Source organism: Mycobacterium sp. ZZG, assembly GCF_054786995.1.
In genome coordinates this window covers 110,458-225,800 of sequence record NZ_JBTBFV010000001.1, presented here as the reverse complement: position 1 = coordinate 225,800, position 115,343 = coordinate 110,458, and the positions used below count along the sequence as shown (strand labels likewise).

Annotated in this window: 83 protein-coding genes, 1 pseudogene and 1 riboswitch (2 of these 85 only partly in view); of the genes and pseudogenes, 58 read left to right on the top strand and 26 right to left on the bottom strand. The window is 69.3% G+C overall.

Going from position 1 to position 115,343, the window contains the following annotated elements:
- From ACXMYJ_RS01030 to ACXMYJ_RS00880, 31 genes are all read left to right on the top strand, one after another.
- Nucleotides 1-171: the 3' end of a DUF881 domain-containing protein gene (locus tag ACXMYJ_RS01030; RefSeq protein WP_260752661.1), read on the top strand. Its footprint begins 594 nt before the window's first position; only the last 171 of its 765 coding nucleotides appear in the window; the start codon falls outside the window, past its left edge; it ends in the stop codon at nt 169-171.
- A 21-nt stretch (nt 172-192) separates the two neighbouring features.
- On the top strand, nt 193-588 hold the full coding sequence (gene gcvH / locus ACXMYJ_RS01025) for a glycine cleavage system protein GcvH (protein WP_260752663.1): 396 nt from the start codon (nt 193-195) through the stop codon (nt 586-588).
- 156 nt (nt 589-744) lie between these two features.
- Nucleotides 745-1,218, top strand: coding sequence for a glycogen accumulation regulator GarA (garA, locus tag ACXMYJ_RS01020; RefSeq protein WP_443187309.1), 474 nt, complete (start codon nt 745-747; stop codon nt 1,216-1,218).
- Between the two features lie 23 nt (nt 1,219-1,241).
- Nucleotides 1,242-2,009, top strand: a complete 768-nt coding sequence (gene ftsR, locus ACXMYJ_RS01015; RefSeq protein ID WP_460353350.1) for a transcriptional regulator FtsR — start codon at nt 1,242-1,244, stop codon at nt 2,007-2,009.
- 49 nt (nt 2,010-2,058) lie between these two features.
- Nucleotides 2,059-2,550, top strand: a complete 492-nt coding sequence (locus ACXMYJ_RS01010; protein ID WP_311117778.1) for a bifunctional nuclease family protein — start codon at nt 2,059-2,061, stop codon at nt 2,548-2,550.
- A gap of 213 nt (nt 2,551-2,763) precedes the next feature.
- Entirely contained in the window at nt 2,764-3,384 is a 621-nt protein-coding gene (locus ACXMYJ_RS01005) for a MerR family transcriptional regulator (protein ID WP_460353346.1), read from the top strand.
- Nucleotides 3,385-3,803: 419 nt separating this feature from the next.
- Nucleotides 3,804-4,805, top strand: a complete 1,002-nt coding sequence (locus tag ACXMYJ_RS01000) for a TRAP transporter substrate-binding protein (RefSeq protein ID WP_460353343.1) — start codon at nt 3,804-3,806, stop codon at nt 4,803-4,805.
- Nucleotides 4,802-5,596 carry a maleate cis-trans isomerase family protein gene (locus ACXMYJ_RS00995; RefSeq protein ID WP_460353341.1) on the top strand — a complete coding sequence of 265 codons (795 nt, stop codon included), beginning with the start codon at nt 4,802-4,804 and terminating at the stop codon, nt 5,594-5,596. Before ACXMYJ_RS01000 ends, ACXMYJ_RS00995 begins: the two co-directional genes overlap by 4 nt.
- Nucleotides 5,593-6,171 (top strand): TRAP transporter small permease, encoded by a 579-nt coding sequence (locus tag ACXMYJ_RS00990; RefSeq protein WP_460353338.1) that lies wholly within the window; start codon nt 5,593-5,595, stop codon nt 6,169-6,171. The genes ACXMYJ_RS00995 and ACXMYJ_RS00990 overlap by 4 nt, the downstream gene beginning before the upstream one ends.
- On the top strand, nt 6,168-7,448 hold the full coding sequence (locus tag ACXMYJ_RS00985) for a TRAP transporter large permease (RefSeq protein WP_460353336.1): 1,281 nt from the start codon (nt 6,168-6,170) through the stop codon (nt 7,446-7,448). Before ACXMYJ_RS00990 ends, ACXMYJ_RS00985 begins: the two co-directional genes overlap by 4 nt.
- Nucleotides 7,445-8,368, top strand: coding sequence for a LysR family transcriptional regulator (locus ACXMYJ_RS00980; RefSeq protein WP_460353334.1), 924 nt, complete (start codon nt 7,445-7,447; stop codon nt 8,366-8,368). The genes ACXMYJ_RS00985 and ACXMYJ_RS00980 overlap by 4 nt, the downstream gene beginning before the upstream one ends.
- Nucleotides 8,369-8,428: 60 nt before the next feature.
- Nucleotides 8,429-9,238 (top strand): alpha/beta fold hydrolase, encoded by an 810-nt coding sequence (locus tag ACXMYJ_RS00975; protein WP_460353332.1) that lies wholly within the window; start codon nt 8,429-8,431, stop codon nt 9,236-9,238.
- Complete coding sequence (locus ACXMYJ_RS00970; protein ID WP_460353330.1) at nt 9,235-10,257, top strand: zinc-binding dehydrogenase; 1,023 nt, start codon at nt 9,235-9,237, stop codon at nt 10,255-10,257. Before ACXMYJ_RS00975 ends, ACXMYJ_RS00970 begins: the two co-directional genes overlap by 4 nt.
- Nucleotides 10,258-10,357: 100 nt before the next feature.
- Nucleotides 10,358-10,885 (top strand): flavin reductase family protein, encoded by a 528-nt coding sequence (locus tag ACXMYJ_RS00965; RefSeq protein WP_460353327.1) that lies wholly within the window; start codon nt 10,358-10,360, stop codon nt 10,883-10,885.
- Nucleotides 10,882-12,330 (top strand): 4-hydroxyphenylacetate 3-hydroxylase family protein, encoded by a 1,449-nt coding sequence (locus ACXMYJ_RS00960; protein WP_460353325.1) that lies wholly within the window; start codon nt 10,882-10,884, stop codon nt 12,328-12,330. Before ACXMYJ_RS00965 ends, ACXMYJ_RS00960 begins: the two co-directional genes overlap by 4 nt.
- Nucleotides 12,327-12,746: a RidA family protein gene (locus ACXMYJ_RS00955; RefSeq protein WP_460353322.1), complete on the top strand. Its 420-nt coding sequence runs from the start codon at nt 12,327-12,329 to the stop codon at nt 12,744-12,746. Before ACXMYJ_RS00960 ends, ACXMYJ_RS00955 begins: the two co-directional genes overlap by 4 nt.
- Nucleotides 12,743-13,420, top strand: a complete 678-nt coding sequence (locus tag ACXMYJ_RS00950; protein ID WP_460353319.1) for a DUF1028 domain-containing protein — start codon at nt 12,743-12,745, stop codon at nt 13,418-13,420. The genes ACXMYJ_RS00955 and ACXMYJ_RS00950 overlap by 4 nt, the downstream gene beginning before the upstream one ends.
- Complete coding sequence (locus ACXMYJ_RS00945) at nt 13,410-14,540, top strand: M20 family metallopeptidase (protein ID WP_460353316.1); 1,131 nt, start codon at nt 13,410-13,412, stop codon at nt 14,538-14,540. Before ACXMYJ_RS00950 ends, ACXMYJ_RS00945 begins: the two co-directional genes overlap by 11 nt.
- A gap of 14 nt (nt 14,541-14,554) precedes the next feature.
- A riboswitch (glycine riboswitch) is annotated at nt 14,555-14,652 on the top strand.
- 155 nt (nt 14,653-14,807) lie between these two features.
- Nucleotides 14,808-17,657 carry an aminomethyl-transferring glycine dehydrogenase gene (gene gcvP / locus ACXMYJ_RS00940; RefSeq protein WP_460353313.1) on the top strand — a complete coding sequence of 950 codons (2,850 nt, stop codon included), beginning with the start codon at nt 14,808-14,810 and terminating at the stop codon, nt 17,655-17,657.
- A gap of 30 nt (nt 17,658-17,687) precedes the next feature.
- Nucleotides 17,688-18,425 carry a thioesterase II family protein gene (locus ACXMYJ_RS00935; RefSeq protein WP_460353311.1) on the top strand — a complete coding sequence of 246 codons (738 nt, stop codon included), beginning with the start codon at nt 17,688-17,690 and terminating at the stop codon, nt 18,423-18,425.
- Nucleotides 18,426-18,978: 553 nt separating this feature from the next.
- On the top strand, nt 18,979-20,757 hold the full coding sequence (locus ACXMYJ_RS00930) for an AMP-binding protein (RefSeq protein ID WP_460353309.1): 1,779 nt from the start codon (nt 18,979-18,981) through the stop codon (nt 20,755-20,757).
- Nucleotides 20,754-26,222, top strand: a complete 5,469-nt coding sequence (locus ACXMYJ_RS00925; protein WP_460353306.1) for a beta-ketoacyl synthase N-terminal-like domain-containing protein — start codon at nt 20,754-20,756, stop codon at nt 26,220-26,222. The genes ACXMYJ_RS00930 and ACXMYJ_RS00925 overlap by 4 nt, the downstream gene beginning before the upstream one ends.
- 60 nt (nt 26,223-26,282) lie before the next feature.
- Entirely contained in the window at nt 26,283-28,013 is a 1,731-nt protein-coding gene (locus tag ACXMYJ_RS00920) for an AMP-binding protein (RefSeq protein ID WP_460353303.1), read from the top strand.
- Entirely contained in the window at nt 28,010-32,782 is a 4,773-nt protein-coding gene (locus tag ACXMYJ_RS00915; protein ID WP_460353301.1) for an SDR family NAD(P)-dependent oxidoreductase, read from the top strand. Before ACXMYJ_RS00920 ends, ACXMYJ_RS00915 begins: the two co-directional genes overlap by 4 nt.
- Before the next feature lie 5 nt (nt 32,783-32,787).
- Nucleotides 32,788-38,226 carry a type I polyketide synthase gene (locus ACXMYJ_RS00910; protein ID WP_460353298.1) on the top strand — a complete coding sequence of 1,813 codons (5,439 nt, stop codon included), beginning with the start codon at nt 32,788-32,790 and terminating at the stop codon, nt 38,224-38,226.
- Nucleotides 38,226-43,619: a type I polyketide synthase gene (locus tag ACXMYJ_RS00905; protein WP_460353295.1), complete on the top strand. Its 5,394-nt coding sequence runs from the start codon at nt 38,226-38,228 to the stop codon at nt 43,617-43,619. The genes ACXMYJ_RS00910 and ACXMYJ_RS00905 overlap by 1 nt, the downstream gene beginning before the upstream one ends.
- The gene (locus ACXMYJ_RS00900; RefSeq protein ID WP_460353292.1) at nt 43,616-48,067 is read left to right on the top strand and encodes a type I polyketide synthase; all 4,452 of its coding nucleotides are present in this window, start codon (nt 43,616-43,618) and stop codon (nt 48,065-48,067) included. The genes ACXMYJ_RS00905 and ACXMYJ_RS00900 overlap by 4 nt, the downstream gene beginning before the upstream one ends.
- Before the next feature lie 19 nt (nt 48,068-48,086).
- Complete coding sequence (locus tag ACXMYJ_RS00895; protein WP_460353289.1) at nt 48,087-49,091, top strand: ATP-binding cassette domain-containing protein; 1,005 nt, start codon at nt 48,087-48,089, stop codon at nt 49,089-49,091.
- Nucleotides 49,088-49,912 (top strand): ABC transporter permease, encoded by an 825-nt coding sequence (locus tag ACXMYJ_RS00890; RefSeq protein ID WP_260752679.1) that lies wholly within the window; start codon nt 49,088-49,090, stop codon nt 49,910-49,912. The genes ACXMYJ_RS00895 and ACXMYJ_RS00890 overlap by 4 nt, the downstream gene beginning before the upstream one ends.
- A complete protein-coding gene (locus ACXMYJ_RS00885; protein ID WP_313901389.1) occupies nt 49,909-50,763 on the top strand; it encodes an ABC transporter permease in 855 nt (284 codons plus the stop codon). The genes ACXMYJ_RS00890 and ACXMYJ_RS00885 overlap by 4 nt, the downstream gene beginning before the upstream one ends.
- A gap of 54 nt (nt 50,764-50,817) precedes the next feature.
- Nucleotides 50,818-52,068 (top strand): phthiocerol/phthiodiolone dimycocerosyl transferase, encoded by a 1,251-nt coding sequence (locus tag ACXMYJ_RS00880; protein WP_260752681.1) that lies wholly within the window; start codon nt 50,818-50,820, stop codon nt 52,066-52,068.
- A 4-nt stretch (nt 52,069-52,072) separates the two neighbouring features.
- Here the strand turns inward: ACXMYJ_RS00880 and ACXMYJ_RS00875 are convergent, their stop codons facing one another.
- A complete protein-coding gene (locus ACXMYJ_RS00875; protein WP_460353286.1) occupies nt 52,073-52,912 on the bottom strand; it encodes a class I SAM-dependent methyltransferase in 840 nt (279 codons plus the stop codon).
- Nucleotides 52,913-53,016: 104 nt separating this feature from the next.
- Here ACXMYJ_RS00875 and ACXMYJ_RS00870 point away from each other — a divergent pair, with 104 nt between their 5' ends.
- The 4 genes from ACXMYJ_RS00870 to ACXMYJ_RS00855 all read left to right on the top strand — a co-directional run bounded on the left by ACXMYJ_RS00870 (nt 53,017) and on the right by ACXMYJ_RS00855 (nt 56,452).
- Nucleotides 53,017-53,664 carry a flavodoxin family protein gene (locus ACXMYJ_RS00870; RefSeq protein WP_460353519.1) on the top strand — a complete coding sequence of 216 codons (648 nt, stop codon included), beginning with the start codon at nt 53,017-53,019 and terminating at the stop codon, nt 53,662-53,664.
- Between the two features lie 4 nt (nt 53,665-53,668).
- A complete protein-coding gene (locus ACXMYJ_RS00865) occupies nt 53,669-54,175 on the top strand; it encodes a DUF2505 domain-containing protein (RefSeq protein WP_260752683.1) in 507 nt (168 codons plus the stop codon).
- Nucleotides 54,176-54,177: 2 nt separating this feature from the next.
- Complete coding sequence (locus ACXMYJ_RS00860; RefSeq protein WP_260752684.1) at nt 54,178-54,897, top strand: nitroreductase family protein; 720 nt, start codon at nt 54,178-54,180, stop codon at nt 54,895-54,897.
- Between the two features lie 133 nt (nt 54,898-55,030).
- Nucleotides 55,031-56,452, top strand: coding sequence for a hypothetical protein (locus tag ACXMYJ_RS00855; protein WP_460353282.1), 1,422 nt, complete (start codon nt 55,031-55,033; stop codon nt 56,450-56,452).
- 12 nt (nt 56,453-56,464) lie between these two features.
- On the opposite strand, the gene ACXMYJ_RS00850 is transcribed toward ACXMYJ_RS00855, so the two are convergent.
- Nucleotides 56,465-57,253 (bottom strand): SDR family NAD(P)-dependent oxidoreductase, encoded by a 789-nt coding sequence (locus ACXMYJ_RS00850; RefSeq protein ID WP_460353280.1) that lies wholly within the window; start codon nt 57,251-57,253, stop codon nt 56,465-56,467.
- A gap of 41 nt (nt 57,254-57,294) precedes the next feature.
- On the opposite strand from ACXMYJ_RS00850, the gene ACXMYJ_RS00845 reads away from it, so the two are divergent.
- The 4 genes from ACXMYJ_RS00845 to ACXMYJ_RS00830 all read left to right on the top strand — a co-directional run bounded on the left by ACXMYJ_RS00845 (nt 57,295) and on the right by ACXMYJ_RS00830 (nt 64,174).
- Complete coding sequence (locus ACXMYJ_RS00845; RefSeq protein ID WP_260752687.1) at nt 57,295-58,077, top strand: alpha/beta hydrolase; 783 nt, start codon at nt 57,295-57,297, stop codon at nt 58,075-58,077.
- A gap of 873 nt (nt 58,078-58,950) precedes the next feature.
- Nucleotides 58,951-61,254, top strand: coding sequence for a PE-PPE domain-containing protein (locus ACXMYJ_RS00840; protein WP_260752688.1), 2,304 nt, complete (start codon nt 58,951-58,953; stop codon nt 61,252-61,254).
- Nucleotides 61,255-61,288: 34 nt separating this feature from the next.
- A complete protein-coding gene (locus tag ACXMYJ_RS00835) occupies nt 61,289-62,773 on the top strand; it encodes a flavin-containing monooxygenase (protein WP_460353277.1) in 1,485 nt (494 codons plus the stop codon).
- Between the two features lie 36 nt (nt 62,774-62,809).
- Nucleotides 62,810-64,174 (top strand): cytochrome P450, encoded by a 1,365-nt coding sequence (locus ACXMYJ_RS00830; protein WP_460353274.1) that lies wholly within the window; start codon nt 62,810-62,812, stop codon nt 64,172-64,174.
- On the opposite strand, the gene ACXMYJ_RS00825 is transcribed toward ACXMYJ_RS00830, so the two are convergent.
- From ACXMYJ_RS00825 to ACXMYJ_RS00805, 5 genes are all read right to left on the bottom strand, one after another.
- A complete protein-coding gene (locus tag ACXMYJ_RS00825; protein ID WP_260752691.1) occupies nt 64,171-64,992 on the bottom strand; it encodes a class I SAM-dependent methyltransferase in 822 nt (273 codons plus the stop codon). The genes ACXMYJ_RS00830 and ACXMYJ_RS00825 overlap by 4 nt on opposite strands.
- A 44-nt stretch (nt 64,993-65,036) precedes the next feature.
- Nucleotides 65,037-66,290, bottom strand: a complete 1,254-nt coding sequence (locus ACXMYJ_RS00820; protein ID WP_460353272.1) for a PE-PPE domain-containing protein — start codon at nt 66,288-66,290, stop codon at nt 65,037-65,039.
- A 195-nt stretch (nt 66,291-66,485) separates the two neighbouring features.
- Nucleotides 66,486-67,151, bottom strand: a complete 666-nt coding sequence (locus tag ACXMYJ_RS00815; RefSeq protein WP_260752693.1) for a cutinase family protein — start codon at nt 67,149-67,151, stop codon at nt 66,486-66,488.
- A gap of 59 nt (nt 67,152-67,210) precedes the next feature.
- The gene (locus ACXMYJ_RS00810; RefSeq protein ID WP_460353270.1) at nt 67,211-68,689 is read right to left on the bottom strand and encodes a flavin-containing monooxygenase; all 1,479 of its coding nucleotides are present in this window, start codon (nt 68,687-68,689) and stop codon (nt 67,211-67,213) included.
- Nucleotides 68,690-68,855: 166 nt separating this feature from the next.
- Complete coding sequence (locus ACXMYJ_RS00805; RefSeq protein WP_460353267.1) at nt 68,856-70,109, bottom strand: PE-PPE domain-containing protein; 1,254 nt, start codon at nt 70,107-70,109, stop codon at nt 68,856-68,858.
- A gap of 852 nt (nt 70,110-70,961) precedes the next feature.
- Here ACXMYJ_RS00805 and ACXMYJ_RS00800 point away from each other — a divergent pair.
- Together ACXMYJ_RS00800 and ACXMYJ_RS00795 are read left to right on the top strand one after the other, a co-directional pair.
- Nucleotides 70,962-72,164, top strand: a complete 1,203-nt coding sequence (locus ACXMYJ_RS00800; RefSeq protein ID WP_460353265.1) for a PE-PPE domain-containing protein — start codon at nt 70,962-70,964, stop codon at nt 72,162-72,164.
- Between the two features lie 32 nt (nt 72,165-72,196).
- Nucleotides 72,197-73,054: an SDR family NAD(P)-dependent oxidoreductase gene (locus tag ACXMYJ_RS00795; RefSeq protein WP_460353262.1), complete on the top strand. Its 858-nt coding sequence runs from the start codon at nt 72,197-72,199 to the stop codon at nt 73,052-73,054.
- Here ACXMYJ_RS00795 and ACXMYJ_RS00790 read toward each other — a convergent pair.
- The 6 genes from ACXMYJ_RS00790 to ACXMYJ_RS00765 form a co-directional block, all read right to left on the bottom strand.
- Nucleotides 73,034-74,221, bottom strand: a complete 1,188-nt coding sequence (locus tag ACXMYJ_RS00790) for an alkane 1-monooxygenase (protein WP_460353260.1) — start codon at nt 74,219-74,221, stop codon at nt 73,034-73,036. The two genes, ACXMYJ_RS00795 and ACXMYJ_RS00790, sit on opposite strands and share 21 nt — an antisense overlap.
- A 244-nt stretch (nt 74,222-74,465) precedes the next feature.
- A complete protein-coding gene (locus ACXMYJ_RS00785; protein WP_460353257.1) occupies nt 74,466-76,322 on the bottom strand; it encodes a vWA domain-containing protein in 1,857 nt (618 codons plus the stop codon).
- Nucleotides 76,323-76,389: 67 nt separating this feature from the next.
- Complete coding sequence (locus tag ACXMYJ_RS00780; protein ID WP_460353255.1) at nt 76,390-78,594, bottom strand: malate synthase G; 2,205 nt, start codon at nt 78,592-78,594, stop codon at nt 76,390-76,392.
- A 90-nt stretch (nt 78,595-78,684) separates the two neighbouring features.
- A complete protein-coding gene (locus tag ACXMYJ_RS00775) occupies nt 78,685-79,575 on the bottom strand; it encodes a 3-methyladenine DNA glycosylase (protein WP_460353252.1) in 891 nt (296 codons plus the stop codon).
- Entirely contained in the window at nt 79,553-80,620 is a 1,068-nt protein-coding gene (locus tag ACXMYJ_RS00770; RefSeq protein WP_260752702.1) for a hemolysin family protein, read from the bottom strand. The genes ACXMYJ_RS00775 and ACXMYJ_RS00770 overlap by 23 nt, the downstream gene beginning before the upstream one ends.
- On the bottom strand, nt 80,613-81,968 hold the full coding sequence (locus tag ACXMYJ_RS00765; RefSeq protein WP_443187290.1) for a hemolysin family protein: 1,356 nt from the start codon (nt 81,966-81,968) through the stop codon (nt 80,613-80,615). The genes ACXMYJ_RS00770 and ACXMYJ_RS00765 overlap by 8 nt, the downstream gene beginning before the upstream one ends.
- 308 nt (nt 81,969-82,276) lie before the next feature.
- Between ACXMYJ_RS00765 and ACXMYJ_RS00760 the strand changes: the two genes are divergently transcribed.
- From ACXMYJ_RS00760 to ACXMYJ_RS00750, 3 genes are read left to right on the top strand one after another with little or no spacing between them, the layout of a single operon-like run.
- Nucleotides 82,277-83,305, top strand: coding sequence for an iron ABC transporter substrate-binding protein (locus ACXMYJ_RS00760; RefSeq protein WP_260752704.1), 1,029 nt, complete (start codon nt 82,277-82,279; stop codon nt 83,303-83,305).
- 5 nt (nt 83,306-83,310) lie between these two features.
- Nucleotides 83,311-84,867 (top strand): ABC transporter permease, encoded by a 1,557-nt coding sequence (locus ACXMYJ_RS00755; protein WP_260752705.1) that lies wholly within the window; start codon nt 83,311-83,313, stop codon nt 84,865-84,867.
- On the top strand, nt 84,860-85,942 hold the full coding sequence (locus ACXMYJ_RS00750) for an ABC transporter ATP-binding protein (RefSeq protein ID WP_460353249.1): 1,083 nt from the start codon (nt 84,860-84,862) through the stop codon (nt 85,940-85,942). Before ACXMYJ_RS00755 ends, ACXMYJ_RS00750 begins: the two co-directional genes overlap by 8 nt.
- Here the strand turns inward: ACXMYJ_RS00750 and ACXMYJ_RS00745 are convergent.
- From ACXMYJ_RS00745 to ACXMYJ_RS00730, 4 genes are all read right to left on the bottom strand, one after another.
- Nucleotides 85,895-87,331 carry a GuaB1 family IMP dehydrogenase-related protein gene (locus tag ACXMYJ_RS00745; protein ID WP_460353246.1) on the bottom strand — a complete coding sequence of 479 codons (1,437 nt, stop codon included), beginning with the start codon at nt 87,329-87,331 and terminating at the stop codon, nt 85,895-85,897. The two genes, ACXMYJ_RS00750 and ACXMYJ_RS00745, sit on opposite strands and share 48 nt — an antisense overlap.
- A gap of 100 nt (nt 87,332-87,431) precedes the next feature.
- Nucleotides 87,432-88,901, bottom strand: coding sequence for an NADP-dependent phosphogluconate dehydrogenase (gene gndA / locus ACXMYJ_RS00740; RefSeq protein WP_460353244.1), 1,470 nt, complete (start codon nt 88,899-88,901; stop codon nt 87,432-87,434).
- A 55-nt stretch (nt 88,902-88,956) separates the two neighbouring features.
- The gene (locus tag ACXMYJ_RS00735) at nt 88,957-89,892 is read right to left on the bottom strand and encodes a M56 family metallopeptidase (RefSeq protein WP_460353242.1); all 936 of its coding nucleotides are present in this window, start codon (nt 89,890-89,892) and stop codon (nt 88,957-88,959) included.
- A gap of 14 nt (nt 89,893-89,906) precedes the next feature.
- The gene (locus ACXMYJ_RS00730; protein WP_443187287.1) at nt 89,907-90,323 is read right to left on the bottom strand and encodes a BlaI/MecI/CopY family transcriptional regulator; all 417 of its coding nucleotides are present in this window, start codon (nt 90,321-90,323) and stop codon (nt 89,907-89,909) included.
- A 172-nt stretch (nt 90,324-90,495) separates the two neighbouring features.
- Here ACXMYJ_RS00730 and ACXMYJ_RS00725 point away from each other — a divergent pair, with 172 nt between their 5' ends.
- The 8 genes from ACXMYJ_RS00725 to ACXMYJ_RS00690 all read left to right on the top strand — a co-directional run bounded on the left by ACXMYJ_RS00725 (nt 90,496) and on the right by ACXMYJ_RS00690 (nt 96,336).
- A complete protein-coding gene (locus tag ACXMYJ_RS00725) occupies nt 90,496-91,266 on the top strand; it encodes an iron reductase (protein ID WP_443187286.1) in 771 nt (256 codons plus the stop codon).
- 175 nt (nt 91,267-91,441) lie between these two features.
- The gene (locus tag ACXMYJ_RS00720) at nt 91,442-91,846 is read left to right on the top strand and encodes a PaaI family thioesterase (protein ID WP_260752714.1); all 405 of its coding nucleotides are present in this window, start codon (nt 91,442-91,444) and stop codon (nt 91,844-91,846) included.
- Between the two features lie 103 nt (nt 91,847-91,949).
- Nucleotides 91,950-92,252 (top strand): urease subunit gamma, encoded by a 303-nt coding sequence (locus tag ACXMYJ_RS00715; RefSeq protein WP_260752715.1) that lies wholly within the window; start codon nt 91,950-91,952, stop codon nt 92,250-92,252.
- A 13-nt stretch (nt 92,253-92,265) separates the two neighbouring features.
- A complete protein-coding gene (locus ACXMYJ_RS00710; RefSeq protein ID WP_443187284.1) occupies nt 92,266-92,583 on the top strand; it encodes an urease subunit beta in 318 nt (105 codons plus the stop codon).
- Nucleotides 92,584-92,608: 25 nt separating this feature from the next.
- Nucleotides 92,609-94,330 (top strand): urease subunit alpha, encoded by a 1,722-nt coding sequence (locus ACXMYJ_RS00705; RefSeq protein WP_443187283.1) that lies wholly within the window; start codon nt 92,609-92,611, stop codon nt 94,328-94,330.
- Between the two features lie 17 nt (nt 94,331-94,347).
- Nucleotides 94,348-94,992 carry an urease accessory protein UreF gene (locus ACXMYJ_RS00700; RefSeq protein WP_443187282.1) on the top strand — a complete coding sequence of 215 codons (645 nt, stop codon included), beginning with the start codon at nt 94,348-94,350 and terminating at the stop codon, nt 94,990-94,992.
- A gap of 13 nt (nt 94,993-95,005) precedes the next feature.
- The gene (gene ureG / locus ACXMYJ_RS00695; protein ID WP_443187281.1) at nt 95,006-95,710 is read left to right on the top strand and encodes an urease accessory protein UreG; all 705 of its coding nucleotides are present in this window, start codon (nt 95,006-95,008) and stop codon (nt 95,708-95,710) included.
- Complete coding sequence (locus ACXMYJ_RS00690; protein ID WP_443187280.1) at nt 95,710-96,336, top strand: urease accessory protein UreD; 627 nt, start codon at nt 95,710-95,712, stop codon at nt 96,334-96,336. The genes ureG and ACXMYJ_RS00690 overlap by 1 nt, the downstream gene beginning before the upstream one ends.
- On the opposite strand, the gene ACXMYJ_RS00685 is transcribed toward ACXMYJ_RS00690, so the two are convergent.
- The 3 genes and pseudogenes from ACXMYJ_RS00685 to ACXMYJ_RS00675 form a co-directional block, all read right to left on the bottom strand.
- Nucleotides 96,333-97,706, bottom strand: coding sequence for an NAD(P)/FAD-dependent oxidoreductase (locus tag ACXMYJ_RS00685; protein ID WP_443187279.1), 1,374 nt, complete (start codon nt 97,704-97,706; stop codon nt 96,333-96,335). The genes ACXMYJ_RS00690 and ACXMYJ_RS00685 overlap by 4 nt on opposite strands.
- A gap of 140 nt (nt 97,707-97,846) precedes the next feature.
- A pseudogene (locus ACXMYJ_RS00680) lies at nt 97,847-98,679 on the bottom strand (LLM class F420-dependent oxidoreductase); the annotation flags it as partial.
- Between the two features lie 124 nt (nt 98,680-98,803).
- Nucleotides 98,804-99,475, bottom strand: coding sequence for an SDR family oxidoreductase (locus ACXMYJ_RS00675; RefSeq protein WP_460353236.1), 672 nt, complete (start codon nt 99,473-99,475; stop codon nt 98,804-98,806).
- Nucleotides 99,476-99,790: 315 nt separating this feature from the next.
- Between ACXMYJ_RS00675 and ACXMYJ_RS00670 the strand changes: the two genes are divergently transcribed.
- The 3 genes from ACXMYJ_RS00670 (at nt 99,791) to ACXMYJ_RS00660 (ending at nt 102,278) form a co-directional block, all read left to right on the top strand.
- Nucleotides 99,791-100,828, top strand: a complete 1,038-nt coding sequence (locus tag ACXMYJ_RS00670; protein WP_460353234.1) for an APA family fibronectin-binding glycoprotein — start codon at nt 99,791-99,793, stop codon at nt 100,826-100,828.
- 116 nt (nt 100,829-100,944) lie between these two features.
- A complete protein-coding gene (locus tag ACXMYJ_RS00665; protein WP_260752728.1) occupies nt 100,945-101,250 on the top strand; it encodes a GlsB/YeaQ/YmgE family stress response membrane protein in 306 nt (101 codons plus the stop codon).
- A 14-nt stretch (nt 101,251-101,264) separates the two neighbouring features.
- Nucleotides 101,265-102,278 carry a zinc-binding alcohol dehydrogenase family protein gene (locus tag ACXMYJ_RS00660; RefSeq protein ID WP_460353231.1) on the top strand — a complete coding sequence of 338 codons (1,014 nt, stop codon included), beginning with the start codon at nt 101,265-101,267 and terminating at the stop codon, nt 102,276-102,278.
- A 22-nt stretch (nt 102,279-102,300) separates the two neighbouring features.
- Here ACXMYJ_RS00660 and ACXMYJ_RS00655 read toward each other — a convergent pair whose 3' ends face one another.
- Both ACXMYJ_RS00655 and ACXMYJ_RS00650 read right to left on the bottom strand, forming a co-directional pair.
- Nucleotides 102,301-103,062: a CPBP family intramembrane glutamic endopeptidase gene (locus ACXMYJ_RS00655; protein WP_260752730.1), complete on the bottom strand. Its 762-nt coding sequence runs from the start codon at nt 103,060-103,062 to the stop codon at nt 102,301-102,303.
- 19 nt (nt 103,063-103,081) lie between these two features.
- A complete protein-coding gene (locus tag ACXMYJ_RS00650; RefSeq protein ID WP_460353229.1) occupies nt 103,082-105,583 on the bottom strand; it encodes a phosphoketolase family protein in 2,502 nt (833 codons plus the stop codon).
- A gap of 87 nt (nt 105,584-105,670) precedes the next feature.
- On the opposite strand from ACXMYJ_RS00650, the gene ACXMYJ_RS00645 reads away from it, so the two are divergent.
- Both ACXMYJ_RS00645 and ACXMYJ_RS00640 read left to right on the top strand, forming a co-directional pair.
- Nucleotides 105,671-108,046 carry a CaiB/BaiF CoA-transferase family protein gene (locus ACXMYJ_RS00645; protein WP_460353226.1) on the top strand — a complete coding sequence of 792 codons (2,376 nt, stop codon included), beginning with the start codon at nt 105,671-105,673 and terminating at the stop codon, nt 108,044-108,046.
- The gene (locus tag ACXMYJ_RS00640; protein WP_260752731.1) at nt 108,047-109,522 is read left to right on the top strand and encodes an acetyl-CoA acetyltransferase; all 1,476 of its coding nucleotides are present in this window, start codon (nt 108,047-108,049) and stop codon (nt 109,520-109,522) included. It begins immediately after the preceding gene.
- A 17-nt stretch (nt 109,523-109,539) separates the two neighbouring features.
- Here ACXMYJ_RS00640 and ACXMYJ_RS00635 read toward each other — a convergent pair whose 3' ends face one another.
- Genes ACXMYJ_RS00635 through lon form a run of 3 tightly spaced genes read right to left on the bottom strand, consistent with a single transcriptional unit; the run spans nt 109,540 to nt 113,196 of the window.
- Entirely contained in the window at nt 109,540-110,160 is a 621-nt protein-coding gene (locus tag ACXMYJ_RS00635) for a hypothetical protein (RefSeq protein WP_260752733.1), read from the bottom strand.
- Between the two features lie 13 nt (nt 110,161-110,173).
- A complete protein-coding gene (locus tag ACXMYJ_RS00630; protein WP_443187271.1) occupies nt 110,174-110,812 on the bottom strand; it encodes an endonuclease in 639 nt (212 codons plus the stop codon).
- A 53-nt stretch (nt 110,813-110,865) separates the two neighbouring features.
- Complete coding sequence (gene lon, locus ACXMYJ_RS00625; RefSeq protein ID WP_443187270.1) at nt 110,866-113,196, bottom strand: endopeptidase La; 2,331 nt, start codon at nt 113,194-113,196, stop codon at nt 110,866-110,868.
- Nucleotides 113,197-113,359: 163 nt separating this feature from the next.
- Here lon and ACXMYJ_RS00620 point away from each other — a divergent pair, with 163 nt between their 5' ends.
- Nucleotides 113,360-114,637: an ATP-binding protein gene (locus tag ACXMYJ_RS00620; RefSeq protein WP_460353222.1), complete on the top strand. Its 1,278-nt coding sequence runs from the start codon at nt 113,360-113,362 to the stop codon at nt 114,635-114,637.
- Nucleotides 114,638-114,707: 70 nt separating this feature from the next.
- Here the strand turns inward: ACXMYJ_RS00620 and ACXMYJ_RS00615 are convergent, their stop codons facing one another.
- Nucleotides 114,708-115,343 carry the 3' portion of an esterase family protein gene (locus tag ACXMYJ_RS00615; protein WP_260752740.1) on the bottom strand. 369 nt of this gene lie beyond the right edge of the window, so the window shows 636 of its 1,005 coding nt (coding positions 370-1,005); the start codon falls outside the window, past its right edge — the gene reads right to left on this strand; it ends in the stop codon at nt 114,708-114,710.

Genomic DNA, 115,343 nt, shown 5'->3' with positions numbered 1-115,343 from the left:
ATCGCGATCGGGGATCCGCCCACCCTGGCCGCTGCGATGAACATCCCGGGCGGCGCGATGGACAGCGTCGAACGCGTCGGAGGCACGATGGTGGTACAACAGTCCGGCCGGGTGGACGTGACCGCCTTGCGGCAACCGAAACCGCGCCAATACGCTCAGCCCGTCAAATGACCTTCCCGACCAAGGAGCCCCGTGAGCGAGATCCCCGCCGACCTGTCCTACACCGCTGAACACGAGTGGGTGCAGCAGACCGGCGACGACACGGTGCGTGTCGGCATCACCGACTACGCACAGTCCGCCCTGGGCGATGTGGTGTTCGTGCAGCTGCCCGACGTGGGCACAGAGGTGACGGCCGGCGAGTCGTTCGGTGAGGTGGAGTCGACGAAATCGGTGTCGGATCTCTACGCCCCGATCACCGCGAAAGTCGTTGCGGTCAACGGTGACCTGGAGAGCAACCCGCAGCTGGTCAACTCGGATCCGTACGGCGGGGGCTGGCTGGTTGAACTGCAGGCCGAGGCCGGCACCCTGCAGGGTGACCTGGCAGGTCTGCTCGACGCGGAGGGCTACCGCGCCCACGCGACGGACTGAGGTCTTGTTAGGGTCGTTCAGACAGGCTGGGACGCGACGTGCGGATCCAGCAGTGGTGGACACAATGCGGTCGTATGCGCGGTACGGTCGACACCAGCGGCGCATCGGCCGGGGGTCTGGCCGGATACCGCCACGGCAGCCAGTGAGGAGCAGCGGGTGACGGACAAGGACTTCAATACCGGGGCCGATTCTGACGAAGTCACCGTGGAGACCACATCGGTGTTCCGCGCCGACTTCCTCAATGAGCTCGACGCCCCGCCCGCGGCGGGCGGGGAGAGTGCGGTCTCGGGAGTAGAAGGCCTGCCGGTCGGTTCGGCGCTGCTGGTCGTCAAGCGCGGCCCGAACGCCGGGTCGCGGTTCCTGCTCGACCAGCCCACCACGTCGGCGGGCCGCCATCCCGACAGCGACATCTTCCTCGACGACGTCACCGTCAGCCGCCGGCACGCGGAGTTCCGGCTGGAGGGTGGCGAGTTCCAGGTCGTCGACGTCGGCAGCCTCAACGGCACCTACGTCAACCGGGAGCCGGTCGACTCGGCCGTGCTGGTCAACGGTGACGAGGTGCAGATCGGTAAGTTCCGTCTGGTGTTCCTGACCGGACCGAAGGGCGCCGACGGCGGCGCATCCGAATGAGTGACTGCGCCCGGTAAGCACCGATGACGCAACCCGACACACCGGCACTGCGCGGGATGTCGATCGGCGTTGTGCTGGATCTGCTCCGCGACGAGTTTCCCGATGTCACGATTTCCAAGATCCGTTTCCTGGAGGCCGAGGGGCTCGTCACGCCCGAGCGCACGGCATCGGGATACCGGCGTTTCACCGCCTACGACTGTGCCCGCCTGCGGTTCATCCTGACCGCGCAGCGCGATCACTACCTACCGCTGAAGGTGATCAAGGCACAACTGGACGCCCAACCCGACGGCGAACTGCCGCAGCCGGGTTCGGCGTACTCCACCCCGCGGCTGGTGTCGGTGGGCGGGGATCCCGCGGACACGTCAGCCACATCAGCCGCCGCGGCGGCCGGCGTGGCGGGACCCACCCAGGCCCGGCTGACCCGCGAGGACCTGCTGGAACGCTCCGGCGTCGGCGAGGACCTGCTGGCCGCGCTGGTGAAAGCCGGCATCATCACGCCCATCTTCAAGGGGGCGGGCACCTCCTTCTACGACGAGCACTCCGTGGTGATCGCCCAGTGCGCACGCGCCCTGGCCGACTACGGCGTCGAGCCCCGACACCTGCGGGCGTTCCGCTCCGCGGCCGACCGCCAGTCCGATCTGATCGCCCAGATCGCCGGCCCGGTCGGCAAGGGCGGCAAGGCCGGTGCCCGCGACCGCGCCGACGATCTGGCCCGGGAAGTGGCCGCTCTGGCGATCACCTTGCACACGTCCTTGATCAAGTCGGCCGTACGCGACGTTCTGGATCGCTGAGGACTAGACTCGAGGGACGGGTTCGTCGGCGTGCGGAGGGTAGGCACACATGGGTGAGGTTCGTGTGATCGGCATTCGCGTTGAGCCGCCCCAGAACCAGCCCGTGCTGTTGCTGCGGGAGTCCAACGGCGACCGTTACCTCCCGATCTGGATCGGCCAGTCCGAAGCCGCCGCGATCGCTCTGGAACAGCAGGGTGTGGAGCCGTTGCGGCCCATGACCCACGACCTGTTCCGAGATGTCATTGCCGCGCTCGGCCATTCACTCAAAGAGGTGCGGATCGTCGACCTCCAGGAAGGCACCTTCTACGCCGACCTGATCTTCGACCGGGACATCAAGGTCTCGGCACGCCCGTCCGACTCCGTGGCGATCGCGCTGCGCGTCGGTGTGCCGATCTACGTCGAAGAGGCCGTGCTCGCCGAAGCCGGGCTGCTGATCCCCGACGAGAGCGACGAGGAGTCCGGCCCGGTTCGCGAGGACGAGGTGGAGAAGTTCAAGGAATTCCTCGACAGCGTCTCACCCGACGATTTCAAGGCCACCTGAACCGGTCGCCGATCTTGGTCACGGATCCGTCTCGTCAGGTTCGACACGCGGGTCGGGTTTTCTGAAACCCCGAATCGGGCAGCCATACTTGGTGCCGACGGGCAGTCACCGGACGCCGTCAAGCGTATGCTCGAGCGAGGCTCGGGCAGGGTGTAAGCAGGGGTTGAGTGCGCCCACGCAGGTCAGAGTCAAGATCGGCGAGAGGATTCGCAAGTGGGAGACAGGCCACGCCAGGAGCAACTGGACCTCAGCACCGGCTCCCCACAGGCGGACGGCCCCCGTGTGACGACCGAGCCCGTGCAGGGCGGGTTGTTCCCCGACGACTCGGTACCTGACGAGTTGGTGGGCTACCGCGGGCCCAGCGCCTGCCAGATCGCCGGCATCACCTACCGCCAGCTGGACTACTGGGCGCGCACCTCACTGGTGGTGCCGTCCATCCGCGGCGCCGCGGGCTCGGGCAGTCAGCGGCTCTATTCCTTCAAGGACATCCTGGTCCTCAAGATCGTCAAGCGACTCCTCGACACCGGTATCTCGCTGCACAACATCCGCGTCGCGGTCGACCACCTGCGTCAGCGCGGTGTGCAGGACCTGGCCAACATCACGCTGTTCTCCGACGGCACCACCGTCTACGAGTGCACCTCGGCCGAGGAAGTGGTCGACCTGCTGCAGGGCGGTCAGGGTGTGTTCGGCATCGCGGTGTCCGGGGCGATGCGCGAACTCACCGGCGCGATCGCGGACTTCCCCGGCGAGCGCGCCGACGGCGGCGAGTCCATCTCCGCGCCCGAAGACGAGCTCGCGTCGCGACGCAAAACCCGGGACCGCAAGATCGGTTAGCCCGCTACGCAAAGAGGACCGCTTCGGCGGTCCTTTTTTGTTGCCCGGAATCGGCATGGCGTTGGACACACCGCCGGTGCTGCGGGCTCTGGTGCCGTTGCTCACAGTGCATCGCCCGCCATCGGCCACGGTGGCCATCGGGTACCGCGCCAGGGTCGTCACCACGGCATATCCAGCTGTCCAGCCGACAGGCAAAACCTGAAGTAAACCGCGGCGTCGTTTCCGTCATGTAACGCTGAAGTATCCACTGCTGCAGTTAATTTCATGTTACGAGGCATCAGTTTGACAGATGCAAGCGGTCGCTTTTGACTGCTTGACGCGGTCGAGCCTCACCTCGGAATCTTGACCGATCGCACCGGCGACGAAGCCGGGTCCGATGTTGAGCACCCGCCGAAACTTGTTCGCGTGGAAGGATTCCTATGAAGTCATTACCCAAGGTGATCGCGATGTGCGGTCTTGCCGTATCGCTGACCCTGACCTCGTGCTCAAGTGGTGGCGAAAATTCCTCCGGCGCAACCGAACTGATGCTGGCAGTGGAGACCAGTGCTGGAGATCCGTTGGCGGACATGCTGCTTGCCTTCGCCGACGAGGTGCAGAACGAACTCGGCGACTCGGTGTCGCTGACGGTGCAGACCGGTGGCGCCATCGGCGACGAGGAGGCGGTGCTGCAGGGACTGCGGGCCGGCGCGATCGACGTCGCCGCGGTGAGCGGATCGGTGGCGAACCTGGACCCCACCTTCAGCATCATGGACATGCCGTTCGTGTTCACCGATCGCGACAAGGTCGTGGAGTTCCTCGACGGGCCCTACGGTGACGAGCTCAGCGAGTCCCTGGTGGAGTCGGTGGGTGCGCGGGTCCTCGGCTTCGGCGAGAACGGATTCCGCCACATCACCAACAACAAGCGGCCCATCGTCACCTCGCAGGACCTGGCGGGGCTGAAGATCCGGGTGCCCGGAAACCCCGCGCGCGTCGCGCTGTTCGAGGCCCTCGGCGCCGCTCCCACTCAGATCGACATCGGCGAGGCCTACCTGGCGCTGGACCAGGGCGTGCTCGATGGACAGGAGAATCCGCTCAAGGTCATCGACGCGTTCTCCTTCTACGAGAAGCAGCGCTACCTGTCGCTGACCGCGCACATCTACAGCCCGGTGTACCTGACGATCAACGAGGACACCTGGCAGGGACTGTCGCCGGAGATCCAGCAAGGCTTGGAGAAGGCTGCTGCCGCCGCGGCGGAGACCAGCCGCACCTCGGGTGCCGAAGCCGACGAGCAGCTGCTGGCCAAGTTCGAAGCGGCCGGCGTCGAGGTCAACGAGGCCGACGTGAAGCAGCTCAGCGAGGCCGTCGTCGGGGTGCGCGAAGAGATCGCCGACCAGATCCCCGGCGACTTCGCCGACCGCGTCCTGTCGGAGTACCGCCAGTGAGCACCGCGCAGCAGCGTCCCCGGTTGCCGCTGGGAGCGTTGAACACCGCCACCCGCATCGGACTGGTGTACATGGCCTCCAGCACGCTCATGGAAGCCGAGATGTACGCGATGGCCACCCCGGCAGCCACCATCCACACCAGCCGGGTGACGCTGTCCAGCGTCACCGTCGAGGGCATCGACGCGATGATGCGCTCACCGGAGCTGCGCACCGCCGTGGAACTGGTGGCCCAGGCCCCGCTCGACGTCCTCGTCTTCGGCGGCACCAGCGCGTCCTTCCTGCACGGCACCGAGTGGGATCGCATGCTGATCAACCATTTCGAGGAATGGAGCGGACTGGCCGGCAAGTGCACCACCACGTCTACCGCCAGCATCGCCGCGCTCAAGGCCGTCGGCGCAGGCCCGATCAGCCTGGTCACGCCATACCGGCAGGAGGTGATCGATCGCGCGACACGGTTCTTCGGCGACAACGGCCACCCCGTGGTGGCCAGCGTGGGCCTGGGGATCACCAGCGACCGTGAGCTGGCCGAGGTGCCGCTGGAACGGGTCTACGACCTCGCCGTGGAAACCGACACCGACGAGTCCAGTGCGGTGTTCATCAGCTGCACCAACTTCGCCAGCGTCGGCGCCATCGCTGCACTGGAGTCCGCGCTGGGCAAGCCGGTGATCAGCGCGGTGCAGGCCTCGTTCTGGTACGCGCTGGAGATCGCCGGCGTGCACGCCGCCCGCCCCGGGTTCGGCAGGCTGATGAACAGCCGGCTCGACCGTGCCGGCACCGGAGACCCGGCATGACCGCCGCGGCCGAGGCGCACCACCCCCTCGCCGCACCCGAGGACGTCGCCAAGCAGTACGACTCGACGGTGGGAGTGGATCCGGTGCCGGGCACCCACACCCTGATCGACCGGGTGCTGGAGGTTCTCGCCGCATCCACACTGGCCGCCATCACGGTGATCCTGTTCGCCAACGCGGTGATGCGCTCGGGGTTCAACGCCCCGCTGGGCTGGACCGAAGAACTGGTGACCGGGCTGATGCTGTGGCTGACCATGCTGGGCTTCACCCTCGGTGTGCGCCGGCGCGAGTCGATCGCCATCCGTGCGTTCGTCGGCAAGTTGCCGGTCCGGGCCCAGGTGTGGCTGCGGTTGGCCACCGATCTGCTGTCGGCTGCGGTGCTGCTGCACCTGGCGTGGTTCGCCTACCTGTACGTCACCACCTTCGGCGACGACCCGGCCCCCTACCTGCGGTTGCCCAGCGGGTTCTTCACCGCGGCACTGCCCATCGGTGCGGTGGCCGCCGCGCTGGTCCTGCTGTTCCAGCTGCCCGGGTGCCGGGCGGCGATCCTGCGTCAGCTCGAAGAGGAAAAGTCGTGACCCTGGCAATCACCCTGGCCGTCATCGTCGGTCTGCTGCTGCTCGGCACACCGCTGATCATCGCGATGGCCGGCGGGGTGGCCCTGTACGCCACGCTGGCCGGCTCCTGGATGCTGCAGTACCCGCAGCAGGTGACCGACGGGATGAGCAGTTTCGTGCTGCTGGCCATGCCGCTGTTCATCCTGGCCGGCGTCGTGATGAATGCCGGCGGTATCGCCGAACGGGTATTCGCTTTCGCCCGAAGCCTTTTCGGCCCATTGCCGGGTGGTCTGGCGCAGGTGAACGTGTCGACCAGCCTGTTCTTCGGCGGCATGGTGGGCACGTCGGTGGCCGATCTCGCCGGCACCGGTTCCACCATCATCCCGCAGATGCGCAAGCACGGGTATCCCGGCTCCTACGCCGCGGCCGTCACCGCGTCGTCCTCGGGCATCGGGCCGCTGATCCCGCCGTCGTCGCCGATGATCCTGTACGCCGCGGCCACCGGCACCTCGCTGGGTGCGCTGTTCCTGGCCGGCATCATCCCCGGCCTGATCCTGACCGCGGTGCTCATGGTGGTGGTGGCCGTGCAGGCCAAGCGCCACGGGTGGGGGGAGAAGATCCCGTTCCGCTGGGGCGAGGTCTGGCGCACCCTGCGCGGGTCGGCGGTCGCCTTCGGGGTCCCGGTCCTCGTGGTGCTCGGACTGGTCCTGGGGATCTTCACCCCGACCGAGTCCGGTGCGTTCGCGGTGGTGTACGCGATCGTGATCTCCGCGGTGGTGTTCCGCTCGCTGGGCCCGCGCCGGCTGTACCGGTGCCTGGTCGAGGCGGCGGTGCTGACCGGTGAGGTGATGCTGATCGTCGGCGTCTCGGTGGCCCTGGGCGCGGTGCTGGCGATGGCGGGTCTGCCCAAGGCGCTCACCGAGTTCGCGACGATGATCGTGCCCGGCGACGTGCAGATCGGTTACGTCGTGGTGCTGGCCGTGACCGCCATCCTGGCCGGGATGCTGTTCGACCCGCTGATCCCGGTGATCATGCCGGTGATGCTGCCCACCCTGCTGGCCGTGGGCATCGACCCGGTGTACTTCGGAGTGATCATCGTGCTGACCGTGATCATCGGTCAGGTCACCCCGCCGGTGGCGATGTCGTTGGTGGTGGCCGCCAAGATCGCCCGGGTGGACGCCTGGGGCGTGTTGCGCGCCAACACCCCGTTCCTGCTGGCCACCGTCGCCGTGCTGGGGCTGGTGATCGTGTTCCCGCCGTTGGCCACCTGGCTGCCGTCGGTGCTGGGTGGGCCGTGACCGGCGTGGACCAGCTGCGGGGCATCTCGCTGACGCAGCTGCGCTACTTCATCCGGGTCGCCGAGCGCGAGAGCATGACGCGGGCGGCCGAGGACCTGTTCGTGGCTCAGTCCGCGGTGTCCTCGGCCGTCGCGCACCTGGAGAAGGAACTCGGGGTCCAGCTGTTCATCCGGCGCCATGCCCGGGGGCTGATCCTGACCGCGGCCGGCAAGGAACTCCTGCTGCGGGCCCGCCAGACGCTCACCGCGCTGGCCGAGGCGCTGGAGATGATCGCCGGTGATGCGCAGACGTTCCTGGGGCCGTTGCAGGTGGTGTGCTTCAGCCCGATCGCCCCGTTCTACCTGCCGTCGATCCTGGCCGGGCTCAAGCTCGAACATCCCGGCCTGGAGGTGCAGGTCACCGAGGCGGTGGCCGGCGAGGTCGGCGAGTACCTGGAATCCGGCCGGGCCGAGGTGGCGCTGACCTACGATCTGGCCCTCGGCGACGCCATCGATCGCGACGTCCTGGCCGAGATACCGCCGTACGCCGCACTTCCCGCGTCCCACCGCCTCGCGGACGCCCGAAGCGTACGGTTGGCCGACCTGGTGGACGAGCCGATGATCCTGGTCGATCTCCCGCACAGCCGCGAGTACTTCCTCGGCGCGTTCACCGAGCGGGGCATGCAGCCCAACGTGCAGTACCGGTCGAGCAGCTACGAGACCGTCCGCGCGATGGTGGCCCAGGAACACGGTTACAGCCTGTTGCACCAGCGCCCGGCCACCGACACCACCTATGCCGGTGGCCGGGTGGTGGCGGTGCCACTGGCCGACGAGGTGCGCCCGCTGCGCGTCGTCGTCGCCAGCCTGCAGTCGATGCGGATGAGTAAGCGTGCCAACGCATTCGCCGAACGATGCCGCACCGTGGTGGCCGCCGGCGTCTGAGCCCGGGGAGATCGACAGCTTGGATCGAATCTGTATCACCGAAACGTAATTGGAGGATTTGTGAGCGGCACCGAGCCGACACCGATGTACGTCGAAACACGTCTGGGGCGAATGCATGTCGCCACAGTCGCCGGGACGGCGGAGCAGCCGTGCCTGGTGCTGCTGCACCAGACTCCCCGCAGCTGGGACGAGTTCCGGGCCGTGGCCGGAATGCTCGACGGCTACCGCATCGTGATTCCCGATCTGCCCGGTTACGGCGCATCACAACCGTTGGCCGACAACACGATCGAAGCGACTGCCGCGGCGGTGCTGGCCACCCTGGACGCGCTGCGGGTGCCTTCCGCCCACTTCGTCGGACACCATTTCGGCGGGCTCGTCGCCTACCAATTGGCCGTCTCGACGCCGGAAAGGGTGCTGTCGCTGGTGCTCTCGTCCACCCCGTTCATCGACGCCCAGGAACGCGAGCGTCGGCGCACCGCGGCTGCGTTCAACTACGTCCCGGTGCAGCCCGACGGGGAACACCTGGCCCAACTGTGGCGCAGGCGGGGCGAATACATGGCGCACCTGGACCCCGATGTGCGTGCCCGCTACATCCGCGACGTGCTGGCCCACCCGGACCCCGACCGCGGACATGCGGCGGTGGCCGCGTACCGCTCAGAGGACGGAGTGGGTCGATACGGCGGGCCCGTGTTGTGCCTGGCCTCCGCGCGCGACCCACGGGCCTTTCCGCGCCGGGCGCAGATCCTGACCGCGTTCCCACAGGCCACCGAGCGCGTGCTGCCCGACGGCGACATCTCCAGCCCGGAGACCTGCCCCGCCGAGTTCGCCCAGGCGGTGCTGGACTTCCACGTCGGCGAGGGGCTGCGATGAGCGCGGACATGCTGGCCGCGGTGCTGTGCGACGCAGGCGGACCCGAACCGTTGCGCATCCGGTCGGTCCCGGTCCCGCAACCCGGCCCCGGTGAGGTCCTGGTGGCCGTCGCCGCTTTCGGGCTCAACAATGCCGAGATCCTGCAGTGCCGCGGCGCGATGCCCGCACCGCCCGGCGGGATTCCGGGCCTGGAGTGCGCGGGATCGGTGGTGGCTGTCGGGGCGGAGGTGACCAGCCCGCGCCCCGGCGACCGGGTCGCGGTGCTGGCGCGGGCGGGCACCTACGCCGAGTACGTCGCCGTCCCTGCCGGGGCGTGCCTGCGGATTCCCGACGAACTGGACACGGTGACCGCCGCAGCGCTGCCGGAAACCGCCGCGACCGCTTGGTGGAACCTGGTGCATCGGGGCAGGTTGCGGCCAGCGGAGAAGGTGCTGATCCATGGCGCGGCCGGGGGAGTCGGGTCACTGGCGGTCCAGCTGGCTCGGGGCCTGGGCGCCACGGTCATCGGCACCGCGCGGGGTCCCGCGAAAACGGCGCTGTGCGCCGAACTGGGCTGTCACCACGTGATCGACTACGGCGCCGAGGATGTGTTCGCCACGCTGCGCCGGATCGCTCCCGGCGGCGTCGACGTCGTCCTCGACAACCAAGGGGCAGCCACCGTCGCCGACAACATCGCCGCACTGGCGCCGAAGGGACGCCTGGTCGTGGTCGGGGTGGCGTCCGGGACCGACGCGGCAGTGGACCTCGGGGCGTTGATGGCCGGCGCGGCGGAGATCTCGTCATCCAGTCTGGGCCGCCTCGACGACGACACCCGCAACGCGCTCTGCCGGGAGATCGAGACCGAGGTGCTGCCGAAGGTGGTGGCCGGAACGGTGCACCCCGTGCTGGATGCCATTTCGTTCACCTTCGACGAGATCGCGCTGGCCCTAGGGCGATTCGGCGCACCAGAGCGCGTCGGGAAGGTCACGGTGACGATGCCCGGCTGCATCTCGGAAACTGATGCACGCCAACGGAACTAACTCTTTGCCAGATGGCCGGTCGGCGGGCAGCATCGTAGCTGCGGACGCCGAAGCTGCCTTCCGCGATCCCAGCCGAGAATCCGAATTGCGAGGGATGCCAGTGAAATCCACTTTGACGCCGGTCGGCGCGCGGGAGTTCGTCCGCGCCATCAGCTGCGCCGCAACTCCGGTCACCATCGTGACCACCGATGCCGACGGCCTGCGCTGGGGCCAGACCGTCTCGGCGGTGAGCCGGGTCTCCGACGAACCGGCCGTCCTCGGCGTCTGCATCAACCGCCGCAGCCCCATCAACGCGGCGATCAGTGCGCGCGGGTCCTTCAATGTGTCGCTGCTCGGACCCGAACATCACAGCGCCGCAGACAGTTTCGCCGGGCGCGGAAACCCCGGCCGGCCGCCGTTCACGTTCCTCGACGACGAGTGGCACCCGGGGTTCAACGGATTGCCGGTGTTCGTCGACAGCGTGGCCGCCTTCGAATGCGAGCTGCACAGCATCACCGATGTCGGCTCCCACCACCTGTACCTCGGCGAGGTGCGCCACGTCGCACACACCGACGCCGAACCCCTGCTGCACATGCGCGGCAGCTACCGCACTCTCGCCGCCCACCCCATGGAAGGACACCACGCATGATCAAGACCGGAGACGAGTACCGGGAATCCATCAACACCGGTCGGGAGATCTACATCGACGGCGAACAGGTGCATGACGTCACCAAGCACCCGATGTTCGCCCCGATCGTCGACATCCGAGCCCGCATCTACGACCTGGCGCACGAGGCGGCCACCCAGGACGTGATGACCTATGTCGACGAGAACGGCGAACGCAACGCGATCGCCAACAAAATGCCAAGGACCCAACAGGATTGGCAGGACAAGCGGCGCGCCATCGACGTGGTGCTGGACGAGGCGCGCGGGGTGGTGACCCGGGTCGGCGACGAGACCATCGGTGAGATGTGGGCCCTCTACGACGGCCAGGACGTGCTCAACGAAGTGGATCCCCGCTTCGCCGAGAACATCCGGCGGCACGTGCAGAAGGCGGCCACCGGGGACCCGTTCCACATCTCGGCCAACACCGATCCCAAGGGCGACCGCTCCAAGCGGCCCCAGGACCAGGACCCGGACATGCTGCTGCACGTGGTCCGCGAGACCGACGACGGCATCATCGTGCGCGGCGCCAAGTACGAGACCGCCGCCCCGTACGCCACCCAGGCCTACACCAAGCCGACCATCGCCAACTGGGGCGACGCGAAACTCTCCGACTACGCGGTGGGTTTCATCGCCGACCTGAACGCGCCGAACCTGAAGTTCATCTGCCGCACCGGATTCGCCGGCCGCCGCGACGCCGCGGACTACCCGCTGTCCAACCGGGTCGACGAGGTCGAGTCCCTGGTGATCTTCGACAACGTGCTGATCCCGTGGGACGACATCCTGTTCTACCGGCACACGCGCGCGGCCACCTTCGTGCGCAGCTGCCTGCACCGCTACAGCGCGCTGCCCTATGTGCACCGGTCGATCCGGTTCGCCGACCTGATGATCGGCGCCGCCCTGTTCAACGTGCGCCAGACCGGCCTGGACAACAACCCGGCGGTCCAGGAGAAGCTGGCGATGCTGGCCTGCTACCGCGAGGGCATCGACGCGCATTTGACCGCGGCCATCGCGACCGCCGAGACCAGCCCGGGCGGGCTGCTGATGCCCAACCAGTCGCTGCTCTACGCGGGCCGCGTGTGGGCGCAGACCCAGCTGCCGCAGATGATGCACTGGGCCCGCGAACTGTGCGGCGGGCAGATCTGCATCACCCCGGACTCGGCCACGTTCGGGATGCCCGGCGCCGCACCGTGGCTGGAGAAGTACTACTCGATCACCGACGAGTGGCAGGCCGACGACCGGCGCAAGCTGCTGGCCTTCGCCCGCGACCTGCTCAACAGCGACTACGCCGGACACCGGCTGACGTTCCAGCTGTTCGCCCAGGCGCCGCCGTTCGCGCACTACCAGGCCGTCTACCGCAACTTCGACTTCGACGGGCCACTGGCCATGGTGAAGGCGGCCGCGGAGCTGTCGGATCGGGTGGGCGCGTGAAGCACAAACGCATCCGGCCGTTCAACACCCGCGACACCTACCCGGAGCAGAACCTGGACAACGACCTGTGTCAGGCCGTCGTCGCCGGTGACACCGTCTACGTGCGCGGGCAGATCGGCCAGAATCTGGACACCTCGGAGAATGTCGGCGTCGGTGATGTGGCCGCCCAGACCGAACAGGCGATGTCCAACATCGCCACCCTGCTCGCCGAGGCCGACGCGACGCTGGACGACATCGTCAAGGTGACCATCTACCTGGTTGATCCGCGCTACCGGGAGACCGTGTACCGGGTGATCGGCCGCTGGCTCAAAGGTGTGCACCCGGTGTCGACGGGCCTGGTGGTCAGCGCGCTGGCGCGGCCCGAGTGGCTGGTCGAGGTGGACGTGATCGCCGTCCGGCAGCAGGTGAGCTCGTGACGTTCTCGATGGCGGCGCTGGACCACGACACCGGCGCGTTCGGCATGATCATCACCTCCTCGTCCCCGGCCGTGGCCTCCCGGTGCCTCAACATCCGGCCCGGCCTCGGTGCGGCGGCCAGCCAGAACGTCACCGATCCCCGGCTCGGCGGGCAGCTGCTGGACCGGCTCGCCGCCGGCGACGACGCCCGATCGGCGCTGGACGCGGTGGTGGCCGGCCACGAACTGCGCGACTACCGGCAGCTGACGGTCCTGGACCGGGCCGGCCGCTCCGCGGCGTTCAGCGGCGCAGGCGCCCTCGGCGTGCACCATCACGTGGCCGGCGACGGCGTCGTCGCGGCGGGCAACATGCTGGCCAGCCCCGCCACCGTCACCGAGCTGATCCGCGGATACGAGACCTCGACCGCGTCCGAGTTCGAACGCCGCCTGCTCGACGGACTGTCCGCCGCGATGGCCGCCGGCGGCGAGGAGGGACCGGTGCACGCGGCGGGTCTGCTGGTCTACCGCGAGGTCGAGTGGCCGGAGACCACGCTGCGGGTGGACTGGGCCGACGACGATCCGTACACCCGGCTGGCCGAGCTGTGGGCGGTGTGGGAACCCCAGCGCGACGACTACGTGCGCCGCGCGCTGGATCCGTCCGCCGCCCCCAGCTTCGGGGTGCCCGGTGACCTCTAAGGCCCTCGCCCAGGAGCATCTGGCGCGCAACTGGGAGCTGGTGCGCGGCATCAGCACCCGGTTGCACGCCGACCCGGAACCCGCGTGGCAGGAGGTCCGGGCGCACCGGATGCTCACCGCTCTGCTGGCCGAGCGCGGCTTCAGCGTCGACGACCGCGCAGGCGGACTGGACACCGCCTTCCACGCCCGCGCGGGCACGGGTCCACTGCATGTCGCGTTCGTCGCCGAGTACGACGCCCTTCCCGGTCTCGGGCACGCGTGCGGGCACAACCTGATCGCGGCGTCGGCGCTCGGGGCAGCACTGATGGTGCAGGCCGCCGACGAGGGCCGTGAGATGACCGTGCACGTCCTGGGCACCCCCGCCGAAGAAGGCGGCGGGGGCAAGATCCTGATGCTCGAGGCCGGCGAGTTCGACGGGCTGGATGCGGCGCTGATGATGCATCCGGGCCCGGTCGACGCGCCGCGGGCCGAGCCGATGGCGGTCGCGCACTGGCGGGTCAGCTATCGGGGAGTCAGCGCGCACGCAGGCACCTACCCGCATCTGGGGGTCAACGCCGCCGATGCGTTCACCGTCGCCCAGGTGGCCATCGGCCTGCTGCGCCAGCAGCTGCCGTCGACGGCGCGGGTGCACGGGGTGGTCACCGAGGCCGGGACCGCGCCCAACGCCATCCCGGCCGAGGCGTCGGGACGCTGGTATGTGCGCGCTCGCTCGCTGGCCGACCTCCGCGACATCGAGAAGCGGATCCGGGCCTGTTTCCAGGCCGGTGCCGTCGGCACCGGATGCGAGCTGGAGATCGAGCTGGAGTCCCCGCCGTACTCGGAGTTCCGCACCGACGGCGAGATCCTCGACATGTTCGTCGCCAACGCCGCGCTGCTGGGCCGGGACATGACCGCCGAAGCTCCCGACGGCGCGGCGGCGATGAAGACGGCGTCGACCGACATGGGCAACGTGTCGCAGGCGGTGCGCGCGATCCACCCCTATCTGGGTATCGGATCGCTGCCCGCGGTCAACCATCAGCGCGAGTTCGCCGACGCGGCGATCGGCCCGGCCGCCGACGCGGCGCTGCGCGATGGCGCGACCGCGCTGGCATGGACGGCGCTCGATCTGGCGCAACGGTAATATTGCTGACGCATCGCCCTTGTGCGGGAGAGTTCCGTGGCCGCCAGCCACGGACGCCGAAGGAGCAACACCTCTCCGTCAACCTCTCAGGCCCCCGGACCGCGCCAGGCCCCGATGCCTCTGGAAAGTGGTGCCCCAGGCACCCGCCCATGGGGAAAGGCTCGGTCCGGCACGCGGGTCGCGCCGAATCTCTCAGGCAGCCCCGTCCGGGCCGACGACAGAGGGGGAGGAGCCGCGTTCGTCTGCGCCCCCGGGAGATGTCCTCACGTGTCTGATCAGTCCCGCACCCTTTCGTTCGTCGACCGCCACATCGGGCCCGACGCCCCCGCCCTCGACACGCTGCTGAACACCATCGGGGTCAGCTCCCTGGACGAACTCGCGGCCAAGGCGCTGCCAGCCGGGATCCTGGACTCTCTGACGGCGGCCGGTATCGCGCCCGGGCTGGAGCATCTACCGCCGGCGGCCACGGAGGCCGAGGCGCTGGCCGAGCTGCGGGCGATGGCCGATTCGAACACCGTCGCGGTGTCGATGATCGGGCAGGGCTACTACGACACGCTGACCCCGCCGGTGCTGCTGCGCAACATCATGGAGAACCCGGCCTGGTACACCGCGTACACGCCGTACCAGCCCGAGATCAGCCAGGGCCGGCTGGAGGCGCTGCTGAACTTCCAGACGATGGTCACCGACCTGACCGGCCTGGAAGTCGCCAACGCATCGATGCTCGACGAGGCGACCGCCGCCGCGGAGGCGATGACGCTGATGCACCGCGCGGTGCGCGGCCCGGCCCAACGCCTGGCCGTCGATGTCGACATCTATCCGCAGACCGCGGCGGTGCTGGCGACCCGCGCCCAACCGCTGGGCATCGAGATTGTCACGGCCGACCTGCGTCAGGGCCTGCCCGAGGGAGATTTCTTCGGCGTGATCACCCAGCTGCCGGGCGCCGGCGGTGCCGTCAACGACTGGTCCGCGCTGGTCGAGCAGGCCCACGAGCGCGGCGCGCTGGTGGCCATCGGGGCGGACCTGCTGGCTCTGACCCTGATCGCCCCGCCCGGTGAGATCGGCGCGGATGTCGCGTTCGGCACCACCCAGCGCTTCGGCGTGCCGATGGGCTTCGGCGGCCCGCATGCCGGATACCTGGCGGTGCATTCCAAGCAGGCCCGCCAGCTGCCCGGCCGGCTGGTCGGGGTGTCGGTCGACGCTGACGGTTCACCGGCCTACCGGCTCGCGTTGCAGACCCGCGAACAGCACATCCGCCGCGACAAGGCCACCAGCAACATCTGTACCGCGCAGGTGCTGCTGGCCGTCATGGCGGCGATGTACGCGAGCTATCACGGCGCGGACGGGCTGCGCGCGATCGCGCAGCGCGTGCACGACAAGGCAAGGACGCTGGCGGCGGGCCTGACCGCCGCGGGCGTCGAGGTGGTGCACGGGTCGTTTTTCGACACCGTGCTGGCCCGCGTGCCGGGACGCGCGGGCGCGGTCCGCTCCGCCGCCAAGGAGCGCGGCATCAACGTCTGGCTCGTCGACGACGACCACATCTCGGTGGCGTGTGACGAGGCGACCACCGACGGCCACATCGCCGATGTGCTCGGCGCGTTCTCGGCCGAGGCGACCGCGGGGGAGTACGCCGGACCATCGATCACGACGCGGACCTCGGAGTTCCTGACCCATCCGGCGTTCACCCGGTATCGCAGCGAGACCGAGATGATGCGGTATCTGCGGTCTTTGGCCGACAAGGACATCGCGCTGGACCGCAGCATGATCCCGCTCGGCTCCTGCACCATGAAGCTCAATGCGGCCGCCGAGATGGAGTCGATCACCTGGCCGGAGTTCGGCCGCCAGCACCCGTTCGCCCCCGCCGCCGATACTCCGGGGCTGCGCCGGCTGATCGCCGACCTACAGGCATGGCTGACCGCCATCACCGGGTACGACGAGGTCTCGCTGCAGCCGAACGCCGGATCGCAGGGCGAGTACGCGGGCCTACTCGCGATCCAGGCCTACCACTGCGCTCGCGGGGACACCGAGCGCACCGTGTGCCTGATCCCGTCCAGCGCGCACGGTACCAACGCGGCGTCCGCGGCGATGGTCGGCATGAAGGTCGTCGTGGTGGCCTGCCGCCCCAACGGCGATGTCGACCTCGACGACCTGCGCGCCAAGGTCGCCGAGCACGCCGACCGACTGTCGGCGCTGATGATCACCTATCCGTCGACCCACGGGGTGTACGAGCACGACATCGCCGAGATCTGCGCCGCGGTGCACGACGCCGGCGGGCAGGTGTATGTCGACGGCGCCAACCTGAATGCGCTGGTAGGACTGGCCCGCCCTGGCCGGTTCGGGGGCGACGTCAGCCACTTGAACCTGCACAAGACCTTCTGCATCCCGCACGGCGGGGGAGGCCCCGGCGTCGGCCCGGTCGCGGTGCGCGCGCATCTGGCGCAGTACCTGCCCGGCCATCCGCTGGCCGAGGAACTGTCCGACGAGCACACCGTGTCGGCGGCGCCGTACGGGTCGGCCTCGATCTTGCCGATCACCTGGGCCTACATCCGGATGATGGGCGCCGAGGGTTTGCGGTCGGCGACGCTGGTGGCGATCGCGTCGGCCAACTACATCGCCCGCAGGCTCGACGAGTACTACCCGGTGCTCTACACGGGCGAGAACGGCATGGTCGCCCATGAGTGCATCCTCGATCTGCGCTCGATCACTAAAGCCACCGGAGTCACCGTCGACGACGTCGCAAAGAGGTTGGCCGACTACGGCTTCCACGCCCCCACGATGAGCTTCCCCGTCGCGGGCACCCTGATGGTCGAGCCGACCGAGAGCGAGTCGCTTGCCGAGATCGACGCCTTCTGTGAGGCGATGATCGCGATCCGCGGCGAGATCGACAAGATCGGGTCCGGAACGTGGTCGGTGGACGACAACCCGTTGCGCGGTGCGCCGCACACCGCGCAGTGTCTGCTCGTCGGCGATTGGAACCACCCGTACAGCCGCGAGCAGGCGGCCTATCCGTTGGGCACGTCGTTCCGGCCGAAGGTGTGGCCACCGGTGCGCCGCATCGACGGCGCCTACGGCGACCGCAACCTGGTGTGCTCCTGCCCGCCGGTGGAGGCGTTCGCCTGACCGGCACCGGCGGGCGATAGGGTGACCGGCATGACGGGAGCCCCTGGGGAGACTGCAGGCCAGCCGAAGTTGTTCATCTTCCCGCACGCCGGCGGTTCGGCGCAGTACTACGTACCGTTCGCCAAGACCTTCACCACCGACATCAAGCGGGTCGCGGTGCAGTATCCCGGCCAGCGTGGCAAGCAGGACTTCGCGTCGTTCACCAGCCTGCCCGCGCTGGCCGACGAGGTGTGCAAGATGGTCTCCCCGGACAAAGAAGGCGGCGTCCACGGACCTCCCATCGCCTTCTTCGGGCACAGCATGGGAGGTTTGCTGGCGTTCGAGGTGGCCCGCCGCTTCGAGGAGGCCGGACGGCCGATCACCGCGCTCTTCGTCTCGGCGGTCGCCGCACCCGGCCGAGTGGGTTACGAAGACATTCCCGACGACGACGAGGGTCTGCTGGCCGCAGTCAGCTCGATGACGGGCGCCAACCCGGAGTTCATGGAGAACCCGGAGTTCGCGGCGGCGATCCTGCCGACGCTGCGTGGCCTCAAGGCGATCGCCAACTACACCTGCCCGCCGGAGGTGAGGCTCTCGGCGCCGATCCACGCGTTCTTCGGCGATGACGACGAGATCGCCACGGCAGAGAAGGTGAAGCCGTGGAGTGAGCGGACCACCGCCGAGTTCACCGCGCGGGAACTGCCCGGGCACCACTTTTACCTCAATGATCACCTCGACGACGTCGTGCCCGACATCGAAGCCAAGCTCTGGGCGCAGATATCCCCATAGCGCACACGCTGTGGTTTTCACCACAGGAGTCACACGCATCGCTCGCCCGCAGCGGCGCGTCGCACCCCCGTGCGGAGCCGGCCGGCGCACCCGTCTGCCACCGGCACGGGCCCACAACTTACCGGCGAGTCAGATATTTAATTGACGCGAGCGTGCGATCTCGGCAAACGCCTTACGCGCGCGTCAAGACGATCCGAGCACTGTTTTCGTCGACGCCGTCGGCGTAACCGCGTACCCGCACGTCACACCCATGGAGCAACCCGGATACCTGGTGTCAAGTGGGCTGTTTCTACGCCTGGCAAAACTGTGAGCACGCTGTACATCGGGCGGGAAGTGCTTCCCTATGCACAAAACGGGCGAAAAATGCCGGAATCCGCCAACTTCCCTCTGGCAAGCATGTCGTGGTCTAATCCATGGTCGGATTGCTCAACAAAATTGACGGGTCAGTGTTAGCCTTCCGGCGAGCGGGGGAATGTGCGGCCAAGAGCTGCGAAGGGGTCATCCATCCACGGCGATGAAGCCGGGGCGCGGAAGATAGTGAAAGGACGTCGCCATGCCGTTGCTTGAGTCGACCATTCCCGGCCTGCTCGCCGAGCGTGCGCGCCTGCAACCCGATGACGTGGCCTACACGTTCATCGATTATGACGTCGACCCGGCGGGCTTCGCCGAATCGCTGACGTGGTCTGAGGTTCACCACCGGGTTCAGGTGGTCGCCGAGGAGCTGCTCCGCCACGGTTCCAAGGGTGATCGGGCCGCGATCCTCGCGCCCCAGGGCCTGGAGTACATCATCGCCTTCTACGGCGCGATGGCCGCCGGTTTCATCGCCGTGCCGCTGCCGGTGCCGGCCATGGGCCAGCTCGACGAGCGCGTGAACGGCGCGCTGCGGGACTGCCAGCCGGTGGCCGTGCTCACCACCTCGGCCGTCGTCGGCGACATCATGACCTATGTCGGCGGGCTTCCGGGCGGGACGCCCCCGGCCGTGATCGAGGTGGACGCACTCGACTTCGATTCGCCACGCACGGTCGAGGTGAACGTCGGGCCCCTGCCCAAGACCGCCTATCTGCAGTACACCTCGGGCTCGACGCGGTCGCCGGCCGGCGTGATCATGACCCACCGGAACGTGATCGCGAACCTCGAGCAGATCTTCACCGACTACATGTCGCACCGTGGCGGCGTGCCGCCACAGGACACCACGATGGTGTCGTGGCTGCCCTTCTATCACGACATGGGCCTGATCCAGGGTGTGTTCGCCACGCTGTTGTGCCCGCCGGACGGCCCGGCCGGCACCTGGGGCCGGCCCGCGGTGCTGATGAGCCCGGTGGCCTTCCTGCAGAAGCCGGCGCGCTGGATCCAGCAGCTCGCGATCAACCCCCACTCGTGGTCGGCCGCGCCGAACTTCGCCTTCGAGCTGTCGGTGCGACGCACCTCCGACGCCGACATGGAGGGCCTGGACCTGGGCGACGTGCTGGGCATCATCAGCGGCAGCGAACGCATCCACTCGGCGACAATCCGCCGCTTCAACGAGCGCTTCGCACAGTTCAACATGCCGGACACCACCGTGCGGCCGTCCTACGGGCTGGCCGAGGCCACCCTGTATGTGATCTCGGCGCCGACCGGGCACACCCCGGCGACGGTGCGATTCGACTACGAGAAGCTCTCCGCCGGCCATGCCGAGCGCTGCGGCTCGGAGTCGGGCACCGAACTGGTGAGCTACGGCACGCCGCGCTCGTCCACCGTGCGGATCGTTGATCCCGAGACCCGCACCGAGAACCCGGACGGCAAGATCGGCGAGATCTGGGTGCACGGCGAGCAGGTCGCGTCGGGCTACTGGCGCAACCCGCAGCAGACCGAGCGCACCTTCGGTGGCGAGATCGTCAACCCGTCCGAGGGCACCCCGGTGGGCCCGTGGCTCAAGACCGGCGACCTCGGCGTGATGTCCGAGGGCGAGATGTTCATCATCGGCCGGATCAAGGACCTGCTGATCGTCGACGGGCGCAACCACTATCCGGACGACATCGAGGCCACCATCCAGGAGATCACCGGCGGCCGGGTGGCGGCGATCTCGGTGCTCGACGACACCAGCGAGCAGCTCGTCGCCATCGCCGAGCTGAAGAAGAAGGGCAGTTCCGACGCCGAGGCCCTGGACAAGCTGCGGGCCGTCAAGCGAGAGGTCGCCTCGGCGATCAAACGCTCACACAGCGTGCGCGTGGCCGACCTGGTGCTGGTGGCACCCGGTTCCATCCCCATCACTACTAGCGGAAAGATTCGGCGCTCGGCCTGTGTCGACAGGTATCGACAGGACGAGTTCAGCCGGTTGGACGTCACTACATGACCTCTGCTTTCGACGAGGACGCAATCCGGCACTGGTTGGTCGACTATCTGGTCACCAACATCGGTTGCAGTCCCGACGAGATCGATTTCAATGCCCCTCTGAGCGACCTGGCCGTCGGCTCCAGCGACGCCGTCGTGCTGACCGGCGAACTCTCCGAGTTGCTGGGCCGCACGGTCTCGCCGGTGGAGTTCTGGCAGTACCCGACGATCAACGCGTTGGCGAAGTTCCTCACCGGCGGTGAGGTCGAGCCCGCTGCCGAGGCGCCCGTGGTACGCGAGTACAGCACGGACGACGAGCCGATCGCGGTGATCGGGCTGGGCTGCCGGTTCCCGGGTGGCGCCGATCTCGAGGGCAACATCGCCGGCCCGGACGCGTACTGGCAGTTCCTGATGGACGGCCGGTCGTCGGTGCGTCAGGTGCCGGAGGACCGCTGGGAGTCGTTCCAGATCAACACCCCGGAGGCGGCCGCCGCGCTGGCCGGCACCACCCGGTGGGGCGCGTTCCTGCGCGACCTGGATGCCTTCGACGCCGAGTTCTTCGAGATCTCGCCCAGCGAGGCCGACAAGATGGACCCCCAGCAGCGGCTGCTGCTCGAGGTCACCCAGGAGGCGCTGGAGAACGCCGGTATCCCGGCCCACACGCTGCGGCATTCACAGACCGGCGTGTTCGCCGCGGCGTGCCTCGGCGAGTACGGCTATCTGTCCACTGTCGATCTCGGTGACGTCGACTCATGGTCGGGCACCGGCGGGGCGTTGAGCATCATCGCCAACCGGGTGTCGTACTACTTCGATCTGCGCGGCCCGTCGGTCACCATCGACACGGCATGCTCGTCATCCCTGGTCACCATCCACCTGGCCTGCCAGAGCCTGCGCTCGGGCGACTCGAACATGGCGCTGGCCGCGGGAGTGAACCTGCTGCTGTCCCCGGCGGTCACCCGCAGCTTCGATCAGCTCGAGGCGATGTCGCCGACGGGTCAGTGTCACGCATTCGACGCCAGCGCCGACGGTTTCGTCCGCGGCGAGGGCTGCGGGGTGGCGGTGCTCAAGCGGCTGTCCGACGCGCAACGCGACGGCGACCGCATCCTGGCCGTCATCCGCGGCTCGGCCGTGAATCAGGACGGCCGCTCCAACGGGCTGATGGCGCCCAACCCGGCCGCGCAGATGGCCGTGCTGCGGTCGGCGTACTCGGCTGCGGGCATCGAGCCCCGTGAGGTCGACTACGTCGAGACCCACGGCACCGGCACGCTGCTGGGCGATCCGATCGAAGCCCGGGCGCTGGGCACCGTGCTGGGCCGCGGTCGACCCGCCGACGCGCCGCTGCTGCTGGGGGCGGTGAAGTCGAACCTGGGCCATCTGGAGGCCGCCGCGGGTATCGCCGGGTTCGCCAAGGCGGTGCTGGCGTTGCAGCACCACACGATTCCGGCCAACCTGGGCTACCAGCAGCCCAACCCGCACATCCCGTTCGACAACCTGCGACTGAAGGTCGTCGCCGAGCACACTGAATGGCCTGCCCAGCCGGGGCGGCCGCGGCGGGCGGGGATCTCGTCGTTCGGGTTCGGCGGCACCAACGCCCACGTCGTGATCGAGCAGCCGCCGGTGTCCGCGCCGGCGCCGGCCGGAGAATCCGGCGCTGTCACCACGCTGGTGGTGTCCGGGCGCTCACCGGAGCGGATCGCATCGCAGGCGGCGACGCTGGCCGAGTGGATGGCCGGCCAGGGCGCCGACGTCCCGCTGGCCGAGGTCGCGCACACGCTCAACCATCACCGCACCCAGCACAACAAGTTCGCCACGGTCGCCGCACGTGACCGCGACCAGGCCATCGCAGGCCTGCTGGCGCTGGCCGCCGGGCAGAGTGCGCCCGGGGTGGTGTCCGCCCCGACAGCCGCACGCAAGCCGGGCACGGTGTTTGTGTATTCCGGGCAGGGTTCGCAGTGGCCGGGGATGGCCCGCGGGCTGTTGGCCGAGGAACCGGCCTTCGCTGCGGCTCTGGCCGAGATCGAACCGGTCTTCGTCGAGCAGGTGGGCTTCTCGCTGCACGACGTCATCGCCAACGGGGACACCGTCAGCGGCGACGCGCAGGTACAGCCGGTGCTGATGGGGCTGCAGCTGGCCCTGACCGAGCTGTGGCGCTCCTATGGCGTGCATCCCGACGCGGTCATCGGCCATTCCATGGGCGAGGTCACCGCCGCCGTCGTGGCCGGCGCGCTGAGCCTTTCGGACGGACTGAAGGTGATCGCCGCCCGTTCGTCGATCATGTCCCGGCTGGCCGGCCAAGGCGCCGTCGCGCTGATCGAGCTCGATCCGGAGGCCGCCGCGGCGTTCGTGGCGGACTATCCCAGCGTCGAGATCGCCGGCTATGTGTCGCCGCGCCAGACCGTGGTGGCCGGCCTGCCCGACCAGGTCGACGCCGTTATCGCCGCCGTCACCGCCCAGGACCGGTTTGCCCGCCGCGTCAACATGGAGGTGGCCTCGCATACCGCGCTGATGGACCCGGTGCTGCCGGATCTACGCGAGGCGCTGGCCGGGCTGACCCCGCGGACGCCGAACCTGCCGTTCCTGTCGACGGTCACTGACCCGGACGGCGAACCGACCCTCGATGCCGACTACTGGGTGGCCAACGTGCGCCGGCCGGTCAAGTTCAGCCAGGCCATCGAGGCCGCCGCGGCCGAGATCGGCACGTTCATCGAGGTCAGCGCCAACCCGATCCTGACCTATGCGGTCAACGACACGCTGGCGTCGGCGAGCCACGTCAGCCTGGGCACGCTGGCCCGCGACACCGACGACACGCTGACGTTCCACACCGCACTGAACGCGACGTCCACCACCCACGCGCCGGAGACGCCGCACCGCGGCGAGCCGCACGTGCCGCTGCCGACCACGCCGTGGCACCACACCCGCCACTGGGCCATCCGCAAGCAAGCACCCTCGGGTGCGTCGGCGCCGAGCCCGGACACGGTGCTCGGGTCACACACCGCCGTCGCGGGCCCCCATCCGGGACACCTGTGGCAGGCCCGGCTGGCGCCGCAGGCGCGGCCGTACCCGAACTCGCACAAGTTCGCCGGGGTCGAGATCGTTCCGCTGTCGGTGCTGCTGCAGACGCTGTCGCTGGCTGCATCCCGCACCGGCGCGTCCGCGGTGACCGACGTCCGGTTCGACTTCCCGATCACCGTCGACGGGGCGCGCCTGGTGCAGGTGTTCAGCGACGGTGACACGATCACGATCTCGTCGGCGCCCGCCGGCGGCGACGAGGACGCGCCGCAGCGCTGGATCCGGCATGTGAGCGCACGGCTCGCCCACCGGGTCACCGACGGCTCCGCGCCGGCCGTGCCGTCCTCGGCCTACGATCCGGCAGCCCTGACCGAACTCTACAACGCGTGGGGTATCGAGGGCCTGGCCTACCCGTGGACCGTCGCGTCGCACGAGAGCGCGTCGGGCGAGCTGCGCACCGTGGTCGAGCTGGCCTCCGGAGCGCCGGCGGGCCTGCTCGACGCCGCGGTCAATCTCGGCCGGCTCGTCGACTCCTCGACGCCGGGCCTGATGGTGCCGTCCGCTGCGGACAGTGTCCGGTGGGAAGGGGCGAAAGCCGTCACCCGCGCCGTCGTCACGGCGCACAACCGTGGGCGCGACGGCGACGACCTGGTCGTCGACCTCACCCTCAGCGGCGAGGACGGCACGCGCTACGCCCGGATCTCCGGGCTGCGCTACACGCCCGTCGAGATCGGCTCGGTCACCGCGTCGGCCGCCGCGGATCCGCAGCGCGTCGCACACCGGCTCGACTGGCAGCCGTGGACGCCGGACGACGAGGCCCGCACCGACACCGGTCCGGTCGCGGTGGTCGGTGCCGGCGAGACCGCGCGGGCGGTGCGTGACGCGGTCACCGCCGCCGGGCATGCCGAGGCCGACGTGGCCGACGCCCGCTTCGTGGTCTACGTCGCCGAGCCGGGCCCGGTCGACGGCGATCAGGCCGACAGCGATCAGGACGCCGCGGTGCGGTTGATCACCGAGGTGGCAGAGCTGGTCGGCACGCTCGCCGACCGCGAGCCGCGCCATCCGGCAACGCTGTGGATCGTCACCCGCGGGGTGTACGAGTCCGCATCCCCGGCAGCTCTGCGACAGAGCCCGCTGTGGGGTCTGGCCGGGGTGGTCGGTGCCGAGCAACCCCAGCTGTGGGGCGGCCTGGTCGACCTGCCCGCCGAGCAGCCGTCGGCCGAGTCGTTCGCGGCGGTGCTGCCGACCCCGGTCAAGTCGGTGGCGATCCTGCGGGACGGAGCGCTGCGCACGTCGGCGCTGGCCGAGATCGGCGACGCCCCCGTCCGGGACACCCTGCGGTGCCGGCCGGACGCGGCGTACCTGATCACCGGCGGTATGGGGGTGTTGGGCCTGCTGATGGCCGACTGGCTGGCCGACCGCGGCGCACGACGCGTGGTGCTGGCCGGCCGTACCGCGATGCCGCCTCGCCGCAGCTGGGACGACGCCACCGACGACGCCATGCGCCAGAAGATCAGCGCGATCCGTGCACTGGAGCAGCGAGGCGTGGCGGTCGACACCGTGGCCCTCGACATCGCGTCCGCCGACGCGGTGACCGCGATGCTCCAGCGGCGCGACGCGGACGGCGCGCCGCCGATCCGCGGCGTCATCCACGCCGCGGGCATGACCGAGGCCCAGCTGCTCACCGAGATCGAGGCTGACCGCGTGCACCGCACAGTGTGGCCGAAGATCGCCGGTGCGACGGTGCTCGACGAGATCTTCCCGGTCGGCAGCCTGGACTTCCTGTACCTGGCCGCCTCGGCCGGTGCGGTGTTCGGCATCCCCGGGCAGGGCGCCTACGCGGCGGGCAACGCGTACCTCGACGCGCTGGCGCGGTCACGGCACAGCCAGGGCGACAACACCGTCAGCCTGGACTGGGTGGCCTGGCAGGGGCTCGGCTTCGGCAGCGAGGCCCAGGTGGTGATCTCCGAGCTGGAGCGCGTCGGATCACGCCCCGTGATGCCTGCCGAGGCGTTCGCGGCGTGGGACTTCGTCACCCGCTTCGACATCGCCCAGGCCGTGATGGCGCCGATGCAGTCCGCAGAGGATGCCGCGGCGGTCACCTCCGACACGCACCGGGCCGCGCCGACCCGCGACTGGGCGGCGATGACCCCCGAGGAGCTGCGGTCCGAACTGGAGGAGGGGCTGCGCGGCATCCTGGCCACCGAGCTGCGGCTGCCCGAGAGCGACGTCCACACCGATCGGCCCTTCGCCGAGATGGGTCTGAACTCGGTGATGGCCATGTCGATCCGCCGCGAGGTGGAGCGTCTGGTCGGGTTGGAGTTGTCGGCGACGATGCTGTTCAACCACCCGACGATCGATTCGTTCGCCGGCTACCTGGCCGCTCAGCTGGCCCCCGACACCGGCGGTGACGACGATGTGAACGACGAGTCGGGCGACAGCTTGCTCGACTCGCTGTTCGACAGCGTTGAGAACTGATTTCCCTGATTGCCCCGATGCACGAGACCATGTCGGGAGACGATTGAAAGGATGTAGGAGATGGCGTTGTCTGAAGCCACGATCCCAGCGGTCCTCGCCGACCGCGCGCAGCAGCAGCCCGACGACATCGCGTACACCTTCGTCGACTACGAAGTTGACCCGGCAGGTGTCTCCGAGAGCCTGACATGGTCGGAGGTGCACGAGCGCGCGCTGATCGTCGCCGAGAAGCTGGCCAAGCTCGGTTCGCCGGGGGACAGGGCGGTCATCCTGGCTCCGCAGAGCCTGGAGTACATCATCGGATTCCTCGGCGCGATCGCGGCCGGGTTCATCGCGGTGCCGCTGTCGATGCCGCAGACCCGCCACCACGACGAGCGCGTGACAGGCGCCATGAAGGACTCCACCCCGGTGGTGGTGTTGACCACCTCGGCGGTGGTCGACGAGGTCCGCAAGTACGGCCAGGCCGACCCGAAGCAGCGGCCGCCGAAGTTCCTCGAGGTCGACACGTTGGACTTCGACTCTGCGGCCAAGGCGGCCCCGCCGGCCGCGTTGCCCAAGACGGCCTATCTGCAGTACACGTCCGGCTCCACCCGGCAGCCCGCCGGCGTGGTGGTCACCCACAAGAACGTGCTGGCCAATCTTGAGCAGCTGCTCGCCGACTACTACGAGGCCTATCCCGACGGAGTGCCGGCGGACACCACGATCGTGTCGTGGCTGCCCTTCTACCACGACATGGGGCTGATCGTCGGAGTGTTCATCCCGATGATGCTGGGCCGCCCGGCGGTGCTGATGAGCCCGGTGGCCTTCATGCAGAGACCGGCCCGCTGGATGCAGCAGCTGGGTTCGCACCCCAGCGCGTTCACCGCCGCGCCGAACTTCGCGTTCGAGCTCGCCGTGAAGCGCACCAAGGACGAGGACCTCGCCGGTAAGGACCTCAGCTCCGTCGTGGTCATGATCAACGGCGCCGAGCGCGTGCACGGCGCGACGGTGCGGCGGTTCAACGAGCGCTTCGCCGCGTTCGGCCTGCCCGGCTCGGCGATGCGGCCGTCCTACGGCCTGGCCGAGGCCACCGTGTACGTGGTGGCGTCCGCGGGCGGCCGACCGCCGACCGCGGTGCGCTTCGACTTTGAGAAGCTCGCCGCCGGGCACGCCGAGCGCTGCGACGATGAGAACGGCGCCGAACTGATCGGATGCGGTGTGCCGCGGTCGACGACGGTGCGCGTGGTCGATCCCGACGCCCAGACCGAGAACCCCGCCGGCAAGATCGGCGAGGTCTGGCTGCACGGCGAGCACGTGGCGGCCGGCTACTGGCACAACCCGAAGCTGAGCGAGCTGTTCGCCGCGCAGCTCGCCGAGCCGAGCGCCGGTACTCCCAAGGGCCCGTGGTTGCGCACCGGCGACCTCGGTGTGATGTTCGACGACGAGCTGTACATCATCGGGCGCATCAAGGACCTGCTGATCGTCGACGGGCGCAACCACTACCCGGACGACATCGAGGCCACCGTCGCCGAGTTCACCGGCGGCCGGGTCGCGGCGATCTCGGTGCCGGACGAGGCCACCGAGAAGCTGGTGGTGATCGCGGAGCTGAAGAAGCAGCTCGACGAATCGGTGCTGGAGTCCGTCAAGCAGCAGGTGACATCGGCGATCTCGATGACGCACAGCGTGCGGCTGTCCGACTTCGCATTGGTGGCGCCGGGTTCACTGCCGCTGACCACCAGCGGGAAGGTGCGCCGCGCGTCCTGCGTCGAGCTGTACCGCTCCGAGAAGTTCAGCCGTCTGGACGCCACTACATGACGTCTGCCTTCGACGAGGCTGCTGTACGTCGCTGGTTGATCGACTATTTGGTCACGAACAACGGTTGCAGTCTCGAGCACATCGAACGCGGTGCCTCGATGCACGATCTCGGGGTGGGGTCCCGCGATGCGGTGGTGCTCACCGGTGTCCTCTCCGAATTCCTGGGCCGCACCGTGTCCCCGGTCGACTTCTGGCAGTACCCGACGGTCGACGCGCTCGCCAAGTTCCTGACCGGCGGTGAGGTCGAGCCCGTCGACCCGGGCCCCGGAACGGACCGCCCGGCGTCGATGAACGAGCCGATCGCGGTAATCGGGCTGGGGTTGCGGCTGCCCGGCGGTGACGACGTCGACGGCAACATCGCCGGCCCCGACGCGTACTGGCGGTTCCTGATGGAGGGCCGCTCATCGGTGCGGGAGGTGCCGGAGGACCGCTGGTCGTGGTTCGACGACGGCACCCCCGAGGGCGCCGCCGCGCTGGCCGGCACCACCCGGTGGGGCGCGTTCCTGCGCGACCTGGACGCCTTCGACGCCGAGTTCTTCGAGATCATCCCCCGTGAGGCGACCCGGATGGACCCGCAGCAGCGGCTGCTGCTCGAGGTCACCCACGAGGCGCTGGAACACGCCGGTATCGCGGCCGATGCGCTGGCCGAGACGGCCACCGGTGTCTTCGCCGGGGCGAGCGCCGCCGATTACGCCCAGCTCGGGTCGACGGACCTGAGCGGCATCGACGCCTGGTACAGCACCGGCGGGGCGTTGAGCATCATCGCCAACCGGGTGTCGTACTACTTCGATCTGCGCGGCCCGTCGGTCACGGTGGACACCGCATGTTCGTCGGCTCTGGTGGCGATCCACCTGGCCTGCCAGAGCCTGCGCTCGGGCGACTCGGAACTGGCGCTGGCCGCCGGGGTGAACCTGCTGCTGTCCCCGGCGCCGACCCGCAGCTTCGACCAGGCCGAGGCGATGTCGCCGACGGGTCAGTGTCACGCGTTCGACGCCGCCGCCGACGGTTTCGTGCGCGGCGAGGGCTGCGGGGTGGCGGTGCTCAAGCGGCTGTCCGACGCGCTGCGCGACGGCGACCGCGTGCTCGCGGTCATCCGCGGATCGGCGATCAACCAGGACGGTCGCTCCAACGGGCTGATGGCGCCGAACCCGTCGGCGCAGATGGCGGTGCTGCGCGCCGCCTACGCGGCGGCCGGAGTGGATCCCCGCGAGGTCGACTACGTGGAGGCGCACGGCACCGGCACGCTGCTGGGGGATCCGATCGAGGCCCGGGCGCTGGGCACCGTGCTGGGCAAGGGACGTCCAGCCGACGCGCCGTTGCTGCTGGGGGCGGTGAAGTCGAACTTGGGCCATTTGGAGGCCGCGGCGGGTATCGCCGGGTTCGCCAAGGCGGTGCTGGCGTTGCAGCACCACAGGATTCCGGCCAACCTGGGCTACCAGCAGCCCAACCCGCACATCCCGTTCGAGAAGTTGCGACTGAAGGTCGTCGCCGAGCACACCGAGTGGGCCGCGGCGGGGCGGCCGCGGCGGGCGGGGATCTCGTCGTTCGGGTTCGGCGGCACCAACGCCCACGTCGTGATCGAGCAGCCGCCGGTGCTGCCGCCGGCGCCCGCCGACGAGCCGGAAGCCGTCACGACGCTGGTGGTGTCGGGCAAGACCCCGGAGCGGATCGCGTCACAGGCCGCGATGCTGGCCGAGTGGATGGCCGGCGAGGGCGCCGACGTGCCGGTGGCCGAGGTCGCGCACACGCTCAACCATCACCGCACCCAGCACGCCAAGTTCGCCACGGTGGCCGCACGTGACCGCGACCAGGCCATCGGCGGCCTGCTGGCGCTGGCAGCGGGCCAGTCGGCGCCCGGCGTCGTCGGTGCGGCCGACGGGAATCCGAAGCCGGGCACGGTGTTCGTGTATTCCGGGCAGGGTTCGCAGTGGCCGGGTATGGCCCGCGGGCTGTTGGCCGAGGAACCGGCCTTCGCTGCGGCTCTGGCCGAGATCGAACCGGTCTTCGTCGAGCAGGTGGGCTTCTCGCTGCACGACATCATCGCCAACGGGGACACCGTCAGCGGCGACGCGCAGGTACAGCCGGTGCTGATGGGGCTGCAGCTGGCCCTGACCGAGCTGTGGCGCTCCTATGGCGTGCATCCCGACGCGGTCATCGGCCATTCCATGGGTGAGGTCACCGCCGCCGTCGTGGCCGGCGCGCTGAGCCTTTCGGACGGACTGAAGGTGATCGCCGCCCGTTCGTCGATCATGTCCCGGCTGGCCGGCCAAGGCGCCGTCGCCCTGCTGAACCTGGCCGCCGACGAGGCCGCGGCGCGCATCGCCGCGCATCCCAGCGTCGAGATCGCCGGGTACCTGTCGCCGCGCCAGACCGTGGTGGCCGGCCTGCCCGACCAGGTCGACGCCGTCATCGCCGCCGTCACCGCCCAGAACACGTTCGCCCGCCGCGTCAACATGGTGGTCGCGTCGCACACCGCGCTGATGGACCCGGTGCTGCCCGAGATCCGGGAGGCGCTGGCCGGCATCGAGCCCAACATCCCGGCACTGCCGTTCCTGTCGACGGTCACCGAGGCGGGGGATGCGCCGACGCTGGACGCGGACTACTGGGTGGCCAACGTGCGCCGACCGGTCAAGTTCAGCCAGGCCATCGAGGCCGCCGCCGCCGGCCACGGGACGTTCATCGAGATCAGCCCGCACTCGACGCTGGGGCAGGCGATCGCCGACACGTTGGCCGACGTTCCGGATCACCGCACGATCGGCACGCTGGCCCGCGACACCGACGACGCGGTGACGTTCCGCGCGAACGTGAACGCCACCCACACGTCGCGGCCCCCGCACACCGCCCATCGCGCCGAACCGCACGTCGTGCTGCCCACGACACCGTGGCTGCGCGGCCGGCACTGGGTGGACGTGCGTCCGCTGCGCCGCGGCGGTGCGGCGCGTGGCGGTGCGTTGCCGGCGGACAGCGCGGTGCCGCCGGAGTGGTTCTGCGAACTCACCTGGCCGGCCAAAGTTCTTGCCGCACAACCTGATTCCGCATCCGCCGGGGACGCAAGCTGGGTGGTCGTCGGCGACGACGCGCTGGCCTCTGAGATGGGCCGGCTGCTCGGCCGTCCCGTCGCCACCGGCGACGGCACCGACCTCGCCGGTGCCACGCACGTGGTGTATGCGCCGACGGGCGGGGACGAGCTGGGCTACGACATCTTCGAGACCGGCCGCACGATCGCGTCGACCGCGACGACCGCGGCCGGTTCGGGGGCGGCTCCGCAGTTGTTCCTGTTGACGCGCAACGCCCAGCCGGTCGAGGTGGGGGACCGCGCCAACCCCGCCCAGGCCGTGCTGTGGGGTCTGGGCCGCACGCTGGCGCTGGAGCACCCCGAGATCTGGGGCGGGGCCATCGACATCGACGAGTCGGTGCCCGCCGTGGTCGCGGCGAGGTGGGTGCTGGCCGAGGCGCACGCCGATGACGGGGAGGACCAGGTGGTCTACCGGGCCGGCACCCGTCGGGTGGCCCGGCTGATGCACGCGCTGCCTCCGGCCTCGGCCGGCGCCGAGACCCTCGACGCCGACGGCGCACATCTGGTGATCGGCGCGACCGGCAACATCGGTCCCGGCCTGATCGAGCAGCTCGTCGCGATGGGCGCGAAGACCGTCGTCGCGGTGTCGCGCAACCCGGGCAACCGGCTCGACGAGCTGACCGCGCGGCTGGCCGAATCGGGCGCCACGCTGGTCACCGCCGCCGCAGACGCCTCGGACGAGACGTCGCTGCGCGCGGTGTTCGACCGGTTCGGCGCCGACCTGCCGCCGCTCAAGGGCATCTACCTCGCGGCGATGAGCGGCGGTCCGGTCACGCTGGCCGAGATGAGCCGCGACGACGTCGTGGCGATGTTCCGGCCCAAGATGGACGCCGTCGCCCTGCTGCACAAGCTCTCGCTCGGGCATCCGGTTGAGCAGTTCGTGCTGTTCTCGTCGATCTCCGGTGTGCTCGGGTCGCGCTGGCTGGCCCACTACGCGGCCACGACGACGTTCCTGGACACGTTCGCGTTCGCCCGCCGCGCCGCCGGTCTGCCGGCGTGCGCGATCAACTGGGGCCTGTGGAAGTCGCTGGCCGACGTGCAGACCGGGTTCGAGCGGCAGGCCACCGGGGAGTCCGGGCTGGAACCGATGGACGACGCGGTGGCGATCACCGCGTTGCGTTCCTTCGTGGGACCGCAGGCGCCGGCCCGCGCGACCGTGGTGGCCGCGGACTGGCCGCGGCTGGCCGCCGCTTATCACACCCGGGCGCAGCTGCACATTCTCGACGACCTGCTCGCCGAGGAGACCTCTGCGAGCCAGGTTTTGCTGGCAGGGGACACCCGATTTCGCCAGGAGCTGAAAGAGTGTGAGCCGCAGCGGCGCCTGGAGTTGCTCACCGACCACGTGTTGGCGCAGGTCGCGGCCGCAATGGGCCTTGCCTCGACCCACACGCTGGACCCGACGGTCGGGTTCTTCCAGTTCGGAATGGATTCGCTGATGAGCGTAACGTTGCAGCGTTCGCTGAGCGAGAGCCTAGGTGAGGCGCTGCCCGCGTCCGTGGTCTTCGACTATCCGACCGTCGAAGCGCTCACCGATTATCTGGCAACGGTGCTTCCTGAGATAATCGAGACCGCCGGTACCGAGGGTGGGGACCACGCCAATGACGGCGTGGGAGGCGAAGGGGTCGATGAGGACGCCTACGACGACCTTGCCGAGGACGAACTGCTGGCGAGACTTTCGGAAAGATTGAGTTGAGTGGAATGACCCAAGCGTCCTCAAAGCCGTCCGCGTCACCTGATCGCCGCGCGATCATCACCGAGGCCCTGCGCAAGATCGACGACCTGACCGCGCGGCTGGCGGCGGCGGAGAAGACCGAGACCGAACCGATCGCCGTGGTCGGCATCGGCTGCCGGCTGCCCGGCGGCGTCGACAACGCCGACGACTTCTGGAAGTTGTTGTGCGACGGCGAGAGTGGCGTCATTCGGGTGCCCGCCGACCGGTGGGATGCCGACGAGTTCTACTCGCCGGACTACAGCGTGCCGGGCACGATCGTCAACCGCGAGGGCGGCTTCCTGACGTCGTGGCAGCCGGATGAGTTCGACGCCGAATTCTTCTCGATCGCACCGCGCGAGGCCGCGGCGATGGATCCGCAGCAGCGCCTGCTCCTCGAGCTCGCGTGGGAGGCGCTGGAGGACGCCGGCATCAATCCGCGCACGCTGCGCGGGTCATCGACCGGTGTGTTCATCGGGATGACCACCAACGACTACTACCACTCGATCGTCGGCAAGCTGGCGCCCGAGGACATCGACCCCTACATCCCGTTCGGCAACGCCCCGAACTTTGCTGCGGGCCGGCTGTCGTATTTCCTCGGGGTGCGCGGCCCAGCGGTGGTGAGCGACACCGCGTGCTCGTCGTCGCTGGTGTCGATCCATCTGGCGTGCCAGAGTCTGCGCCGCGGTGAGAGCGACCACGCGCTGGCCGCCGGGGTGAACCTGATTCTGTCCCCGGAGAACAACATCGCCTGCTCGCGCTGGGGCATGCTGGCGCCGGACGGCAAGTGCAAGACGTTCGACGCCGACGCCGACGGTTACGTCCGCAGCGAGGGCGCCGGGGTGGTGGTGCTCAAGCGCCTCACCGATGCGCTGCGCGACGGGGACCGGGTGCTGGCCGTGGTCCGCGGATCCGCCGTCAACCAGGATGGTGCGAGCAGCGGCCAGACCGTGCCCAACGGCCCCGCCCAGCAGGAACTGATGCGCAAGGCGCTGCAGACCTCCCGGCTGGAGCCGTCGGACATCGACTACGTCGAGGCACACGGCACCGGCACCTCACTGGGCGACCCGATCGAACTCGACGCACTGGCGGCCGTGTACGGCGACCGCAAGGACTCGGCGCCGCTGGTGCTCGGCTCGGTGAAGACCAACCTCGGCCATCTGGAGTCGGCGGCCGGCGTCACCGGGTTCATCAAGACCGTGCTGAGCGTGCACCATGGCTCCATCCCCAAGCAGCTGCACTTCAACACGCTGACCCCGCAGGCCGGTGAGGGCGCGCAGAAATTCCGGATCGCGTCGGAGCACCTCCAGTGGCCTGCCCTGCAGCGCCCGCGCCGCGCCGCGGTGTCGTCGTTCGGCGTCAGCGGCACCAACGCCCACATAGTGATCGAGCAGGCCCCGGAGGTCGCCGAACCGGTTGCCGCGCAACCGGAACCGTCCGTGAGCACGCTGGTCGTCACCGGTAAGACGCCGGCCCGTGTCGCGTCGCTGGCCGGACGGCTGGCCGACTGGCTGCAGTCACCGGAGTCCGCCGGGATCGGTCTGGCCGACGTCGCGGCCACCTTGAATCACCGCCGTGCCCAGCACGCCAGGTTCGCCACCGTCACCGCCGCCGACCGCGACCAGGCCGTCGCCGGGCTGCGCGCGCTGGCCGAGGGCTACCCGGCCCCCGGCGTGGTGCCGGTCCACGACGGCCCGTGCGGTTCGGGGACGGTGTTCGTCTACTCCGGGCAGGGATCGCAGTGGGCCGGCATGGGCCGGCGGCTGCTCGCCGAGGAGCCGGCGTTCGCCGCCGCCGTCGACGAACTGGAGCCCGATTTCGCCGCCCAGGCCGGGTTCTCGCTGCGCGACGTGCTGACCAGCGGTGAGACCGTGGTCGGCATCGACCGCATCCAGCCGGTGCTGGTCGGGGTGCAGCTGGCGCTGACCAAGCTGTGGCAGTCCTACGGCGTCACGCCCGACGCGGTGATCGGCCATTCGATGGGAGAGGTCACCGCCGCGGTGGTGTCCGGCGCGCTGCGCCCGGCCGACGGCCTGAAGGTGATCGCGACCCGGTCGCGGCTGATGAAGCGGCTGTCGGGACAGGGGGCGATGGCGCTGCTCGAGCTCGACGCCCAGGCCGCCGAGAAGCTGATCGCCGGATATTCCGGCCTGACCGTGGCGGTGTACGCCTCGCCGAACCAGACCGTGATCGCGGGCCCGCCCGACCAGGTCGATGCCGCGATCGCCGAGGTCGACAAGCTCGACAAGCTGGCCCGCCGCGTGGAGGTCGACGTCGCGTCGCACCACCCGATCATCGACCCGATCCTCGACGACCTGCGCGCCGAGCTGGCCGATCTGCAGCCCAGGCAGCCCAGCATTCCGGTGATCGTCACCACCGACGAACGCCCGACCGACGGCAGCAACGTGTTCGACGCCGGGCACTGGGTGGCCAACCTGCGCAACCCGGTGCGGTTCGCCCGCGCGGTGGCCACCGCCGGCGCCGACAAGGCCGTGTTCGTCGAGGTGAGCCCGCACCCGCTGCTCAGCCATGCGATCAAGGACACGCTCGCGGGCACGCACCACCACAGCATCGCCACGCTGCAGCGTGACACCAACGACACGGTCACCTTCCACACCAACCTCAACGCCACCCACACGGTGCGCCCACCGAAGACACCGCAGCGCGCGACCCGCGTGCAGCTTCCGACCACCCCGTGGCACCACGCCCATCACTGGATTCACACCGCTGCCGCGGAATCGGTGCGGCACAAGCACAACGGAGCCGACGTCGCGCCGGCCGAGGGGGAACAGCACGCGTGGTTCCACCGGCTGAGCTGGCCGGTTCGTGACCTGCCCGCCGGCGGGCCCGACGTCGGGTGGCTGGTGCTGGCCGACGACGCCGACACCGACCTGGCCGACCTGCTGGGTGCGGGCTCGCGGACGCTGCCGTTGTCGGTGCTCGACGACGCGGACGCCGTGCGGGCGGCGCTGCCCGGCGTCGAGCACGTCGTGTACGCACCGCCGGTCGCGGCGCGGCGCTTCGACGCCGCGCCGAGCTATACGACATTCCACCAGTTGCGCCGGCTCGTGGTCGCGTTGTCCGAAACGGCCGAAGCACCAAGACTTTTCGTCGTGACCCGGAATGCCCAGCCGGTTGCCGACGGCGAGCGGGCGAACCCGGCGCACGCCGTGCTGTGGGGGCAGGGCCGCACCCTGGCCCTGGAGCACCCGGAGTTCTGGGGCGGCCTCATCGACGTCGACGAGGCCCTGCCGGCCGAGCTGCTCGCGCAGTATTTGCGCGCCGAGGCCACGGCGCTGTCGTCTACCGACTCCGACCGCGACGATCAGGCTGTCTACCGCGGCGCGGAGCGTCGTGTTCCGCGACTGGTCCCGCACCCGCTGCCGGCCGTGTCGCTGACCCGACTGGAGAGCGGCACCAGCCATCTGGTCGTCGGCGCCACCGGCAACGTGGGGCCGTACCTGATCCGTCAGCTCGCCGACATGGGCGCCTCGACGGTGGTGGCGGTGTCCCGCCGGGGCGGGTCGCAGCTCGCCGAGCTGGCCGAGGAGCTGTCCGCCCGCGGGACCACGCTGGTCGAGGTCGCCGCCGACGCGTCCGACGAGTCGTCGATGGCCGCGGTGTTCGACCGCTTCGGCGCGGACCTTCCCCCGCTGGACGGCGTGTACCTGGCTTCGCTGGCCGGTGGTGAGGCGCTGCTGGCCGACATGACCGACGACGACCTGCGCCCGATGTTCGCGGCGAAGGTCGACGCCGCGGCGGTGCTGCACAAACTGTCGCTGCGCACCCCGGTGCGCCGCTTCGTGCTGTTCTCCTCGATCACGGGCCTGCTGGGGTCCCGGGCGGTCGGCCACTACACGGCGGCCAACGCGTTCGCCGACGCCTTCGCCCATGCGCGGCGGGCCCTCGGGCTGCCGGCGACCGTCGTCGACTGGGGCTTGTGGAAGTCGTGGTCGGACGCCCAGCCCCAGATGAAGGCCGCCGGGCTGGAACCGATGCCCAACGACGTGGCGATCAAGATGCTGCCCGCGGTGCTCAGCCCGGACGCCGCGGTGCAGACCGTGGTGGCCGGCGCCGACTGGGCGCGGCTGGCCGACGCGTACCGGATGCGCGCCTCGGTGAAGGTGCTCGACCACCTGGTGTCCGGGCCGGGCGACGACGCCGACCTCAGCGCCGTGGCGGCGCCCGCCTGGGGCACCGTGCTCGGCGAGCCGGTCGAGGGCACCTCGCATGACCGCCTGTGGCGCGCCAGGGTTCTGCCCGGCCAGCGCTCGTACCCGGTCGCGCACCGTGTCCGCGGTGTCGAGGTGGTGCCGGTTTCGGTTCTGCTGCAGACACTTTCGGCCGCAGCGGCGCAGCTCGCGGGCCCAGGCTCAAGTGGCGGTCCGACCGTCGCGGTCGGCGATGTGCGGTTCGAGTACCCGATCGTCGCCGATCAGCCCAAGGTCATCCACGTGGTGGCCGACGGCAACGCGCTGACGGTGTGGTCCAGCGCGGGGCCCGACAGCCCGGAACAGCGCTGGACCCGGCACGCGAGTGCCGAGCTGGCCGACGCGCCGGCCGGACAGCTGCGCGGTGACCAGGGCGCGAGCGGCACGGCGTTCGATGACGCGGCGATCGCCGAGATGCAGAGCGCACTGGGCGTGGAGGGGCAGCCGTTCGAGTGGACGGTCTCGGACTGCACCGCCACCCCCGCCGGGGCGCGCGCCGACGTCACGCTGCCCGACCGGACCGAATCGCCGGCGGCCGCCCTGGTGGACGCCGCGGTGCACGTGGCCCGCCTGGCCGACGCCGACACCGCGCAGCTGCTGCTGCCCGCCGGCGCCGAGACTCTCGCGGTCGCCGCATCGGTGGGCACCAACGGCGTCGTCGAGGCTTACCGGCGCTCCGGTGATGGAGACACTCTGGTGGTCGACGTCGCGGTCAGGAGCGCCGACGGCACCGTGTGGGTGGACATCCGCGGCCTGTCGTACACCCCGGTGGAGTCCGCACCCGCCCCGGCGGCCGGCGAGCACGACGCGGGCGCAGCCGAATTCGTCGACTGGTCGGCCATGAACCGGCAGCAGACCATCGCCGAACTGCGCACCAGGCTGCGCTCCATCCTGGCGCGCGAGCTCGGGATGCCGGAGAACGCGGTCGATGTCGACATGCCGTTCCCGGAGCTGGGCCTGGACTCGATGATGGCGATGAACCTGCTGCGCGACGCCAAGGCACTGGTCCGCGTGGATCTGTCGGCGACGATGCTGTGGAACCACCCGTCGATCTCGCAGATGTCGGACTTCGTCGCCGACCTGCTCGCACCGCTTCAGAGCGCGGCCGACGAACCCGAACCCGAAGAACCCGAGGACGATCCAGACTCGTTCAGCGTGCTTGACGAGCTGTTCTCTTCCGTCGAGTCGGCGAACGCCGGCAGTGAGGGATCCATCTGATGAAGACCACGTTCGACCGGATCGCGGCTATGTCGGCCGAACAGCGCGGCAAGCTGGCCGAGCAGTTCGAGAAGGCCTCCCGGGTGGCCGGGGCGGAGCCGATCGCGGTGGTCGGTATCGGCTGCCGGTTCCCCGGCGGCGTGACCGGCCCCGACAGCTACTGGGAGCTGCTGGAGAACGGTGTGGACGCCGTCACCGAGGTGCCGAAGGACCGGTGGGACGGCGACGCGTTCTACGACCCGGACCCGATGGCGCCGGGCCGCATGCCCACCAAGTGGGGCGCCTACCTCGACGACGTTGCCGGTTTCGACGCCGAGTTCTTCGGCATCACGCCCCGCGAGGCTGCCGCGATGGACCCGCAGCAGCGGGTGCTGCTCGAAGTGGCCTGGGAGGCGCTGGAGAACGCCGGCCTGGCGCCGGACACCCTCGGCGAGACGCGCACCGCCGTGATGATGGGCGTCTACTACACCGAGTATCAGAACTCGTCGGCGGGCAACCCGGACACCATCGACGCGTACTCGGCGACGGGCAACGCGCACAGCGTCACCGTCGGCCGGATCGCCTACCTGCTGGGGCTCAAGGGCCCCGCCGTAGCGGTCGACACCGCGTGCTCGTCGTCGCTGGTGTCGATCCACCTGGCCTGCCAGAGCCTGCGGATGCGGGAGAGCGACCTGGCGCTGGCCGGTGGGGTCAGCCTGAATCTGCGTCCGGAAACCCAACTGGCCCTTGCCAAGTGGGGCATGCTGTCCCCGCACGGCAAGTGCCACGCCTTCGATTCGCGTGCCGACGGCTTCGTCCGCGGAGAAGGCGCCGGCGTGGTCGTGCTCAAGCGGCTGACCGACGCGGTGCGTGACGGTGACCGTGTGGTCGGTGTGGTGCGCGGTTCGGCGGTAAACCAGGACGGCCGCTCCAACGGCCTGACCGCGCCGAACGCCCCGTCGCAGCGCGACGTGATCACCCGGGCGCTGAAATCCGCCGACGTGACCGCCGCGTCCGTGAACTACATCGAAACCCACGGCACCGGAACGGGTCTGGGCGATCCGATCGAGTTCGACGCGCTGGCCGCGGTGTACGGCAAGGGCGATGTGCCGTGCGCGCTCGGCGCCGTCAAGACCAATATGGGCCACCTCGAGGCGGCCGCCGGCGTGGCCGGCTTCATCAAGACCGTGCTGACGCTGCAGCACGGCAAGATCGCGCCGAACCTGAACTTCGAGAAGTGGAACCCCCAGATCGACCCGAAGCCGACGCGGCTGTTCGTGCCGACGGAAGCGGGGGAGTGGCCCAAGAGCGAGCATCCCCGCCGCGCCGCGGTGTCCTCGTTCGGCATGGGCGGGACCAACGCCCACATCGTGCTGGAGCAGGGCCCCGAGCCGGTCCCGGCCGCCGACGCGGCGCAAGGCGTGGTCACGCTGGTGGTCTCCGGCAAGACTCTCGCCCGGCTGGCCGCCTCCGCCGGATCGCTGGCCGACTGGCTGGAGGGGGACGGCGCGACCGCGCCGCTGGTCGACGTCGCCTACACCGTCAACCACCACCGCAGCCGCCACCAGACCATCGCCACCGTGTGCGCCCGGACCCACGCCGAGGCGGTCACCGGCCTGCGCGCGCTGGCCGACGGGCGCCCCGCGCCGGGCGTGATCGGCGCCCACGACGCCCGCAGCGGCGCGGGCAAGGGCGTGGTGTTCCTGTACTCCGGTCAGGGCGCGCAGTGGGCCGGCATGGGCAAGGCCCTGCTGGCCGAGGAGCCCGCGTTCGCCAAGGCCGTCGACGAACTCGAACCGGCGTTCGTCGACAAGGTCGGGTTCTCGCTGCGCCAGACGCTGGAGACCGGTGAGCCGGTCGTCGGCATCGACCGCATCCAGCCCGTTCTGGTCGGAATGCAGCTGGCGCTGACCGAGTTGTGGCGGTCCTACGGCGTGGAACCCGACGCGGTGATCGGCCACTCGATGGGTGAGGCCACCGCCGCGGTGGTCGCCGGGGTGCTCACCCCGGCCGAGGGTTTCGACGTCATCGCCACCCGGACCCGGCTGATGAAGCGGTTGTCCGGGCAGGGCGCGATGGCGCTGCTCGAGCTCGACGCCCAGGCCACCGAGAAGCTGATCGCCGACCGGCCCGACGTGACGATTGCGGTGTACGCGTCGCCGAAGCAGACGGTCATCGCCGGCCCGCCCGAGCAGGTCGACGAACTCGTCGCCGCGGTCGACGCGCAGGGCAAGCTGGCCCGGCGCGTCGAGGTGGACGTCGCATCCCACCATCCGACGATCGACCCGGTGCTGCCCGAACTGCGGGAGGCGCTGGCCTACCTGAAGCCCGCGGCGCCGAAGATCCCGCTGGTCTCCACCGTCGCGTACACCGGTGCCGCGCCGATGTACTCGGCCGACTATTGGGCGGCCAACCTGCGCAACCCGGTGCGGTTCTCCCAGGCCGTGCACGAGGCCAGCGCCGACCACAGCAACTTCATCGAGATAAGCCCGCATCCGCTGCTGACGCATGCGATTTCGGACACCCTCGCCGCGCAGTCCACCAGCCGCAAGTACCACGTGGGGGCGACCGTGAACCGGGACCAGCCCGAGACGCTGGCCTTCCACGCGCAGCTGGCCGCGGTGCGTCCGCCGGCGGTGAAGGAGCCCGAGGGCGCCACCGGCGCGCTGGTGGACGTGCCGCCGACCGCGTGGCAGCATTCGCCGTACTGGATGGCGGATCGCTCTGCGACGCAGGGCTTTTCGGGTGCGCACCCGCTGCTGGGGTTGCACGTGGAGCTGCCGGCGGGCTCCGGTCATGTGTGGCAGTCCGACGTGGGTCTGCAGGCACATCCCTGGCTGGCCGACCACATCGTGCACGGGCTGGCGGTGATGCCGGGCGCCGGTTTCGCCGAGATCGCGCTGGCCGCCGGACGCGAGGCGCTGGGCCTGCCGGCGACCGGGGTCGAGGTGGCCGTCGAGGTCGAGCAGATGCTGCCGCTCGACGAGCGCACCAGGCTGACCACCCAGCTCTCCGGAGGTGAGGACGGCGCGCTGCGCGTCGAGATCCACTCGCGTTCCGATGCGGGCACCTGGACCCGGCACGCGGTGGGCTCGGTGAAAGCCGCCCAAGACGACGCGGTCCCGGCCAAGGTGGTGCCCGCCGCCGACGGCACGCCGGTGTCGCCGTCGGAGTTCTACGCCGCGGTGCGCCGCACCGGCGCCCACCACGCGCACGCGTTCGCCGCGCTGACCCGCATCGTGCGGTCGTCCGGCAAGGCCGACACCGAGATCGTGCTGCCCGACGAGGCCACCCCGCACCGCGGCATCGCGTTGCATCCGGTGATGCTCGACGCGGCGCTGCAGGGCCTGGCCGCCGCGATGAGCGACGAGACCCTGTCGGAATCCACCGATGTCACCTACCTGCCGGTCGGTTTCGGGTCGATCCGGGTGTACGGGCAGATCGGCAGGCGGGCCACGTGCCGCGCCGAACTGGTCGGCGTGGTCGAGGACAGCGGCGACGCGATGGGCCGCGTCACCCTCACCGACGACACCGGTACCGTGCTGGCCCAGGTCAACGACGTGCACCTGAAGCGCATCCAGCGCCGCACCGTGCCACTTCCGTTGTCGCAGAAGATCTTCGACTCGCGCTGGGTCGAATCTCCGGCCCCGGCCGGCAGCCCGGTCAGCGGAAGCTGGCTGGCGCTGGCCGACGGCGAGGCCGGGAAGGCCGGCGCACAGGAGTTCGCGAGCCGGTTCGGCGCCGACACCCGCCGGGTGATCACCGCCGACCTCGGCGACGAAGCCGCGGTGCGTGAGGCGTTCGCGACCGCGACGGCCGATCCCGACCTCCCGCCCGCCGGGGTGGTCGTGTTCACGACGAACCCGGCCTTCGACGGCGGCGACGCCGCCGGCGGCCTGGAGCACGCCCGGGACGTGATCTGGGGTGTGGCGGGCACCGTGCGCGCGATCGTCGGCAGCTGGCACGGCAAGGCGCCGCGGCTGTGGCTGGTGACCCAAGGCGGTTTGGTCGTCTCCGACGACGAAGGCGGCCAGGGCAATCCGGGCGCGAACAGCCTCAAGGGCCTGGCCCGGGTGCTGGCCTACGAGCATCCGGACCTCAAGACCACGCTGCTCGACACGGGCGGCGACGACGCGGCGCTGGTCACCGAGATCGAAACGAACGGCGCAGACGATGTGATCGCCTGGCGCGGCGGCACCCGGTTCGTCGAGCGGCTCTCCCGCGCCAGCCTGCCCGCCACCCCGGGACAGCTCGTGGTGCGCTCCGACGGTGCCTACGTCGTCACCGGCGCGCTCGGCGGTGTCGGCATGTCCGTGGTGCGCTGGCTCGTCGACAACGGCGCCGGCCGGCTGGTGCTCAACGGCCGCAGCGGGCCGTCCGACGAGGTGCAGTCGGCGCTCGACGAACTGTCGGGGCGCGCCGAGATCGTCGTCGTCACCGGAGACATCGCCGTCCCGGGCGTCGCCGAGCGGCTGGTCGCCGCCGCCGAAGAGACCGGAAAGCCGCTGCGCGGCGTGATCCACTCGGCCGCCGTGCTGGAGGACGAGATCTTCGTCGGCCTCACCCGCGAGAGCCTGGACAAGATCTGGGCCCCGAAGGCGGCCGGTGCGCTGCGCCTGCACGAGGTCACCGCCGACAAGGACCTCGACTGGTGGGTGGGCTTCTCCTCGATCGTGTCGCTGCTGGGATCTCCCGGCCAGGCCGCGTACGCGTGCGCGAACGCATGGCTGGACGGGCTGGTCGCGTGGCGCCGTGCGGCGGGGCTGCCGGGGATCGCGATCAACTGGGGCCAGTGGGCCGACGTGGGTCTGGCCAGCACGCTGCGGTTCTCGGTGCTCGACCCGATCACCCCGGCCGAGGGCGTCGACGCGCTCGGCGGCGTGATGGCCGCCGGCTTCTCGCGGGTGGGCATCGCCCGGCTGCGGCTGGACCGCGCCGCGGCGGCGTTCCCGGAGATCCACCAGATCGGCTTCTTCGCCGACCTGGTGGGTGAGCTGCAGACCGACGACGTCGACGAGGACTGGGGCGGCGCCGAGGCGCTCAAGGCGCTGGACGCCGCCGAGGTCAACCGGGTCGTGGTGGCGCGGCTGCGTCGCCGTATCTCGGCGATCATGGGCTACTCCGACGACAGCGCGGTCGACGTCGCGCAGCCGCTGACCGAGCTGGGTCTGGATTCGCTGATGGCGGTCCGGATGCGCAACACCATCCGCGGCGACTTCGGCGTGGAGCCGCCGGTGGCTCTGCTGCTGCAGGGCGCTACGCTGTCCGATCTCGCGCTCGATCTGATCCGTCAGCTCGGGCTCGAGGAGCAGGAGTCTGCCGAGCGCCCGAACGCCCTGCGCGAACGGGCACAACAGCGGGCCGCGGCGCGGCAACGAGCCGCATCGCGGCGGAAAGTGGGACCACGATCGTGACCAGCGGTGCCTTGAACAACGCCGACGAACATGACCGAGAGTTGCCTGACAATGCGATCGCGGTCATCGGCATGGCCGGCAAGTTCCCGGGCGCGGGGTCGGTGTCGGAGTTCTGGCGCAACCTGCGGGGCGGAGTCGAGTCGATCGTCGACCTCTCCGAGGACGAGCTGCTCGCCAACGGTGTGACCGAGAAGGCGCTGTCCAACCGCGGCTACGTGCGGCGGGCCGGGCTGATGCCGGGTATCGAGGAGTTCGATGCCGACTTCTTCGGCTTCACGCCGTACGCGGCGCGGATGCTCGATCCGCAGCACCGGCTGTTCCTGCAGGCGGTGTTCCACGCGCTGGAAGACGCCGGCTACGACCCGAAGGAGCTGGAGTCCACCGTCGGCGTGTTCGGCACCAGCAGCTCGAGCGGCTACCTGCTGCACAACCTGATGTCGAACTTCGACCCGATGTTGGTGATCGGGCAGGGCGCCAGCTTCGAGATGGTCAACCTGTCGCTGCAGAACGACAAGGACCACCTGGCCACCCGGGTGGCCCACCAGTTCGACTTCCGCGGCCCGGCGCTGTCGGTGGCCACGGCGTGTTCGTCGTCGCTGGTGGCGGTGCACCTGGCCTGTCAGTCCATCCTCAACGGCGAGTGCGACATCGCGCTGGCCGGCGGTTCCTCGCTGCGCATCCCGCACCACGTCGGTTACTGGTACGAGCAGGGCGCGATGGTCTCGCCGACCGGACAGTGCCGCCCGTTCGACGTGCGGTCCGACGGCACGATCTTCGCCAGCGGCGTCGGTGTGGTGGTGCTCAAGGCCCTGGCCGACGCCGTCGAGGACGGCGACCACATCCACGCGGTGATCCGCGGTTCGGCGCTGAACAACGACGGTTCGACCAAGATGACCTACGCCGCGCCGAACGCGCTGGGCCAGGCCGAGGTCATCGCCGAGGCGCACGCGATCGCCGGGGTGGACGCGTCGACGATCACCTACGTGGAGACCCACGGCACGGGCACCCCGCTGGGTGACCCGATCGAGATCGAGGGGCTGCGCCAGGCGTTCGATCTGGCCGAGGAAACCCGTAGCGCGCCTTGCTATCTGGGCTCGGTGAAGTCCAACATCGGCCACCTGGAGACCGCCGCGGGCATCGCGGGCCTGATCAAGGCGATCCTGTGCCTGGAGCACAAGGCGATCCCGGCCACGCTGCACTACACCAGTCCGAACCCCGAGTTGCACATCGACCGCGGACCGTTCCGCATCCGCAGCCAGGACGGGCCATGGGAATCCGACGGCATCCGCCGCGCGGGTGTGAGCTCGTTCGGTGTCGGCGGCACCAACGCCCACGTCATCCTCGAAGAGGCGCCGTACACCCCGGCGCCGGCGCCCGCGCCGTCCCGGCCGCAGGTGCTGGTGCTGTCGGCGCGCACCGAAGAGGCCCTCGACCAGTCGCGGGCGGCGCTGGCGGCTCACCTTGCCGCGTCGGACGAGGCCGGTGACGAGGTCAGCCTGCCCGACGCCGCGTACACGCTGAACCGCCGGCGCAAGGAGCCGCTGCGGCTCGCCGCCGTGGTGCACGATGCGGCCGATGCCGCGACGGTGCTGTCGGCCTCTCACTCAGACGGGGCGACCGACAACGTGTTCGTCGGCCAGGCGGTGTCCGACGCCGACGGCTCGGCTGAGCGGGTCGCGTTCCTGTTCCCGGGGCAGGGCGCCCAGCACGTCGGCATGGCCCGCGGGCTGTACGACAGCGAGCCGGTGTTCGCCCGCCACTTCGACGAGTGCGCGAGCGCGTTCAGCGACGAGATGGGTTACGACCTGCGCGCCGAGATCTTCGACGGGGTGGGCCGCAACCTGGAGCACACCGACCGGGCCCAGCCGGCGCTGTTCACCGTCGAGTACGCGCTGGCCAGGCTGGTGCAGTCCTACGGTGTCGAACCGGCGATCATGGCCGGGCACAGCATCGGCGAGTACCCGGCGGCCACCATCGCCGGCGTGTTCGACCTCGACACCGCGGTCAAGGTGGTGTCCAAGCGCGCCAAGCTGATGCACGCCGCCCCGCGCGGGGTGATGGTCGCGGTGCCGCTGAGCCCTGCGGCGGTCGCCGAACACCTGACGCCGGACGTCGACGTCGCGACAATCAACGATCCGGGCAGCTGCGTGGTGGCCGGCAGCGAGGACGCGATCCGGACCTTCCAGGCCGCGCTGGCCGAGAAGGGCGTCGCGGCCCGGCGGGTGCGCACCTCGCACGCGTTCCACTCCCGGCTGATGGATCCCGTCGTCGCCGAGTTCGGCGCCTTCCTGTCCGGGGTGACGCTGCGCGAACCCCAGATCCCGTTGCTGTCCAACATCACCGGGACCACGATGACGGCGGCCGAGGCCACCAACCCGGCGACGTGGGCCCGCCAGATCCGGGCCACCGTCCGCTTCGCCGACGAGCTCGACGCGCTGCTGACCGCGCCGGACCGCGTGCTGGTCGAGGTGGGCCCCGGCGGCACGCTGACGTCGTCGGCCGGGCGCCACCCGAAGTGGGGTGAGCGCCACCGCGCCGTGCGGCTGATGCGGCACCAGGCGCAGAACCGCAACGACCACGACACGTTCCTGCTCGCGCTGGGCCAGCTGTGGGCGGCCGACGTCGAGGTGGACTTCGACCAGGGCACCGAGGCACAGCACACGCTGGTCACGCTTCCCGGTTATCCGTTCGCCAAGCAGCGTCACTGGGTGGAGCACAACGCCAACGCCGCGTGGCTGGCCGGCGGAGCCGGCGGCAACGGGATGACCGCCGCGGCGGCCTCGGCCGGTGCGGCCCCCGCGGCGGCCGGCGGCGGGTCGACGGTGGAAGCCAAGCTGCAACGCATCTGGGGGCAGTGCCTGGGCCTGTCGAACATCGACCGCAACGCGAACTTCTTCGAGATCGGCGGCGACTCGCTGATCGCGATCAGCGTCGCGATGACCGCGGGCCACGAGGGCCTGGACCTGACGCCGCAGGATCTCTACGAGAACCAGACGGTGTCGTCGCTGGCCAAGGTGCTCACCGCGCGCTACGCCGAGGGCGGCCTGGCCCGCCAGACGCTCGACGATGCGGTGCACCCGCCGGTCCCGCCGAACGTGGCGTACTTCCTCGAGCACGGCCTGCGCGACATCGGACGCTGGCGCATCCCGGTGATCCTCGGGCTGCGCCCCGATGTCGGCGAGGACGACGTACGCGCGGTGCTGACCGCGGTCACCGACGCCCACGACGCGCTGCGCGTACACCTGGTGGAGCGGGCCGGCACCTGGGATCAGCGCATCGCCGAGCCCGCCGAGTTCACCGAGCTGGTTTCCCGGCAGCTGCCCGACGGGGTGGCCCAGGGCAGCCCGCAGGAGCGGGAGGCGGTGCTGGCGTTCCTCGACGAGCAGGTGCGCGAGCACCAGGTGGTGGTGCCGCTGACCGCGACGTTCATCCGCGGCGCGGCCGGCAGTGCGTCGTATCTGGCGCTGAGCCTGCACGGCATCGCCGGCGATGACGTATCGCGCGACGTGCTGCTCACCGACATCTTCACCGCGTTCAGCCAGCGGATGGCCGGCGAGGAGATCGCGCTGGCGCCCGTCCCGGCGTCGTGGCGGGAATGGTCGCAGCGCTGCGCGGGGCTGGCCAGCCATCCGGCGGTGCTCGACAGCCGCGACTACTGGTTCGAGACCGCGCGCAGGTCTACGCTCAGCGTGGCCGGGCCGGAACCGGGTGAGCGTCCCGGCGCCGACGACGTGGCCCGGATGTCGACCGCGCTGTCGGCGACCGAGACCGGCGAGATCGACGACGCCCGGCGGCGGTTGCGCCTCCCGGTCGAGGAGATCCTGCTGGCCGCCCTCGGCCGTGCGGTCGCCGCGACGGTAGGAGAGGGCGCGGTGACCGTCGATCTCGGCGGCCGCGGCCGCTCGGTGCTCAAGCCGGACGTCGACCTGCAGCGCACGGTGGGTTGGTTCACCACCGTCCACCCGGTGGTGTTGTCGGCGTCCACGCACCGTTCGGCCACCCAGTCCCTCGACGAGGTGCGGGAGACGCTCAAGGCGGTTCCGCACTACGGCATCGGCTACGGCCTGCTGCGCTACCTGTACGCGCCGACCGCGCGCGTGCTGGGTGCCGACCGTCCCGCCGACATCCTGTTCTCGCATGTCGGCACCATCCCGGACGTGCCGGCCGAGCAGCCCGACGACGCCCCGGTGCGGTTCGACTCGGACACGGCCATGCCGATCCGCGACGCGCTGCCCGGGCTCGGGCACGCGCTGGAGCTGCGGGTCTACCGCACCGGCGGAGTGCTGCACCTGGATTGGTGGTATGACAGCCGCCGGCTCGGGCCCACCGATGTGGAATCCTTTGCCCGGCAGTACTCGACGGCGCTCCTGGAGGTCACCCGGGATGCGCTCGCCGAGGAGGAGAGCGACGCGGCCGGCGACGAGCTGGCGCTGGTCGATCTGTCGTGAGCGGTTTTCAGGAGAGCGCATGACCAGGTCCGACAAGGCGGTGGTCGTCGCCGGCATCAAGAAGTCCTTCGGCTCCGTCCAGGCGCTGCGCGACGTCAGCTTCGAGGTCGAGCGGGGCGAGGTGCTCGGTCTGCTCGGCCCCAACGGGGCCGGCAAGACCACCACCGTGAATATTCTGTCCACGTTGATCAAGCCGGACAGCGGACGCGCGCTCATCGCCGGCCACGACGTCGTCAGCGACCCCTCCGGCGTGCGGCGGGCGTTGATGCTGACCGGCCAGCACGCCGCGCTGGACGATTTGCTGACAGGTCGCGAGAACCTGCTGATGTTCGGGCGGCTGCAGGGTCTGACCAAGAAGGTGGCCAAGCAGCGGGCCCAGGAACTGCTGGAGCAGTTCGACCTGGTGCAAGCCGGTGACCGGCCCGTCGGCAACTACTCGGGCGGCATGAAGCGCCGCATCGACATCGCCTGCGGGCTGGTGGTGCGCCCGGAGGTGGTGTTCCTCGACGAGCCGACCACCGGCCTGGACCCCCGCAGCCGGCAGGCGATCTGGGAACTGGTCACCGACTTCAAAGAGGCCGGGATCGCCACGCTGCTGACCACGCAGTACCTCGAGGAGGCCGACCTCCTCAGCGACCGCATCATCGTCATCGACAAGGGCACCGCGATCGCCGAGGGCACCGCCGACCAGCTCAAGGAGCGCACCGGGGGCACCTACTGCGAGATCGTGCCCCGCCAGCTCGGCGACATTCCCGAGGTCGCCCGCATCCTCGGTCCGTTGCTGCCCGCCGCGAACCGCGCCGCGATCAGCGACTCCTCGGACCGGATCTCGATGCCGGCGCCGGACGGACCCAACACGCTGATGCAGGCGCTGCACCTGCTCAGCGAACACCACATCGAGCTGATGGACATCGCGCTGCGCCGGCCGTCCCTCGACGAGGTGTTCCTGGCGCTGACCGGGGACAGCACCCGCGGCCGGGACGGCCAGTCCGACGACCTCGTGGCCGCGGACGCGTCCGCGTGATCGACCAGTCCGCCATCCCGACGGCTGCCCGGCCGCCGGTCTCCGCGGTTCAGCAATGGTGGGTGCTCACCGTCCGGATGATCACTCCGACGCTGCGCAACGGGGAGCTGGCCACCCAGATCGTCGGCTCGATCGTGTTCACCATCGGCTACTACCTGCCGCTCAAACAGATGATGGGCGCGGTGCAGCCGCTGAGCAGCTACGCGCAGTACCTGACGCCGCTGATCGTGCTGCAGGCGATCTGGTTCGCCGCGATCTCGGCGGCGTTCCGCTCGGCGACCGACTCGGTCCAGGGCATCAACCGCCGCTTCCGGGCGATGCCGATCCCGGCGATCACCCCGCTGGCCTCCCGGATGACCGCCAGCATGTACCGCTGCTGTGTGGCGCTGGTGGTCTCGGTGGCGTGCGGCCATGTGATCGGCTTCCGGTTCGACAACGGCGTGCCGGGCCTCGTCGGCTTCGTCGCGCTGGTGCTGCTGATCGGCGCCGCGCTTGCGCTGATCGGCGACCTGATCGGCATCGCGACCCAGAATCCGGAGGCGACCGCGCCCATGATGCTGATCCCGCAGCTGACGCTCGGGCTGGCGTCGGTGGGTCTGCAGCCGGTCGAACGGTTCCCGGACTGGATCCAGGGCTTCGTCCGCAATCAGCCGCTGTCGCAGTGGGTCTACGCGCTGCAGGCCCTGGCCGGTGACAGCTCCGGTGCCGCGCCGGAGGCGAACTGGTCGGTGCTGTTCCCGGCGGTCGCGTGGGCGGTCGGCTGCATCGTCGTGGCGCTCACCCTGCACCTGTGGGTGACCAGGAAACGGCGGTCGGAATGACGCTGGAATCCTCGGAGCCCCTGGTGACCGCCCCGTACCGTCCCGGTGGCAGGCACCGCCGGGAGAAGATCTGGGAGAACTCGCCGAAGCGGCTGCTGCCGCAGGTAGGTGTGCTGACCTGGCGCATCCTGCGCCGCTGGAGCCGCGACCCGGCCACGCTCGTGCAGTCCTTCGTGATGCCCGCGGCGTTCCTGGTGGCCCTGGACATCGTGCTGGGCGACGTGCTCGAAGAGGTCACCGGGCACAGCGGCCTCTACGGCCAGGTGCCGCTGGTCGCCCTGGTCGGCGGAATGACGGGGGCGATCATCGGCGCGGTCGGCATCATGCGCGAGCGGGAAGTCGGGTTGCTGTCGCGCTTCTGGGTCGTCCCCGTGCACCGGGCCGCGGGCCTGCTGTCGCGGCTGGCCGCCGACTTCGTCCGCATCGTGGTGATCACGCTGGTGGTGATGTGCGTCGGCCTGGCTCTCGGGTTCCGGTTCGAACAGGGCGTCCTCGCCGCGATCCTGTGGGTGTTCATGCCCGCGCTGTTCGGGGTCGCGTTGTCGGCGGCGGTGCTGACGCTGGCACTGTTCTCGTCGAACACGATAGTGCCGCAGGCCACCGAGATCGTCATCGCGATGCTGATGTTCTTCTCGATCGGGTTCGTGCCCCTGGACCAGTACCCGGAATGGCTGCAACCGATCGTCGAGCATCAACCGGTCAGCTATACGATCGAGGCCATGCGGGGCCTGTCCCTGGAGGGCCCGATCGCCGAGCCCGTGCTGTTCTCGGTGTTGTGGGCGGCCGGGATCGCCGCGGTGTGCGCGGTGCCCCTGGCGATCGGATACCGCAAGGCCAGCAAGCGTGGCTGACGGGCCCGTGAGACCCACCGAGACCGATACCTTGACCCCGGGAGTCTGACACTGATGTTTCCTTCATCGGGCATCCGCAAGCTCGCGCGCAGCGAGGAGATGTTCGCCGAGACGCACAACTTCATCGGCCTGGCGGCGCACGTGAAAGGCCCGATGGACGCCGACGCGCTGTCGGACGCGTTCGATCTGCTGCTGCAGGCCCATCCGGTGCTCGGCGGGCATCTGGAGCAGCTGCCCGACGGCAAGTGGGAGATCGTGCTCGACGACCTGATGCACCCCGGCATCGAAGTGGTCGAACTGTCCGGCGACGCGCCCGCGCCGCCGCTGCTGTTCGACCAGACCGTGTCGCTGGTGCATCTGCGCCTGACCGTCCGCGACGGCGTCGCCCAGCCGACGCTGTACATCCACCACAGCCTGGCCGACGGCCACCACCAGTTCAGCCTCGTCGAGGAACTGTTCTCCACCTACACCGACCTCGTCACCACCGGCACCGCCAAACCGATCCAGGTGCACCCGGCGCCGGAACCGCTGGAGGTGATCCTGGCCAACCGCGGCGTGGAGAAGCGCACCCGCTCCGGCCTGGAACGGCTGCTGGCCGCGATGTTCGTCTACGACCTGCCGCCGTCGCGGCGCGCCCCGTCGGAGGTCAATCCGGTTCTGCCGCAACTGGTCCCGATGGCGTACTGCACGCTCTCCGAACAGGACACCGAGAAGATCATCGCGTTCTGCCGGGCCAACAAACTGGGCCTGAACAGCCTGCTGTCGGCGGCCGTGCTGATGGCCGAGTGGAATGTGCGCAACACCCCGAACATCCCGGTGCCGTACGTGTACCCGGTGGACCTGCGCTACCTGTTGTCACCGCCGGTGTCGGCCACCGAGAGCACCAACCCGGTGGGCATCGCGACCTATCTGGCCGAGATCGAGGCGGGCACCGACATCGCCGAGCTGGCCCGCGACATCAACGACACGTACAAGAAGGACATCGCCGAAGGCGTGATCCAGCAGAGCTTTCTGCACTTCAGCCCGCAATACGTGGGCAACCCGCCCGGCCTGCCCGACGTCGTCATGTTCACCGACAACGGCATCGTGCCCCCGCTGCGCACCCCGCCGGACATGGAGGTGGCCGCCAGCCACGGCGAGTTCTACTTCGCCGTGGGCGCGGGCATCGAGATCTACACCAGCAAGATCTTCAACGGGCAGTTGATGATCGAATACCACTCGCACGGCCCCGACCGTGAGAAGTCCGTCGCGGCGATCGAGACGCAGCTTCGGGGCGTCGTGGCCAAGCGCTCCGGTGCCGGCTGACCGGTCAGGCCTGCCGGGTGGGGTCCCCGTACGCGTAGCGGTGGTACTGCAGTGCGTTGCGCAGCGGCGGCAGCGCCCGCACCGCACGCTTGGCCGCCTGCAGCCCCTTACCCGTCTTGGCGTAGGTCTCGGCGTCGAAAAACGTTGTGGCGGCGAGCAACCGGATGTCGGGCAGCTTGCCGAGGATGTCCTGCGGGTCGTTGACCGCCCAGTACAGCACCGAGCCGGAGGTGCGCACCAGCGACTGCGTCTTCTGCGATTTGATGGCCAGCCAGTTGAAGAAGTCGATCTGCAGTTCGCCGACGCCGAAGCGGTCGACGAAGCGGCGCAGCAGCGCGATGCCCTCGTCCTCGGTCAGGTACATGCTGATGCCCTCGGCGATCAGCAGCGTGGGCCGGTCGGCCGGGATCTCGTCGAGCCAGTTCGGCTCGGTCGCCGGGGTCGCGATGAGCTGGTAGTTGGGCCGGCTGGGATAGATCTGCTCGCGCAGCGCGATCACCTCGGGGAAATCCACGTCGTACCAACGGACGTCGGGTCCGGGGTCGACGCGGAACACGCGGCAGTCCAGGCCGCAGCCGAGGTGCACGACGGTGCACTCGGGGTGGGCGGTGATGAACTCGCGGACCCATCGGTCGTAAAGCGCGGTGCGGACCGTGAACAGCGGAGCCCACTTCGGGGTGATCTCCAGTTCACGCCAATCGAAGTCGAGCTTGTCGATCGCGGCCTTGGCGAACCGGTCGCCCAGGATGGGACGGTCGAAGTCGGCGTCGAGGGCCTTCAGGTACAGGGTCGACAGCATGGTCTTCGCCGGGCCAGTGAGGTCGACCGGAACTTTGTTGCTCACGTGTGTGAGGCTATTCGCAAAGGGCCCGGCGTGGCACGTCGGGTCGACGATGATGACGAGAGGATGGGCCGACCGTGACTCAATCGGGTCCGCCGCGGGTGCTGATGCTCTACTACAGCTACACGGGACAGTCCAAGAAGGTTCTCGACGCCGCCGCCGACGTGTTCCGCGACCGGGGATACGAGGTGACCGAGGCGCCGATCGAATTCACCGACCCGCGCTACGCGCAGCGATTCTCCCGGTTCCCGATGCACCGGGTGTGGCCGGAGTTCATCGGCATGCTGCCTGCGCAGACGCTGCAGCGCACCGGCGACATCCGCACCCCCGACGCGGTGCGGCGCAACGACTACGACCTGATCTGCATCGGTTCGCCGACCTGGTGGGACACCGTGTCGATGCCGCTGCGATCGTTCCTGAAGTCACACGAGGCGCGGAATCTGCTGGACGGCAAGCGGTTCGCGGTCTTCGTGGTGTGCCGGCGCAAGTGGCGCAAGAACCTCGCAGGGGTGCGAAAGCTCGCCGAGAGCAAGGGCGGCCGCTACGTCGACGGCATCCACTTCACCTACCCGGGCGGGGAACTGCCGTCGATGCTGTCGCTGACGAGTTATCTGGGGTCGGGGGAGTACAAGGACCGCTACCTGGGTGTGAAGCTGCCCCCCACCAACATCAACGACGAGCATCTGGAGGAGTCGCGGCGCTTCGCGGCCCGTGTCGCCGACAAGGCGTTCGGCAAGCAAGCGCGGGGGAACTGAGGCCGTGCCCCGTTCCTTCGACGTGACGACCGAGGCTGCCGCCGGGGTCGCCGACGTGCTGGCGGCGTTCGCCGAACGCGACTACTGGCTGGCCCGGCTGGCCGCCTACGGCGGCGACTCGATGCACCTGGATGCGCTGGACGCCGATGCCGGCGGCACCGTGGTGGTGCGCACCACCCAGGATCTGCGCCAGGACATGCTGCCCGGCGCGATCGCGCGGATGCTGCCCGGTGACACCAAGATCATGCGGACCGAGACGTGGCGGCCGGCCGTCGACGGGCGCGCGCAGGGCGACTTCACCATCACCGCACGCGGGGTGCCCAGTTCGGGCTCGGGCACGATGGTGCTCGCGCCGGTCGCGGCGGGATCGAGCCTGCGGGTCAGCGGCACCCTCGAGGTCCGGATCCCGGTGGTCGGCGGACGCATCGAACGCTACGTCGCCGACCTGATCGGCAGGGAGGTGCCGCAGATGCAGCTGTTCACCGCCGAGTGGATCCACGGGAGGGCCTGAGCGTGCCGGAACCGATTCCGACCACGGCCGAGGCGCTGGCCCGGCTGGACATGCCGTTGGTCGAGGCGATGATGACCCAGCGGGCGATCCGCCGGGTGCTGCCGGATCCGGTCGACGACGAGATCGTGCTGAAGTGCCTGGAGCTGGCGCTGCGGGCGCCCACCGGCGCCAACGGGCAGAATTGGGAATTCGTCGTGGTCAAGGATCCCAAGATCAAGCGCAAGCTGCAGCGCCGCTACCGGCTGGCGTGGCGGGTGTTCCACCGCACCTCGATCCGCGACATCGCATCCTATGACGAGGAGATGGCCAAGAGCGTGCGGGCCATCGAATGGCAGCTCGAGCACTTCCATGAGATTCCGGTGCTGGTCATCGCGTGCCTGCGGCTGTCCGCCCGCGACGGCAAGGTGCCGTATGTGCCGATGCCGCATGCGGCGGCGTCGGCGTTCTTCGGCTCGATCTACCCCAGCGTGCAGAATTTGTTGCTGGCAGCGCGGTCGATGGGGCTGGGCGCGTCGCTGATCACGTTGCCGCTGTGGAGTCTGACGTCGGCGCGCCGGGTACTGAAATTGCCTACGGAAGTAACGCCGTGCGCCGTGGTCCCGCTGGGTTGGCCCCGGGGCCGATACGGTCCTACCACGCGTAGACCCGTCGACGAAGTTGTCCATCTGGACCGCTACGGCAATCGGGCCTGGTTCGGGCCGAATCGGACGAAAACGCACTGAACGTATTGACGTAGCCGTCACGATTTGCGGTTCGACACGCGGTGTTTGCACTTTGCTAGACAATGCGGTTGCTGGTCGGTTACGTTCCTTGCCGTTGGGGGACAGCATTTTCACAGACTTCGAAGGGGGCGTCATGCCTGCTGCCGTTAAGCCGTACATCACGGCGGGCGTGGCGCTGGTGGGGGCCAGCGTCATTTCCGTCACTCCGATCGCACCGCAGGTGATCGCCGAACGCGCGACCGATCGGTACGTCGCTCTGACCGCGGCGGCGAGCAACATCTGCGACAGCGAGCCCACGTCGGCGCTGTGCACCGACACGGGGGCCTCGGATGTCGCGGTGACCAACAGTGCGGTGTTCGGCGACTCCTCGCTGCTCTACATCCCGGGCAATCTGTTCAACGCGGTGTTGAGCATCCCGGCATGGGAGATCCAGGCGATGGACCGGCTGGCCGACGCGATGATCGGCACCGGCAGCTGGCAGGTGTGGGGGCCCACCAACGTGTTCGGCTTCGACGAGTGGGATCCGCCGAAGCTCAAGGCGTTCATCGACGTGCTGATGCCGTTCCAGCCGTTCTCGTCGGTGCTCGGTGAGCAGATGAGCGTGTGGGCGCAGGCCAACCTGCCGATGAACTCCGGCTGCGCCGGCACGCCCGGGGCATGCCCCGACATGAGCATGCTGCTCGCCGGCATGTTCAAGGTCCCGGTGTCGCAGCTGTACGAGGGTTACACGTTCCCCGAAGCGGGTGAGCAGGGCTCGACCAACCCGTTCGACGGCTCGATCGTGCCGTGGGCCGGCACCACCGTGAAGCTGGAACCGTGGGGTCCGTTCAAGAACTCCTGGGAGTGGCTGACCACCCCGCCGAAGCCGGTGGCCAGCGTGCCGCTGTCCGATTTCATCCGGGTGCCCCTCAAGCTCGCCAAGTCCCTGTTCGACGCTTTCAACCCGTTCGTCCAGAACAGCAGCATCTTCAATCCGCGCAACGGGCTGCTGGCCGTGGTGGCCAAGGCGCTGGCGCCGCTGTTCTGCAAGAGCTGCGATCTGGACAACCTGTACGACAACCCGTGGCTGGGCGAGAATTACGAGCCGCATCCGCCGCTTCCGGAAGACGTGACAGGCGATGCGGCCCAGTCGGACGGTGACTCCGACGAGTCGGGCTCCGGCGCCGATCCCGCGCTGCAGCCGCAGGGGGCCACTCCGGAGCCGGACGAGCAGCAGACCGATCCCGAGTCCGCGGCCGTCACCAGCCTGCTGAAGAAGTTCCAGGCCGCAGGCGCCGAGGATTCGGCTGCCGGGGACGCCGGCGAGGAGCCCGCGGAGGGTGCCGGCGAGGAACCGGCCGAGGAGCCCGCGGAGGAGCCGGCCGAAGAACCGGTCGACGAGGCCGAGGGCGCCGACGACTCCGACGAAGGCGCCGGCAAGCACCGCCTCGACGAGGGGGACGACTCAGCGTCGGTGCAGTCCATCAAGGACAAGGTGGAGGCCGAGAAGGACGCCCCCGAAGACACCGACACCAAGGACACCAAGGACGCCGGCGACTCGGGTTCTGAGGATTAACCGCGGGGACGACTAACCGCGGCGCGCTGCGGCTTTCCGCAGCGCGGGCAGCAGCAGTGCGCGCGGGGTGAAACGCCCGCCGAGTCCGGTCAGTTTCGGCATCAGCCCGGGCACGACGAGGCGCTTGCCCTCGCGCATCGCCGCGATACCGGCTTCGGCGACGTCCTCGACCGAGACCGCAACCTTGCCGCCCGGCGGTCGTTCGCCGGCGATCTCCCACCATTCGGTCGGGACCGGTCCGGGGCACAGCGCGGAGCAGGACACGCCGGTGCCGTGCAGACCTTCGTGCACGGCCTCGGAGAACGTCTGCACGTAGGCCTTGGTCGCCGAGTACACCGCGGCGCCGGGGAGCGGTTGAAAACCGGCGATCGAGCCGATGTTGAGTACCGCTCCACTACCGCGCCGGATCATCTCGGGCAGCGCGGCGTGGGTGAGCTCGGTCAGCGCGAGGACGTTGACGATCACCTGGTCGCGTTCCCGCTCCGGGGGGAGGTGCTGGAGCAGCCCGTTGGTGCCGAACCCCGCGCTGTTCACCAGCCCCGCCACCGACCCGGCGCGCAGCCGCTCCACCGCCTCGGCGCGGCCGGATTCGGCGTTCAGATCCAGCGGTAACACCTCCACCGAAATCGAACGGACACTTCGCAATTCGTCGGCCAGCGCGTCGAGCCGGTCACGTCGTCGCGCGATCAGCGTGAGGTGGTGGCCCCGCCGGGCCAACCCACGGGCGATGTGTTCGCCGATTCCCGACGAAGCGCCGGTGATCACGACGGTGGTGCCTGGACTGGGCTGGGCAAGGCTCATGGGCGGCGATAGTACCCAGGCCGCCGTATACGCTGAGCGCGATGCTGGAGGTAATCGACAAGGGATCGGTCAGCGAATCTCACCCGGTCCCACTGCTGTTCGTCCACGGGGCCTGGCACGCGGCGTGGTGCTGGGACGAGCACTTCCTGGACTTCTTCGCCGGACGGGGCTACCGGGCGCTCGCGGTGAGCCTGCGCGGGCACGGCGGCAGCGGCACCGACAAGAAGCTCAAGGATCTGACCTTCGAGGATTTCATCGCCGACATCACCGCCGCCGCGGACACGTTGCCGACGCGTCCGGTCATCGTCGGACATTCGATGGGCGGGGTGCTGGTCCAGAAATACCTGGAGAGCCGCGACGCGCCGGCCGCGGTGTTGATGGCGTCCATGCCCCCGACAGGTTCGCTGCGGTCCGGGCTGCGGTGGATCAAAAGTCACCCGTGGCATTTCGCCAAGCTGACGGTGACCGGAAGATCACTGCCCTATGTCAGCACACCCGCGCTGGCCAGAGAGCGGTTCTTCTCCCCGAACACGCCGGAATCCGTCGTGTGCCACTACGCGGGACGCCTGCAGGAGGAGAGCGCCCGGATGGGGCTCGACGGTCTGGTGAAGCGGCCACGTCCGGACCGGGTGCACGCCCCGGTGCTCGTTCTCGGCGCCGCCGAGGACGGCGCGGTGACCCGGGACGAAGTGCGGGCGACCGCCGCGGCGTACGGTACCGACGCGCACTTCTTCCCGGCGATGGGGCACAACATGATGCTCGAGGCCGGGTGGAGGGATGTCGCCGGCCGCATCGACACCTGGCTGCGCGACCGCGGACTGTAGACACCGGCTTTGCCGCCCGCCTGCCCCGCGATTGCCACACCCATAATGACGCCGGCGTCAGCAAACGGCCCGGCGGACCCTCGCCCGCTGTGGGCCGCGGCGTCCGGCCACGGCGCGCAGCGTGCATCGACCGTCCCGACGTCCGGCGCCGGGGACCCTCGACGGGGTGGCCGCGCGGGCTGCGGCATATCGGTGGGGCCCGCCGCCGGACACTCCGTAGAGCATGCTCCTGGCGGTCGCCGCGCTGTGGGGAAGCGGCCATTCCGGGGCGCGAACCCCCGCCACCCTCCGATGTGTGATCAAAAATGTTGCCGGACAACCTATTTGCGGGCGTCCCGAGCGGGCGGGGCGGCAGAGCCGGTGCGGCCCCCAGACGCGCGGCGCACCGGCTCCGACCGCGGCGCGACACGCCGGTCCACGCTCCGCGAGCCGGCCGGAGAAGCGCGTCGCGGTGTTCAGCAAGCCTGCCCGCAGCCCTGCAATACGGCCTCTGCGACGTCGGTCCAGGGGGCGTTTCCGCATGAAGAACATGGTGCCGCCAGGCCGCCTCGCCGCCGGCACAAACGCCGCGAATCTGGCTGCCGGCCGCGCAACCGCGGCAGCGCTGGAGGAGGGTTTGCTGATCCGTCTACCAAATCGAGACCTTTGGGGTATTCTCCCTTCGTCAGGGATCGTGCCTACCGTGCAGCTTTGACAGATCGACGCCCCCGGGGGCCGGTCACACGCGACGTGCGTCGCCGGTGATTGCCCAGGTGGCGCCGTTTTGCGAGGGCACCGGGGGCGTATTGGTCGGCGCGCGTCCCCGCACGATGCCAACTGCGTGATCCCGCCCTTTCCGGGCGGGATCATCTGCACCTCAGGAAAGGGACGTTAGTGAATCGAGCGACGAAGACGGCGCTGACGGCGGCTCTGCCGTTCATGATGCTGCCGCTCACCGTTGCCGGACCGCTGCCCACGGCCGCCGCTGCGGCCGTCGAGCTGCCCCCCGGTCCGGCCACCGTCCTGCACACCGGTCCGACCCCGTGGTCCACACCGACCAACTTCGGCGGGATCATCTGCGAGCTGGAGCGCGAGTGCCGCGAGGTGTACTACCAGTACGTGATGCCGCTCGGGACGTTCGAGCCGGGGCTGGCCGAGAACGTCAAGACGATGAACTTCGCGCTGAACAACACCGAGGGCAACAAGGTCGCCTACGGGTTCAGCGGCGGCGCACGCGTGGTCTCCAAGTGGCTGGAGGACAACGCCGACTCCACCGCGATCTCGCCCGAGGAACTGTCGGTCCTGCTCGTCGGCAACGGCGGGCGAAAGTACGGCGGCATCAACGGCTGGTTCTACCGCGACTCGCTGATGACCCCCACCGACACCCCGTTCTCGGTGACCGACGTGGCGCGGGAGTACGACCCGATCGCCGACTTCCCGGACAACCCGTTCAACCTGCTCGCGCTGGCCAACGCCATCTCGGCGTTCGGCAACGTGCACATGAAGTACTCCGAGGCCGACCTCAACGCGCCGGGCAACTATGTCTGGACCGAGGGCAACACCACCTACGTCTTCATCCCCACCGCCCAACTGCCGCTGCTGGCGGGGCTGCGCACCTGGGGGATGGGCGCGCTGGCCGACCAGCTGGAAGCACCGCTGCGGGCGATCATCGACAAGGCCTACAAGCGAGACTACCTGGCGGACGCCGAGGTCATCGGCGAGTCGGACGACGAGGACGACGCCAACCCGGTGCAGCCGGTCGCCGCGGCGATCCCGACCGGCCCGGGCGAGGCCTGCTCGGGCTACAACACCGACGGCTGTGACATCGAGAAGGATCAGTCGTACACCCCGATCACCGCGCCGAATCTGGAGAACGCGGCGTGGCAGAACGTGCTGCCGAACCTGTTCAACGCGCTGATCAGCGTGCCGCGGGCCTACCTCGACGGGCTCAACGACCTGTCGCACGCACTCGAGGTGACCGGCAGCTGGTGGGTCTACACGCCCACCAACGTGCTCGGCTACGACCCGGCCGACCCGCCGAAGATCACCGCGGTCACCAACCTGCTGATCCCGTTCAAGCCGCTGTCGAACGCGCTCGGCGAGCACGTGTCGTGGTGGGCCAAGGCCAACCTGCCGATGGACGCCGGCTGCACCGGCACCGCGCCGCCCACCTGCAAAGACGCGAACTCCATCCTGAGCAAGATGTTCCTGGCCCCGATCTGGGACCTGGTCAACGGTTACAAGTTCCCCGAGCTGAACAATCCCGTCAGCGAGGAAGAGGGCGCTGCGGGCGAGGAGATCCCGGGCCAGACGGGCGCCCCGGTGCCGTGGTCCGGCGAGGCCGTCCAGCTCAACCCGTGGGATCCGGTGTACAACACGCTGAACTACCTGTTCGCGCCGCCGGAGCAGAACCGTCCCGAGCCGATCACGTTCACCGAGGTGGTGGAATCGGTGGTCCGCTTCGGCAAGGCGCTGTGGCTGGACTTCAACCCGTTCGTACCGGGCAGCTTCCTGTGGAAGGGCTACCCGTACACGCTGGTGACCCCGTTCATCAAGCCGTTCGTCAAGCTGCTGTGCCCGTCGTGCGACCCGGAGAACCCCGGGGACCCGACGCCGTTCAGCGATGCGCCGGAGAACGGCGAGGAGCAGGACGCCCCGAGCGCCGAGGGCGCCGAGGACACCGCGCTGCTGGCCTCCTCCACCAAGACCGCCGACGAGGGCACCGCCTCGGAGGAGGGCACCGAGCAGGACAGCGTGGTGAACACCGCGGTCAACGACCTGCTCCAGAAGTTCAAGCTCGCCCCGCAGGAGGAGGAAGCGGCCCCGGTCGACGAGAAGTCCGGCGACGAGGCCGGCCAGGAGCAGCCCGCCGACGAGGTCACCGACGAGACGCCGGCGGCCGAGGACGAGGGCAAGACCGAGACCGGAACCCCGGCCGAGACCAAGCCCGACACCGGGGTTGACGAGGGTAAGGACGAGGCGGGCGATCCCACCGAGACCGAGTCCGACGCCGAATCCGATGCCGCGGACGAGGACCAGGACAAGGGCGCGGTGTCCGAGGACTCCGAGAAGCCGTCGACCGGCGGTAAGCACCGCAAGACCGACACTGCCGACTCCTCGAACGAGTCCACGTCGGGCGCCGACTCGAACAAGGAGAGCGCCGGCGCGAGCAGCGGCGGCTCTGATTCAGGCGAATAGGAAAGCCTGAAGCGTTGAACGTAGTATCGCCGGAGTGAGCACGGAGCAGTTTGACGCCGTCATCGTCGGGGCAGGATTCGGCGGGATGGGTGCGGCGATCCAGCTGAACCAGCTGGGTTACCGCAACATCGCGATCCTCGACCGCGAGGACGACTTGGGTGGGACGTGGCACGTCAACCGTTATCCAGGCCTGACGGTTGACGTCCCGTCCACCACCTATTCGTACTGGTTCGAACCGAACCCGTACTGGTCGCGGCTGTATGCGCCGGGCTCGGAACTCAAGACCTACGCCGAGCACGTCGCCGACAAGTACGACCTGCGCCGGTACATGCGGTTCAACGCCGTCGTCGACGGCGCCCGCTGGGACGACGAGGCCCAGGAATGGGTGGTGTCGTTGACCGGCGGTCAGACCCTGCGGTCGCAGTTCCTGGTGCTGGCGACCGGTTATCTGTGTCAGCCGAAGAAGCCGGACATCCCCGGCATCGACACGTTCGCCGGGACGGTGCTGCACGCCCAGGAATGGGACGACGACTATTCGCTGCGGGGCAAGCGGGCCGCGATCATCGGCACCGGCTCGACCGGCGTGCAGCTCATCCCGAAGCTGGCCGAGGATGTCGCCGACCTGACGGTGTACCAGCGCACACCGATCTGGGTGATGCCGAAGTTCGACCTGTCGTTCGGTCCCCGGACACAGCGGATCTTCGCGAAGTTCCCTGCGACGCAACGTTTTGTGCGGCTCTCCAGCGACATGTTCATGGACATCATGACCACGCTGGCGATGTGGAAGTTCCGTCAGCTGCGACCGATCAACACCGCGGCCGCCAAGATCGGGGCGCTGCACCGGTTCCTGGCCATCCGCGACAAGGATTTGCGACGCAAGCTGACACCGGATTACGACTTCGGGTGCAAGCGACCCACGCTGTCGAACGTCTATTACCGCACGTTCACCAAACCCCATGTGCACCTGGAGACCGGCGGCATCGACCACATCGAACCGGACGGCATCGTCGGCAGGGACGGCACCAAGCGCGTCATCGACACGTTGGTGCTGGCCACCGGGTTCGATGTGTGGGAGTCGAACCTGCCCGCCATCGAGGTGATCGGCCGGGACGGCCGTGATCTGGGGAAGTGGTGGCGCGAGAACAGGTTCCAGGCCTACGAGGGTATGACGGTGCCGCAGTTCCCGAACTTGGTGACCCAGGCCAGCCCGTACGCGTGGGTGGGCATGTCCTGGTTCGACACCGTCGAGTACCAGATGCGCCACATGAAGCGGCTCTTCGGCGAGCTGCAGCGCCGGGGTGGCCGCACCTTCGAGGTCACCGAGGAGGCCAACGCCCGTTTCCTCGAGCGCATGCTGACTCTGCTCGACGATTCGGTGTTCCGGCTCGGCGACTGCACGAACTCGCGGTCCTACTGGTTCAACAGCTCCGGCGAGGCGCCGCTGTTCCGGCCGACGTCCATCCGTCAGGCGGTCAAGGAGCAGGAGAGATTCCCGCTCAGCGACTACGCGATAGCCTGATAGTTCACTAGCTCACCAGAGGTAAGGGGTGACGGAATGGCGACGGCCACCACCGATCCAGTGCGGCTCCCGCCGGGTCCGCGGATTCCCAAGCTGATCCAGGGCGCGGCCGTGCTGACCCAGCGCTACGGTGCGATCGCGGCGCTGGGCCGCAAGTACGGCCCGACCTTCACGCTGAACATCCCGGTCTTCGGCGAGACGGTGGTCATCAGCGACCCGGTGCTGGTCAAGGACCTGTTCAGCACCCACCGCGACCTGGTGGGCCGGCCGCAGAACAACCTGGGCGGCGACGTGCTGGGGCCCGGTTCGATCTTCAACCTCGAAGGCGATGAGCTGCAGGCGCGGCGCAAACTGCTGCTCCCGCCGTTCAACGGCAAGAGCATGCGCGGCTACGCGAGCATCACCGAGGAAGAGGCCGTCCGCGAGATCCGGACGTGGCCCGAGGGCGTGGAGTTCGAGACGCTCGAGCCGATGATGCGCATCACGCTCAACACCATTCTGCGCGCCGTGTTCGGCGCGGAGGGCGAGCAGCTCGACGAACTGCGCGTGCTGATGCCCAAGGCCGTCGAGTTCGGTTCCAAGATCGCGCTGATGCCGTCCATCGTGCGGCGCGACTTCGGTCCGTGGAGCCCCGGCGGCAAGTTCGCCGGTTACCGCAAGCGAATGGACGAGCTGCTGAACTCGCTGCTCGACGACGCGCGTGCCGACCCGAACTTCACCGAGCGCAACGACGTGCTGTCGCTGCTGCTGCAGGCCCGCTACGACGACGGCTCACCGATGCCGGACTCCTACATTCTCGACGAGCTGCTCACCATGCTGGTCGCCGGGCACGAGACCACCTCCACGCAACTGGCCTGGACCATCGAGCGGATCCGCCGCCACCCGGAGCTGCTGGTGCGGCTCACCGAGGAGGTGGACGCCGGCGGCAACGAGCTGTTGCTCGCGACGATCGCCGAATCCCAGCGCACCCGTCCCGTGCTGACGGCCGCGCTGCGCCGGGCTCGGACGCGGATCCAGTTGGGGGAGTGGGTGATCCCCGAAGGGGACACGATTCTGGCGAGTACCCAGCTGGCGATGGCTGCCGAGTCGAGCTTCCCTGATGCCGAGAAGTTCGACCCCGACCGGTTTCTCGGAAAGGCGCCGAACCCGTTCGCGTGGATCCCGTTCGGCGGCGGCATGATGCGCTGCATCGGGGCGTCCTTCGCGACCATGGAGATGGAAGTGACGCTGCGCGCGATGCTGCGTGAGTTCACAATCGAGCCGACCACCGAACCCGACGAGAAGCCGCACAGCCGCGGTGTCACCGTCACACCGGCGCGCAACGGCCGCGTGGTTGTGCACCGTCGCAAGAACTCCGCGCCCCGCAACGCGGACTCCGTGTCGGTCGCCGAGAGCAGCTAGAAGCGATACTGCAGGATCCGCGCCTTGCGCGCGATCGCCGGCACCCGGTGCGACAGCCGGCCCGCCAGCCGCAGGCCACCCGGAAACAGCGCCGCCTCGGGCCGCTGCATGACGCTGGCTTCCTCCAGCAGGGCGAGGTCGGGGTTCCAGCTCTCGGGCCGCCGAGCGTCCTTGAAGCCCGCGAAATTCCACTGGTCGTGCGGTGAGTTCGTCTTGCGTGCGGTGGCCACCCTGCCGACCAGCCGGTTGAGCCTGCTGACCGGCCCGTAGTCGTTGAAAGCGATGACGCCGGAAGCGAAATGGCCGGTGACGCGGCGCAGTATCGCGATGACGTCCGACTCGTCGAGGAACGCGACCAGACCGTCGGCGAACACCATCGTCGGCCGGTCGGCGGGAATCGCGTCGGTCCAGCCCGGTTCGAGCAGGGACGCCGGCACCGGATGGTCGTGAGTGGGAAGCAGTGCCTGACGGGTGGCGATCACGGCGGGCAGGTCGACGCTGTACCAGTCCACGCCGGACGGGGGATCGATGCGCAGCACGGCGCTGTTGAATCCGGCGCCCAGGTCGACGACGACGGCGTCGGGATGTTCGGCGATGAAGCCGCGGATGCGCTCGTCGAGCATCTTGGCTCGCAACGCCACCAACGGCACCACACTCGGTGTGGCGGCCAGCGTGGTGAAGTCATAGTCGATCTGAGCCACGGTGGCCGCGGCCCGGTGGTCACCGAGGATTGGATGGACGGCTCTGCTGTCGGTTGCCCGGCAGTACTCGGTGAGCAACGCGGTCTGTTCGATCGAGGTGAGCCCGCTGACATCCATACCGCCAGCCAAGCACATCCACCGGGACGGCAGGCAATCGGTGACTACTCGCTGCCGCCCGAGTCCTCACCGCCGGACTTCTGCCCGTCCGAATCCTTGTCGTCCGCCGTCGCCGCCGAGGAGTCGTCCGTCTCGGGGGCGGCGTCGTCGTTTTCGGTTTCGGCGATTTCAGTTTCGGCGATTTCGGTGTCGTCGGCCTCGGTGTCGTCGATCTCTTCGTCCTCCACCGCCGGTTCATCGTCGCCCAGGTCGTCCGACCGACCGAGGTCGTCCCGGTCCTCGTCGGTCGACACGAACTGCGCCGTCGGTGCGGTGCGGGCCGCATCGACCGTGTCGGCGCCGCCCTCGGGGGCCGGTTCCGCCGGCGGCTCTTCAGGGCCGGGCTCGGCCGGCGGATCCTCTGGTTCAGGTTCAGTTTCAGGTTCTGGCTCGGGTTCGGTGGGCATTCCCGGCTGCGCAGGCAGATAGGACCGGTCGTAGGCGGACTCGACGATCTCCTTGAGCGGACCGTTGAGCGCGTCGGCCAGCTTGATCAAACCGATCCAGCGCAGCGGCTCGAGCAAGGGAAGATTCTCGGTCGGGATGAAGACGTATGTCGTCCTGCCTTCGCGCCAAACGTAATTCGCCGGGTCGTAGAGGTCGACCTCCTCGTAGTTAGGGTGAACGAACGTAAAGCCGGCGAACGCGTTGGCCAATGCGAGCAAGTTCAGCTTGTCCGGGAAATCGGCCGCCAGATCGTACTGGCGCGCGACGTCGAGCACCTCGTACTCGCTGTCGGGGACCACCTGGCCCCAGTCGACGTGCGCACCACCGTGTTTGCGGCCGGGATTGCCGATCAGCACGAAGCTGAGATTCTCCGGGCTCGGCGCGCCCTCGGTGCCGCCATACTCAGCGATCCAGTTCGCCGCCACGCGGGCGCCCTGGCTGTATCCGAAGACGATCTGGCGCGATTGCCCGGGATCCGGCATCGGCTGGCGCAGCGCGGTGTCGAGTCGATCCACCCCCTGTGACCGGAGCAGGTACGGGTACGGCACCGGCGAACAGGAGCGCTGCGCGGCGCAGACCTCGCCGTGCAGGTCATCGTCATTGCCTCCGGGCAACAGGCTCAGCGTCAGCACCCGCGCCTGCTCGGGCAGGTAGGAGAACTCAGCCGCGGCCTGCGGAGCCGACCCGACGGCGTGGAGTACCACAACAGGTGCCGCCGCGGCGGCGGCCGCCGCGAGCCATCTGGCCCGACGCCGCCCCCCGCGGTCCCCGTCGCCTCCGCAAGCCGTTCCGTTCCCTCCACTTGTCGTCATTGGCGCTCCCCCCAGCACTCATATCCCATTCGTTTGCTGATTGGCTTGAGCGTACGCGTGCCGCGTCATGATCACCTGCATTTGGTGGCACCGTCACAGGGAATCGTGTCCTGGGCCGTTCAGTCACCGAGGAGTAACCGCTCATCGCCTTCGGCAAACGTGAATTTCGTTTGCTGGCTACCGGAACGGTGCGCGCTACCGTACCCGGTCTGCGACGAAGTTCGCCGCCTCCTCGACCATGCCGTTATCGACATAGGAGAAGTGCGCCGGCAGGTTGAATCCACGCGAGCAGAATGGATCGTCAAGGCTGCACAGGTCGATCGACTTCGGCCCGTAGGCGCCGCTCATGGCGGGCAACGGACCGCCACCTCGGATGTCGCGCAACGGATTTCCGAAGACGGCCACGGCGGCGACATGGTCGGCGACGTGCGGCGGCATCGGCGTGGGGGTGAACCGGCCCAGCGGCCGCGGGTCGACGGTGATCAAATCGATGACGCCGGCGCCCTGCGACATGCCGCCCAGCACCAGCTTGGTATCGGGGCAGTTGGCGGCCATCCACTGCACCCGGCCGGACGCGTCTGCTGCCCCGAGCGGCGCCGATTCATCGAAGTCGAAACCGGCCGGATAGTTCACCGCATATGCGCCCACCGACTTGCCGCCGACCTTGGGCCGCAACGCATTGACGAAGGCGTCGCCGACCCAGCCGAGACCGGGCTCGGCGCCGGTTCCTCGTGCGAAGATCACCTCGATGTCCGGACACGGGTCCGCCGCCGCGGTCGGCGCCGCGACCCCGGTCTGCCATAACCCGGCCGAAACCGCGACTGCCGCACCGACACTGCCGAGAACGCGCCTCACCTGCATGTGTCCATGCTGTCACATCGCTGTGAGTGCACCGGCCGAACCACCTCTGAGCAGCGCGTTCAGGCGAAGGTGTAGTCGGTGAACGGGAAGTTGTCGTTCTCGCGGTTGGTCTGGTTGGTCGACGCGGGACGAACCAGCGTCTCCCCACTCGGGCTGAAGTAGTAGGAGCGCGAGCGTGAGCAGTCGCCCCGCCGGAACACCGTCTTGCCCAACAGCTTCGACATCCGCTCGCTGAACCGGGTGGTGGCGTCCTCGGTCACCTCGAACGTCGTCGCGTCGCGCCGCTTCAGCTCACCGAAGAGCCGATCCATGTGGCGCATCTGGTATTCCATGGTGTTGAAGTAGGACAACCCGCTGGTGGCGTAGGGTCCGGCCAGGCTCAGGAAGTTCGGAAAGGCCGGTACCGTGACGCCCTGGTAGGTCTTGAAGCCGTTGTCGCGCCACCATTTTCCGAGATTGCGGGCATCACGGCCGATCACCTCGATCGCCGGGATGTTCGCCTCCCAGATATCGAACCCGGTACAGAGCACCAAGGTGTCGATCTCGTTCTTGGTGCCGTCACAGGCCACGATGCCGTCGGATTCCACCCGCTCGATTCCGGAGGTCTGCAGGTGCACGTGCGGCTTGGCCAACGTGCGGTAGTAGGAGTTCGAGTACGTCGGCCGCTTGCATCCGAAGTCGTAATCCGGCGTCAGCTTGGTGCGTAGCTCCTTGTCCCGGATCGACACGAACCGCAGGGCCTGCGAGAGATAGGAGGCGCCGACGTTGAGCTGGCGGAAGTACTTGTAGTTCAGCACCGACAGGATCATCATCACTTCGAGATTCGCGTCGGTGGTGAACCGGAAGGCGCGCTGCAGCAGCGGAATCCGGGTGAACAGCCGGCGCACCAACGGCGGGATCGGGAAGTCGAACTTGGGCACCACATGGATCGGCGTGCGTTGGTACACGGTGAGCTCGGCGGCTGACTTGGACAGCTCGGGGATCAGCTGGACGGCGGTGGCGCCGGTACCGATCAGTCCGATGCGCTCACCGGCGGGGGAGTAGTCGTCATCCCAGTCCATGCTGTGCACGATGCGGCCCGCGAAGTCCTCGATACCGGGGATGTCGGGGGTGCGGGGCTGCGACAGGTAACCGGTGGCGGTGATCAGGAATCGCGACGTCAGCGTCTCGCCGTTCGACAGCGTCACCTGCCACTGCTTGGCGTCCTCGTCCCAGCGCGCGCCGTCGACGGGGCTGTTGAACCGCATGTGCCGGCGCACGTCGTACTTGTCGGCAACATGCTCGGCGTAGGCCTTGAGCTCACTTCCGGGAGCGTAGAGCCGGGACCACTTCGGATTGGGCTCGAACCAGTACGAATAGGTCGCCGACGGGATGTCGACAGCCAGCCCCGGATAGTGGTTGACGTGCCATGTTCCCCCCAGATCGTCCTCACGGTCGACGATCAGGATGTTGTCGTAACCCATTTTCCTGAGCTGGATCGCGGCGCCCATGCCGCCGAATCCAGCTCCTACGACGATCGCGTCGTATTGCGCATCCATGGCCATCAACGCTACCTCACAGCAAATCAAGCCCCCGACCAGTGGATCTTAGGCCGCCGGCGTCGGGAGCGCTTGTCGGTCGCCCTCGGCACACCACGAAGCCCCGGCGTGTGCCGGGGCTCCGGGCGGGCGTCCGAGACGTCGGCGGCCTCGAGTTTCGGGGAGGCTACTCCGAGGAGCCGGAGTCAGACGACCCAGAATCACCGGACGACGAATCCGCCGACGAGTCGGAGTCCGAGGAGTCTGCGGAGTCCGCGGAGTCCTCGGATTCACCGGCCTCATCGTCGTCCTTCGCGGCCTCGGGCGTCTCGGCGTCCTCGTCGGCCTCGGCCGCGGCGGCCTCGTCGTCCGTGCTCGTCTCGGTGTCGTCGTCGACGGCGCCGAGGTCCTCGACGTCGTCCTTGACACCGGTCGTGTCCTTGGCGCCATCGCTGTCCTCGACCGCCTCCACCGGCTCGGCGGCCTCGGTGACGTCCTCGGCCTCCTCGGCGGGAGTGGCGTCGACGACGTCGTCCTCGGTGACCGGCGCCGTGTTGAATGCCACGCGGGCCACGCTGGTGTCCACGACGTCGTTGCGGCTGTAGCCCTTGTCGATCTTGGCCTTCAGCTCGGCCTCTCGCGGCGCGAGGAACGGCAGCAGCTGAACCAGCGGCAACTTGGCGGTCGGCACCAGGTAGTTCGTCACCTTGCCGCCCGCGTCGTTGTACTCGACGCTGGTGATGTACTCGTCCTTGAGGTCGGCGAACATCATCGGCACGTGCACGAAGATGCCGCCGGCGATGGCGTTGGCGACCGCCAGGAAGTTCCACCACCGGTCCGGCAGGTCGGCCAGGCCGTCGTACTCCCCGGTGACCACCTTGACCTCGTACTGCGAATCCGGCGCCGGTTGGTAGGTGTAGTCGTACCGGCTGTTGTAGCGCGCCTTGTTGATCAGCTTCTGCCGGCTGGAGTCGGCGACCACGATGAAGGTGAGCTCGTCGGCCTGCGGCGCGTTGGGATCCTGCGCCAGCTGCCGCAGCACCTCGGTCACCACCAGCGAGCCGGCGGACAGACCGACGATCTTGACCTGCTCCTTGGGCAGCAGGTTGCCGTCGGCGTCCCGTTCGAGCTTGCCGACGGCGGTGCCGATCGCCGCCTGCAGGTTGGTGATGCCGATGTTGATCGACTGCCCCAGGGTATAGGTGCTGCCCGTATAGGGCTTCGCCTCCGCGGGCCACCCGATGCTGACCCGCTCCATCCCGTGCAGCTCGTCCTTGAGGATCTGAGCCATCACGAGATCGTGCATTGACGGTGTTGCCAGACCGCCGACGACAAGCCCTGACGGGCTGCTCGTGCCCGCCGCGGCGGTGGACAGCGCCAGCGCCACCGAAGCAAAGGCGGTGCCGGCTGCTACTCCCGCCCTACGAAAGCCTTTACGCATGTGATCTCCCCGATGTGTAGCGATGACGTGATCCGCCGTCTCAGACGCGACAGAAGCATATTGCGCTTCCGTCAACCTTTGCGCAGCAAAATCTGCATATTTCTAATTGACGTAGATGTAGCAAAATTGCTTTATATTGCTGTTATTCGCTGTTATGCATTCTCTACAATGGTAGAGAATCTCATTTAACCGCCACCGGCGAAAGGCCGCGTCTCACCTACGTGTGCCCAGCCCGGGGTTTGACGTGCAGATTTAGGTACTAAATGTGCCTACTTGGGCCGATGCCAGACAAAATTACATTGACGTAAATTGATGCTGCATAGCGCGTCAATATTTGCAATCCGCTCGTAGCTGGCCACCGGCCCGCTAAAAAAATTAGTTGGTCTGTACCAACCTCATCAGCACAAGATCGACAGTGAGCAGACCTGACGGCCCGCGACGTAACCCCCCGCTGGCGACGTGTCCATGCTGTGATAACGGGCGCGCCACCCGCGGTCCGCCTACCGGATGCGCCAACCCCGTCCGCGGCAAAGCGATCAGCAGCTGTACGCCTGAAATCGGCCGGTATGCGCCGTAAGGCCTGCCATCCGCTTGTGACGGCTAAAGCACCAGGTCAGGATGCGTGCGATGCACGGCGATGGCCGTGCATGCCACACCCGTCTGCCCGTGCACTTGATCAAGTTTGCTACAGCGGTCGCTGACGGCGCCCGGCTCCGGTACAGTGCTCTTCGTTTGACGGGGGTCAAGCAGATCGGCAGTCGCGACGGCCGGCTGTAGCGGGCGCCACCGGAACACGGCTCACCCATGGTCCACGAGGAAGGCACTCTCTTGAATCGAGCGACGAAGGTTGCAATGACCGCGGCTGCCCTGCCGTTTGCTGCGTTCCCGCTGGCATTCGGTGGTTCGGTCGCCGCGGCAGCCCAGATCGTCCCGGACGGTCCGGCCACCGTGCTGCATCACGGTCCGACCCCGTGGGCGATGGACGACAACCTCGGCGGCGTTCTCTGCGAGGAACCCAAGGTCTGCAATGCGGTGAACTACCAGTGGATCCTGCCGCTCGGGACGATCGAGCTGGGGGTCACCGAAAACGTGCGAGCCCTCGATTTCGCGATCAAGAATCTGCCGTCGGACCCCGGGGCGCCCGAGGACAAGATCGTCTACGCGTTCAGCGGAGGCGCGAGGGTGGCCTCGGTGTGGCTCAAGAACCACGGCCGCGACCACGAGGGCAGTACCGCGACGCCGGCGCCGGACGATCTGTCGTTCGTCCTGATCGGTAACGGCGGGCGCAAGTACGGCGGGCTCAACGGTTGGTGGTACGGCGATGCGCTGCTCACGCCCACCGACACCGACTACGCCGTGGTCGACATCGCCCGCGAATACGACCCGATCGCCGACTTCCCGGCCAACCCGTTCAACCTGCTGGCCCTCGCCAACGCGATCGCGGCCTTCGATTACGTCCACATGGCTTACGACGAGGTCGATCTCGACGATCCCGACAACATCGTGTGGACCGAGGGCAACACCACCTACGTCCACGTGCCGACCAAGAATCTGCCGCTGCTGCAGGGTTTCCGCGATTTCGGCCTCGGCTGGCTCGTCGAGAGCTGGGAGGAGCCGCTGCGCGCGATCATCGACCAGGCCTACGACCGCACCTGGCTGGAGGGCCGCGAGCCGCAGGGCGGGCAGCAGGCCGCACGCGCCGCCGTCGACGCGGCGGCCACCGGCGACCGGACGGCCGACGACGCCGCTGACGAGGTCACCGACGCCGCAGCCGAGGTCACCGCGGTGGGTCATGTGAACGGCACCGGCGACACGGACGAGGACGACACGGCCGAGCGCGACTCCGGCGACCGGGACGAGGACGCAGTCGTCGACGAGACCGGCGTCGACGAGACCGGCGCCGACGACGCCGACCCGTCGGCATCGGTAGACGAGGACACCGCCGCCGACACCGAGGCCGACTCCGGGACCGGCGAGTCCGACGACGCCGCGGATGACAGCGATTCGGGCCCGAAGGGCAGTGATTCCGGCGACGGGAGCGGCGGCGAGGCCTGAGCCGGGTACGGCGCGGCCGCTATCCTTCCCGGGTGGCATCCGTAGACGCAGCACGACTGTCCGGGAAAGTCGCCTTCATCACCGGCGGCGCATCAGGGATCGGTGCCGCGCTCACCGCCAAGCTCGCCGGGGCCGGCGCGCAGGTGTGGATCGCAGACCGTCAGTACCAGGCCGCGCAGAGCCTCGCACAACAGCTGCAGGGAGTCGGCGCGCCGGTGCACGCGGTCGAACTCGACGTGCGCGACCCGGCGGCGTTCGGCGCAGCGGTCGGCAGCACCGTCGACTCCGCCGGCCGCATCGACTATCTGTTCAACAACGCCGGTATCGGCATCGGCGGCGAGGTCGACACCCTCACCCTCGACGACTGGACCGACATCATCGACGTGAACCTGCGCGGCGTGATCCACGGTGTCCAGGCTGCCTATCCGATCATGATCAAGCAGGGCAGCGGCCACATCATCAACACCGCGTCAATGGCCGGACTGGTCACCACCTCCGCGCAGGCCGGCTACTCGGCGACCAAGCATGCCGTCGTGGCGTTGTCGAAGACCATGCGGGTGGAAGCCGCCACGCACGGCGTGCGCGTGTCGGTCCTGTGCCCCGGTGTGGTGCGGACGCCGATCCTGTCCGGCGGGGCCTACGGCCGCAACACGAGTGTCAGCCGTGAGAACCTCGTCAAGCTCGGCGAGGCGCTGCGCCCGATGGACGCCGATGTGTTCGCGGACAGGGCCCTGCGCGCCGTGCTGCGCAACGAGGCCATCATCGTGGTGCCGCGATGGTGGAAGGCGCTGTGGTATCTGGAGCGACTGTCACCGGGGCTGTCGATGCGCACCGCCGCGGTCGCGCTCAAACGCACCCGCGAGGTGCAGTCAGCCGTACCGCCGCAGTAACGCCCGTTCCTTGCGCGGACTCAGCGCCGCCAGCCGGACCTCGCCGCCGTAGTGCGCGACCACCCGCCGGTCCATCACCCGCCGCCACAACGGCGGGACGAGCGCCAGCAGCACCATCGTGGCGTAGCCGGACGGCAGTTGGGGAGCCTCGTCGGCGTGGCAGAGCGCCTGATACCGCCGATGCGGATTGGCGTGATGGTCGGAGTGGCGCTGCAGATGGAAGAGGAACACGTTGGAGATCACCGAGTTGCTGTTCCAGCTGTGCGCCGGGCGGACCTGCTGGTAGCTGCCGTCGGGACGGCGTTGCCGCCGCAGTCCGTAGTGCTCCAGGTAGTTGATCGACTCCAGCAGGCAGAGCCCGATCACCGCCTGGCCAAGCAACCACGGCAGGACCTGCACCCCGAACACGGCGACCAGCACCGCGAACAGCGCCGCGGTCATCGCCCAGGAGTTCAGCGCGTCGTTGCGCAGGCTCCACGCCGACTTTCCGCGCCGGGCCAGTCTGCGCCGCTCGAGCGACCACGCCGAGCGCAGGCTGCCCAGGATGGACCGGAACAGAAACGCATACAGGGTCTCGCCGAGGCGCGAGCTGGCCGGATCCTCCGGGGTGGCGACGCGGGCGTGGTGGCCGCGGTTGTGCTCGACGAAGAAGTGCCCGTAGCCGGTCTGGGCCAGCGCCACCTTGCTGAGCCAGCGTTCCGACCGCGCCCGCTGATGGCCGAGTTCGTGGGCGATGTTGATGGCGACGCCGCCGATGCCACCGACAGTGAGCATCAGGCCGATCTTGTCGGGCAGGCTCATCGTGGCGGCTTCAGCGCTCCACAGCCAGCAGGCCAGTGCCAGGGACAGGTACTGGGCGGGCAGGTAGAGATAGGTGGCCCAGCGGTAGAAGCGGTCGTTCTCCAGATGCGTCAGCGCGCTGTCGGGCGGATTGTCGGAGTCCGGCCCGACCAGGAAATCGAGCGCCGGTATCACCACCATCATCAACGCCGGGCCGGACCACCAGAACCCGCCCCACCCGGTCAGTGTCGCGGCGGCCCAGGACATCGGCACCAGCGTCGGAATCACCAGGCCGAGCAGCCAGACGTACCGCTTGCGGTCCCGCCAGGCTGGAGCAACCTCCGACACCAGACCTTTCCGTACCTGAGTGCGCTGCTGGATCGGCATTGCCCGAAGATTCCTCCTCTTAGCCGACGGTCTCCTGATCATCGCAACGGCGAGCGACGATTGGGTAACGTCGTCATACCATTGGAGCAAGCCAGGGGCAATCGTGTGAGCGAAGCAAGCCCTCGGCGCGCTGTCAGGCAGGTCCCATGGTACCGATTGCTGGCCGACACACGGAGACCTCCGGCCACGCGCGTTTCCGGTGGCCGCCCCGCCGCAGTGCAGCAAAGCTGCCGATCGTGGGCGTTCAGGACATCATCGACGAGATCGCGGCGGCGAGTTCGGGGGAGTCCGACGAACCGAGGAGCTGATAGCTGCCGCCGGTGATCTGCGCGACCGACTCCCAGGTGGGCCGGTCGGCATCGTCACCGAAGTCGATGATGTTGACCGCCACCGGACGATCCGGGTTGAACGCCCCCCGGATGTAGTCCTGCAGGCCCGCGGGACCCAGCGATTGGTCGGTGTGGGGGCCCGCGGTGATGACCAGGACCGAGTTCTTCTGCCCTTCCCGGTATTTCGACAATGCGTCGGCGTAGACCAGCCGCAGGGTGGTGAACGACACCGCACCGCCTCCGGAAGGATTCTGCGCGTCCAGTGCTGCGGTGAGCGCGTCAGCACGCGGGGTTCCGTCGACCTGGTCGGCCAGGGGTCCGAGGTCGACCTCCGGGCGCCCCTGTACACCGTCGAACGTCCACAGCCCCACAGCCGAATCGGGCGGGAGCACCGCCAGCCGGGCTTTGAGCGCGTTGACGACGTTGCGCAGGCGCGGCGAGCCGCCCTCGTCGGTCGGCATCGACTGGTCCAGCATCACCGTGACGGTCGGGCTCTGTAACGGGGTGGTCAGCGTCTCGGCGATCGTGGTGCGCAGCGCGTCATCGCCGACCTGCAGCGGCGCTGACACCGGCGCGAAGTCAACGACATCGCTGGCCGGAGGGGCGGTGCCCTCGACCCGGAACCCGGCGTTGGCCAGGTCGGTGAGCTGCTCGGGTTTGCGCATGAACCGCGCGAACTCGCTGGCCGCGGTGACCTGCTCCTGGGACAGCCAGTCCCCGGCCAGCAGCACGGTCGGGAAGTCGGCGGTCGGGGTCGGCCCCGGCGGGATCCACGCGGTCAGCTTGTTCTTGGCGTCGGTGAGCGACGCACCGCGTTGGAACACCCGCTGTTCGGTGGTGGCCACCGCGTGCACGGGCGCCGCGGCGGGATCCGGGGCGTTGACGAGGGCGTCGAGCGCGGTGTCTGCGGTGCGGTCGGCCAAGTCGGGCGCGCGGGACATCACGGTGCTGACCGCCCCCAGGCCCGCGCTTGCGCTGGCGCCCGAGGGCGCCGCGGCGGCGGCGATCGCCTCCGCGGCCAGGTAGGACGCGTCGCTGTCCGCCTCGAGCGGCAAGGCCAGCCGCAGCCCGCCCCAGCCGGTCAGGCCGAGACCGTCCAGTGCGGCCGGATCAGTCTGCAGCCTTGGCAGGGTTCCCCAGTTCTGTTGACCGAGAGCGGCTTTGAGCGCAGGAGCGACGGCGAGCACGACGGGGGAGGTGACCAGGGAGCGGCTGTCGCTGACGGTCTCGGCGCCCGTCGCGGCCTCCAGCAGGGCCGCCGACACCGAACTGGCCGGGACCCACAACGCAGGTCGCTCACCCAGGTCGGCCGGCCACTGTTCGGCGAAACCGTTGACCACCTGATCGGAGTCGGCGGACTTGACGCCGATCTTGACGCACCGGTCCCCGACAGGGTCGGCCGTCTCGTTGTATCGCTCGGCGAGCGCACCGACCGGCCCGGCGATCGCCGGATCGGCGACCACCGCGACCGCGACCTCGCCCGCGACGCACCGGGCGGCCGCCTCATCGGAGCGACCGGACAGCGAATCGCCGACGAAGCGCCACAGGATGACCGCGGCGACCACGACGACCACCGCCACCAGCGCGACGATCACACCCATGCTGACGCCGCGCCGGCCGGGCGTCACCGCGCGGTGACTGCCCGTCCATTCGCCGCCCTGCCAGTCACCGCTGTACTGCGCACCGCCGCTCGACGAGGCCGCCTCACCCGCGGTGTCAGGCTCGGACCCGCCGCGCGAGTCGTCCGGATCGGGGAGGCTATGCCGGCCCATGCCAGCCTTCGCTGCACACGCTGCTCACGTCCTTGTTCGGTAACCGGTCGGGGTGGGCTGTCCTGCGTCAGCCAACGTTACTAGCTGCCTTGTACTCCCTGCGCCGGCGATGCAGGATTGGTTCGGTGTAGCCGTTGGGCTGCTCGGCGCCGGACAGGATCAGTTCCTGGGCGGCCTGGAATGCGATGTTGTTGTCGGGATCGGTTGCCATGGGCCGGAAATCGGGGTCCTTGGCGTTCTGCTCGTCGACGACGGCCGCCATCCGGCGCAGGCTGGCCTTGACGTCGTCGGCGGTGATCACACCGTGGCGCAGCCAGTTGGCCAGCAGCTGGCTGGAGATGCGCAGTGTGGCGCGGTCCTCCATGAGTGCGACGTCGTGGATGTCGGGCACCTTGGAGCAGCCGACACCGGCGTCGATCCAACGCACGACATACCCGAGGATCGACTGGCAGTTGTTGTCGACCTCTTCGCGGATCTCGTCGGACTCCCACGCCAGTTCCTTGGCCAGCGGGATGGTCAGCAGCTCGTCGACCGTGCTGCGGCGCTCGCCGGCGAGTTCGCGCTGCACCGCGAACACGTCCACCTGGTGGTAGTGCATGGCGTGCAGGGTGGCCGCCGTCGGTGAGGGCACCCACGCGGTCGTGGCGCCCGCCTTGGGCTGGCCGATCTTCTGCTCCACCATGTCGGCCATCAGGTCGGTCATCGCCCACATGCCCTTGCCGATCTGGGCCTTGCCGGAGAACCCGGTCTCCAGGCCGATGTCGACGTTCTGGTTCTCGTAGGCGGTGATCCACTCGGTGGACTTCATCGCGCCCTTGCGGATCATCGGCCCGGCGTCCATCGAGGTGTGGATCTCGTCGCCGGTGCGGTCCAGGAAGCCGGTGTTGATGAACACGACCCGGTCGGCGGCGGCCTTGATGCAGGCCTTGAGGTTGAGCGTGGTGCGCCGCTCCTCGTCCATGATGCCGACCTTGAGGGTGTTGGGCGGCAGGCCGAGCACATCCTCGACGCGGCTGAACAGCTCGCAGGTGAAGGCCACCTCTTCCGGGCCGTGCATCTTGGGTTTGACGATGTAGACCGAACCGGTCCGGCTGTTGACCAGCGGGCCGTTGTTGTCGCCGGTGCGCAGGCCGTGGATGCCGATGAGGCTGGTGAACAGCGCATCCTGGATCCCCTCGGGCACCTCTGCGCCGTCCTGCCCGTCGGCGTCGAACACGATCGCGTCGTTGGTCATCAGGTGGCCGACGTTGCGCACGAACAGCAGGCTGCGGCCCGGCAGGGTGAGCTCACCCGACCCGTCCGGGGTGGTGAAGGTGCGGTCCGGATTGAGCACCCGGGTGAACGTCTTGCCGCCCTTGCTGACCTCCTCGGCGAGGTCGCCGCGGTTCAGGCCGAGCCAGTTGCGGTAGCCGAGCACCTTGTCGTCGGCGTCGACCGCAGCGACCGAGTCTTCGAAGTCCATGATCGTGGTGATCGCCGACTCCAGCACGACGTCCTTGATACCGGCCTTGTCAGTCGAGCCGATCGGGGAATCGGCGTCGATCAGGATCTCGATGTGCAGGCCGTGGTTGGCCAGCAGCACCGAGGTCGGCGCATCGGCCGCGCCGAGGTATCCGACGAACTGCGCGGGATCCTTGAGCGCGACCGACCCACCGTCGTCCAGCGTGGCGGCCAGGTGACCGTCGTCGAGCGTGAGCCCGGTGATGTCGGTCCACGAGCCCGACGCGAGCGGGGCCGCACCGTCGAGGAACGTGCGGGCGTAGGCGATGACCTTGTCGCCGCGCACCGGGTTGTAGCTCGTACCCGGTTCGGCACCGCCCTCCTCGGAGATCACGTCGGTGCCGTACAGCGCGTCGTACAACGAACCCCAACGCGCATTGGCGGCGTTCAGCGCGAAGCGGGCGTTGAGGATCGGCACCACCAGCTGCGGACCCGCAGTGGTGGTGATCTCGTCGTCGACGCCGGCGGTGGCGATGGCGAAGTCGCCCGGCTCGGGCTCCAGGTAACCGATGTCGGTGAGGAACTGCTTGTAGTCCTCGGGCTCGAATCCGCCGATCACCCGGGCACGGTGCCAACGGTCGATCTGCGCCTGCAGATCATCACGGCGGGCCAGCAGCTCCTGGTTGCGCGGAGTCAGATCCGCCACCACCTTGTCGACGCCGGACCAGAAGGTGTCCGGGTCGATGCCGGTTCCGGGCAGCGCCTCGTTGTTGATGAAGTCGTACAGCACGGGGGCGACGCGCAAATTACCCACCGTCACGCGATCGGTCATGATTCCTCCCTCGCTTGACGCGGGCCTGCGTCCCGCCGTTGGCAGTGTCTGTCGGTGTCGACGGTTCAGCTTACCCACCGGTAACAGGGCCTATGCCCCGGTGGCACGGTCCTGCAGCACCCGGGCGCGGTCCAGCAGCCGGGACCGCAGTGGTGCGGCCCGCGTACTGATCTCCTCCTGTGCGCGCGCGTATTCGCCTCTGCCGCCCGGTGTCTCGACCTCGATCGGGTCGAAGCCGTACGCGCGCAGATCATAGGGGCTGGCCCGCATGTCGAGCACCCGCGCGTCGATGGCCAGCTCGAGACAGTCGAGCACCAGCCCCGCTTCGATCAGCGGGCCCAATTTGACCGCCCACTTGTACAGATCCATGCCGGCATGCACGCAGCCCGGCTGCTCGGTGGCGATCTGCGTGTCGCGGGTCAGGTGCCGGGCGTTGCGACCCGCGGCGGGTTCGGTGAAGAAGCGGTACGCGTCGAAGTGGCTGCAGCGCAACGGCATCGACTCGACCACTGCGTCGGTGCCGGCTGCCGAAAGACGCAGCGGGACCCGGTCGTGGCGGACCTCGGCGGCCCGGTAGACCATCGCCCATTCGTGCAGCCCGAAGCAGTTGAACCGGGGCGGCCGCGCCGCGGTGGCCGCCAGCAGATCCGCGATGAACCTCACCGTGCCGCTACGGCGGTGGAGATGGTCGCGTCCGACGGTCACCCCGCCGTCGTGGCGCACATAGCCGGTTCTGCCGAGATAGCGGTCGGCCTCGGGTCCGTCCAAGACCACCCCGAACCCGGGATGCCACATCCGCAGCCGCGGCGGACGCACGCTGTAGTAGGTGAACAGGAAGTCGTAGACCGGATGGGCCTGCCCGGTACGGCGGCGCCGCAGGTGAGGCGCCAGGATGTCGTCGGCGCGGCGGGCGTGCGCGGCCGCGCATGGGATCCAGGCAGCCTCGGACAGACGGGTGTCAGATGCGGTGCGTGCTGTCACGGACGGTTCCCACCAGGTCCTCGACCAGGTCCTCCAGCGCCACCATCGCGGTCGCGGCGCCGTCGGCGGCGGTGACCAGCGCGAGATGGCTGTTGGTGCGCCGGAGCCGGGTCAGGGCGTCGGGCAGCGGCAGCGACGCCGGCACCTTCGGCAGTGGCCGCACCATCGACGTCTCGATCACCGCGGTGCTGTCCGCCTCCCCGTCGGCCATGATCAGCGGCAGCACATCCTTGATGTGCACGTAGCCGATGAAGGCGCCGTCGGTGTCGGTGACGGGGAACCGCGAGTAGCCGGTCTCCTTGAGTGCCTCCTCCAGCGCGGCGACCGTCGGTCCCGCGCCCTCACTGGCCACCGGGACGGCGCGGATCTCATGCAGCGGTATCGCGACGTCGTTGACCGCCCGGTTGCGGATCTGCAGCGCACGGGTGAGCCGGGTGTGCTCCTCCGGGTCGAGCAGCCCCTCCGACAGCGACTCGGCGATCATCTCGGACAACTCGACGGTGGAGACGGTGACGTCGAGCTCGTCTTTGGGTTCGACCCCGAACAGGCGCAGGGTCGTGTTGGCGCACCAGTTGTAGAACGCGATGAACGGCCGGGCCAGGCGCATGTACACCAGGTACACCGGGATCAGCAGCATCGCGGTGGACTCGGGACCGGCGATCGCGATGTTCTTCGGCACCATCTCGCCGAGCAGCACGTGCAGCGTCACCACGATGGTCAGCGCCACCAGGAACGACACCGTGTGCAGCACGGGATCGGGAATGCCGAGCAGCGCGAACGGCATCTCCAGCAGATGGGCCACCGCGGGTTCGGCGACCCGGCCGAGCAGGATCGAGCAGATCGTGATCCCGAGTTGGGAGCCCGCGAGCATCAGCGACAGATGCTCGCCGGCCCTGATGACGGTCACCGCGCTGCGCTTGCCCTGTTCGGCCAGCGCCTCCAACCGGTCGCGGCGGGCCGAGATCAGTGAGAACTCCGAGGCGACGAAGAACGCGTTCGCCGCGAGCAGGACGAAGGTCAGCAGCACACCGAAGATGTCACCCATCGGCGGGCTCCTTGCGGCCGAGTTCGGTCAGGCGCAGCTGGTCGATGCGGCGCCCGTCCATCTTCACCACCGTGGCAAGCCACCGCACCGGATCCTCCAGCGCTCCGTCCGGGTCGAACGCGGTCAGCTCGACCGACTCGCCCTCCTCGGGGATGTGGCCGAGCTTCTCCAGCACCAGCCCGCCGATGGTCTCGTAATCACCCTCGGGCGCCCGGAACGCGGTGCCCTTGGCCACCTCGTCGATGCGCAGCAACGCCGACACCTGCCAGCCGCGGCCCGCCTGCACCACGTCGGGGGGTTCGACATCGTGCTCGTCGCGCACGTCACCGACGATCTCCTCGATCAGGTCCTCGACCGTCACCATCCCGGCGGTGCCGCCGTACTCGTCGACCACCAGCGCCGTCTGCAACCCGTTGGCCCGCACCTCCGACATCACCGCATCACCGTCCAGCGTCGACGGCACCTTGGTGACGGGCTGCGCCAGCGCCGACAGCCGGGTGGTTGCGCGTGCCGCGGCGGGCACGGCGAACACCTGCTTGACGTGCACTACGCCGATGGTCTCGTCGAGGTCACCGCGGATGACGGGGAACCGGGAGTGGCCGGTTCTGACCGCGGCCTCGCTGAGGTCGACCACGGTGGCGTCGGCGTCGAGGGTGTCGATCTTGGAGCGCGGTGTCATCAGCTCCTCGGCGGACCGGTTCCCGAACTGCAGAGAGCGGTCCACCAGCACTGCGGTCACCGGATCCAGCGCTCCGCTCTCGGCCGACGACCGCACCAGCGAGACGAGCTCCTGCGGTGAGCGTGCGGACCGAAGTTCCTCGGCCGGTTCGATGCCGAGCCGGCGCAGGATCCAGTTCGCGGTGCCGTTGGTCAGCTTGATCAGCGGCGTGGCCAGGAACGAGAACGCCAGCTGCAGGGGTGCCGACCAGCGTGCGGTCGGCACCGGGCGGGCCACCGCGAGATTCTTCGGGACCAGCTCACCGAACACCATCGAGATCGAGGTCGCGATCAGGATCGCCAGGGCGAGCGCCAGGCCGCCGACGAACCGCTCGGGGATACCGATGGCGGCGAGCCCGGGGTGGATCAGCCGTGCGACAACGGGTTCGGCCAGGAAACCGGTGGCCAGCGTGGTGATGGAGATTCCCACCTGCGCACCGGAGAGCTGTGTCGAGAGGGTGCGGTGGGCACGGCGCACCAACTGGTCGCGACGGTCGCCGGAGCGTGCGTTGGCCTCGACGGTGCTGCGTTCCAGCGCGGTCAACGAGAACTCGGCGGCGACGAAAACCGCCGTACCGGCGGTGAGCAGCACGAACGCGAACAGAGAGAGCAGCGAAGTGGCAACGTTCATCGCGATGCCCCGCAGCGCCTGCAGCCGGGTCCGAGGCCCGGCCGACTAGAGGAGGGCTCTGCCTCGCACGGGTCGAGGTCGGGTTGTCCGGCGAATGTGGCCGGCTCGGATGGACCTCCATCCAGTGCCTGCGGCACCTGGTCCCTTTCGTCTGAGATGGCTGACGCGCAGTGCATGCGTTGCGCGAATTCTGCTGAATGTCAACACATGCTAGCGGAATCCGGGCGCGCGCCCACGCTCCCTATTCGTTAGCCGGGCTAATTCGGAGCCAGTGGTACTTTCTACCAAAGATTGGAAAGGCGAACCTAATGTCGATGTCGTTCACCCGGTTGGCAGGCGCGCTCGCAGTGGTGGCCGCGATGCTTGCGTTCAGTGCGTGCAGCTCACAGCCCCAGGGCGAGGACTCCGACAAGATCGTCGTGTACTCGGGCCGCAGCGAGGAACTCGTCGCACCGCTGATGGAGCAGTTCACCGCCGACACCGGTATCGAGGTCGAGGCCAGGTACGCCGGTTCGGGGGAGATGGCCGCCCAGTTGATCACCGAGGGCGACAAGTCGCCGGCCGATGTCTTTCTGTCCCAGGACGCCGGCGCGCTGGGCGCGGTGTCGAAGGCCGGCCTGCTCGCGCCGATCGATGCCGAGACACTGGCGGCCGTGCCCGGCGAGTTCTCCGCCGCCGACGGCACCTGGGTGGGCGTGTCCGGGCGTGCCCGCGTCATCGTCTACAACCCGACGCTGGCGCCCAACCCGCCGGACACCATCGACGCACTGCTGGCCCCGGAGTGGAAGGGCAAGATCGGGTTCGCCCCGAGCAACGCGTCCTGGCAGGCGTTCGTGACCGGCCTGCGTGTGCTGCGCGGTGACGACGGTGCCGAGCAGTGGCTGCGGGCATTCAAGGCCCAGGATCCGCAGGCCTTCGAGAACAACGTCGCGGTCCGGGATGCGGTGGATTCCGGCCAGGTTCCGCTCGGCCTGGTCAATCACTACTACCTTTACGAGCTGATCCACTCCAAGGGCCCCGACGCCGTGGTGGCCGAGAACAAGTTCATGGCCCCCGGCGATCCCGGCGGCCTGATCAACGTCGCCGGGGTGGGTGTGCTCAAGGCGGCGCCCAACCCCGCCGGTGCGCAGCAGTTCGCGGCCTACCTGGTCGGCGAGTCGGCGCAGAAGTACTTCGCCCAGGAGACCGCCGAATACCCGCTCATCGCGTCGGTGGCGCCATCATCTGAGATGCCCCCGCTGGCCGATCTGAAGCCGCCGGCGGTGGACCTGTCGCAACTCGACGACATCGAGGCGACGCAGGAGTTGCTGGTGAACACCGGCCTCCTGACGAACTGACCTCGGTGGCGGTCACCGCCGCGGCCCGTTCGGCCCGCAGCCGCCCGCCGGCGCTGCTGCTGCTCCCTGCTTCTCTGGTCGCGGTCTGCACGTTGGTGCCGCTGGCGTACCTGGCCGAGCGCGCACTGGACCGCGGCTGGGGATTCGTCGTCGACGAGCTCGTGCAGCCGCGCACCGCGGCCCTGGTCGGCCGCTCGCTGGTGCTCGTCGCGGTCGTCACCGCCGCCTGCGTGGTCCTGGGGGTCGGACTGGCCGTGCTGGTCACCCGCACCGATCTGTGGGGGCGGCGCGGTCTGGCGGTGGCGCTGACGCTGCCGCTGGCGATGCCCAGCTACCTGCTCGCCTACCTGTGGGTGTCGGCGTTCCCGGCCATCACCGGTTTCTGGGGCGCTGCGCTGGTCCTCACCCTGGTCAGCTATCCGCTCGTACTGCTGACCACGATGGCGGCGCTGGCCCGCGTCGACCCGGCCCAGGAAGAGGTGGCGCGCTCGCTCGGGCTGGGTGGGGTCGCGGTGCTGTTCCGGGTCACACTGCGGCAGGCGCGCGCCGCGATCGCCGCCGGGGCGCTGCTCGTCGCGTTGTACGTGCTCAGCGATTTCGGCGCGGTCGCCGCGATGCGTTTCGAGGCGTTCACCTGGGTGATCTACGGCGCGTACCGCTCCGGGTTCAATCCGTCCCGGGCCGCGGTGCTCTCGCTGGTGTTGATGGTGTTCGCCGTGGCGCTGGTGGTGGCCGAGCACCGGGCCCGCGGACTCGCGGCGGCCTCGCGCCTCGGCGGCGGCGCACCGCGACCGGCGCCGCTGAACCGTCTGGGATCCTGGGGCCCGGTCTGGCTGATGGCGCCCGCGGCCGTGCTGGCCGCCGCCGTTGTCCTGCCGGGTGCCGAACTGGCGCAGTGGCTGCTCACCGCCGGCGCGACCTGGGACTTCGCCGAGTGGGCCGGCGCGCTCGGCGCGACGGTATGGTTGTCGGCCGCCGCCGCGCTGGTGTCCACGGCCGCCGCGCTTCCGTTGGGGGTGCTCGCGGCCCGTCACCGCGACCGGGCGACCCGGCTGCTGGAGGGCGCGAGCTATGTCGCCCACGGCCTTCCGGCCATCGTCATCGCGATCTCGATGGTGTCCCTCGGCGTGCTGCTGCTGCGGCCGATCTACCAGCGCGAGCCGCTGCTGATCCTGGCCTATACCGTGCTGTTCGTGCCCATGGCCATCGGTTCGATCCGTGCCGCGGTGGAAGCCGCCCCGATCCGCCTGGAGGAGGTGGCGCGCTCACTCGGGCGCACACCCCTGCGCGCCTTCGGCACCGTGACCGCCCGCGTCGCGCTCCCGGGCATCTCGGCCGGTGCCGCCCTGGTGTTGCTGACCTGCATGAAAGAGCTTCCGGTGACGCTGCTGCTGCACCCGACCGGCACCGACACGCTGGCCACCCGGCTATGGAACTACAGCTCGGTCAGCAATTACGCGGCCGCCGCACCGTATGCGGCCGCGCTGTTGCTGTTCGCCGCGGTCCCCACGGCGCTGCTCGGGATGTGGGGCACCGACGAGGGGGCCGTGCGCAGTGACTGACCCGACCGCGGTCAGCGCGCGCGGACTCCACAAGTCGTTCGGCGAGCGCCGTGTGCTGCGCGGCGTCGACCTCGAGCTGGCCGCGGGGACCATCACCGCGGTCCTGGGGCCGTCGGGCTGCGGCAAGACGACGCTGCTGCGCATCCTGGCCGGATTCGAGGATCCCGACGCCGGGACGGTGAGGATCGCCGGCGAGACGGTGGCCGGGGACGGCCGAGTAGTGCCGGTGCACCGCCGTCGCGTCGGGCTGATGCCGCAGGAAGGAGCGTTGTTCCCGCACCTGAGCGTGGGGGAGAACATCGGGTTCGGGCTGGGCCGCGTCCCCCGCGCGCAAGCGGCCGCCGAGATCGCCCACTGGCTGGACGTCGTCGGCCTGACCGGTCTGGCCGGAGCCCGGCCCCACGAGATCTCGGGGGGACAGCAGCAGCGGGTGGCGCTGGCGCGGGCATTGGCGGCCCGGCCGCGGGTGCTGCTGCTCGACGAGCCGTTCGCCGCGCTGGACGCCGGATTGCGGGTCCGGGTGCGCGAGGACATCGCGACGATCCTGCACGACACCGGGACCACCGCGCTGCTGGTCACCCACGACCAGGCCGAGGCGCTGTCGCTCGCCGACTCGGTGGCGCTGCTGATCGACGGTGTCGTCGCCCAGCACGGCGCGCCGAGCGACCTCTACGACTGTCCGGGCTCGCTGGCGACCGCACGGTTCCTCGGCAGCACCGTGGAGATCTCCGGGACCGTGGACGCCGGCATCGCGCACACCACGCTCGGACCACTGCGGCTGCGTGATGCGGGAACCACACCCGGTGCGGCGGTGGTGATGCTGCGCCCGGAACAGCTACGGTTCGGCACCGGCGCGTCCGGGGCGGCGGGACGGGTGACGGCGCGTCGGTTCTACGGCGCCGACACCGTCGTCCACGTCGAACTCGACGACGGCACCCGCCTGCAGCTGCGCAGCCCGGGGCCGACCGCGCTGGACGACGGTGACGTCGTCACCGTGGAGGTCGCCGGTGAGGTGCTGGCCTACCCGTCACCAACCAGTGGGCAGCGGGTGTCCCTCGGCGAAACCGGCGGCTGACTGCACGCCGAGCACCGCTTTCTCGTGCAACTCCGGCAGCGTCGTCGCGCCGACGTAGGTGCAGGTGCTGCGAACCCCGGAGGTGATGTGGTCGAGCAGGTCCTCGACACCGCCCCGCACGGGGTCCAGGTTCATCCGCGACGAGGAGATGCCCTCTTCGAACAGCGCCTTGCGCGCCCGGTCGAACGCGCTGTCGCCGGCGGTGCGCGCCGCGACGGCACGCTTGGACGCCATGCCGTAACTCTCCTTGAAGGGTCGGTCGTCGCGGTCGTGCATCAGGTCGCCCGGCGACTCGTAGGTGCCGGCGAACCAGGATCCGATCATGACGTTCGACGCACCGGCGGCGATGGCCAGCGCCACGTCCCGCGGGTGCCGCACGCCACCGTCGGCCCACACGTGGCCGCCGAGTTCCCTTGCTGCCGCAGCACATTCGACCACGGCGGAGAACTGAGGCCGCCCGACGCCGGTCATCATCCTGGTGGTGCACATGGCGCCGGGCCCAACACCGACCTTGACGATCGACGCGCCCGCGTTGAGCAGGTCGCGGGTGCCTTGGGCCGACACCACGTTGCCCGCGGCCAGCGGCAGCCCCAGGTCGAGGGAGGCCACCGTCTCGATCGTGTCGAGCATCTTCTGCTGGTGGCCGTGCGCGGTGTCGACCACGAGCAGGTCCACCCCGGCATCCGCCAGATCCCGCGCCTTGGCCCCGACGTCGCCGTTGATCCCGACCGCCGCGGCGATCCGCAGCCGGCCACGGGCGTCGACGGCGGGCCGGTAGATGCCGGCGCGCACGGCCCCGGTGCGGGTCAGGACGCCGGCCAGTGATCCGTCGGCCTCGGTCAGCACGGCGACGTCGATGTGGGCATGCTCGAGCAGGTCGAACACCTTGCGCGGATCAGTGCCGACCGGGGCGGTGACGAAGTCTGAGATCGCGACGTCACGCACGCGGGTGAACCGGTCCACCCCCGCGCAGGACGCCTCGGTGACCAACCCGATCGGCCGATTCTCGAAGACGACGACGGCCGCGCCGTGCGCCCGCTTGTGGATCAGCGCGTTCGCATCCGATACCGAGTCGTCGGGAGACAGGGTCACCGGGGTGTCGACCACGGTGTCGCGGCTCTTGACGAAGTCGACGGTGTGCTTGACCGCCGACAGCGGAAGGTCCTGCGGCAGCACCACCAGACCGCCGCGGCGGGCCACCGTCTCGGCCATACGCCGGCCGGCGACCGCGGTCATGTTCGCGACCACCACCGGAATCGTGGTGCCTGACCCGTCCACCGTCGACAGGTCCACGTCAAAGCGCGACAGCACCTCCGAGCGGCTCGGCACGACGAAGACGTCGTTGTAAGTCAGGTCGTACGGCGGCCGGTGCCCATCGAGAAATCTCACAAACCCGAGTCTAGTTGCGCGACTTTCCCCCGCGAGCAGACACAAATTCGCGCGACATGCCGGCGACACGCCGGAGTATGTGTCTGCTCGCGCGCGGAAATTAGACCTCGACCTCGCTGCGGTCCCCGCTCCACAGGGTGTGGAACCGCTGGTCGCGGTCGGCGTCGATGCGCCCGTAGGTGTGCGCACCGAAGAAGTCGCGCAGCCCCTGGGTCAGCGCGGCGGGCAGGCGCTCGGTGCGCAGCCCGTCGTAATAGGACAGCGCCGAGGCGAAGCCGGGAATCGGGATGCCGAGCTCGGTGGCCTTGACCACGACGCGGCGCCAGCTGTCGATAGCGTTCTCGATCGCGTCGCGGAAGTACGGGTCCACGATCAACGTGGGCAGGTCGGGATCGTTGTCGAAGGCGTCGGTGATCCGGTTCAGGAATTTCGCCCGGATGATGCAGCCGCCTCGCCAGATCCTCGCCATGTCGCCGGGTGTGATGTCCCAGTCGTATTCGGCGCTGCCGGCCTGGATCTGGTTGAAGCCCTGCGCGTAGGCGATGATCTTCGACGCGTACAGCGCCTGCCGGATGTCCTCGGTGAACTGCTCTGCGGCTTCACCGTCTGCGGGCACCTGCCCGCCGAGGTCCCCGGACGCCAGCCCGGTGGTGGCCTTGCGCTGTGGGACCGAGCCCGACAGCGCGCGGGCGAACACCGCCTCGGCGATGCCGGTGACGGGCACGCCCAGGTCGAGGGCGGATTTGACCGTCCAGCGGCCGGTGCCCTTCTGCTCGGCCTCGTCGAGGATCAGGTCGACCAGCGGCTTGCCCGTCTTGGCGTCGATCTGGCGCAGCACCTTCGCGGTGATTTCGACCAGGAAGCTGTCGAGGTCTCCGGAGTTCCAGTCGTCGAAGACGTCGGCGATCTCCGGCGCGCTCTTGCCCAGCCCGTCGCGCAGCAGCTGGTAGGCCTCACCGATCAGCTGCATGTCGGAGTACTCGATGCCGTTGTGCACCATCTTGACGAAGTGGCCGGCGCCGTCGGGCCCGATGTGGGTGCAGCACGGCACACCGTCGACGTGGGCCGAGATCTCCTCGAGCAGCGGGCCCAGCGAGGCGTAGGACTCCGCCGGACCGCCGGGCATGATCGACGGCCCGTTCAGCGCCCCCTCCTCACCACCGGAAATCCCGGCGCCGACGAAGTGCAGCCCGCGCTCGCGGATCGCCTTCTCGCGGCGGATGGTGTCGGTGTAGAGCGCGTTGCCGCCGTCGATGATGATGTCGCCTTCTTCCATGGCGTCGGCCAGCTCGTTGATCACGGCGTCGGTCGCCTCACCGGCCTTGACCATGATCAGCACCCGACGCGGTTTCTCCAGCGCGTCGAGGAACTCGGCGATGGTCTCGCTGCGGACGAAGGTGCCCTCGGATCCGTGCTCGGCCAGCAGCGCGTCGGTCTTGGCCACCGAGCGGTTGTGCAGTGCCACGGTGTAGCCGTGCCGCGCGAAATTCCGCGCGATGTTCGACCCCATGACGGCCAGACCGGTCACGCCGATCTGCGCCGTCCCCGTAGTGGACTGCGACGAGCTCATGAACGGATCCCTTTCGTTCGTTGAATGCGGCACCGCAGAATCTACGGGGCCGCGTCTACGCCGAGAACAGCCGCTGGAGCTCGGTCAGCCACGGCACCGCCAGCGCGATGGTCGGCACCACCAGCACCGCCGCGGCGGTGGCGTACGCGGCGGCGGCCAGCGCCCTGCTGTTGGGCTCGCCGGCGAGCCGGCGTACCCGTACCACGGTCGTCGGCCCGCCGGCGGCCAGTGCGCCTCGCGGCGCCCGAGCCGACGCGCACGCGACGAGCGCCCGCGCCAGCGGGGTCGGACCTTCGGCCCGCACCGCGGCGTCGTCGGCGAGAAGTTCGATCAGCAGCCGCACGGCGTGGAGCGCGTGCCCGCTGCGGACGAGTCGGGGGAAGGCGGCGTGCACCGCGGTGAACATCTCCAGCACCAGATCATGGCGAGCCCGCAGGTGCGCCTGTTCGTGCTCGAGGATCGCCGACATCTCGTTGTCCGACAACGCTTTCAAAGCACCCTCGCTGACCACCACGCGGCTGCGGACCCCGGGCAGGCAGTAGGCCAGTGGTTCGGCGACGTCGAGGATGCGCAGGCCGTTGCCGGCCCGGTGCCGGGGATCGAGGGAACCGACCAGGTCGACCACCATGCGGTGGTGGGCCCGGCGGCGGCGGGTGGCGATGGCGACCTGCAGCACCGACACGATCAACCGGGCGCCGATCATCAAGGTCAGGACGAAGACCACCACGTACGCGGTCCACAGCGGCCAGCCCAGCACAGCGATCTCGCTGACGATGGTGGCGGTAGGCCTGCCGTCGGGTCCGGGCACGAACAGCCGGCTCGCGATCGCGATCCCGGCGGAGAATGCCGAGAGCACCGCGGCCAGCGCGATCGACTGCCAGAGCACGATCGCGGCGCGCGGCGCGCGCAGCGGCCACGAGGCCCGCGCCAGCATCGCAGGCACCGGCCCTGACAGCAGCAGGGCCACGACGGTGAAGGCCAGCGCGGACACGCTGTCAGTGTCTCTCAGCCGGTACCCGGATCGCCACCTGGCCCTCCGATGCGGTGCTTGTCTTCAAGCTCGGCCAGCGCGCGCCGAAGGGCGGCCGCCTCATCGGCGCCGACACGCTCCACAAAATGCACGAGCGCGGCCTCCCGGCTGCCCGAATCGGCGGCCTGGTCGAGGGCGTCCACCATCAGGCCCGCAACCAGTTCATCCCGGCCGTGGGTCGGCGCATATCTGTGCGCGCGGTCGTCGCGGTGCTGCACCACGAGGTTCTTCTTCGCCAGGCGCTGCAGCACGGTCATGATCGTCGTATAGGCGAGGTAGCGGTGGGCAGCCAGGGCTTCGTGTACCTGGCGCACGGTTTGCGGCTCACCTGCGGACCACAAGTGGTCCATCACGGAACGCTCGAGTTCCCCGAGCCTCGTCAGCTTGGCCATCTTCCGTTCATCTCCTACCGGCAGTAGGACCAAAGCCTACTACGTGCTTACTACCGCGTGTCGTACCAGATGACGTCGCAGGCCAGGCGGCCGTGAGTCCGATCACACAGCCTGGCGGCCTCGGGGCCTATGACTATAGTAAGGCTAACCTAACTCACGAACGGGAGGTGACATGACGGTTCTCGTCGAGGATCCGTTGATCGCGAGTATGGCGATCCGGCGCGCGCTGCCGATCCATGAATCGAGCCGCCGCCTGCGGGAGCTCTACCGCGAGTGCCCGCGGGTCTACGGGGTCGCCGTGATGGGCGACCTCTCGCGGAGACGTTGGTGGCCGCTGGCCGAGATCTTGACCACCGACCGTCTGCACGCCATGTTCGAGGCGGGCGTCGCCGAGACCGAGAGCCGGTCCGCGGTGGCCCAGCAGCTGGCTGCTACGTTCGCCCACGTCGTGGTCGGGCGAGTGGTCCCGTTGCTGGCGGTCGAGGGCCGCGCGTGGGACACCGGCCTGGAGAACCTCTGGGTCCATGTCGACTCCGAGGGCGCGATCGACTGGGTCGGCGTGGTGGATCCGACGCTGCGCGCGTTGCCCGAGGATCCGCACTTCACCCGGCGCGGCAACGGTGTTGCAGCCCAGGAGGGCATCGTCGCGCTGCCCAGCGAGGCCGCGCTGACCACCTGGATCGCTCATCGCAGCCACTGCGCGCTCGGCCCCATCTTCGACAAGCTCGCCGCGGTCGGCGCCGGAACGATGAGCGTGCCGGCGATGTGGCATACCGTCGGCGCCACCGTGGTCAGCGCGGCGACTCAGATCCCGCTGCTGGCCGGCACCAGCGAGTTCGTCAGCATGCGCCGGGGACAGGCGGTGCTCGACGCGCTGGTCGGCTTCGGGCTGCCGGTGCGCGGCACCCCCCGGATGAATACCGGGAAGGTCTTGATTAATTAGGCAAGCCTTGCCTATTGTCTTGGTATCGGAACCAACGGACCGCGCCGGAGTCACTGAGGGCTGCAGAGACCCCCGGTCCGATCGAAGGAAGGGCCCCACACCAGGGGTGTGGGGCCCTTCCGCTTTCTCCAGACCCCGCGTCGGAGGTTGCGGCGGCGACGTGTAGACACGACGCGTGACGAGTGAAGTTCCCCAAGGTCTCGGTGACGGTTTCGACAAGGTGCTGGGGCTGACCTATCTGGAGATGACGCCCGACGGCGGACGCGCCACGCTGGAGATCACCGAACAGCTGTTGCAGCCGTGGGGCATCGTGCACGGCGGCGTCTACTGCGCGGTGATCGAGAGCATGGCCAGCGTGTCGGGTCATGTCTGGCTCTGCGAACACGGTGGCGGCACCGTCGTCGGGGTGAACAACAACACCGACTTCCTGCGGGCGATCGGGACAGGGACCGTCACGGCGACATCGACGCCGATCCATCGCGGCCGGCGCCAGCAGCTGTGGTTGATCACCATCACCGACGACACCGAACGGGTGGTCGCGCGGGGGCAGGTCAGGTTGCAGAACATCACCGACGCGTAGCGGCGAATCAAAGCCGGACGCGTAGCGGCGAATCAAAGCCGGACGCGTAGCGGCAGGACGGGCGCGCTGCTGAGTACGCCACGGCGTGGCAGTATCGCCCACTATGCGTTTGACGCCGCATGAACAGGAACGGCTGCTGCTGTCGTATGCCGCCGAACTCGCCCGCCGCCGGCAGGCCCGCGGCGTGAAGTTGAATCATCCCGAGGCAGTGGCGATGATCACCGATCACATCCTCGAGGGTGCCCGAGATGGCCGCACCGTGGCCGAGTTGATGGTCAGCGGGCAGGCGGTGCTGTCCCGCGACGACGTGATGGACGGTGTCCCCGAGATGCTCGACGACGTCCAGGTCGAGGCCACCTTCCCGGACGGCACCAAGCTGGTCACCGTCCACCACCCGATTCCGTGAGGCAGGTGCGACGGTGATTCCAGGAGAAGTCGTCTTCGGGGACGGAGACATCGAGATCAACCCGGGCGCACCGCGGATGGAACTCGAGATCGTCAACACCGGCGATCGTCCGGTGCAGGTCGGTAGCCACGTCCACGTCCCACAGGCCAACCGCGCGTTGCGGTTCGATCGCGCCGCCGCCCACGGACAACGGTTCGACATCCCGGCGGGCACCGCGATCCGGTTCGAACCCGGTGTGGCGCAACGTGTTCGCCTGGTCCCGCTGACGGGCGCGCGTGAGGTGCACGGCCTGAGTCTGGATCCGCCGGGACGTTTGGACGAAAACCGATGAGCGCTCGCGCGAAGAGAGAACCGAGATGACCCTGCTGTCCCGCGCGCGGTACGCGGCTTTGTTCGGGCCGACCGCCGGCGACCGCATCCGGCTGGCTGACACCGATTTGTTCATCGAGGTCACCGAGGATCGCAGCGGCGGCCCGGGGCTGGCCGGTGACGAGGCGGTGTTCGGAGGTGGCAAGGTGCTGCGCGAATCGATGGGCCAGTCGCGCGCAACGCGTGCCGACGGCGCCCCCGACACTGTCATCACCGGCGCGGTGATCCTCGACCACTGGGGGATCATCAAGGCCGACATCGGAATTCGCGACGGTCGCATCACCGCGATCGGCAAGGCCGGCAATCCCGACATCATGTCCGGTGTGCACCCGGACCTGGTGGTCGGCCCGTCCACCGAGATCATCGCCGGCAATGGCCGCATCATCACCGCCGGCGCCATCGACTGCCATGTCCACCTGATCTGCCCGCAGATCATGGAGGAGGCGCTGGGCGGCGGGATCACCACGATCGTGGCCGGTGGCACCGGTCCGGCCGAGGGCAGCAAGGCCACCACGGTCACCCCGGGGGCCTGGCACCTGGCGCGCATGTTGGAGGCGCTCGACACCTGGCCGCTGAACGTGGCCCTGCTGGCCAAGGGAAACACGGTCAGCAGCGACGCCCTGTGGGAACAATTGCGCGGCGGCGCAGCCGGTTTCAAGCTGCATGAGGATTGGGGGACGACGCCTGCGGCGATCGACGCGTGCCTGACGGTGTGCGAGGCGGCCGGGGTGCAGGCCAACATCCACACCGACACCCTCAACGAGGCGGGATTCGTCGAGGACACCCTGGCAGCGATCAAAGGCCGCTCGATCCACGCCTACCACACCGAGGGCGCCGGCGGCGGGCACGCGCCCGACATCATCACCGTCGCCGGTCACCCGAACGTGTTGCCGAGTTCCACCAACCCGACCCGGCCGCACACGGTCAACACCCTCGATGAGCACCTCGACATGCTCATGGTGTGCCATCACCTGAACCCGAGTGTGCCCGAGGACCTGGCGTTCGCCGAGAGCCGGATCCGGCCGTCGACCATCGCCGCCGAGGACCTGCTGCACGACATCGGGGCGATCTCGATGATCGGCAGCGACGCGCAGGCAATGGGCCGCATCGGCGAGGTGGTGATGCGCACCTGGCAGACCGCGCATGTCATGAAGCGCCGCAGAGGATTCCTGCCGGGGGACACCGGCGCCGACAACGCCCGCGCGCAGCGATATGTCGCGAAGTACACGATCTGCCCGGCGGTCGCGCACGGGCTCGACCACGAGATCGGCTCGATCGAGGTCGGCAAGCTCGCCGACCTGGTGCTGTGGGAACCGGCGTTCTTCGGCGTGCGCCCGCACGCGGTGGTCAAGGGCGGGATGATCGCGTGGGCCGCGATGGGTGATGCGAACGCGTCGATCCCGACGCCGCAACCGGTGCTGCCGCGGCCGATGTTCGGCGCCGCACCCGCCGCGGCCGCCGCGACGTCACTGCATTTCGTCGCGCCGCAGGCGATCGAGGACGGCCTGGCCGACCGGATCGCAGTGAACCGCAGGCTCGTCGCGGTGGGCAATGTCCGCGGAATCGGCAAGGCACAGATGCCGCTCAACGACGCCACTCCCGACATCGAGGTCGATCCGGACACGTTTACGGTGCGCATCGACGGTGAGGTCTGGCAGGAGCAGCCCGCGGCCGAACTGCCGATGGCTCAGAGATACTTCCTCTTCTAGGCGAAGTCCTGCCCACGATGACCAATCTGGCCACCCTGCTCGCGCTGTCGGACTCACGGCTGCCCACCGGCGGGCACGTGCATTCCGGCGGTGTGGAGGAGGCGGTGACCAGTGGACTGGTCGTCGACCTGGTCACGCTGCAAGCGTTTCTGCGGCGCAGGATCCGGACCAGCGGCCTCGTCACCGCATCGCTGGCTGCGGCCGTGCACCGCGGGTCCCTGGCCCCGGCCGCGGGCCGGGCCGGCGACGTCGAGACAGATGCCCGCACCCCTTCGCCGGCGGCACGCGCGGCTTCGCGCGCGCAGGGCCGCGGCCTGGTCCGGCTGGCCCGGCGGATCTGGCCGGAGGACGACTGGGACGCCCTCGGCCCGACACCGCACCTGGCCGTCGCCGCGGGGGTGGCCGGCCGGGCCGGCGGCCTGGTACCGGCACACACCGCGCTGTCGCTGGTGTACACGACGATGACCGGGTCGGCGACCGCCGCGCAGCGACTGCTCGCGCTCGATCCCGGCGACGTCGCAGCGGTCGCGTTCGCGTTGTCCCCGCTGTGCGAGCAGACCGCGGCCGAGGCTGCCAAGGAGCTCGCCGACCTTTCCGATCCACTGCTCGACGTGCTCGCTCAACGCCACGCCGACCGTGACCGCCCGTTGTTCGCCTCCTAGAGAGAGTCCCGCGATGCCACCGCATTTCCTGTCGGCCGATTCGGCCGGCCAGCCGCACGGCCACACCCACCGTCCCCGCCGGGAGCGCCGGGTGGGGGAGCCGCTGCGCATCGGCGTCGGCGGTCCGGTCGGCTCCGGCAAGACCGCGTTGGTCGCGGCACTGTGCCGCCAGTTGCGTGACGAGTTGTCCCTGGCGGTGCTGACCAACGACATCTACACCACCGAGGACGCAGACTTCCTGCGCCGCAACGCCGTTCTGCCCGACGACCGTATCGCCGCGGTGCAGACCGGGGGCTGCCCGCACACCGCCATCCGGGACGACATCACCGCCAACCTCGACGCGATCGACGACCTCATCGCCGCTCACTCGGGTCCGGGGCAGGACCTGGACCTGATCCTGGTGGAATCGGGCGGGGACAATCTCACCGCGACGTTCTCCTCAGGTCTTGTCGATGTGCAGATCTTCGTCATCGACGTCGCCGGCGGGGACAAGGTGCCGCGCAAGGGCGGGCCCGGTGTCACGTTCTCCGACCTGCTGGTGATCAACAAGACCGATCTCGCACCGCTGGTGGGCGCCGATCTGGACGTCATGCGGCGGGACGCGGCGGCGGTGCGCGGCGTCCGTCCGTTCGAACTGATCTCGCTGACCGCCGACCCGGCGGCCACGCCGGTGCTGGGCTGGGTGCGCGAGCAACTGCGGGTCGCGCAGGCGCTCTAGTGCGTTCGGAAGTCGTGATCGTCGCCCGGCCCGACCGCCTGCCTCACATCGAGTGCAGCGGCGGGATCGCGGCACGCCGCACCGCCAGGGACACCGTGCATCTGGTGTCGTCGGTGGCGACCCCGCTGGGCGGCGACGCGATCGCGATGCGCGTCGTCGTCGAATCGGGGGCCAGACTCGTCATCAGGACGGTGGCTGCCACCATCACGCTGCCGGGACGCATGACCGCCGAATCCCACTCGGCCTGGGAGCTCGAGGTCGCCGGCGAGCTCGACCTCGACCCGGAGCCGACGATCGTCGCAGCCACCTCGCGGCACTTCACGTCGACGCGGCTGGCGCTGGCCGGGACGGGCGCCGTGCGGCTGCGCGAGCGCATCCAGATCGGCAGATCCGGGGAGCGGCAAGGCTTCTGGAGCGGCTCACTGAACGCCGACCTCGACGGCGCCCCGTTGCTGCGACACCGCGTCGAACTCGGCACGGGAGCCTGCACCGACGACGAGATCGCCGGACCTCGCGCCGCGGTCAGCGAACTGCACTACCCCCGAACCGATGCCGAGACCGACGGGGTGACGCTGGCGCTGGCGGCCGGCGGTGCTCTGACCACCTGGCAGGGGGAGCGACTCTAGCTCGCCGCTTTCTCGGTGTCCTGCACCGAAGCCGCGATCTCCTCGAGTTCCTCGATCCGTGTTCGTGCGTAGGCCTGCTGTTCGGTGATGGTCAGCTGGCCGCGCTTGGTCGACAGGAACGTCACCGTCCAGGACAGCAGCGTGACGATCTTGGTCTTGAAGCCGACCAGATACACCAGGTGCAGCACCAGCCAGGCCAGCCAGGCGATGAAGCCCTCGAACTCCAGCGGGCCGATCTTGGCCACCGCGCTGAACCGCGACACCGTGGCCATCGAACCCTTGTCGAAGTAGCTGAACGGCTCCCGTTCGGACGGGTCTGCGCCCTTGATGCCGGCCTCGATCGCCTTGGCGGCGTACTTGCCGCCCTGGATCGCGCCCTGGGCCATGCCCGGCACCCCTTCGACCGCGGCCATGTCACCGACGACGAACACGTTCGGGTGCCCCGGGATCGACAGGTCGGGGAGCACCTTGACCCGGCCGGCCCGGTCGAGCTCGACACCGGACTGCTCGGCGAGGTCACGGCCGAGCGGGCTGGCCGACACACCGGCAGACCACACCTTGCACGCCGCCTCGATCCGGCGGATGGTGCCGTCGGGATCCTTGACGGTGATGCCATTGCGATCGACGTCGGTGACCATCGCGTTGAGCTGGATCTCGACGCCGAGCTTCTCGAGCCTGGCCTGCGCCTTCTTGCCGAGCTTCTCACCCATCGGCGGCAGTACCGCGGGCGCGGCGTCGAGCAGAATCACCCGCGCCTTGGTCGGATCGATGTGCCGGAACGCGCCCTTGAGCGTGTGGTCGGCCAATTCAGCGATCTGACCGGCCATTTCGACGCCGGTCGGGCCGGCGCCGACGACCACGAAGGTGAGGAGTTTCTCGCGGCGGGCCGGATCGCTGGACCGCTCGGCCTGTTCGAACGCGCCGAGGATGCGCCCGCGCAGCTCCAGCGCGTCGTCGATCGTTTTCATGCCGGGCGCCCACTCCGCGAAATGGTCATTGCCGAAGTAGGACTGACCTGCGCCCGCGGCCACGATCAGGCTGTCGAACGGGGTGATGTAGGTGTGGCCGAGGAGCTCGGAGCGCACGGTCTTGGTTTTCAGGTCGATCTTCGTCACGTCGCCGAGCAGCACCTGCGCGTTCTTCTGTTTACGCAGGATCATCCGGGTGGCGGGGGCGATCTCTCCCTCGGAGATGATGCCCGTCGCCACCTGGTAGAGCAGCGGCTGGAACAGGTGGTGGGTGGTGCGGGCGATCATCTTGATGTCGACATCGGCTCGTTTGAGCGTCTTGGCTGCGGTCAACCCGCCGAATCCCGATCCGATGATCACCACCTTGTGGCGATCGGACGGAGTGGCTCCGGGATGGCTCATTGCAACTCCTTGTCGGGTCCTTGTCGGATGCGGTCGTCCCCTGGGCGGTCTGAGACCTTCCTTGCTTTACCCGTTCCGAACAACGAGAACCTTAGTCGCTGCGCTTCCGGGCGGCGCGGTGACATGCCCCACCCCTGGAATCAGGCCGTGACCAGCGGCTTGAGTGCCTCTCCGAGCGCCGAAACCTGTCCCGGCTGGTAGCCGACGGTCTGGGTGGGCACGAACAGAATGACACCGTCGATGCCTGCGTCGAGGACTTTCTCCTTGACTGCTCGGCGATCTGCCCGGGTGTTCCGGCCACCATCCGCTGCCGGAAATCTTCGGGGATCAGATCGGGGGAGACCCCCTCGCCGACGACGGCACCGACCAGCATGCTCGTCTCCAACGTGTCGGGGTCGCGGTCGATCTCCTCACACCGCTGCCGGGCCACCGCGACCTTCCTGGCGAGCTCGTCGAAGCCGGCGATCACGTTGAGGTGGTCGAAGTGCCGCGCCGCGAGCGGAATCGTCTTCTTCTCGCCGCTGCCGCCAATCATCAGCGGAATGTGTTCGCGGAAGCGGGGATTGGCCATCGCTTCCTGCACCCGGTAGTACCGCCCGGTGAAGGTGGGTCGCTCACCTCTGAGCATCGGCAGGATGATCTCCAGCGCCTCGTCGAGCTTGTCGAACCGGTCGGTGAACGTGCCGAACTCGTAGCCGAGCTGGTCGTGTTCGAGCTCGAACCACCCGGTCCCGATGCCCAGCACCGCGCGGCCCTGGCTGATCACATCGAGTGTGGTGATGTTCTTGGCCAGCAGCGTGGGATTGCGGTACGTGTTGCCGGTGACGAGCGTGCCCAGTTGCACGTTCTCGGTGACCGTCGCCAGCGCGCCGAGGGCGGTGTAGGCCTCGAGCATCGGCTGATCAGGGGTTCCGATGCCGGGCAGTTGATAGAAGTGGTCCATCACGAACACCGAGTCGAAGCCCGCGGCGTCGGGTCGATCCTACGATCCGGCTCCCAGCGGCGACGCCCGTTTTCACGCGCCGCGAACCGCGGAATAAACGATCGCGGAAAAACGTTGCGCGGGCCCGTTCGTCAGCCCGCGCGGGACGCCAGCGTCAGCCGAAGTTGGCGAGCGCGCCGTGGGTGACGTGCAGGGTCTGTCCGGTGATGTGACGAGCGGACGGAGTCGTGAGAAACAGCGAGAGCCGGGAAATCTCGGCTGCGACCGAGGGGGGCGTGGTGCCGAGCCCGTCGTAGCCGGGTTCCACGGCGCGTCCCACAGCCACGGCGTTGACGGTGATGCCGCGGATGCCGAAGTGGGTGGCCTGGCCGGCGGTCCAGTCAGAGACCGCGGCCTTGACCGCAGACGCGGCGCCACCCTCGTGGGTGAAGTCCGGGATCACGCTGACGATCGAGCCGCCGGACCGCATGTGGTCGCCGAGCACCTGCACGGTCAGCATCGCGGCCACCACGGTGGCGTCGAACAGGCCGCGCCACTCGGCGGCGTGGTCGTTGAGCGTGTAGGTGCGGACGTCGCCGCCCGGCCAGGTCGGCGCGGGAACGTTGATGATGGTGTCCAGGTGCGCGGGGACGTGTCCGTGCAGCTCGGCGACCGAGGCGGGATTGGTGTTGTCGAACACCAACGCGTCGGCGTCGAGTTCCTTGGCGAGAACCTCGACCTCCTCGCGGCGCCGGCCGCCGACCAGCACGGTGTGGCCGGCTTCGGTGAAGCTCTCCGCGATCGTGCGTCCCAGATCCGTGTCGCATCCTGTGATCAGCACATCCATCGGCGAGCCTCCTGTTGTGTTCGACGCTGAACCCCAGCGAGTGGCGCCAATGTTACTGGACAGTAGCTATATGGGAAAATGCGACGCGCCGACCCGGTAACACGCCCGGGGCGGGCGGCGATGGACAGAGCGAGAGAACACCAGACCGCTTCGGCACCGTGACACCACCCGCGCCACGCGCGGGTGGTCTTGCGCGTCAGCTACCTACGACAGCGCCTTTAACAGCAGGTATGCGTTGGTCAGCAATGTAACGATTCGGCACATTTTGAGCACCTCACACTTGCGTCACGCCAGCAACACGGTAGTTTCTTCCCCATGGACCAGCCGGACGTGCATTTCCCGCGCCGTAAAGGGCTGCCGACGTCGTTGCGACGCTCGGCGCTGACCGGCGCCACCGCGGCAGCACTGGCCGCGGCCTTGACCGTGCCCGCAGTGGCCTACGCCCAACCCGCACCGCCGCCCAGCCCCGCGCCGGCCCCCGCCGTCGAGGCGCCTGCGGCGCCCCCGGCGGCACCGCCCCCGGCCGACCCGAACGCCCCCGTGCCGCCGGCTCCTGCGCCTCCGCCGCCGCCGGCGGATCCGAATGCCCCGGTACCGCCCCCGGCCGACCCGAACGCCCCCGTGCCGCCGGCCGACCCGAACGCTCCGGCGGCGCCCGCCCCGGAACCGGGCCGCGTTGACAACGCCGCCGGCGGTTTCAGCTACGTGGTGCCCGAAGGCTGGGAGGTCTCCGACTCCACCCAGCTGTCGTACGGGCAGGCGCTGCTGACCAAGCTGCCGCCCGCAGGATCTCCGCCTGACACGCAGCCGCCGAATGACACCAGTGTGCTGCTGGGCCGGCTGGACCTGAAGTTGTTCGCCGGCGCGGAGACCGACAACACCAAGGCGGCCCAGCGGCTCGCCTCGGACATGGGCGAGTTCTTCATGCCGTTCCCGGGCACCCGGATCAATCAGCAGACCGTTCCGCTGGAGAACAACGGTGTCGCGTCGTCCTACGAGGTGAAGTTCACCGACACCAACAAGCCCAACGGCCAGATCTGGGCCGGTGTGGTCGGGACGCCGGTTGCGCCGGGCACCCCGCGCGGACAGCGCACCCCGGAGCGGTGGTTCGTGGTGTGGCTCGGTACGGCGACCAACCCGATTCCGCAGGAGCAGGCCGTCGCGTTGGCGAACTCGATCCGCCGCTGGACGCCTCCGCCGCCTCCGCCGGCCGCGGACCCGAACGCTCCGGTGCCGCCCGCCGATCCGAATGCGCCGCCGCCGGATCCGAACGCGCCCGCCCCGCGGCCCGCGGTCGGTGTGCCGGTCCCGGTCGATCCGAACACCGCCCCCGGGATGCTGCCGCCCGCCTGATCGTGTCCGTTCGCTGCCTGTTTGCACGACCCTTTCGTTACCCGAGGTAGGTATACCTGGGGCATGGCCCGGTCGCGGCCGCACCGGGTCGACGCGGTGACAGACAGGAGTTCGTGATGGACGTCGTGGCAGCTACCGAAATTCTGGCCCGTTCGACAACGCTCACCAGCGTCGGCTGGATCGGCTACATCATCATCGGGGCGATCGCGGGATGGATCGCCGGCAAGATCGTCAAGGGCTCCGGCTCGGGCATTTTGATGAACATCGTGATCGGCATCGTCGGTGCCCTCATCGGCGGTTTCCTTTTGAGTTTCTTCCTCGACACCGCCGGCGGCGGCTGGTGGTTCACCTTGTTCACCGCGATCCTCGGCTCGGTGATCCTGCTGTGGATCGTCGGTAAGTTCACCAAGTCGCGCGTCTGAACCCCGGACCCGTGATGCGCGCATGGCAGGTGCGCACACCCAGTCCGATGTCGACTCGCCCGCTGGTCTCGGTGACCGTGCCGGTGCCGCGGGCCGGACCCGGTGAACTGCTGGTCGCCGTGCGGGCGTGCGGGGTGTGCCGGACGGATCTGCACGTCGCCGAGGGCGACCTGCCGGTGCACCGTCCGTCGGTGGTCCCCGGCCACGAGGTGGTCGGGGAGGTTGTCGAGATCGGTGCGTCGCCGGAGGGGCAGGCGGCACCGCGCTTCGCGGTCGGCGACCGGGTCGGTATCGCCTGGCTGCGCCACACCTGCGGGGCCTGCCGATACTGCGTGAGCGGGCGGGAGAACCTGTGCCCGGAGTCCAGGTACACCGGGTGGGACGCCGACGGCGGTTACGCCGAGTACGCGACGGTTCCGGAGGCGTTCGCGTTGCGCCTGCCCGGCGGCTACGCCGACACCGAGTTGGCTCCGCTGCTGTGCGCGGGAATCATCGGGTATCGGGCATTGCTGCGTGCTGACCTGCCGCCCGGAGGGCGCTTGGGAATCTACGGATTCGGGGGCAGCGCGCACCTGACCGCGCAGGTGGCGCTGGCTCAGGGAGCCGAGGTCCATGTGATGACCCGGGGGCAGCGAGCCCGCGAGCTCGCGCTGGAGCTCGGCGCAGCGTCGGCGCAGGGGCCCGCGGATCCGCCGCCGGTGCCGCTGGATTCGGCGATCCTCTTCGCCCCGGTCGGCGATCTGGTGCTGCCCGCGTTGGCGGCCCTGGACCGGGGCGGCACGCTGTCCATCGCCGGCATCCACCTCAGCGACATCCCGGTGCTCAACTATCAGCGACACCTGTTCCAGGAGCGGCAGATGCGGTCGGTGACGTCGAACACCCGCGCCGACGCGCAGGCGTTTCTCGATTTCGCCGCCGGGCACCGGCTCGAGGTCACCCATCCGCGGTATCCGCTCGACCGCGCCGACGAGGCGCTCGGCGACTTGGCCGCCGGGCGGGTCGCCGGGGCGGCCGTGCTGGTCGTCTAGCCCGCCCCGGCCGCCCGGCAGGTCATGACAGGTGCCACACCAGTGCGGCGGCCAGCGCCCCCAGTCCGTTGAGTGACCAGTGCAGCGCGATCGGCGCGATCAGGCTGCCGCTGCGGCGCCGCAGCCAGGAGAACACGAAACCGGCGGCCGCGGTCGCCAGCACCGCGCCGACCACCCCGGCGACCATCCCGAACACCCCGCCGCCGAGGATCTTGGTGAACCCGACGTTGCTGGCCGTCAAGCCCAGCGAGGTGGCGACGTGCCACAGCCCGAACAGCACAGAGCCGGCCGCGGCGACGCCGCGCCAGCCCCAGGCCCGGTCCAGCGCGCCGTGCAGCACGCCCCGGAACGCGAGCTCCTCGGGGATCACGGTCTGCAGCGGGATGATGATCATCGACGCGATCAGCGCACCGGACAGCGTCGCGTAATTGTTGTTCAGAAACATCGGCCGCGTCCACGGCAGCAGCGCCCCGATCGCGATCACGGTCCCGACCAGACCGACCGCGCCCAGGGCGTACCCGGCGCCGGACTTCCAGTGCTCCCGGCCCAGCCCCAGTTCCGACCAGCCGAGCCCTCGCGAGCGGATCAACACCAGCAGTCCCAGCGCGGCGGCGGGCACCACGGCGACGTTGGCCCACGGGGTGGTGAAGTGAGCCAGCAGGTTGGTCAGCGCCAAAACGACGACGACGACCGCGATGTCGACATAGATCCGGAAGTGATGCAGCGCGGCGAGCTGGGCCACCACGGGGTGCGGCTCGGCGGAGGCTGCGACGGCATCTGACATAACCGCACCAGCTTACCGGCTATTCGTTGTCCCCCCCGGTGGACGCGGTGGCGTCACTGCCGGCTGTGCCGAAGCCCGATTCGCGCGCGGCGGGCCACACCCAGTCCTTCACCTCCGGGATGTCGTCGCCGTACGCGCGGGTGTATTCACGCGCGGCGATCCGCTTGTCGGCCATCTGCTGCCGCAGCGTCGCGCACCGCGAACCCAAGGACGGAACCCGGTCGATCACGTCCATCACCAGGTGATACCGGTCCAGATCGTTGAGCATGACCATGTCGAACGGGGTGGTCGTGGTGCCCTCCTCCTTGTATCCGCGGACATGGAGGTTGTCGTGCCCGGCCCGGCGGTAGGTCAGCCGGTGGATCAGCCACGGATAGCCGTGATAGGCGAAGATGATGGGGCGGTCGGTGGTGAAGATGACGTCGAAATCGCGATCGGACAGCCCATGCGGATGCTCGGTCGGGTCCTGCAGCCGCATCAGATCGACGACGTTGACGAACCGCACCAACAGATCCGGCAGGTGCCGACGCAGGATGTCGGCGGCGGCCAGCGCCTCCAGCGTGGGGATGTCCCCGGCGGAGGCCAGCACGACGTCGGGATCGGTTCCCAGTTGTTCCGAACCGGCCCACTCCCAGATGCCCACGCCGCGGATGCAGTGCGCGACCGCCTGCTCCATGGTCAGGAAGTTGGGCGAGGGCTGCTTGCCCGACACCACGACGTTGACGTACTGCCGGGACCGCAGGCAGTGGTCGTAGGTGGACAGCAGCGTGTTGGCGTCCGGCGGCAGATAGACCCGCACCACCTTGGCGCTCTTGTTGACCACGTGGTCGATGAAGCCGGGGTCCTGGTGGGAGAACCCGTTGTGGTCCTGCCGCCAGACGTGGCTGGACAGCAGATAGTTCAGGCTGGCGATGGGCCGCCGCCACGGGATGCCGTTGGTGACCTTGAGCCACTTGGCGTGCTGGTTGAGCATCGAGTCGACGATGTGGATGAACGCCTCGTAGCAGTTGAACAGCCCGTGTCTGCCGGTGAGCAGATAGCCCTCCAGCCAGCCCTGGCACTGATGCTCGGACAGCACCTCCACCACCCGGCCCACCCGGGCGAGGTGCTCGTCGACCTCCGGGCCGAAGAACTCGGCGTTCCACTGCTTGTCGGTGGCGTCGTAGACGGCCTGCAGGCGGTTGGACGCCGTCTCGTCCGGGCCGAAGATGCGGAAGTTGTCCGGGTTGAGCCGGATCACCCCGGTGAGCCACTGGCCGAGCACCCGGGTCGCCTCGGCCACCGTCGCTCCCGGTGCCGGGACGTCGACGGCGCACTCACGGAAATCGGGCAGCCGGAGGTCCTTGAGCAGCAGCCCGCCGTTGGCGTGCGGGTTGTCGCTCATCCGTAGCTGCCCTCGCGGCGCGAGCTCGGCGATGTCGGGCATCAGTTTCCCGTCGTCGTCGAAGAGTTCGCCGGGGCGGTAGGAGGCGAGCCAGTCGGCGAGCACCGCGAGGTGTTCCGGGGTGTCGCGGGCGCTGGCCAGCGGTACCTGGTGGGCCCGCCACGAACCCGTGGTCTTCTTGCCGTCGATGGTGGCCGGACCGGTCCAGCCCTTGGGTGTGCGGAACACGATCATCGGCCACATCGGGCGGGACTCGTCACCGGCGCGGGCCCTCGCCTTGATGGCGGCGATCTCGTCGAGGACGTCGTCGAGCAGGGTGGCGAAGCGCCGGTGGGCATCGGCATGATCCACGCCCGGCCCGCCCTCGTCGTCGGGGACTTCGAAGAAGTACGGGCGGTGACCGTATCCGACCATGAGCGCGCGCAGCTCGTCTTCGGGGATGCGGGCCAGCACCGTGGGGTTGGCGATCTTGTAGCCGTTGAGGTGCAGGATCGGCAGCACCACGCCGTCGTGCGCGGAGTTGGAGATCTTGTTGGAATGCCAGCTGGTCGCCAGCGGCCCGGTCTCGGCCTCGCCGTCGCCGACCACCGCGGCCACCAGCAGGTCTGGGTTGTCGAATGCCGCACCGTAAGCGTGCGACAGCGCGTAACCCAGTTCGCCGCCCTCATGGATCGACCCGGGGGTCTCCGGCGCCACATGCGAGGGGATGCCGCCGGGGAAGGAGAATTGGCGGAACAGCCGGCGCAGTCCCTCGTCGTCCTGGGTGACGTCGGAGTAGATCTCGCTGTAGGTGCCGTCGAGGTAGGTGTTGGCCACCAGGCCGGGGCCGCCGTGTCCCGGGCCCGTCACGTAGATCGTCGACTGGCTCCGTTCCTTGATCACCCGGTTGAGGTGGGCGTAGAGGAAGTTCAGCCCCGGCGTGGTGCCCCAGTGCCCGAGCAATCGGGGCTTCACGTCGTCGCGGCTCAGCGGCGTGCGCAGCAGCGGATTGTCGAGCAGATAGATCTGACCGACCGACAGATAGTTGGCGGCGCGCCACCACCGGTCCACTTGATCGATCTCCGCGTCGCTGAGCGGACGGCGTTCCACGGTCTTCCATGCGATCGGGGAGGTATCGGCTGTGGTCGTGGCAGTCATCTCTTCATCCAACTCGGCATCGAGGTCCAGTCAACCCGTACCCGATGGCGTGCGCGTTAATCTTTTGCGCACCGTTATCGTGTTCGGATGTCCGAGGGTGCGTTGCTGCCGTCGCTGCGCGTGCTCGACCTGGCGTCCGGGGACGCCGACGCAGTGAGCCGCATCCTGGCCGACCTCGGCGCCGACGTGCTGAAGATCGAACCCCCGGGTGGGTCCACGACCCGGACCGCCGCGCCGGCGGTCGACGGCGTCGGGGTCGGGTTCACCGTGAACAACGCGAACAAGCGATGCGTCCGGCTGGATCCGGGCAGCAGCGCGGACCGCCGACGGCTGACGGACCTCGCTGCCGCGGCCGACATCGTCGTGGAGTCGGGACATGCCGAACCCGGAAGTGACGGCATCGCAGCGGCTTTCGGACTGTCGGGGCAGGGCCTGGCGGCACGGTTCGGGCACCTGGTCGTCGTGTCGGTCACCGACTTCGGCACCACCGGTCCGTACGCACGGTGGCGCGCCACCGACGCGGTGCTCTACGCGATGTCCTCGGCGCTTTCGCGGACCGGACCGACAACGGGAACGCCGGTGCTGCCCCCTCGCGGTGTCGCGTCGGGCACCGCGGCGGCGCAGGCGGCCTGGGCCGCACTGGTCGCGTACTTCGACAGATTGCGTTGCGGCAGGGGAGAATTCATCGACGCCTCGCGCTTCGAGGCCGTTGTGCAGGCGCTGGATCCGCCGTTCGGCACCGAGGGCCAGGCCGTGGTCGGCGTGAAGTCGCCCGACCGGTTGTGGCGTGGACGGCCACGGAACCAGCAGATCTACCCGATCGTCGAATGCCGTGACGGGCAGGTGCGGCTGTGCCTGCTGTCGCCGCGGCAGTGGCGGAGTATGTGGGACTGGCTGGGGCGGCCCGAGGAGTTCGCCGGACCGCAGTTCGAGACGATCGCCGCCAGGTATGCCGCGTCGCGCACGCTGAACGCCGCCATCGGCGCCCTGTTCGCCACCCAGACCAGGGCCGAGCTCGTCGCGCAGGGCCAGGCCCGCGGCGTCCCGGTGGTGGCGGTGCTCTCGCCGTCAGAGGCGTTGTCGGCCGACCATTTCCAGCAGGCCGGCACGCTGACCGAGGCATCGCTGACGCCTGCAGCCACGATCGTGATGCCGGGGGGCGCGCTGGTGGTGGACGGCATGCGCCACGGGTACCGGCACGGGCCGGAGTCCGTCGAGATCGCCGAGTGGCGGCACCGGGTCGAGCCTGCGCCGGCGTCCGGAGCCGCCGGCGCCCGTCCGTTCGAGGGACTGCGCATCCTCGATCTCGGGGTGATCGTGGCCGGCGGTGAGCTGGGCCGGCTGTTCGCGGATTTCGGCGCCGACGTGATCAAGATCGAGAGCGCGGCTTATCCGGACGGGTTACGCCAGACCACGCCGGGGACGCTGATGAGCCGGTCGTGGGCGCTCGCGCACCGCAACCAGCGCGGCCTCGGGCTCGATCTGCGCCATCCGGCCGGCGCGGCGGTGTTCCGCCGCCTCGTCGGAGGCGCCGACGCGGTGTTCGCGAACTTCCGGCCCGGAACCCTTGCCTCCCTGGGCTTCGGCTACGAGCGGCTGCGGGAGCTCAATCCAGGCATCGTGCTCGCCGAGAGCAGCGCGTTCGGCGATCGCGGTCCGTGGAGCGCGCGGATGGGTTACGGACCGTTGGTCCGGGCGTCCTCGGGCGTCACGCGGCTGTGGACGTCCCCGGATGCGGCGCCCGGCGCGACCTACGATGCGACCACGGTCTTTCCCGACCACCTCGTCGGCAGGCTCACCGCGATCGCCGCGCTGGCCACCCTGATCCGGCGCGCGTTGACCGGCGGGCCCGGCGGTCATGTCCACATCTCCCAGGCCGAGGCCGCGATGAGTCAGCTGGCCGAACACTTCGCTGTCGAATCGGCTACCGGCGCAGGCCTTCCCGTCCGTCTCGGCGAGGACATGGACGCGGTGTTCCCGTGCGCCGGGGACGACGAGTGGTGTGTGATCTCGCTGCGCACCGCGGCACACCGTGCGACGCTGGCGGACCTGCTCGGGATCCCGCGATTGCCCGACGACCGAGCCGCACTCATCGACGCGGTGTCGCGGTGGACCCGCAGCCGCACCAACATCGGCGTCGCCCGCCGCCTGCAGGAGGCGGGAATCCCCGCCGCGCCCATGTACCGCGCGGCCGATGTTCTCGCCGACCCGCAGATCCGGGCCCGCAAGCTGTTGCGCCCGATGACCCATCCGCTGGTCGAGCCGGTGATGCCGGCCGAGACCGCGCCGGCGCCTTTGGCCCGGATCCCACGCGCCGGTTCGGGCCCGGCCCCCATGCCGGGCGAGCACACCGCCGAGATCTGCCGGGACGTGCTCGGCATGACCCCCGCGCACGTCGACGACCTGGTCGCCGCCGGCGCGTTGTTCACCCATCAGCCCATTGAGCGAAAGGCCCCCGCCTAGATGCCCATCGATCCCAGGACGCCCGTCCTCGTCGGCTACGGCCAGGTCAACCAGCACGAGGAGGATCCCGGCGTCGAGCCCATCGACCTGATGGCCGCGGCGGCCCGCGAGGCGGCCGACCCCCGGGTCCTGGAGGCCGTCGACGCGGTCCGCGTCGTCAATCTGCTGTCCTGGCGCTACCGCGACCCCGGACTACTGCTGGCGCAACGCATCGGGGCCGACAAGGCGACGACGCGCTATACCGGCATCGGGGGCAACGTGCCGCAGACCCTGGTGAACCTGGCGTGCCTGGACATTCAGCAGGGCCGGGCCGACGTGGTGCTGATCGCCGGCGCCGAGACGTGGCGTACCCGGACCCGGCTGCGCGCCGCGGGCCGCAAACCGGCGTGGACCAAGCAGGACGAATCGGTGCCGGTGCCGCCAGGGGCCGACGAGGGCGTGCCGATGGCGGGCCCGTCCGACATGCGGATCAACCTGGACCGACCGGCCTACGTCTACCCGATGTTCGAGCAGGCGGTGCGCATCGCCGCCGGGGAATCACCCGACGAGCATCGCAGGCGCATCGGAGGGTTGTGGTCGCAGTTCTCGGCGGTGGCCGCGGACAATCCGCATGCGTGGAGCCGCGACGCGTTGACCGCCGAGGAGATCTGGCAGCCGTCGCCGAAGAACCGGATGATCAGCTGGCCGTACACCAAGCTGATGAACTCCAACAACATGGTCGATCAGGGGGCGGTGCTGATCCTGGCCTCGGCCGAGAAGGCCCGGTATCTCCAGATCCCTACCGAGCGTTGGGTTTTCCCCTACGCCGGAGCGGACTCCCACGACACCTACGCCATCGCCGAGCGGGCCGAGTTCCACACCTCGCCGGCCATCCGCATCGCGGGCCGGCGGGCGCTGGAACTGGCCGGCACCACCGTCGACGACATCGACCTGATCGACGTGTACTCGTGCTTCCCGTCAGCTGTCCAGGTGGCCGCCGCCGAGCTGGGCCTGCCGGTCGGGGATCCGGCGCGGCCGCTGACGGTCACCGGCGGCCTGACGTTCGCGGGCGGACCGTGGAACAACTACGTCACCCACTCGATCGCGACGATGGCCGAGCGGCTCGCCGCCGAACCCGGACGCCGCGGCCTGATCACCGCCAACGGCGGCTACCTGACCAAGCACAGCTTCGGCGTGTACGGCACCGAGCCGCCGTCACATGAATTTCGTTGGCAGGACGTGCAATCCGAGGTCGACCGGGAGCCGACCCGCCGCGCCGCGGTGGAGTGGACCGGGGTCGGCACCGTCGAGTCCTGGACCACACCGGTCGACCGCGACGGCGCACCGGAGAAAGCGTTCCTGGCGGTGCGCACGCCCGACGACGCCCGGGCGCTGGCGGTGATCACCGACCCTGCAGGCGCCGAGGTCACGGTGCGTGAGGACATCGCCGGCGCCGCGGTGCGGGTGCACCCGGACGGTACCGCGTCGCTGGAATAGGCATGGGGTAACCCTGGTCACGGGGCGTCGGCGGGCACATCGGTGTACCGCGGCACGTAGGTGTCCGCCGAGAAGGTGAAACCCTTGCCGCTGGTCTCAGAGAGACACGAAATACCGGTCGCCTCTTGCACATTGCACCGGAATCCGGCCGCGGCGAGGATCCGGTTGAACGGCAGCGCGGTCGCCGGCTCGGAGTCGAGGCCGAACGCGGGCGCCTCCAGCGCGATGAAACTCGGGTCGGAGTCACGGTCCACCACGACGGCGTTCGGTGTGCCGGGTTCGCCGTCGTCGCCGGGTACCTCCTCGGGTGCCGCGCTGACCCCGATACTCGCGGCGTTCTGCGCGTTCTGACAACCCGCCCGCACGCGGGGAACGATCGCACACTCCCACCGCCCGCTCGGGGAGGTGAAGTAGTAACCGGTCCGGCCGTCGACCTCGGCGAGGAAGTCGTGGGCGTTGGCCAGGTGGGCATTGCTGGGTCTGGTGGTCGAGGTCGGGGACTGCGCAGCGGGAGCTGGGGGCCGGGTTCCGTCGTCGGTGGTGATCACGGTCGGACCGGAGCAGGCGGCGCCGGCGACGACGAGCACGGGCAGCGTGGCGCGGAGAAGGGGATGCATGTCGGTGTCCAAGCCTGCCATGCCCGGCGGTCGCTCATCGCAGTTCGTCACGCAGTTCGCCGTCGAGTGACACCCGCACCAGCGCGGCGGCCAGGTTCGCGGCCCGCCTCGGCGCCAGCGCCGCCAGCCGGTCCGGGTCGCGCGGCAGTCCCAGCGCGGCCGCCGCGGTGACCGCCCGATCGTCGAAGTAGGGCCGCACCCAGGTCCAGGTGTCCTGGATCTCGCGCAGGAAGATGTCGGCGCCGGTGTCGCCGATGCCTTTGAACCGGGTCAGCAGGTGCTTGGTCTTGTCGGGGTCACGGCCGCCGGCGACGGCCATCCGCCGCAGGTCGCCCGCGTAGTCCTGGTCGATCATCGTGGCGATGTCGACCGCACGGGTGGCCGAACTCTCGTCGTAGCGGACGTAGCGGGCCCGTCCGAACGCATGGATCAGCGCGGACCGCTCGGCGTCGCGCACGGCACGCGGGGTGCGCAGCCCGGCGCGGAACATCTCGCGGGCCGCCCGGGTGGCGATGGCGGCGTCGATCGGCTTGCTGGCGAGCATGCACAGCAACAGCAGCTGGAACAGCGGCATCGGTTTGTCCCGCAGCCGGATCCCGGCCTCCTCGGCGTACGTGGTTCCGGCGCGGCCGAGTAGACGCTCGACGAGTTGTTCCTGTGCCGACGTGGCCATGCCGGCACGGCTTTCCCGAATCCACCCCGCGGAAACCCCCGCCGGTGGCCGCCCTAGGCGGCGGCCACCTGCGTGTCGCCCGCCGGCGCCAAGGCCTGCGCGACGATCTCGGCGACGTCAGTCATCGGCCGCACGTCCAGCGCCTCGAGCACCTCGGCCGGCACGTCGTCGAGGTCGGCCTCGTTGCGGTGCGGGATGAACACCGTCGACAATCCGGCCCGCTGCGCAGCCAGCAGCTTCTGCTTGACTCCGCCGATCGGCAGCACTCGCCCGTTCAGCGTGACCTCGCCGGTCATGCCGACATCGGCGCGCACCTGCCGACCGGTGGCCATCGACACCAGCGCCGTCACCATCGTCACGCCGGCCGACGGACCGTCCTTGGGCACCGCGCCCGCGGGCACGTGCACATGGATCCGGCGGTCCAGCGCCTTCGGGTCGACGCCGAGTTGCGCCGCGTGCGAGCGGACGTAGGACAGCGCGATCTGCGCGGACTCCTTCATCACGTCGCCCAGCTGACCGGTCAGCTGCAACCCTGGCTCTCCGTCAGTGGCGCCCGCCTCGATATAGAGGACGTCGCCACCCAGGCCGGTGACCGCCAGCCCGGTCGCGACGCCGGGCACCGCCGTGCGTTCGGCCGATTCCGGCAAGAACCGCGGACGGCCCAGGTACTCGACGAGATCCGGCTCGTCGACGACGATCGGCCCGGGTTCGGAACCCTCCTGTGCTCCTCGCACGCGCGCCGCCAGCTGGGTGGTGACCTTGCGCAGCGCCTTGGCCAGGAGCCGTTCGTACTGCCGCACACCGGGCTCACGGGTGTAGTCCGCGGCGATCTTGCGCAGCGCGGCCTCCGTGATCGTGACCTCGTCAGTGGTCAGCGCGGCCCGTTCGGACTGTCGCGGCAGCAGGAAGTCACGTGCGATCGCGAGCTTGTCATCGGCGGTGTACCCGTCGATCTCGACGAGCTCCATGCGGTCGAGCAGTGCCTGCGGGATGTTCTCGATCACGTTGGCCGTGGCCAGGAACACCACGTCGGACAGATCCAGATCCAGATCCAGGTAGTGGTCCCGGAACGTGTGGTTCTGCGCAGGATCGAGCACCTCCAGCAGTGCGGCCGCCGGGTCGCCCCGGTAGTCGGAGCCGACCTTGTCGATCTCGTCCAGCAGCACAACGGGATTCATCGATCCCGCCTCGCCGATGGCCCGCACGATCCGGCCGGGTAACGCGCCGACATAGGTGCGGCGGTGCCCACGGATCTCGGCTTCGTCGCGCACACCGCCCAGGGCGACCCGCACGAACTTACGGCCCAACGCGCGGGCGACAGACTCACCGAGCGACGTCTTGCCGACACCGGGCGGACCGGCCAGCACCATCACCGCACCGGAGCCGCGACCGCCGACGACGGACATTCCGCGCTGAGCGCGGCGGGCCCGCACAGCCAGGTATTCGACGATGCGGTCCTTCACGTCGTCGAGCCCGTGGTGATCGGCGTCGAGGATCTCTCGGGCCATCGTCAGATCGGACGAGTCCTCCGTGACGACGTTCCACGGCAGGTCCAGCACGGTGTCGAGCCAGGTGCGGATCCAACCGCCCTCGGGGCTCTGCTCGCTGGACCTTTCCAGCTTCCCGACCTCGCGCAGCGCGGCCTCGCGCACCTTCTCCGGCAGGTCGGCGGCTTCCACCCGGGCCCGGTAGTCATCGGAACCGTCGGGCTCGCCTTCGCCGAGCTCCTTGCGGATCGCGGCCAGCTGCTGGCGCAGCAGGAATTCCTTCTGCTGCTTGTCCATTCCGGCGCGGACGTCCTCGGCGATCTTGTCGTTGACCTCGACCTCGGCCAGCTGGGACCCGGTCCAGTCGATGAGCTGACGCAGCCGGGCGTCCACATCCGCGGTCTCCAGCAACTCCCGCTTCTGCACGTCGCTCAGATACGACGCGTAGCCGGCGGTGTCGGCGAGCGCGGACGGGTCGGTGATCTTGTTGACCACGTCGACGATCTGCCAGGCCTCACGGCGCTGCAGCATCGCCAGCAGCAGCTTCTTGTATTCGGCGGCGAGCGCCCTGGTGGCGTCGGTGGCTTCCGCCTCGGCCACTTCCTCGATGAACACCCAGAGCGCGGTGCCGGGGCCTGTGGTCCCGGATCCGATGTGGGCACGCTTCTCACCCCGCACCACCGCGGCCGCTCCGCCGCCCGGAACCCGGCCGACCTGCACCACCGACGCGAGTACGCCGGAGGTGGGGTAGCGGTCGTCCAGCCGCGGTGCGATCAAGAGCTTGCCGGTCTCGCTGGCCTGCGCGGCATCCACCGCGGCACGCGCGGCGTCGTCGAGCTCGATCTGCACCACCATGCCGGGTAGCACGATCGGCTCGCTTGCGAAGAGGACCGGCACGGCCCCCGGCGTATGTATAGCTTCAGGCACTAAACCTCCAAAGTTGAACCTTATGCGCTCAACCTTGTGGGTGGTGGTTTTGTTCCCGCCCCGTGCCGTCCCCCGGTCTGACCACCCGCACGGGTGATGCCGTGCCGCACCTGCCCGGGTAGATCTGTGCGGTATGCCCCCATGGCGTTTGCGCGATTTCCACGACGACGACCTCGACCGGGCGATCTCGGTCTGGGACCAGAGCCGCGAACCGGGGGAACCGCCGCCGGCGTTCCCGGTCTCGGAGGTGATCGCGGCCGCCCGCTCGGGGCAGCCAGCTGTCGTCGCGGTCGTCGGCGATCAACTTGTGGGTATGGCCGTCGCGCAGGTCACGGGTGATCGGGCCTGGATCTCGATGATGGCGCTGAGCGAGCGGTGGCGGGGCCGCGGCATCGGCAGCGCGCTGATCGCGGAGTTGGAGGTGCGCCTACGGACGCTGGGAGCGCGACGCATCAGTGGACTGTTGCATGCCGAGGCCACCGGCACCGCCGCGCTGCGCAATTCGGGATACACCGAACGCTCCGACCTGTGCTTCTTCGAGAAGATCGATCACGTCGGGGCCTCAGATGCCGGCCTGCTGTCCGCGCTGGTCGGTCAGCTGATGGGTCCGGGACTGTGGGAGGGCATGGCGGGCATGGAAACCGAGAAGCGCTTGATCGAGCGCCGGATCGTGTTGCCGCTGGCCCAGCCGGATCTGGCGGAGCGATACGGCGTGTCGCCGCCCAAGGCCGTCATTCTGTTCGGTCCGCCGGGAACGGGAAAGACCAGTTTCGCCAAAGCGGTTGCCGGCGGCCTGGGCTGGCCATTCGTCGAGATCTTCCCCTCCCGGCTGGCCGCCCCGGACGTCGCGATGCCCACCGCGCTGCGGGAGGTGTTCACCAACCTCAACGAACTCGACTCCGCCGTGGTTTTCATCGACGAGGTCGAGGAGATCGCGGGATCGCGCTCAGGGATCCCGTCTGACCCCGCCCACGGGGTCACCAACGAGCTGCTCAAACTGATCCCGACATTCCGTCAGCACGACGAGCGGCTGCTGATCTGCGCGACGAACTCGGTGCGCTCCCTGGACTCGGCGTTTCTACGTCCCGGCCGATTCGACTACATCATCCCGGTCGGTCCGCCGGATGACGCCGCGCGCACGGCGATCTGGAATCGCTACCTCGGTGTCAACGCCGCCACCGTCGCTGTCGACGAGCTCGTCGAGGCCACTCACATGTTCACCCCGGCTGACATCGAATTCGCGGCCCGAAAGGGCGCCCAGTGCGCGTTCGAGCGTGAGATCGAACACCGGCGCGGCGAACCTGCGTGCACCGCCGACTACTTGGCCGCGATCGCCGAGACCCGACCGACGCTGACCGACGCGATGCTCGACGAGTTCGGCGAGGACATCGACGTCCGGACACGGCTATGACCGGTGACCCGACGGCAGAGAGCCTGCCGCTCGGGGGAAACGGCAGGCTCTCTGGGTGTGGGGTGGGTGGCTAGGCTGTCGCCTGAGCCCCCAGGACCCGCTGGATGTCCGGCTTCATCTGCTGCAGCTGCTGACCCCAGTACCCCCAGCTGTGGGTGCCCGAGGTGGGGAAGTTGAAGACACCGTTGGTGCCGCCGGCTGCGATGTAGTTGTCACGGAAGCTGATGTTGGTCCGCAGCGTGAACCCTTCGAGGAACTGAGCGGCCATCAGGTTGTTGCCCGGGGTGCCCGAGTCCAGGTCCGACGGGGTGCCCGTGCCGCAGTAGATCCAGATGCGGGTGTTGTTGGCCACCAGCTGGTTGATGTTGACCATCGGGTCGTTGCGCTTCCACGCCGGGTCAGAGGACGGGCCCCACATGCTCTCGGCGTTGAAGCCGCCCGCGTCGTTCATCGCCAGCCCGATCAGCATCGGCCACCAGCCCTCGGACGGGTTCAGGAAGCCCGACAGGGAACCGGCGTAGACGAACTGCTGCGGGTGGTAGATCGCGTAGGTTAGCGCCGCGCTGCCCGCCATCGACAGGCCGACGACGGCGTTGCCGGTGCGCGAGACCCCGCGGTTGGCCTCCAGCCACGCGGGCAGTTCCTGGGTCAGGAACGTCTCCCACTTGTAGGTGTAGTTCTGCCCGTTGCCCCGCGACGGCTGGTA

Coding starts and splice junctions, on each gene's coding strand:
- ureG (WP_443187281.1), top strand. CDS start 95,006: ATGCCACCGCATTTCCTGTCGGCCGATTCGGCCGGCCAGCCGCACGGC.
- ACXMYJ_RS00885 (WP_313901389.1), top strand. CDS start 49,909: ATGACGCTGGAATCCTCGGAGCCCCTGGTGACCGCCCCGTACCGTCCC.
- ACXMYJ_RS00650 (WP_460353229.1), bottom strand. CDS start 105,583: ATGACTGCCACGACCACAGCCGATACCTCCCCGATCGCATGGAAGACC.
- ACXMYJ_RS00855 (WP_460353282.1), top strand. CDS start 55,031: ATGCCTGCTGCCGTTAAGCCGTACATCACGGCGGGCGTGGCGCTGGTG.
- ACXMYJ_RS00640 (WP_260752731.1), top strand. CDS start 108,047: ATGCCCATCGATCCCAGGACGCCCGTCCTCGTCGGCTACGGCCAGGTC.
- ACXMYJ_RS01000 (WP_460353343.1), top strand. CDS start 3,804: ATGAAGTCATTACCCAAGGTGATCGCGATGTGCGGTCTTGCCGTATCG.
- ACXMYJ_RS00780 (WP_460353255.1), bottom strand. CDS start 78,594: ATGACCGATCGCGTGACGGTGGGTAATTTGCGCGTCGCCCCCGTGCTG.
- ACXMYJ_RS00675 (WP_460353236.1), bottom strand. CDS start 99,475: ATGGATGTGCTGATCACAGGATGCGACACGGATCTGGGACGCACGATC.
- ACXMYJ_RS00725 (WP_443187286.1), top strand. CDS start 90,496: ATGACGGTTCTCGTCGAGGATCCGTTGATCGCGAGTATGGCGATCCGG.
- ACXMYJ_RS00825 (WP_260752691.1), bottom strand. CDS start 64,992: ATGGATGTCAGCGGGCTCACCTCGATCGAACAGACCGCGTTGCTCACC.
- ACXMYJ_RS00645 (WP_460353226.1), top strand. CDS start 105,671: ATGTCCGAGGGTGCGTTGCTGCCGTCGCTGCGCGTGCTCGACCTGGCG.
- ACXMYJ_RS00770 (WP_260752702.1), bottom strand. CDS start 80,620: ATGGGTGACATCTTCGGTGTGCTGCTGACCTTCGTCCTGCTCGCGGCG.
- ACXMYJ_RS00920 (WP_460353303.1), top strand. CDS start 26,283: ATGGCGTTGTCTGAAGCCACGATCCCAGCGGTCCTCGCCGACCGCGCG.
- ACXMYJ_RS00620 (WP_460353222.1), top strand. CDS start 113,360: ATGCCCCCATGGCGTTTGCGCGATTTCCACGACGACGACCTCGACCGG.
- ACXMYJ_RS00660 (WP_460353231.1), top strand. CDS start 101,265: ATGCGCGCATGGCAGGTGCGCACACCCAGTCCGATGTCGACTCGCCCG.
- ACXMYJ_RS00730 (WP_443187287.1), bottom strand. CDS start 90,323: ATGGCCAAGCTGACGAGGCTCGGGGAACTCGAGCGTTCCGTGATGGAC.
- ACXMYJ_RS00630 (WP_443187271.1), bottom strand. CDS start 110,812: ATGGCCACGTCGGCACAGGAACAACTCGTCGAGCGTCTACTCGGCCGC.
- ACXMYJ_RS00760 (WP_260752704.1), top strand. CDS start 82,277: ATGTCGATGTCGTTCACCCGGTTGGCAGGCGCGCTCGCAGTGGTGGCC.
- ACXMYJ_RS00800 (WP_460353265.1), top strand. CDS start 70,962: ATGACCGCGGCTGCCCTGCCGTTTGCTGCGTTCCCGCTGGCATTCGGT.
- ACXMYJ_RS00715 (WP_260752715.1), top strand. CDS start 91,950: ATGCGTTTGACGCCGCATGAACAGGAACGGCTGCTGCTGTCGTATGCC.
- ACXMYJ_RS01010 (WP_311117778.1), top strand. CDS start 2,059: ATGGGTGAGGTTCGTGTGATCGGCATTCGCGTTGAGCCGCCCCAGAAC.
- ACXMYJ_RS00815 (WP_260752693.1), bottom strand. CDS start 67,151: ATGCAGGTGAGGCGCGTTCTCGGCAGTGTCGGTGCGGCAGTCGCGGTT.
- ACXMYJ_RS00790 (WP_460353260.1), bottom strand. CDS start 74,221: ATGCCGATCCAGCAGCGCACTCAGGTACGGAAAGGTCTGGTGTCGGAG.
- ACXMYJ_RS00785 (WP_460353257.1), bottom strand. CDS start 76,322: ATGGGCCGGCATAGCCTCCCCGATCCGGACGACTCGCGCGGCGGGTCC.
- ACXMYJ_RS00655 (WP_260752730.1), bottom strand. CDS start 103,062: ATGTCAGATGCCGTCGCAGCCTCCGCCGAGCCGCACCCCGTGGTGGCC.
- ACXMYJ_RS00700 (WP_443187282.1), top strand. CDS start 94,348: ATGACCAATCTGGCCACCCTGCTCGCGCTGTCGGACTCACGGCTGCCC.
- ACXMYJ_RS00925 (WP_460353306.1), top strand. CDS start 20,754: ATGACCTCTGCTTTCGACGAGGACGCAATCCGGCACTGGTTGGTCGAC.
- ACXMYJ_RS00910 (WP_460353298.1), top strand. CDS start 32,788: ATGACCCAAGCGTCCTCAAAGCCGTCCGCGTCACCTGATCGCCGCGCG.
- ACXMYJ_RS00960 (WP_460353325.1), top strand. CDS start 10,882: ATGATCAAGACCGGAGACGAGTACCGGGAATCCATCAACACCGGTCGG.
- ACXMYJ_RS00915 (WP_460353301.1), top strand. CDS start 28,010: ATGACGTCTGCCTTCGACGAGGCTGCTGTACGTCGCTGGTTGATCGAC.
- ACXMYJ_RS00935 (WP_460353311.1), top strand. CDS start 17,688: ATGACGGGAGCCCCTGGGGAGACTGCAGGCCAGCCGAAGTTGTTCATC.
- ACXMYJ_RS00830 (WP_460353274.1), top strand. CDS start 62,810: ATGGCGACGGCCACCACCGATCCAGTGCGGCTCCCGCCGGGTCCGCGG.
- ACXMYJ_RS00845 (WP_260752687.1), top strand. CDS start 57,295: ATGCTGGAGGTAATCGACAAGGGATCGGTCAGCGAATCTCACCCGGTC.
- ACXMYJ_RS00685 (WP_443187279.1), bottom strand. CDS start 97,706: ATGAGCCATCCCGGAGCCACTCCGTCCGATCGCCACAAGGTGGTGATC.
- ACXMYJ_RS00810 (WP_460353270.1), bottom strand. CDS start 68,689: ATGGATGCGCAATACGACGCGATCGTCGTAGGAGCTGGATTCGGCGGC.
- ACXMYJ_RS00930 (WP_460353309.1), top strand. CDS start 18,979: ATGCCGTTGCTTGAGTCGACCATTCCCGGCCTGCTCGCCGAGCGTGCG.
- ACXMYJ_RS00665 (WP_260752728.1), top strand. CDS start 100,945: ATGGACGTCGTGGCAGCTACCGAAATTCTGGCCCGTTCGACAACGCTC.
- ftsR (WP_460353350.1), top strand. CDS start 1,242: ATGACGCAACCCGACACACCGGCACTGCGCGGGATGTCGATCGGCGTT.
- ACXMYJ_RS00905 (WP_460353295.1), top strand. CDS start 38,226: ATGAAGACCACGTTCGACCGGATCGCGGCTATGTCGGCCGAACAGCGC.
- ACXMYJ_RS00705 (WP_443187283.1), top strand. CDS start 92,609: ATGACCCTGCTGTCCCGCGCGCGGTACGCGGCTTTGTTCGGGCCGACC.
- ACXMYJ_RS00820 (WP_460353272.1), bottom strand. CDS start 66,290: ATGACGACAAGTGGAGGGAACGGAACGGCTTGCGGAGGCGACGGGGAC.
- ACXMYJ_RS00765 (WP_443187290.1), bottom strand. CDS start 81,968: ATGAACGTTGCCACTTCGCTGCTCTCTCTGTTCGCGTTCGTGCTGCTC.
- ACXMYJ_RS00990 (WP_460353338.1), top strand. CDS start 5,593: ATGACCGCCGCGGCCGAGGCGCACCACCCCCTCGCCGCACCCGAGGAC.
- ACXMYJ_RS00970 (WP_460353330.1), top strand. CDS start 9,235: ATGAGCGCGGACATGCTGGCCGCGGTGCTGTGCGACGCAGGCGGACCC.
- ACXMYJ_RS00870 (WP_460353519.1), top strand. CDS start 53,017: ATGCTCTACTACAGCTACACGGGACAGTCCAAGAAGGTTCTCGACGCC.
- ACXMYJ_RS00850 (WP_460353280.1), bottom strand. CDS start 57,253: ATGAGCCTTGCCCAGCCCAGTCCAGGCACCACCGTCGTGATCACCGGC.
- ACXMYJ_RS00670 (WP_460353234.1), top strand. CDS start 99,791: ATGGACCAGCCGGACGTGCATTTCCCGCGCCGTAAAGGGCTGCCGACG.
- ACXMYJ_RS00895 (WP_460353289.1), top strand. CDS start 48,087: ATGACCAGGTCCGACAAGGCGGTGGTCGTCGCCGGCATCAAGAAGTCC.
- gndA (WP_460353244.1), bottom strand. CDS start 88,901: ATGAGCTCGTCGCAGTCCACTACGGGGACGGCGCAGATCGGCGTGACC.
- ACXMYJ_RS00805 (WP_460353267.1), bottom strand. CDS start 70,109: ATGCGTAAAGGCTTTCGTAGGGCGGGAGTAGCAGCCGGCACCGCCTTT.
- ACXMYJ_RS00880 (WP_260752681.1), top strand. CDS start 50,818: ATGTTTCCTTCATCGGGCATCCGCAAGCTCGCGCGCAGCGAGGAGATG.
- ACXMYJ_RS00635 (WP_260752733.1), bottom strand. CDS start 110,160: ATGGCAGGCTTGGACACCGACATGCATCCCCTTCTCCGCGCCACGCTG.